Annotated in this window: 110 protein-coding genes, 6 pseudogenes and 2 riboswitches (2 of these 118 cut by a window edge); of the genes and pseudogenes, 72 read left to right on the plus strand and 44 right to left on the minus strand. The window is 62.9% G+C overall.

Translation table 11 applies throughout. The features are described from left to right. Window positions 1–283, plus strand: partial view of a DUF6544 family protein gene (locus tag ACFQDL_RS14445; RefSeq protein WP_379909640.1) — the 3' portion only. Its footprint begins 182 nt before the window's first position; only the last 283 of its 465 coding nucleotides appear in the window; its start codon lies off the left edge, out of view; its stop codon occupies window positions 281–283. A 204-nt stretch (window positions 284–487) separates the two neighbouring features. Continuing rightward, window positions 488–1,117 carry a hypothetical protein gene (locus ACFQDL_RS14450; RefSeq protein ID WP_379909641.1) on the plus strand — a complete coding sequence of 210 codons (630 nt, stop codon included), beginning with the start codon at window positions 488–490 and terminating at the stop codon, window positions 1,115–1,117. Between the two features lie 142 nt (window positions 1,118–1,259). Here the strand turns inward: ACFQDL_RS14450 and ACFQDL_RS14455 are convergent, their stop codons facing one another. The 3 genes from ACFQDL_RS14455 to ACFQDL_RS14465 form a co-directional block, all read right to left on the minus strand. After that, entirely contained in the window at window positions 1,260–1,934 is a 675-nt protein-coding gene (locus ACFQDL_RS14455; RefSeq protein ID WP_379913088.1) for a glutathione S-transferase family protein, read from the minus strand. Between the two features lie 66 nt (window positions 1,935–2,000). Next, a complete protein-coding gene (locus tag ACFQDL_RS14460; protein WP_379909642.1) occupies window positions 2,001–2,603 on the minus strand; it encodes a cytochrome P460 family protein in 603 nt (200 codons plus the stop codon). 28 nt (window positions 2,604–2,631) lie between these two features. After that, on the minus strand, window positions 2,632–3,042 hold the full coding sequence (locus ACFQDL_RS14465) for an MAPEG family protein (RefSeq protein ID WP_379909643.1): 411 nt from the start codon (window positions 3,040–3,042) through the stop codon (window positions 2,632–2,634). A gap of 376 nt (window positions 3,043–3,418) precedes the next feature. Here ACFQDL_RS14465 and ACFQDL_RS14470 point away from each other — a divergent pair, with 376 nt between their 5' ends. Then, complete coding sequence (locus ACFQDL_RS14470) at window positions 3,419–4,006, plus strand: TetR/AcrR family transcriptional regulator (protein WP_379909644.1); 588 nt, start codon at window positions 3,419–3,421, stop codon at window positions 4,004–4,006. Between the two features lie 229 nt (window positions 4,007–4,235). Here ACFQDL_RS14470 and ACFQDL_RS14475 read toward each other — a convergent pair whose 3' ends face one another. Both ACFQDL_RS14475 and ACFQDL_RS14480 read right to left on the minus strand, forming a co-directional pair. After that, window positions 4,236–4,604, minus strand: coding sequence for a permuted SH3 domain-containing protein (locus ACFQDL_RS14475; RefSeq protein ID WP_379909646.1), 369 nt, complete (start codon window positions 4,602–4,604; stop codon window positions 4,236–4,238). Between the two features lie 97 nt (window positions 4,605–4,701). Continuing rightward, on the minus strand, window positions 4,702–5,397 hold the full coding sequence (locus ACFQDL_RS14480) for a winged helix-turn-helix transcriptional regulator (RefSeq protein ID WP_379909647.1): 696 nt from the start codon (window positions 5,395–5,397) through the stop codon (window positions 4,702–4,704). Between the two features lie 162 nt (window positions 5,398–5,559). On the opposite strand from ACFQDL_RS14480, the gene ACFQDL_RS14485 reads away from it, so the two are divergent. From ACFQDL_RS14485 to ACFQDL_RS14505, 5 genes are all read left to right on the plus strand, one after another. Next, window positions 5,560–6,069, plus strand: coding sequence for a flavin reductase family protein (locus ACFQDL_RS14485; RefSeq protein ID WP_379909648.1), 510 nt, complete (start codon window positions 5,560–5,562; stop codon window positions 6,067–6,069). A 95-nt stretch (window positions 6,070–6,164) separates the two neighbouring features. Beyond that, a complete protein-coding gene (locus ACFQDL_RS14490) occupies window positions 6,165–6,434 on the plus strand; it encodes an acyl-CoA dehydrogenase family protein (RefSeq protein WP_379909649.1) in 270 nt (89 codons plus the stop codon). Beyond that, on the plus strand, window positions 6,419–7,300 hold the full coding sequence (locus tag ACFQDL_RS14495; protein WP_379909650.1) for an acyl-CoA dehydrogenase family protein: 882 nt from the start codon (window positions 6,419–6,421) through the stop codon (window positions 7,298–7,300). The genes ACFQDL_RS14490 and ACFQDL_RS14495 overlap by 16 nt, the downstream gene beginning before the upstream one ends. A 58-nt stretch (window positions 7,301–7,358) precedes the next feature. After that, window positions 7,359–7,514: a hypothetical protein gene (locus ACFQDL_RS14500; RefSeq protein ID WP_379909651.1), complete on the plus strand. Its 156-nt coding sequence runs from the start codon at window positions 7,359–7,361 to the stop codon at window positions 7,512–7,514. A gap of 125 nt (window positions 7,515–7,639) precedes the next feature. Further along, complete coding sequence (locus ACFQDL_RS14505; protein ID WP_379913090.1) at window positions 7,640–8,287, plus strand: transposase; 648 nt, start codon at window positions 7,640–7,642, stop codon at window positions 8,285–8,287. 31 nt (window positions 8,288–8,318) lie between these two features. Here the strand turns inward: ACFQDL_RS14505 and ACFQDL_RS14510 are convergent, their stop codons facing one another. From ACFQDL_RS14510 to ACFQDL_RS14520, 3 genes are read right to left on the minus strand one after another with little or no spacing between them, the layout of a single operon-like run. Then, window positions 8,319–8,891 carry a YceI family protein gene (locus ACFQDL_RS14510; RefSeq protein WP_379909652.1) on the minus strand — a complete coding sequence of 191 codons (573 nt, stop codon included), beginning with the start codon at window positions 8,889–8,891 and terminating at the stop codon, window positions 8,319–8,321. Continuing rightward, complete coding sequence (locus ACFQDL_RS14515; protein WP_379909653.1) at window positions 8,888–9,109, minus strand: cytochrome b; 222 nt, start codon at window positions 9,107–9,109, stop codon at window positions 8,888–8,890. Before ACFQDL_RS14515 ends, ACFQDL_RS14510 begins: the two co-directional genes overlap by 4 nt. A gap of 2 nt (window positions 9,110–9,111) precedes the next feature. Next, on the minus strand, window positions 9,112–9,474 hold the full coding sequence (locus tag ACFQDL_RS14520; RefSeq protein ID WP_379909654.1) for a cytochrome b: 363 nt from the start codon (window positions 9,472–9,474) through the stop codon (window positions 9,112–9,114). Window positions 9,475–9,533: 59 nt separating this feature from the next. On the opposite strand from ACFQDL_RS14520, the gene ACFQDL_RS14525 reads away from it, so the two are divergent. The 4 genes from ACFQDL_RS14525 (at window position 9,534) to ACFQDL_RS14540 (ending at window position 12,059) form a co-directional block, all read left to right on the plus strand. Further along, window positions 9,534–10,289: a YceI family protein gene (locus tag ACFQDL_RS14525; RefSeq protein ID WP_379909655.1), complete on the plus strand. Its 756-nt coding sequence runs from the start codon at window positions 9,534–9,536 to the stop codon at window positions 10,287–10,289. 174 nt (window positions 10,290–10,463) lie between these two features. Further along, window positions 10,464–10,784, plus strand: a complete 321-nt coding sequence (locus tag ACFQDL_RS14530) for a hypothetical protein (protein WP_379909656.1) — start codon at window positions 10,464–10,466, stop codon at window positions 10,782–10,784. 47 nt (window positions 10,785–10,831) lie between these two features. Continuing rightward, complete coding sequence (locus ACFQDL_RS14535) at window positions 10,832–11,596, plus strand: DUF8173 domain-containing protein (protein ID WP_379909657.1); 765 nt, start codon at window positions 10,832–10,834, stop codon at window positions 11,594–11,596. Between the two features lie 181 nt (window positions 11,597–11,777). After that, window positions 11,778–12,059 carry a hypothetical protein gene (locus tag ACFQDL_RS14540; protein WP_379909658.1) on the plus strand — a complete coding sequence of 94 codons (282 nt, stop codon included), beginning with the start codon at window positions 11,778–11,780 and terminating at the stop codon, window positions 12,057–12,059. A 252-nt stretch (window positions 12,060–12,311) separates the two neighbouring features. On the opposite strand, the gene ACFQDL_RS14545 is transcribed toward ACFQDL_RS14540, so the two are convergent. The 4 genes from ACFQDL_RS14545 to ACFQDL_RS14560 all read right to left on the minus strand — a co-directional run bounded on the left by ACFQDL_RS14545 (window position 12,312) and on the right by ACFQDL_RS14560 (window position 17,308). Next, on the minus strand, window positions 12,312–14,273 hold the full coding sequence (locus ACFQDL_RS14545) for a TRAP transporter permease (protein WP_379909659.1): 1,962 nt from the start codon (window positions 14,271–14,273) through the stop codon (window positions 12,312–12,314). Window positions 14,274–14,338: 65 nt separating this feature from the next. After that, complete coding sequence (locus tag ACFQDL_RS14550; protein WP_379909660.1) at window positions 14,339–15,334, minus strand: TAXI family TRAP transporter solute-binding subunit; 996 nt, start codon at window positions 15,332–15,334, stop codon at window positions 14,339–14,341. Window positions 15,335–15,459: 125 nt separating this feature from the next. After that, window positions 15,460–16,389, minus strand: a complete 930-nt coding sequence (locus tag ACFQDL_RS14555; RefSeq protein ID WP_379909661.1) for a dihydrodipicolinate synthase family protein — start codon at window positions 16,387–16,389, stop codon at window positions 15,460–15,462. A gap of 40 nt (window positions 16,390–16,429) precedes the next feature. Further along, window positions 16,430–17,308: an IclR family transcriptional regulator gene (locus ACFQDL_RS14560; protein ID WP_379909662.1), complete on the minus strand. Its 879-nt coding sequence runs from the start codon at window positions 17,306–17,308 to the stop codon at window positions 16,430–16,432. Between the two features lie 439 nt (window positions 17,309–17,747). Here ACFQDL_RS14560 and ACFQDL_RS14565 point away from each other — a divergent pair, with 439 nt between their 5' ends. Further along, complete coding sequence (locus ACFQDL_RS14565) at window positions 17,748–18,068, plus strand: heavy metal-binding domain-containing protein (RefSeq protein ID WP_379909663.1); 321 nt, start codon at window positions 17,748–17,750, stop codon at window positions 18,066–18,068. Between the two features lie 103 nt (window positions 18,069–18,171). Beyond that, window positions 18,172–18,624: a methyltransferase family protein gene (locus ACFQDL_RS14570; protein ID WP_379909664.1), complete on the plus strand. Its 453-nt coding sequence runs from the start codon at window positions 18,172–18,174 to the stop codon at window positions 18,622–18,624. Window positions 18,625–18,658: 34 nt separating this feature from the next. Here ACFQDL_RS14570 and ACFQDL_RS14575 read toward each other — a convergent pair whose 3' ends face one another. The 3 genes from ACFQDL_RS14575 to otnK all read right to left on the minus strand — a co-directional run bounded on the left by ACFQDL_RS14575 (window position 18,659) and on the right by otnK (window position 21,581). After that, the gene (locus tag ACFQDL_RS14575) at window positions 18,659–19,603 is read right to left on the minus strand and encodes an AEC family transporter (protein ID WP_379909665.1); all 945 of its coding nucleotides are present in this window, start codon (window positions 19,601–19,603) and stop codon (window positions 18,659–18,661) included. 65 nt (window positions 19,604–19,668) lie between these two features. Continuing rightward, window positions 19,669–20,313, minus strand: coding sequence for a 3-oxo-tetronate 4-phosphate decarboxylase (otnC, locus tag ACFQDL_RS14580; protein WP_379909666.1), 645 nt, complete (start codon window positions 20,311–20,313; stop codon window positions 19,669–19,671). Beyond that, window positions 20,313–21,581: a 3-oxo-tetronate kinase gene (gene otnK, locus ACFQDL_RS14585; RefSeq protein WP_379909667.1), complete on the minus strand. Its 1,269-nt coding sequence runs from the start codon at window positions 21,579–21,581 to the stop codon at window positions 20,313–20,315. Before otnK ends, otnC begins: the two co-directional genes overlap by 1 nt. A 312-nt stretch (window positions 21,582–21,893) precedes the next feature. Here otnK and ACFQDL_RS14590 point away from each other — a divergent pair, with 312 nt between their 5' ends. From ACFQDL_RS14590 to ACFQDL_RS14600, 3 genes are read left to right on the plus strand one after another with little or no spacing between them, the layout of a single operon-like run. Next, the gene (locus ACFQDL_RS14590; RefSeq protein ID WP_379909668.1) at window positions 21,894–22,859 is read left to right on the plus strand and encodes a TRAP transporter substrate-binding protein; all 966 of its coding nucleotides are present in this window, start codon (window positions 21,894–21,896) and stop codon (window positions 22,857–22,859) included. Beyond that, window positions 22,859–23,446: a TRAP transporter small permease gene (locus ACFQDL_RS14595; RefSeq protein WP_379909669.1), complete on the plus strand. Its 588-nt coding sequence runs from the start codon at window positions 22,859–22,861 to the stop codon at window positions 23,444–23,446. Before ACFQDL_RS14590 ends, ACFQDL_RS14595 begins: the two co-directional genes overlap by 1 nt. Window positions 23,447–23,462: 16 nt before the next feature. After that, window positions 23,463–24,719 carry a TRAP transporter large permease gene (locus ACFQDL_RS14600; protein ID WP_379909670.1) on the plus strand — a complete coding sequence of 419 codons (1,257 nt, stop codon included), beginning with the start codon at window positions 23,463–23,465 and terminating at the stop codon, window positions 24,717–24,719. A gap of 56 nt (window positions 24,720–24,775) precedes the next feature. On the opposite strand, the gene ACFQDL_RS14605 is transcribed toward ACFQDL_RS14600, so the two are convergent. After that, window positions 24,776–25,762: a LysR substrate-binding domain-containing protein gene (locus tag ACFQDL_RS14605; protein WP_379909671.1), complete on the minus strand. Its 987-nt coding sequence runs from the start codon at window positions 25,760–25,762 to the stop codon at window positions 24,776–24,778. Between the two features lie 179 nt (window positions 25,763–25,941). Here ACFQDL_RS14605 and ACFQDL_RS14610 point away from each other — a divergent pair, with 179 nt between their 5' ends. From ACFQDL_RS14610 to ACFQDL_RS14650, 9 genes and pseudogenes are all read left to right on the plus strand, one after another. Next, window positions 25,942–26,790 carry a transketolase gene (locus ACFQDL_RS14610; RefSeq protein ID WP_379909672.1) on the plus strand — a complete coding sequence of 283 codons (849 nt, stop codon included), beginning with the start codon at window positions 25,942–25,944 and terminating at the stop codon, window positions 26,788–26,790. Window positions 26,791–26,891: 101 nt separating this feature from the next. Continuing rightward, window positions 26,892–27,325: pseudogene (locus ACFQDL_RS14615) on the plus strand (transketolase family protein); the annotation flags it as partial. A gap of 156 nt (window positions 27,326–27,481) precedes the next feature. After that, window positions 27,482–27,823, plus strand: coding sequence for a transketolase C-terminal domain-containing protein (locus ACFQDL_RS14620; RefSeq protein ID WP_379913092.1), 342 nt, complete (start codon window positions 27,482–27,484; stop codon window positions 27,821–27,823). 58 nt (window positions 27,824–27,881) lie between these two features. Continuing rightward, entirely contained in the window at window positions 27,882–28,640 is a 759-nt protein-coding gene (locus ACFQDL_RS14625; protein WP_379913094.1) for an SDR family NAD(P)-dependent oxidoreductase, read from the plus strand. 194 nt (window positions 28,641–28,834) lie between these two features. Beyond that, window positions 28,835–29,791, plus strand: a complete 957-nt coding sequence (locus tag ACFQDL_RS14630; protein WP_379909674.1) for a D-2-hydroxyacid dehydrogenase — start codon at window positions 28,835–28,837, stop codon at window positions 29,789–29,791. After that, window positions 29,757–31,823 (plus strand): transketolase, encoded by a 2,067-nt coding sequence (gene tkt / locus ACFQDL_RS14635; RefSeq protein WP_379909675.1) that lies wholly within the window; start codon window positions 29,757–29,759, stop codon window positions 31,821–31,823. The genes ACFQDL_RS14630 and tkt overlap by 35 nt, the downstream gene beginning before the upstream one ends. Before the next feature lie 136 nt (window positions 31,824–31,959). Continuing rightward, on the plus strand, window positions 31,960–32,520 hold the full coding sequence (locus ACFQDL_RS14640) for a gamma carbonic anhydrase family protein (RefSeq protein ID WP_379909676.1): 561 nt from the start codon (window positions 31,960–31,962) through the stop codon (window positions 32,518–32,520). A gap of 238 nt (window positions 32,521–32,758) precedes the next feature. Beyond that, window positions 32,759–33,049: a YkgJ family cysteine cluster protein gene (locus tag ACFQDL_RS14645; protein ID WP_379909677.1), complete on the plus strand. Its 291-nt coding sequence runs from the start codon at window positions 32,759–32,761 to the stop codon at window positions 33,047–33,049. A gap of 104 nt (window positions 33,050–33,153) precedes the next feature. Continuing rightward, complete coding sequence (locus tag ACFQDL_RS14650) at window positions 33,154–33,357, plus strand: antitoxin Xre/MbcA/ParS toxin-binding domain-containing protein (protein WP_379909678.1); 204 nt, start codon at window positions 33,154–33,156, stop codon at window positions 33,355–33,357. Between the two features lie 328 nt (window positions 33,358–33,685). On the opposite strand, the gene secB is transcribed toward ACFQDL_RS14650, so the two are convergent. From secB to ACFQDL_RS14665, 3 genes are read right to left on the minus strand one after another with little or no spacing between them, the layout of a single operon-like run. Beyond that, window positions 33,686–34,177, minus strand: coding sequence for a protein-export chaperone SecB (secB, locus tag ACFQDL_RS14655; protein ID WP_379909679.1), 492 nt, complete (start codon window positions 34,175–34,177; stop codon window positions 33,686–33,688). A gap of 51 nt (window positions 34,178–34,228) precedes the next feature. Further along, a complete protein-coding gene (gene grxC / locus ACFQDL_RS14660) occupies window positions 34,229–34,486 on the minus strand; it encodes a glutaredoxin 3 (RefSeq protein ID WP_379909680.1) in 258 nt (85 codons plus the stop codon). Window positions 34,487–34,491: 5 nt separating this feature from the next. Further along, a complete protein-coding gene (locus tag ACFQDL_RS14665; protein ID WP_379909681.1) occupies window positions 34,492–34,905 on the minus strand; it encodes a rhodanese-like domain-containing protein in 414 nt (137 codons plus the stop codon). 318 nt (window positions 34,906–35,223) lie between these two features. Here ACFQDL_RS14665 and gpmI point away from each other — a divergent pair, with 318 nt between their 5' ends. From gpmI to ACFQDL_RS14685, 4 genes and pseudogenes are all read left to right on the plus strand, one after another. Further along, entirely contained in the window at window positions 35,224–36,774 is a 1,551-nt protein-coding gene (gpmI, locus tag ACFQDL_RS14670; RefSeq protein WP_379909682.1) for a 2,3-bisphosphoglycerate-independent phosphoglycerate mutase, read from the plus strand. A 47-nt stretch (window positions 36,775–36,821) separates the two neighbouring features. Continuing rightward, entirely contained in the window at window positions 36,822–37,952 is a 1,131-nt protein-coding gene (locus ACFQDL_RS14675; protein ID WP_379909683.1) for a murein hydrolase activator EnvC family protein, read from the plus strand. A gap of 66 nt (window positions 37,953–38,018) precedes the next feature. Then, complete coding sequence (locus ACFQDL_RS14680; RefSeq protein WP_379909684.1) at window positions 38,019–39,356, plus strand: S41 family peptidase; 1,338 nt, start codon at window positions 38,019–38,021, stop codon at window positions 39,354–39,356. A gap of 202 nt (window positions 39,357–39,558) precedes the next feature. After that, a pseudogene (locus ACFQDL_RS14685) lies at window positions 39,559–40,118 on the plus strand (divergent polysaccharide deacetylase family protein). Between the two features lie 120 nt (window positions 40,119–40,238). Here ACFQDL_RS14685 and astB read toward each other — a convergent pair. From astB to ACFQDL_RS14725, 8 genes are all read right to left on the minus strand, one after another. Continuing rightward, the gene (astB, locus tag ACFQDL_RS14690; protein ID WP_379909685.1) at window positions 40,239–41,573 is read right to left on the minus strand and encodes an N-succinylarginine dihydrolase; all 1,335 of its coding nucleotides are present in this window, start codon (window positions 41,571–41,573) and stop codon (window positions 40,239–40,241) included. 135 nt (window positions 41,574–41,708) lie between these two features. Continuing rightward, a complete protein-coding gene (gene astD, locus ACFQDL_RS14695; protein WP_379909686.1) occupies window positions 41,709–43,178 on the minus strand; it encodes a succinylglutamate-semialdehyde dehydrogenase in 1,470 nt (489 codons plus the stop codon). Window positions 43,179–43,180: 2 nt separating this feature from the next. Next, window positions 43,181–44,209 carry an arginine N-succinyltransferase gene (gene astA / locus ACFQDL_RS14700; protein WP_379909687.1) on the minus strand — a complete coding sequence of 343 codons (1,029 nt, stop codon included), beginning with the start codon at window positions 44,207–44,209 and terminating at the stop codon, window positions 43,181–43,183. Window positions 44,210–44,309: 100 nt separating this feature from the next. Further along, the gene (locus ACFQDL_RS14705) at window positions 44,310–45,341 is read right to left on the minus strand and encodes an arginine N-succinyltransferase (protein WP_379909688.1); all 1,032 of its coding nucleotides are present in this window, start codon (window positions 45,339–45,341) and stop codon (window positions 44,310–44,312) included. After that, complete coding sequence (locus ACFQDL_RS14710) at window positions 45,341–46,588, minus strand: hydrolase (RefSeq protein WP_379909689.1); 1,248 nt, start codon at window positions 46,586–46,588, stop codon at window positions 45,341–45,343. The genes ACFQDL_RS14705 and ACFQDL_RS14710 overlap by 1 nt, the downstream gene beginning before the upstream one ends. 527 nt (window positions 46,589–47,115) lie before the next feature. Beyond that, window positions 47,116–48,342, minus strand: a complete 1,227-nt coding sequence (locus ACFQDL_RS14715) for an aspartate aminotransferase family protein (RefSeq protein ID WP_379909691.1) — start codon at window positions 48,340–48,342, stop codon at window positions 47,116–47,118. A gap of 250 nt (window positions 48,343–48,592) precedes the next feature. Continuing rightward, window positions 48,593–51,727: an NAD-glutamate dehydrogenase domain-containing protein gene (locus tag ACFQDL_RS14720; protein WP_379909692.1), complete on the minus strand. Its 3,135-nt coding sequence runs from the start codon at window positions 51,725–51,727 to the stop codon at window positions 48,593–48,595. Continuing rightward, window positions 51,703–53,412 (minus strand): hypothetical protein, encoded by a 1,710-nt coding sequence (locus ACFQDL_RS14725; protein ID WP_379909693.1) that lies wholly within the window; start codon window positions 53,410–53,412, stop codon window positions 51,703–51,705. The genes ACFQDL_RS14720 and ACFQDL_RS14725 overlap by 25 nt, the downstream gene beginning before the upstream one ends. Before the next feature lie 339 nt (window positions 53,413–53,751). Here ACFQDL_RS14725 and ACFQDL_RS14730 point away from each other — a divergent pair, with 339 nt between their 5' ends. The 7 genes and pseudogenes from ACFQDL_RS14730 to ACFQDL_RS14760 all read left to right on the plus strand — a co-directional run bounded on the left by ACFQDL_RS14730 (window position 53,752) and on the right by ACFQDL_RS14760 (window position 59,148). Then, window positions 53,752–54,771, plus strand: coding sequence for a GlxA family transcriptional regulator (locus tag ACFQDL_RS14730; protein WP_379909694.1), 1,020 nt, complete (start codon window positions 53,752–53,754; stop codon window positions 54,769–54,771). Window positions 54,772–55,137: 366 nt separating this feature from the next. After that, entirely contained in the window at window positions 55,138–55,920 is a 783-nt protein-coding gene (locus ACFQDL_RS14735; RefSeq protein WP_379909695.1) for an ABC transporter substrate-binding protein, read from the plus strand. Between the two features lie 76 nt (window positions 55,921–55,996). Continuing rightward, window positions 55,997–56,785 carry an ABC transporter substrate-binding protein gene (locus ACFQDL_RS14740; RefSeq protein WP_379909696.1) on the plus strand — a complete coding sequence of 263 codons (789 nt, stop codon included), beginning with the start codon at window positions 55,997–55,999 and terminating at the stop codon, window positions 56,783–56,785. A 30-nt stretch (window positions 56,786–56,815) separates the two neighbouring features. Further along, window positions 56,816–57,031, plus strand: coding sequence for a hypothetical protein (locus ACFQDL_RS14745; RefSeq protein ID WP_379909697.1), 216 nt, complete (start codon window positions 56,816–56,818; stop codon window positions 57,029–57,031). After that, window positions 57,025–57,528, plus strand: a complete 504-nt coding sequence (locus ACFQDL_RS14750) for an ABC transporter permease (RefSeq protein WP_379913096.1) — start codon at window positions 57,025–57,027, stop codon at window positions 57,526–57,528. Before ACFQDL_RS14745 ends, ACFQDL_RS14750 begins: the two co-directional genes overlap by 7 nt. Before the next feature lie 78 nt (window positions 57,529–57,606). Next, window positions 57,607–58,260: pseudogene (locus tag ACFQDL_RS14755) on the plus strand (ABC transporter permease); the annotation flags it as partial. Window positions 58,261–58,344: 84 nt separating this feature from the next. After that, entirely contained in the window at window positions 58,345–59,148 is an 804-nt protein-coding gene (locus tag ACFQDL_RS14760; protein WP_379913098.1) for an ABC transporter ATP-binding protein, read from the plus strand. Between the two features lie 327 nt (window positions 59,149–59,475). On the opposite strand, the gene ACFQDL_RS14765 is transcribed toward ACFQDL_RS14760, so the two are convergent. Beyond that, window positions 59,476–60,216 carry a LysR family transcriptional regulator gene (locus ACFQDL_RS14765; protein WP_379909698.1) on the minus strand — a complete coding sequence of 247 codons (741 nt, stop codon included), beginning with the start codon at window positions 60,214–60,216 and terminating at the stop codon, window positions 59,476–59,478. 139 nt (window positions 60,217–60,355) lie between these two features. Here ACFQDL_RS14765 and ACFQDL_RS14770 point away from each other — a divergent pair, with 139 nt between their 5' ends. Then, a complete protein-coding gene (locus ACFQDL_RS14770; protein WP_379909699.1) occupies window positions 60,356–61,483 on the plus strand; it encodes an alanine/ornithine racemase family PLP-dependent enzyme in 1,128 nt (375 codons plus the stop codon). Here ACFQDL_RS14770 and ACFQDL_RS14775 read toward each other — a convergent pair. The 8 genes and pseudogenes from ACFQDL_RS14775 to coaBC form a co-directional block, all read right to left on the minus strand. Beyond that, window positions 61,429–62,644, minus strand: a pseudogene (locus ACFQDL_RS14775) (aspartate aminotransferase family protein). The gene ACFQDL_RS14770 and the pseudogene ACFQDL_RS14775 sit on opposite strands and share 55 nt — an antisense overlap. A 363-nt stretch (window positions 62,645–63,007) precedes the next feature. Then, the gene (locus ACFQDL_RS14780; RefSeq protein ID WP_379909700.1) at window positions 63,008–66,964 is read right to left on the minus strand and encodes an NAD-glutamate dehydrogenase; all 3,957 of its coding nucleotides are present in this window, start codon (window positions 66,962–66,964) and stop codon (window positions 63,008–63,010) included. A gap of 29 nt (window positions 66,965–66,993) precedes the next feature. Continuing rightward, a complete protein-coding gene (locus ACFQDL_RS14785; protein WP_379909701.1) occupies window positions 66,994–67,833 on the minus strand; it encodes a hypothetical protein in 840 nt (279 codons plus the stop codon). A gap of 316 nt (window positions 67,834–68,149) precedes the next feature. Next, window positions 68,150–69,469 carry a CynX/NimT family MFS transporter gene (locus ACFQDL_RS14790; RefSeq protein WP_379909702.1) on the minus strand — a complete coding sequence of 440 codons (1,320 nt, stop codon included), beginning with the start codon at window positions 69,467–69,469 and terminating at the stop codon, window positions 68,150–68,152. A gap of 402 nt (window positions 69,470–69,871) precedes the next feature. Further along, window positions 69,872–70,480: a nucleoid occlusion factor SlmA gene (gene slmA / locus ACFQDL_RS14795; protein ID WP_379909703.1), complete on the minus strand. Its 609-nt coding sequence runs from the start codon at window positions 70,478–70,480 to the stop codon at window positions 69,872–69,874. A 57-nt stretch (window positions 70,481–70,537) separates the two neighbouring features. Then, on the minus strand, window positions 70,538–71,455 hold the full coding sequence (gene argB / locus ACFQDL_RS14800; RefSeq protein WP_379909704.1) for an acetylglutamate kinase: 918 nt from the start codon (window positions 71,453–71,455) through the stop codon (window positions 70,538–70,540). Between the two features lie 44 nt (window positions 71,456–71,499). Beyond that, window positions 71,500–71,955 carry a dUTP diphosphatase gene (dut, locus tag ACFQDL_RS14805; RefSeq protein ID WP_379909706.1) on the minus strand — a complete coding sequence of 152 codons (456 nt, stop codon included), beginning with the start codon at window positions 71,953–71,955 and terminating at the stop codon, window positions 71,500–71,502. After that, window positions 71,952–73,157 carry a bifunctional phosphopantothenoylcysteine decarboxylase/phosphopantothenate--cysteine ligase CoaBC gene (gene coaBC / locus ACFQDL_RS14810; RefSeq protein WP_379909708.1) on the minus strand — a complete coding sequence of 402 codons (1,206 nt, stop codon included), beginning with the start codon at window positions 73,155–73,157 and terminating at the stop codon, window positions 71,952–71,954. Before coaBC ends, dut begins: the two co-directional genes overlap by 4 nt. 192 nt (window positions 73,158–73,349) lie before the next feature. On the opposite strand from coaBC, the pseudogene radC reads away from it, so the two are divergent. From radC to rpmG, 3 genes and pseudogenes are all read left to right on the plus strand, one after another. Beyond that, window positions 73,350–74,023 (plus strand): annotated as a pseudogene (gene radC, locus ACFQDL_RS14815) (RadC family protein). Between the two features lie 192 nt (window positions 74,024–74,215). Next, window positions 74,216–74,452, plus strand: coding sequence for a 50S ribosomal protein L28 (gene rpmB / locus ACFQDL_RS14820; protein WP_379909709.1), 237 nt, complete (start codon window positions 74,216–74,218; stop codon window positions 74,450–74,452). Between the two features lie 11 nt (window positions 74,453–74,463). Next, the gene (gene rpmG / locus ACFQDL_RS14825; RefSeq protein ID WP_188862906.1) at window positions 74,464–74,634 is read left to right on the plus strand and encodes a 50S ribosomal protein L33; all 171 of its coding nucleotides are present in this window, start codon (window positions 74,464–74,466) and stop codon (window positions 74,632–74,634) included. A 268-nt stretch (window positions 74,635–74,902) separates the two neighbouring features. On the opposite strand, the gene ACFQDL_RS14830 is transcribed toward rpmG, so the two are convergent. Continuing rightward, window positions 74,903–75,253, minus strand: coding sequence for a 4a-hydroxytetrahydrobiopterin dehydratase (locus tag ACFQDL_RS14830; protein ID WP_379909710.1), 351 nt, complete (start codon window positions 75,251–75,253; stop codon window positions 74,903–74,905). A 167-nt stretch (window positions 75,254–75,420) separates the two neighbouring features. Next, window positions 75,421–76,128, minus strand: coding sequence for a phenylalanine 4-monooxygenase (phhA, locus tag ACFQDL_RS14835; protein ID WP_379909711.1), 708 nt, complete (start codon window positions 76,126–76,128; stop codon window positions 75,421–75,423). Window positions 76,129–76,505: 377 nt separating this feature from the next. On the opposite strand from phhA, the gene ACFQDL_RS14840 reads away from it, so the two are divergent. Then, on the plus strand, window positions 76,506–76,991 hold the full coding sequence (locus ACFQDL_RS14840; protein WP_379909712.1) for an Lrp/AsnC family transcriptional regulator: 486 nt from the start codon (window positions 76,506–76,508) through the stop codon (window positions 76,989–76,991). Between the two features lie 194 nt (window positions 76,992–77,185). On the opposite strand, the gene ACFQDL_RS14845 is transcribed toward ACFQDL_RS14840, so the two are convergent. Then, window positions 77,186–78,577, minus strand: a complete 1,392-nt coding sequence (locus ACFQDL_RS14845; protein ID WP_379909713.1) for an aminotransferase-like domain-containing protein — start codon at window positions 78,575–78,577, stop codon at window positions 77,186–77,188. Between the two features lie 135 nt (window positions 78,578–78,712). Between ACFQDL_RS14845 and ACFQDL_RS14850 the strand changes: the two genes are divergently transcribed. The 3 genes from ACFQDL_RS14850 to ACFQDL_RS14860 all read left to right on the plus strand — a co-directional run bounded on the left by ACFQDL_RS14850 (window position 78,713) and on the right by ACFQDL_RS14860 (window position 81,705). Then, entirely contained in the window at window positions 78,713–79,633 is a 921-nt protein-coding gene (locus tag ACFQDL_RS14850; RefSeq protein WP_379909714.1) for a DMT family transporter, read from the plus strand. A 258-nt stretch (window positions 79,634–79,891) separates the two neighbouring features. Then, window positions 79,892–80,875, plus strand: a complete 984-nt coding sequence (locus tag ACFQDL_RS14855) for an SLC13 family permease (RefSeq protein WP_379909715.1) — start codon at window positions 79,892–79,894, stop codon at window positions 80,873–80,875. Beyond that, window positions 80,875–81,705 carry an SLC13 family permease gene (locus ACFQDL_RS14860; RefSeq protein ID WP_379909716.1) on the plus strand — a complete coding sequence of 277 codons (831 nt, stop codon included), beginning with the start codon at window positions 80,875–80,877 and terminating at the stop codon, window positions 81,703–81,705. Before ACFQDL_RS14855 ends, ACFQDL_RS14860 begins: the two co-directional genes overlap by 1 nt. Window positions 81,706–81,860: 155 nt before the next feature. On the opposite strand, the gene ACFQDL_RS14865 is transcribed toward ACFQDL_RS14860, so the two are convergent. The 4 genes from ACFQDL_RS14865 to ACFQDL_RS14880 are packed head-to-tail and all read right to left on the minus strand — an operon-like array spanning window position 81,861 to window position 85,123. Further along, complete coding sequence (locus ACFQDL_RS14865) at window positions 81,861–82,868, minus strand: alpha-L-glutamate ligase-like protein (RefSeq protein WP_379909717.1); 1,008 nt, start codon at window positions 82,866–82,868, stop codon at window positions 81,861–81,863. Between the two features lies 1 nt (window position 82,869). Next, a complete protein-coding gene (locus tag ACFQDL_RS14870) occupies window positions 82,870–84,372 on the minus strand; it encodes an inactive transglutaminase family protein (RefSeq protein ID WP_379913100.1) in 1,503 nt (500 codons plus the stop codon). Then, on the minus strand, window positions 84,372–84,812 hold the full coding sequence (locus tag ACFQDL_RS14875; RefSeq protein WP_379913103.1) for an ATP-dependent zinc protease family protein: 441 nt from the start codon (window positions 84,810–84,812) through the stop codon (window positions 84,372–84,374). Before ACFQDL_RS14875 ends, ACFQDL_RS14870 begins: the two co-directional genes overlap by 1 nt. Continuing rightward, window positions 84,809–85,123 carry a hypothetical protein gene (locus ACFQDL_RS14880; RefSeq protein ID WP_379909718.1) on the minus strand — a complete coding sequence of 105 codons (315 nt, stop codon included), beginning with the start codon at window positions 85,121–85,123 and terminating at the stop codon, window positions 84,809–84,811. The genes ACFQDL_RS14875 and ACFQDL_RS14880 overlap by 4 nt, the downstream gene beginning before the upstream one ends. A 269-nt stretch (window positions 85,124–85,392) precedes the next feature. On the opposite strand from ACFQDL_RS14880, the gene mutM reads away from it, so the two are divergent. The 12 genes and pseudogenes from mutM to ACFQDL_RS14940 all read left to right on the plus strand — a co-directional run bounded on the left by mutM (window position 85,393) and on the right by ACFQDL_RS14940 (window position 97,728). After that, window positions 85,393–86,205, plus strand: coding sequence for a bifunctional DNA-formamidopyrimidine glycosylase/DNA-(apurinic or apyrimidinic site) lyase (gene mutM, locus ACFQDL_RS14885; RefSeq protein WP_379909719.1), 813 nt, complete (start codon window positions 85,393–85,395; stop codon window positions 86,203–86,205). A gap of 124 nt (window positions 86,206–86,329) precedes the next feature. Beyond that, window positions 86,330–87,277, plus strand: a complete 948-nt coding sequence (locus ACFQDL_RS14890) for an alpha/beta fold hydrolase (protein WP_379909720.1) — start codon at window positions 86,330–86,332, stop codon at window positions 87,275–87,277. Between the two features lie 107 nt (window positions 87,278–87,384). After that, window positions 87,385–87,921, plus strand: coding sequence for a phosphatase PAP2 family protein (locus ACFQDL_RS14895; protein WP_379909722.1), 537 nt, complete (start codon window positions 87,385–87,387; stop codon window positions 87,919–87,921). Beyond that, a complete protein-coding gene (locus tag ACFQDL_RS14900; RefSeq protein WP_379909723.1) occupies window positions 87,918–89,945 on the plus strand; it encodes an MJ1255/VC2487 family glycosyltransferase in 2,028 nt (675 codons plus the stop codon). The genes ACFQDL_RS14895 and ACFQDL_RS14900 overlap by 4 nt, the downstream gene beginning before the upstream one ends. Window positions 89,946–90,405: 460 nt before the next feature. Further along, window positions 90,406–90,531: riboswitch (TPP riboswitch) on the plus strand. Window positions 90,532–90,595: 64 nt separating this feature from the next. Next, entirely contained in the window at window positions 90,596–91,414 is an 819-nt protein-coding gene (thiD, locus tag ACFQDL_RS14905) for a bifunctional hydroxymethylpyrimidine kinase/phosphomethylpyrimidine kinase (protein WP_379909725.1), read from the plus strand. A gap of 4 nt (window positions 91,415–91,418) precedes the next feature. Further along, on the plus strand, window positions 91,419–92,108 hold the full coding sequence (locus ACFQDL_RS14910; RefSeq protein WP_379909726.1) for an ABC transporter ATP-binding protein: 690 nt from the start codon (window positions 91,419–91,421) through the stop codon (window positions 92,106–92,108). Window positions 92,109–92,151: 43 nt separating this feature from the next. Continuing rightward, window positions 92,152–92,925, plus strand: coding sequence for an ABC transporter permease (locus ACFQDL_RS14915; RefSeq protein WP_379909727.1), 774 nt, complete (start codon window positions 92,152–92,154; stop codon window positions 92,923–92,925). Next, a complete protein-coding gene (locus tag ACFQDL_RS14920; RefSeq protein WP_379909728.1) occupies window positions 92,922–93,866 on the plus strand; it encodes an ABC transporter substrate-binding protein in 945 nt (314 codons plus the stop codon). The genes ACFQDL_RS14915 and ACFQDL_RS14920 overlap by 4 nt, the downstream gene beginning before the upstream one ends. Before the next feature lie 10 nt (window positions 93,867–93,876). Further along, a complete protein-coding gene (locus tag ACFQDL_RS14925; protein ID WP_379909729.1) occupies window positions 93,877–94,527 on the plus strand; it encodes a TenA family protein in 651 nt (216 codons plus the stop codon). Window positions 94,528–94,536: 9 nt separating this feature from the next. Beyond that, on the plus strand, window positions 94,537–95,199 hold the full coding sequence (gene tenA, locus ACFQDL_RS14930; protein ID WP_379909730.1) for a thiaminase II: 663 nt from the start codon (window positions 94,537–94,539) through the stop codon (window positions 95,197–95,199). 134 nt (window positions 95,200–95,333) lie between these two features. Continuing rightward, a pseudogene (thiC, locus tag ACFQDL_RS14935) lies at window positions 95,334–97,212 on the plus strand (phosphomethylpyrimidine synthase ThiC). Window positions 97,213–97,341: 129 nt separating this feature from the next. Further along, entirely contained in the window at window positions 97,342–97,728 is a 387-nt protein-coding gene (locus tag ACFQDL_RS14940) for a ribonucleotide reductase subunit alpha (protein WP_379909731.1), read from the plus strand. Window positions 97,729–97,732: 4 nt separating this feature from the next. Here the strand turns inward: ACFQDL_RS14940 and ACFQDL_RS14945 are convergent, their stop codons facing one another. Next, window positions 97,733–98,446, minus strand: a complete 714-nt coding sequence (locus tag ACFQDL_RS14945) for a DUF3108 domain-containing protein (protein ID WP_379909732.1) — start codon at window positions 98,444–98,446, stop codon at window positions 97,733–97,735. 250 nt (window positions 98,447–98,696) lie between these two features. Further along, window positions 98,697–98,771, plus strand: a riboswitch (cyclic di-GMP riboswitch). Between the two features lie 410 nt (window positions 98,772–99,181). On the opposite strand from ACFQDL_RS14945, the gene ACFQDL_RS14950 reads away from it, so the two are divergent. The 15 genes from ACFQDL_RS14950 to ACFQDL_RS15020 all read left to right on the plus strand — a co-directional run. After that, window positions 99,182–100,195: a diguanylate cyclase domain-containing protein gene (locus ACFQDL_RS14950; protein WP_379909733.1), complete on the plus strand. Its 1,014-nt coding sequence runs from the start codon at window positions 99,182–99,184 to the stop codon at window positions 100,193–100,195. 172 nt (window positions 100,196–100,367) lie between these two features. Continuing rightward, complete coding sequence (locus ACFQDL_RS14955) at window positions 100,368–100,580, plus strand: Flp family type IVb pilin (protein WP_379909734.1); 213 nt, start codon at window positions 100,368–100,370, stop codon at window positions 100,578–100,580. 38 nt (window positions 100,581–100,618) lie between these two features. After that, window positions 100,619–101,023 carry a prepilin peptidase gene (locus ACFQDL_RS14960; protein ID WP_379909736.1) on the plus strand — a complete coding sequence of 135 codons (405 nt, stop codon included), beginning with the start codon at window positions 100,619–100,621 and terminating at the stop codon, window positions 101,021–101,023. Further along, window positions 100,930–101,484: a TadE/TadG family type IV pilus assembly protein gene (locus ACFQDL_RS14965; RefSeq protein WP_379909737.1), complete on the plus strand. Its 555-nt coding sequence runs from the start codon at window positions 100,930–100,932 to the stop codon at window positions 101,482–101,484. The genes ACFQDL_RS14960 and ACFQDL_RS14965 overlap by 94 nt, the downstream gene beginning before the upstream one ends. A 20-nt stretch (window positions 101,485–101,504) precedes the next feature. Beyond that, window positions 101,505–102,338: a Flp pilus assembly protein CpaB gene (gene cpaB / locus ACFQDL_RS14970; protein ID WP_379909738.1), complete on the plus strand. Its 834-nt coding sequence runs from the start codon at window positions 101,505–101,507 to the stop codon at window positions 102,336–102,338. A gap of 10 nt (window positions 102,339–102,348) precedes the next feature. Then, window positions 102,349–103,530 carry a type II and III secretion system protein family protein gene (locus tag ACFQDL_RS14975; protein ID WP_379909739.1) on the plus strand — a complete coding sequence of 394 codons (1,182 nt, stop codon included), beginning with the start codon at window positions 102,349–102,351 and terminating at the stop codon, window positions 103,528–103,530. After that, window positions 103,527–104,615 carry an AAA family ATPase gene (locus tag ACFQDL_RS14980; RefSeq protein ID WP_379909740.1) on the plus strand — a complete coding sequence of 363 codons (1,089 nt, stop codon included), beginning with the start codon at window positions 103,527–103,529 and terminating at the stop codon, window positions 104,613–104,615. Before ACFQDL_RS14975 ends, ACFQDL_RS14980 begins: the two co-directional genes overlap by 4 nt. Then, window positions 104,615–105,889 carry a CpaF family protein gene (locus ACFQDL_RS14985; protein ID WP_379909741.1) on the plus strand — a complete coding sequence of 425 codons (1,275 nt, stop codon included), beginning with the start codon at window positions 104,615–104,617 and terminating at the stop codon, window positions 105,887–105,889. Before ACFQDL_RS14980 ends, ACFQDL_RS14985 begins: the two co-directional genes overlap by 1 nt. After that, the gene (locus ACFQDL_RS14990; RefSeq protein WP_379909742.1) at window positions 105,883–106,707 is read left to right on the plus strand and encodes a type II secretion system F family protein; all 825 of its coding nucleotides are present in this window, start codon (window positions 105,883–105,885) and stop codon (window positions 106,705–106,707) included. Before ACFQDL_RS14985 ends, ACFQDL_RS14990 begins: the two co-directional genes overlap by 7 nt. Next, window positions 106,707–107,612, plus strand: coding sequence for a type II secretion system F family protein (locus ACFQDL_RS14995; RefSeq protein ID WP_379909744.1), 906 nt, complete (start codon window positions 106,707–106,709; stop codon window positions 107,610–107,612). Before ACFQDL_RS14990 ends, ACFQDL_RS14995 begins: the two co-directional genes overlap by 1 nt. A 2-nt stretch (window positions 107,613–107,614) precedes the next feature. After that, on the plus strand, window positions 107,615–108,379 hold the full coding sequence (locus ACFQDL_RS15000; RefSeq protein ID WP_379909745.1) for a tetratricopeptide repeat protein: 765 nt from the start codon (window positions 107,615–107,617) through the stop codon (window positions 108,377–108,379). Next, window positions 108,372–108,560 (plus strand): DUF3613 domain-containing protein, encoded by a 189-nt coding sequence (locus ACFQDL_RS15005; RefSeq protein WP_379909746.1) that lies wholly within the window; start codon window positions 108,372–108,374, stop codon window positions 108,558–108,560. The genes ACFQDL_RS15000 and ACFQDL_RS15005 overlap by 8 nt, the downstream gene beginning before the upstream one ends. Further along, window positions 108,560–109,921 (plus strand): pilus assembly protein TadG-related protein, encoded by a 1,362-nt coding sequence (locus ACFQDL_RS15010; protein WP_379909747.1) that lies wholly within the window; start codon window positions 108,560–108,562, stop codon window positions 109,919–109,921. The genes ACFQDL_RS15005 and ACFQDL_RS15010 overlap by 1 nt, the downstream gene beginning before the upstream one ends. Beyond that, entirely contained in the window at window positions 109,918–110,307 is a 390-nt protein-coding gene (locus tag ACFQDL_RS15015; protein ID WP_379909748.1) for a hypothetical protein, read from the plus strand. Before ACFQDL_RS15010 ends, ACFQDL_RS15015 begins: the two co-directional genes overlap by 4 nt. A 64-nt stretch (window positions 110,308–110,371) precedes the next feature. Beyond that, window positions 110,372–110,613: the 5' end (the start) of a TSUP family transporter gene (locus ACFQDL_RS15020; RefSeq protein WP_379909749.1), read on the plus strand. It continues 541 nt past the right edge of the window; 242 of the gene's 783 nt are visible here — the first part of the coding sequence; it begins with the start codon at window positions 110,372–110,374; the stop codon falls past the right edge of the window.

The following is a 110,613-nucleotide window of genomic DNA, read 5'->3' on the forward strand; positions in this document are numbered from 1 at the left end:
GCGCTGTGTAGCCGAATTAGTGTTCTGGGCACCCGCAGCGTTGCTGCCTGGCCCCGGGGTCGTCTGGGAAGCAGTCGGTTTGAATACGGCCCGGGTCACTGTCAGCAATGGAGAGCTTTCGCAGGCAGTCGACCTGACGGTGGATGTTGATGGCCGGCCGGTCGAGGTATCCTTCATGTGCTGGAGCAATGCCCCCCCAAAAAGGAATATCGACTGCAACCCTTTGGAGGATCGCTCTCGAGCTTTCGCGACATACATGGCTATCGCCTCCCGTTCCGGGTAGAGGCAGGGAACATGTTTGGTACCGATACATATTTTGTCTTTTTCAAGGCGGACATCACCGAAATCCGCTTTCCGGAGTCTGGTCAGTAAACTTCTGTATTGGCAACATGTCGGTTAACTGATTACCCGGAGGATTGAGTTGTTAGCCGTTCGCTCCAGTCGATACGCTAAAATGTATCGATGAACTCGAACATTGGTTGAGGATATGAACGGAAAGGTTGCCGCAGTTGGATTCTGGAGTGGCGTTACCGCCTTCACGGCCGCCGTTTCCTACGATCTAGCGCAGATACTTCAGATCGCTGGTGTGCTGCGGTTTCCGGCCGACGAGATTTTGATCTATGGAACATCGCTTTGTATCGTTATTCCCTTTTTGCTTGAAATGCTTGCCTTTCATCACCTGACGGTTAAGGAAAAGCAGTTTTGGACACAGGCCGCACTTGTTTTTTCTATAATCTATGCCGTTTTCGTTACAGCGAACTACGTTGTTCAATTGGCGACAGTCATTCCCGCTAAACTAAGTGGCAATGTAGATGCAGTTATCCTGCTCGACCAGACACCACACTCGCTTTTCTGGAATTTTGACGCTATTGGTTACATCTCGATGGGAATATGCACCTTCGTCGCACTGCCAGCCCTGGGGAAAGCTGGCTTTGAGCGGTGGGTGAGGTTTGCGTTTCTTGCCAATGCGCTCGTCACACCAATGATCGCGACGGTTTACTTCTATCCAAACTATTCCCACAAGCTGCTTTTCCTTGGCTTCCCGTGGGCAATTACAGCTCCGCTGTCAATGTTGCTCCTCGCGATACTGTTGCGTAAGAAGCAAGTGTCGCCCTGAGCTCCCTGCATTTGGAAGACGAAGTCCGGAGACGGTATACCCAATTCGGAAGGGAGCACCGGAGACCCCTCGATCCCGCGCAGCGAGAGCCCGTCCAGTGGGTTCTCTACGCTGTCGTCCAGACCTCGCCAAGCGACGGCGGTCATTGCATCAATAGCGAGAGGTACGAGCCCCGTGCTTTCAGAAATTCCTGTAGAAGCGTCTCGTAGTGTTCCGTGACGGCCGTACGAATGGATGGTCGTTCGGCCAGCGCTGCGCGCCATGCCACCACCTTGGGGGTGTGCGTAAAGATGCCGAGAGGATGTATCGGGTCGAAAACGTCGAAATACCGGAAAACGGGCCCGAACACGGCGTCGACGAGTGAAAAGCGTTCGCCGTCGAAATAGGGACCTTCGCCGAGCTCCGTCTCCAGGCGCTGAAACCTGTCGCGCAGCAGCGTTATCACGTCATTGAACATGGTGGCCTGCGGTACCGAATAAAGGCGCCCTATGTCATTGAGGATGGTCGAGCCGAAGGCGATCCAGCCCCGGTGTGCGGCGCGCTCCAGCGGGTCGTCCGGATGCAGCGGTTCGCCCTGCGTTTCCTCGAGATACTCGAGAATGACGGCGGATTCGAACAGCGGGGCCTGGGAGCCGTCGTTGTCCACCTTGAGAACCGGCACCTTGCCCAGCGGGGAAAGGGCCTTGAACCAGTCCGGCTTGTTGCCGAGATCGACATAGAGGCGTTCGAAGGGTACCTGCTTTTCCGTCAGCGCAATCGCGGCCCGCTGGACGTAAGGGCAAAGCTGATGGCTGACCAGGGTGATGGATGTGCTCAGGGGAACTCACCTCGGGGATTGGCTTGGGAGGCAGAAAGGCGGCGGGGGAGCGCCGCCCCGGAAGGTTTATTTCGCGTCCAGGATGGGCGCGTAGAATTTGCTGAAAACCATATTGGTCGCATTTTCCATATGGCAGCCCGCGCAGGCTTCGGCCGGCTGAGCGGCGGCCGATTCTGCATAGGGCGGGGCATGATGGCCGAAGTTGAAAAAGCCCCAGCCTTCGGTATCCCGGAACCGCGAGCTGTCCTTGACGGAAATGTCGATGCCATTCAGCGTGCCGGGAAAGAACCCGCGTCCCGAGGCTTCCTGGGAAGAGCCGTCCGGATGCGTCGCCTGTCGGGTCAACTGCAGCTCCTTGAGCATGATCGTGCCTTCAGGCCACTGGCCCGTTTCGCGGTAGGCCGCGAATGCCTGGGGCTGCACGTAGACGTTGTGGTATTCAGGGAAAGCGGCCTGGCCGCCGTTCAGGGCATTGGGCGTCAGCGGCGAGCCGAGAAACACCCAGTGACGGAAATGCTCCGGTAGCAAAAGCTTGCCGTTACGGTCCCATGCGGGTCCCCAGTCAGCCATGGACTCGGCACGTGCCGTTGCGATCCAGGAGCCCAGCAGCGCGCCGGCAATCGTCAGAGTCAGGGCAAGCGTACGGGTATTGCAGGTGCGAATGAACATCGTAATTCTCCGGGTTGCGTGCAGGGGATCAGGCCAGCGCCAGTGCGCCGATCGCGAGGATGGCGAGCCATGACACCAGGTAGGTGGGGGTGCGCAGATAGGGGATGCCAAGGGTGTATATGGCCGCATGGGCCAGGCGCGCAAAGAAAAACACCGCGCTCCAGTGACCGATGGCGGCGCCGGTCGCGTCCGGCGCGATCAGCGCCGCCGCAAGCGTCACGGCGATGAAGGCCGGCAGGGTTTCGACCATATTGAGATGGGCGCGCTTGGCGCGTTGCGCCCACAGGGGCGGTTCCGGCTCCCGGGCCGGGTAGTTCTCGGGATAGTTGTTGAGAAAGGTCGGAATACCCCAAACGGCTATTCGCGCCAGGATGTAGGGCGTCCACATCAGGACCGTCAGGACTCCGCTGGCGGCGAGATAGAAATACACAGTATCCATGGTCGGGTCTCCTCTTCTGGCGAAGCGGGTTAGCGGTCAGTTGCCGACGGGGGCGTGCATCGCATGGCTGTTGCGTGATTGCAGTCCGCCGGGTCCGGCAGCTGGGTTCATCGAAACGACCTCCAGTGGTGATGATGGCGGGTCGGGCGCCGGCAGTGGGCCGGGATAAAAACGATACTGATCTGTATCGTTATTTAGAAAGTAGAACGATCGGTATCGTTTGTCAATAGAGTGTTGTTGCGTGATGGCCGGGATGTTCTGCTGTTGGTCGCCATGAAATGGCACTGAAGAGGGTGCTGGTCCGACGGCGCCGGCTTTGCTAAGCTCAAAAAGAATAAAGACTATTCTGTATCGATATAGCGCAAAGGCGGCGTATATGAAGAGAGCGGAAAAGCGCGGACACCTGCTGGATGTCGCGGCGGAACTGTTCAATCGGTTTGGCTACCGGGCAATCGGGATTGATCAGGTGATCGAGGCCTCCGGGGTCGCCAAGACGACCCTCTACCGCCATTTCAATTCCAAGGAGGAGCTGATTGTCGCGGTACTGGAGCGGATGGACGAGCGGTTCAGGGACGATATGCGCCAGTATGTCGAAAGACATGGGGCGGAACCCGTGCAGCGGATCCTGGCGACATTCGACTTTCTCGCCGACTGGTTCGGGAATCCGCGTTTCTACGGATGTCCCTTCATAAATGCCGCCGGAGAATACAGCGAGCGCAACAGTCCGGTGTTCCATGCAGCCATCCTGCACAAGCGTCTCATGGTGGCCTATTTCGAAGAACTCGCGAGAGCGGCGCATCTGGCAGAACCCAAAAGGGTTGCCGAGGAAATAAACCTGCTCCACGAGGGCGCTATCGCCGTTGCACATATTACGGGGGATGCCGGTACGGCGCTAAAAGCGCGGAACGTTGCCAGAAGAGTCGTTCAAGCTCCTCTGGAGCCGCACCTTCTTGAGAGTGAGTAGGGTCTTGCCTTTTGCCTTTCCTGCATTCTCCAACTGTAGCTCTTTACCTTGACGGACCTGAGCCCGGGAAATGCTTCCAGCGCGCGACGTCACGGCTTCCTGGGCCTCGTCCTGTTCAAACCGTTGGAGAGCGCGCCCAAGAGGGTCGATGTGCTGGCCTCGCTTTTACTGGCGATTTTGATGGGGGCATAATCGTTATGCGCATCCTGCAACCCGGCTGCCGGTATAACTATCTCCGTTTCACCCTCACGCCATCGTCGATCGTATCGTCTGGATGAGTAATCACTACTTCATTTTCCGCCAGGCCATCCAGAATCTGAGCCGATAGCCCGTTGTTCTGACCGACCGTTACCGTGCGCCGTCGGGCCTTGTTGTCTTGCATGACAAAGAGGGTCCACTTGCCATCGGAACGAAACAGGGCGCTGGCCGGGATTTGCAGCACATCCCGATCCTCCCAGATTATGAAGCGTGACTCGACACGGTAACCGTCGCCGAGAGTTTGCCATTCTTCGGGGGGCGACGTGATGTCCGATATGATCAGCACGCGTTGTTCTTCGACGCCAAGCGCGGATATCTTGGTGAAGCCGACCGGTTCCACCCGTCGCACCCGACCCGTCAGGGGTTTTTCACCGCCCCAGCGAATTCGGCAGTGTGTTGGGTTGCGCTTCGCTCCACCCAACCTACGACTTCGCGTCTCAGGCCGGTTCGACGATGGCGCGGGCGGGTGGAATGCCGGCAAAAATACTGGGTTTCAGCCAGCGCTCCACATGGCGGGTCAGTTCCGCCGGGCCGACGAGGTTGAGCAGGCCTTCGGCGATCGCCTTGCGGTAACTGATATCCCCCATCCACAACTGGCACATGACTTTCAGGCAGACATTGAAGTAGACGTCGACCTCCTTGCCGGGATCGTGCACGCAGACGTCGACTTCATCCCCGCTGACAACGATCCACCAGTTCGGGTACTCGCCGACGTCGTTGAAGTTGAAGCGGATCACGGTTTCGTTGCCTATCAGCTTGTCGGTGCAGATGCTGCGTTCGAGATAGAGCATCAGCAGCTCGAGATCGTAGTCTTCCTCGGTCATCTGTTCCCGTGCCCAGCGCATGCCCCAGTGGCCGATCTGTTCGACCACCGGCATCAGTTCGCGGCAGGCTTCGGTGGGAAAATACTCGTAACCGCGCTGGCCGGGGATGCGCCTGCGCACCAGCAGTCCGGCCTCTTCCAGGCTTGCCAGGCGCTTGGTCAGCAGGCTGGGCGACATCTGACGCAGACCGCGCTGAAATTCGTTGAAGCGGGTGGCCCCCATCAGCAGTTCCCTGACCAGCAGCAGGGTCCAGCGCTCACCCACTACTTCCATGGCCTTGGCAATCGGGCAGAACTGTTGGTACGTCATCGCTCGGCTCCCGGTCGTGCAAGCTACTGCTGTAGTAGTTGGTTACTACAAAAACTGTAGTGGTTTTCTGCAGATTTTGAAGTAAAAAGCCACGGCCGTTTTCCGTAATCTTAATTTCGTGAATGGGATGAAATTAAGCGGAGGTGCGGCATGTGCAGGTTGATGAAAAAGAATATCGATATAACCGATCTGCGTAAGACGATGGGCCTCTGGATCACCGGTGTCGCTGTAGTCACAACACGGGATGGCGACAACAATCCGGCTGGCATGACGATCAACAGCCTTGTGTCTATTTCCCTGACCCCCTCCCTTATCGGCTGGTGCATCGATCGTGGCGCGGCCAGTTTCGATACCTTCGCCCGTTGCCAACACTTTTCGGTCTCGGTCCTGAATCAGGAACAGGCTGCACTGGCGCAGCGCTTCGCAACCCGTGGCGCCGATAAATTCGCCGGTATCCTGGAGCGTCCGGAGATCCGGGATGGCGCAAGCCGTCCGCTGCTGATTCCCGATGCCTGCGCCTGGCTGGTTTGCCGCCTCTATCGACTGGTATCGCTTGGTGATCATTTGCTGCTGGTTGGGGAAGTGACGGACCTTGAATTCACGGAACGCGCGCCACTGGTCTTTTTCCGGGGAGGCTTCAGGGATTCCGGTAATAGCGATATAGCGGCGTGACAGTAACAAAAAAACAAAGCCGGACGCGCCACCGAATGCGACTCAATCGGTTGTCATGATCCGGAATAAAAAACAGCACAGTGAGGGCAACCCAAATGAAAACTTGTCAGCTGAGTGACAAATTCGCCGAAACTTTGGAGCGTATTGGCGAACAGGTGGCCGAAAATGGGGCGATAGCCGACCGGGAAGAGCGGTTTTCCAAAGAAAACTACGCCTTGCTGAGGGACGAGAAAATCTTCTCGGCGCTGGTGCCAGAAAACTGCGGTGGCGGCGGTCACAGCTACCGGGATCTTTGCCGCTTTCTCGGCGAACTGGCGGCTCTTCACCCTCGACCGCGCTGGCGTGCTCGATGCATCAGCATATAGTGGCGGCCAACCGCTACAACGATCTGCATGGTCGGCCGGGGCGCGCGGTACTGGAAAAAGTCGCCGCTGCGGAGCTGGTACTGGTCAGCACCGGCGCCGGTGACTGGCTGGCGTCCAACGGCTGCCTGGAAAGGGTCGATGGCGGGTTCAGCCTCAGTGCCGTCAAGCACTTCGCCAGCGGTTCCCCAGCCGGCGATATACTGGTGACCTCGGCGCCCTATGAGGATCCGGAGCAGGGGTGGCAGGTATTGCATTTTCCGGTGTCGCTGAAGGCCGAGGGGGTAACGGTGCTGGATAACTGGTATCCGCTGGGAATGCGCGGCTCGGGCTCCAATAGCGTGAAACTCGAGAACGTTTTTGTGCCGGAGTCGAGCATTGCCCTGCGGCGGCCCCGCGGGGACTTCCACCTGATCTGGTCCGTGGTGCTGCCGGTCGCGCTGCCGCTGATCATGTCGGTCTACTTGGGTGTGGCCCGCGAAGCTGCTGCCCGGGCGCGGCAGCGCTGTGCCGCCAGCCGCGACCCGGTCACGCCCTACCTGCTCGGGGAGATGGAAAACGCCCTCACTGCGGCGGAACTGGCGGTGGACAGCATGATCCTGCTGATGGACGAGTTCGGGTTCGAGGCGAATCTCGACACCGTCAACGAAGTGATCAAGCGCAAGACCATCGCCGCCGAGGCGTGCAAGCTGGCGACAGCCAAGGCGCTGGAGGCCTGCGGCGGGCCGGGCTTCATGCGGGGCAACGGGATCGAGAACCTGTTCCGCGATGTGATGGCGAGCCACTTTCACCCGATTCAGGAGAAGCGGCAGCACCTGTTCACCGGATCGCTGGCGATGGGGCAGCAACCACCGCGACAGGCTTTCTGATAGTTGCAGGCCGGTGCAGCGAGCCATCGCTCGCCGGCCACAATCGGAGTGATCAGTCATGAAAAGATTCAAAGACCTTCTCCGCTCGATGCTGGACGCAGCGACCCGGCAGACGGAGCCATTGGATGCACACACCCGAAGCGACATCGGCCTTGATCCGATGGCGGCGGAGCACCTGAAAGACGAACGACTCTGGTGCGAGCTGGCCGCCTGAGCACCGAATTCCGGGGACAATTCCGGGGACCGAATTCCGGGGACAGTATACCTATTCCCGTGATCTGACCTAATGTTGTCATAAGATACAACCAGTGTTGGACAACGAGGTTGCATATGGCCAGGATGGCTCGAGTTGTCGTACCAGGATACCCACATCATGTAACTCAACGCGGTAATCGGCGGCAGAAGACGTTTTTCTGTGAGGACGACTATCGGTATTACATTGAACTGATGTCTCAGTTCGCGAGCGAAGCAGGAACGGAAGTCTGGGCTTATTGCCTGATGCCGAACCATGTTCACCTGGTCATGGTGCCAAGTTCGGAAGATGGTCTTCGCGCTGCGTTGGGCGAGGCTCACCGGCGCTATACACGTCATGTGAATTTTCGCAAGGATTGGCGGGGACACTTGTGGCAGGAGCGGTTTCACTCATTCGTTATGGATGAACAGTACTTGCTGGCAACTGTACAGTACGTTGAGCGCAATCCGGTTGTGGCGCGATTGTGTCGCCAACCGGCTGATTGGAGGTGGTCCAGCGTTCACGCACACCTGGCAGCTCAAGATGACGGATTGGTTCGAGTAAAGCCGATGCTCGAGCGGGCGGATGACTGGGCCGCTTATCTTTCGGCAGTGTGTGACGAAGACACGCAGGTGATTCAGCGGCATACGAGAACCGGCAGGCCACTGGGTGGCACGGACTTCGTTGAACATCTTGAGACTGTTACTGGAAAGGTACTTGCCCCAAGACGTCCGGGACGAAAGGGAAAGACGTAGGGAGAAATAGGTATACTGTCCCCGGAAATCCCTAATTCCCACATGCCCTCTCATCGACGGCCTCCAACGCGACATCCACCTCCACCGATACCTGGTTGCCCACCCACCGGGTGTTTTTCCATTCACCGGTGCCGACGCCGTAGTCGAGCCGCTTGATACTGTCCTTACCCTGAAGCCGCCGGTGGCCGGCCGGGCCGGTAATCCGGAACTCGGTGGTCCGCTGATGGGTGATGTCCCGGATGTGCAGGTCTCCCCGTACCTGGTAGCGGTCGTCACCGAGTGCCTTCAGGGAGTCGCTCGTGAAGTGGGCGGACGGCCACCGGGCGGCATCAAAAAATTCCGCGCCCCGCAGAACCTCGTTCAGTTCCGGCAGTTGGGTTTCCAGGGAGGCCACATCCACCCGCACCTTCAGGAAACCCTGTCCGATATCTCCGGAAGGCAGGGACAGCACCCCCGTGTAGCGCTCGAAGACCCCGCGGGCCGGTGCCCCCGCCTGGGTGCCGACAAAGGTGAATGCGCCGGGTTCCTGCCGCAGCTCCCAGCAGGCGGCCAGGGACGCCGTGGGCGTCAGTATCCCGGTCAGGAGCAGAGCGGTGAGTTTCACGGTTTGGACCTCCCAGCCCGCCGGGCCTGACCCGGCAGCATGCGCCGCAAGACATCGTCGCGCAACCAAAAGTGGTGGCGCAGGGCTCCCGCTACGTGCAGCAGCAGGGTGAGGAGCAGCAATCCCGCCAGAGAGGCGTGGATGGTTTTGGTCATCCCGGCCAGCGCCTTGTCCGGCTCCACCAGATCGGGCCAGGTAAAAAGGCCGAACCAGCTCACGCTCAGGTTGAACGCCGAAGACGAAATCCAGCCCGCCACCGGCATGCTGAGCAAAATGCCATATAAAAGATAGTGAGTGCCCCGTGCCAGCCGCCGTTCCCAGGGGCCATGTGCCCGGGCAGAGGCGGGGGCGGGGAGTAGAGCCGCCAGCCAAGCCGCAGGACCGTCAGCATAAAGATGGTCATGCCCACGGATTTGTGGCGGCCCAGCAGGATCAGCCGTTCCATGCTCATCGGCAGATCCGACGCGCTCAGGCCCAGGTAGAACTGGAGCACGACCAGGGCCGCAATCAGCCAGTGCAGACTTTGGGCGACGATACCGTATCGGTGGGGTGTATTGCGCCAGGCCATGTTTTTCTTGCGCATGGTTTTTGTCATCGGGTACAGACTATTATGACTGTGTTCTCGAAGAAGAGAAGGTCCTCATGGACGGACAACTTTCCCCGCCGTTGTTCACAGCCGCATTGCTGATCCTGCTGAGCCTGCTCGTGGCGGGCTGCCAGCCCCTGCCCCGGACGGAGATAACAGTCCCCTCTCCCGAGAAGGAACTGCCGGTGCTGGCGGTGGCCGGCGCCGACCACTACCAGGTCGTCCCGGAACGGTCCGAGGCGCGCGTCTATGTCTACCGGGGCGGCCCCCTTGCGGAATACGGCCACAACCATGTGATGGTTGCCGGGGACATGACCGGTGATATCTACCTGGCGCCGGAGTTCCACGACTCCGGATTCGCCCTGACCATTCCCGTGGCCGGACTCGCGGTGGACCCGCCAGCGGTGCGGCGTCAGGAGGGCGGGGCATTCGGCATCGAACTCTCCGCACAGGCCGTGGCCGACACCCGGGAGAACATGCTGGGGCCCCAGGTGCTGAACGCGGCCGAATATCCCACCATCGAGCTGCGCTCCCGAACCCTGACGGGACCGCCCTGGCAACCGGACATCACCTTCCGCCTGCGCCTGCGCGGCGCCGACCGGGAACTGACGGTGCCTGTGGCGGTGGAGGGGCGGGGTGAGCTACTCACCGCCACCGGCGAGTTTTCCATCCGGCAGAGCGAATTCGGCATCGCGCCCTTCAGCATCCTGGGCGGCGGCCTCAGAGTGAAGGACGAGGTGCGCATCAAATTCCGTGTAGTGGCCACCCGGGCCAGCCGCGTTGAAGAGGGAGACGCCGATAAAAGGGAATAGGCACCTCAGCCACTAAGCCGTGTGCGATTCCGGATCACCAAATCGCTGAGGAAGTCTGCCTGCGCGCGGAATTACGGGGACAGCCTAGCTGTTTCCCCGCTTTTCTGTATCTGCTCTGTGCCGAAGGCAGAATCATTGCTGATCTGCAAAGACCGGTTCGCAGGCTTTCATACTATGCTCATTCTGATATCCAATGGAGATGAGCTGATGCGTCACTGGCTGATGACCCTGCTGGCAGCGCTCTGTCTTTCACCGGCCCAGGCACAGACCCCGTGGACGGACGAATTCGTGCATATCGAAGAGCCGCAGGCCGAGGATGTCTATGTCGCGGGGCGCGATGTGGAGGTTGTGGCCGATCTCGGGCAGGACCTGGTGGCGGCCGGGCAAAGGGTCTCGGTCAGCGGACGGGTGGGGGGCGACCTTATCGCCGCCGCGGAAACGCTGATCCTTCGGGGGAGATCGCCGACGATGTTCGCGTCGCGGGCCGAAACATAACGCTGTTCGGGCGGGTCGGCGATCACCTCGTGGCCGCGGGGCAGAGGGTGTCGGTTGAGCGCGAAGCGGCGGTGGGCGGCCGGGCCTGGCTCGCCGGCGAGACGGTCCTTGTCGCAGGAGGCATCGGAGGAGAGCTCAGGGCCGCGGGGCGCGAGGTGATCCTGGCCGGTGAGGTCGGCGGTGACGCGAACGTCATCGGCGAAGTGATCCGGATCGAGGCCGGTGCTGTCGTTCATGGCGATCTCGTATGGCGCAGCGAGATGGAACCCGAGATCAGTCCCGAGGCGAAAATTGCCGGACAGGTGATACAAAAACCTTTTCCCGAACACGGCTTTGAGCCGCCGGAATCTCCAGGCGGTGTTCTGGCCGTCCTCGGGGTGGTGGTGGCGGGCGTGGTGACCTACCTGCTGTTTCCCCGCGCCTGGGTGGCGACGGCATCGGCGGCGCAGGCGTCGCCCTGGACGTCGCTGGGGCTGGGCCTGGCGGTACTGGTGGGCACGCCGATCGTCGTCGGTCTGCTGTTCGCTACCGTCGTCGGCTATCTGCTGGCGTTCATGCTGCTGGCGCTGTATCTGGTCACGCTCGCACTCGGCGCGCTGGCGGGGTTCTTCTCGCTCGGCGATCTGGGGCTGCGGCTGATCGGGAAGCAGGATGATGCATCCAGGGGCCTCAGGGTGCTCTCCATCATTGCGGCCATCGCGATGATCGCCATTGTTCAGATCATACCGATACTGGGGGCCTTGACCGGATTCCTGGTGTGGCTGATCGGACTGGGTGCTATCCCGCTCAGCCTGTATCGCGCTGCAGCCTGAGGCGACATTACCCTGCAATCGCTTCGGTCCAGAGGGTGCCGAATCTTCAGGATGGGTTGCACGCCGCCCTGGCTGCTGCAGGATCGGATATCCCCTGTCCTGGCATCGTTCCGCCCATCCTACAGACGAGGCCTTTGTCCTGCTAAAGTGCGAAGAACTTTTTTCACGAAGGGTGATGTTCATGGAAGAACTGATCGAATCGGCCCTCCGGGCCTTGCTGTCCGTTGTCAGCCTGTTGTTTCGCGCTCTGGTCTGGCTGGTCGTCGAAGTCTGGATCGAACACATCCTTTGGTACCTGGGCTGGCCGGCCGTTCGGATTCTGACCTGGGGTCGCTACCCGGAGGTCGCTATCGATGAGTATGACAAGGCGGGTATCGTCACCCTGGTCTGTGTGGTCGTGGCAGGTGTCGCCGTTTTGGCGCTGTCCATGTTCGCCCTGGGTCAGCTCTTTTTCGCCGTATGAGCGGGGCGTCCGGGTAGGACCCCACCGGCTCGGATCGGTTATATAGGCCTGGAACGCGGAATACCCCCGCTGATTCTGTTTCTCTGTGGCCGGCGCGGCGCATTGATTTCCCCGATGGGCGCGCGGTAAAGTGAACGGGCATCTCAGTTTGCTTCCGGTTGTATGCCCGACTGGAAGCTGTCGCTGTAGTGCGGGTTTGCTTCCTTTGCTTGGTGAAGTAGACGGAGCCAGTGCTGTTGCAGCAGCACTGGCTCACTTCAATACGTCGTCACACATCCCCAGGCGAGCCCTGCCATCTGCCTCAGGGCGAGGTTTTCTCGCACTGGCCTCTAGTGATGGGCTTTTTTCCGCACCTGCCTTTGCCGTGACGACATGGAACACGAGATACAGGATGCTCAGTGAGGTACCGGCAATCCACACCAGGCTTCCGGTCGGGGTGACCATGGCGCCGGCACCGCAGAGCAGCAGGAAGACACGCTCTACCACGTTCAGGTTGCGCACAATGAATCCGACGATGCCCATCGACCAGATTACGGTCGACAAAATCAGCCCTGCACCGGCGATGGCGATTTCCAGATAGCTACCCCGGAACAGCAGGGCATCGTCGGCAATGAAGGCGAACGGGATCAGGAAGGCCACGGCGCACATCCGGAAGGCGACCAGGCTGGTGCGCATGGCGTCGGTACAGGCGACTCCGGCGGCGGCGAAGGAGGCCAGCGACACCGGTGGGGTCACCATCGACAGTACGCAGAAGTACATCACGAAGAAGTGTGCCTGGAGCGGCTCGACATTCAGGGCTTCGAGGGCTGGCACGTAGAGAATGGCGCCGATGATGTAGGCGGCCACCGTCGGCAGGCCCATGCCCATGATAATGCACCCTAGAATCACCATGACCAGTGACAGGACATAGCTGCCACCGCCGGCAGAAATCAGCCCCGAGGCGAACTTGAGCGCCAGGTTGGACTGTATGGCAACGGCGATGACGATGCCGATCGCGGCGATCGGCACGGCGATCAGTGCCGCCTGGCGACCGGAATCCACGATCATTTGCGGCAGCTTGAGCGGCGAGTACCAGGTTTCCCGGCGGAAGAACGGCACGACCAGACAAGACACCGTCGCGTAGACCACGGCGATCTGGGCCGAGTATCCCATTATCAGGAACAGCACCAGTATCAGCGGCGGTGACGCCATGTGAATGCGCGGCAATACCGGCGTGACACCTTCGAAATCCTCGTCGGTCAGGGTGCCGACGCCATGTTTGCGGGCATGCAGATCGGCACCGACGAACAGGGCGAAATAGAAGGCCACGGCCGGAATAACGCCGGCCAGCGCAATCTGGGAATAGGGCGTGACCAGCAGTTCCGCCATGACGAAGGCCGCGATACCCATGATCGGCGGCATCAACTGACCGCCGGTCGAGGCGATGGCTTCGGTGGCGGCGGCCCTTTCGCCCGAGATTCCGGTCTTGCGCATCAGCGGGATGGTAAAGACCCCGGTGGCGGTCACGTTGGCGACGGCGCTGCCGGAGATCGTGCCCATCAGGCTCGAACCGATAATCGCGACCTTGGAGCCCCCGCCGCGCGTCTTGCCGACCATGCGCATCGCCATGTCGATGAAGAATTCTCCGCCACCGACGGCACTGTACACCACACCGAAAACGATGAAGTAGAAAATGAAGTTCACCGAGGTTTCGGTCGTGACGCCCAGGATGCCGCCGGTTGTCATGGCCAGGATCTCCGAGAACTCCTCGAGGCTCAGTCCACTGAAGCCGAAGGTGCCCGGTACCAGATAGCCGAAGGCGCCGTAGAGCAGAAAGGCGGCGACGACGGCGACGAGGATGTTGCCAACGGTGCGGCGAATGCCCTCGATCAGCAGCACCACCAGGGTAATCGCGATCGCAATGTCGTACCACAGAATCGGCGAGACGTTCTCGATCCGGGTCTGCAAGCGCGACATCTCCATCCAGTAGTAGGCCGCCACGGCCAGGGTGCCAACCAGACAGAGTGCATCGATGGTGCGGGCCAATACCTTGGGGATACGCCCAGCCTTCAGCGGGACGGCCAGAAACGTCAGGAAAAGTGCAAAAATTAGATGCGTCGGTCTCTCCAGGTGCGGCTGCTGCGGACTGAAGAGAATCCAGTATTGAAATACCAGGAACCCGAAAGCCACCCAGGCGATGGGGGAGCTAAGGGTTCTCTTAATGCTGTTACCCATGGTTGTCCTCACAATGCGTGGCGTCTATGGCAGGAAGAGGCCGGCACCAGCGCCGGCGTGTCAGGTCAAAGCAGACCTTTTTCCTTGTAGTAGCGCTCAGCACCCGGGTGAAGTGGAATGCCGTTGGTTTCCGGGCTTGCGGCCCGTTCGAGCTTGAACGCTTTCCAGGCCGGGAATTCGGCGGCCAGCGTTTCCATGTGCTCCACCACACTCTTGGTGATTGCGTAGGCGACATCATCCGGCAGATTCTTGTGGGCGATCAGGTGGGTGCCGAAATCCCCGCCGAGGGTGGGCTTGTCCTGGATATCGAACCACTGCGGGATTTCACCCTTCTGGAGGCCGTATTCTGCCAGTGCGTCCATGGATTCCTGCGAGAGGTCGATGAAGCTGACATCGGCGGTGAGCGCGATTTCCTGGATGGTTGGATGCCCGCGCAGCACGGTGTCGAAATAGAGATCGGCCCGGCCATCACGCATCAGCGGTGCCATCTGTGAAGAATCGATTTGGATGATGCGTCCGCCACGTGCTTCGATATCCGCCCGGCTGATGCCGTGTGCTTTCAGGACGATATCGACGGCCGGCGGAATATTGGAGCCCGGCGGCTTCATCATGATATTGACGGCTTTGTCGGATTCCAGGATCTCCTTCAGCGAGGAGAAACCGTTTTCCTTGAGGTATTCGTTGCGCACGATGGCGCCAATGTAGACGGGGTTGAGGCCTCCGACCAGCGACCGAATGTCGGTTGCTTCCTGGCCTTCATAGAGCAGCTGGCCACGGGTCGCCCACAGCGAGGTGGCGACATTGGACAGTGCGATATCGGCCTTGCCCTGCTGCACAACCATTGGGTTGGCGACCCCGCCGCCCCGGGCGATGATTTCGACATCGGTATCCTTCACCGATGCTTCGATGACTTTTTCGAGCGCCGCTGCGGCGACGTACCATCCCGATCCAACCGGCATGGCACCGATCTTGAGCGTGTCGGCGTGAGCCGAAACTGAAAGCAGTCCGCCGAGAATGAGACCGGCAGACCAGCGTGTGAGCGCTTTTTTTATCATGGTCATCTCTCCGATATTCTTTTTATAGGTCGCGGCAGAACGAAGGCCCGTTCTGCCGCAGGGTCTACCGCTTGAGACAACGCCAATCGCAGTCTCAGCGTGCAACCTATGGAGTGGTGATCGAGCCGGGCTTAGTCGACGAGGCCGGCCGAACGCAGGGCGTTGGCGATTTCCACGTCGGCGCCTTCCTGCAGCGGCAGCAGCGGCGGGCGTACAGTGGCGTGCTCCAGAATCCCGCGCGCCACCAGGCCGTGCTTCAGTGCGACTGTGCCTTCCATGTGCGAGCCGCGGTGATAGACGTTCTGGGTCACCGGGAACAGGCGGTCGTGAATCTCTCGGGCTTTCGGGTAGTCCTTGGCCTTGCCGGCGGCGATCAGCTCGATCAGCGGCTCGGGGGCTAGGCCGCCGTAACCGACCAGTGCGCCATCGACATCGAACATGGTGTGCAGCAGGTACTCGTCGTGGCAGGTCAGGACCTGCAGGTCCGGGCGCTCGCGACGGATAATGGGGATTTCGGTGTCCCAGCGACGCATGTTGCGTACGCCGTTTTTCATTGCGAACACGCCCGGCTGGGCGGCGATGTCGAGCAGGGTTTCGAGGTTATAGGTCGCCTTGGTGACATCCGGGTACTGGAACAGAATCAGGGGCAGGCCGCTCTCCTCGTAGATCGCGCGGTAGCGGTCCTGCGGCGCGCCCTTCTGGTAACCGAAGCGCAGCCAGCCGTGCGACGGATAGACCAGGCCGGCTGCAGCGCCAGCCTCGACAGCCCGCTGGGCTTCCAGTGCCGCCACCTGGGTGCCTTCACCGGTGATGCCGGCGATGATCGGCAGGGCCCCCTTGACGGACTCCTTGAAGCTCTGGATCACCTCGGCCTGTTCCTGCTGAGTCAGGAAGGTGCCTTCGCCGGCATGGCCGAGCACGACCAGGCCCTTGACGCCGTCGATGCCGCCGAGCCACGAGCCCAGACGCTGGATGGCGTCGTGATCGACGGCACCGTCACGGGTGAAGGGAGTCACGGGTGCCGGAACGAGGCCGCGGAGATCGATGTTGATGTCTGTCATTGTTATGCCCTTGCTTGGTTTGCTTGGTTTGCTTGGTGTGTCAGAGAGCGGACGAGATACTCCCGCTTGCCCTCAGGGCCCGTGAAATTTCAGTTGCAGCTGATTTCACGGGTTCGAGAGCGAGATTGCGCATTTCCGATTCGCTGAAGCGGACCGTTGGCGCAACCACGCTGATTGCGGCGACCGGGTAGCCGTCCCGGTCCAGAACGGGTACGGCGAGCACCCGCAGGGAACTGGTGAAATAGGATTCCTTCAGGGCGTAGCCGTCACCCCGGATCTGTTCGAGTGCACGATCCAGTTCATCTCCGGACAGGGCCACGGCCGGCGTGCCGCTCGGATTGGATTTCTTTTGCAGCACGATGTCGAGTTCCTGCGGCGGCAGAAAGGCCAGCAGTGCCTGGCCGATGGCGCTGCAATTGGCTGGAGTAGTCGTGCCGACACGGATATCGACACCCAGGCGCGTAACGCCGGCCCGAACCCTCTCCAGATAGAGGATGTCGGCACCTTCCAGCACGCCAAAGCTTGCAGTTTCGCCCACTGTTCTTACCAGCGCCCGCAGGATCGGCAGTACCAGGTCGCGGATGTCACTGCGGCCAATGGCATGGAAACCGAGGTCGGTGACTTTCAGTGTCAGCCGGAACTGGCGGGTTTCTTCGTTCTTCTCGACATAGCCGAGGTCGACCAGCGTATTGAGGATTCTGAATACCGTACCGGAATCCATCTGGGCGATATCGCAGACCTCGCTGAGGGTCATCTTGGGACGACCGTAAGAGAACGCCTCCAGCACCCGGAAGCCTTTCGCCAGAGAGTTGACGGTGCTCTTGGTGCTTTTCGTGCCCTTGGACTTCGCAAGCCCTGCTGGGCTCTTGGCGTCGGCTTTGTCGGGCTCTGTGCGTTGTGCTGCAGTCGAGGTTTTCATGCTGTATCCATGTGTTTTTCGGAATGCGAAAATTTTTTCTCTATGTTTATTAAACGTAATCCCATCGCCGCTTGACGTCAAGCGTTGTTTTTAGATCAGCATGTTATAAGGACCTGGCAATATTCTCGAAATGCAGAAACCACGGGGCTTGGGCCAGAGCAAAACGTCTACGAAAGGGATGTCGTGGGAGCTTTTTACATGGGGTAGAGACGCTTGACCGGATCGCTCCTGTAGGCACCGGCTGAGCGGATCAGAGTGCCGCCTGAACCCGCTGCGCCACTTCGCACTTCAACAACTTCCATCTTATTCATCGGTGTTGTTCATACATAAACCGGTCAGTTGTCGTTGCGTGGCTGGCAGGACCGGCTGTGCTGGTCCAAGCTCTACAGGGTCCCATTTCGGTGATCCTGAAAACAGCGGGCAACAGGGAGCAGGACAGATGTTGAAAACCACCACTTCGACCGTCGACGGACGGGAGATCAAGGACTACCTCGATGTGGTCGTCGGCGAGGCGATACTGGGTGCCAATATCTTCAAGGATATCTTCGGCGCGGTGCGCGATATCGTCGGCGGGCGCTCCGGCGCCTACGAGAAGGAGATGGGCAAGGCGCGGGAGATCGCCTTTGCCGAAATGGAGGAAAGAGCCCGCAAGCTCGGCGCGGACGGCATTGTCGGCATCGACATCGACTACGAGGTCGTTGGTCAGCAGGGCGGCATGATGATGGTCAGCGTCAGCGGCACGGCGGTGAAATTCAGGTGATACCTGGGCGGCTTTAGCCGCTTGTGGCAGCCATGATGAAGATCGATACCGGTATAGAGTACGCTTGCCTCAAGTCCCCGGGAATATGTCAGGATTCATCGCATTGGAACGCAAAATACCCCCTCTGATTCTGGTCCTCCTGTGGCTGCTGTGCATGGGCGTGCTCTCGGCGCTGCTGCCGTCGCCTTCGCTCGTCTTCGAGGGGCATATCGGGCTGGCCGTCCTGCTGGGGATGGCGGGCTTTGCCGTGGCGCTGACGGGTGTGCTGCATTTTCGCCGGGCGGGCACGACCTTGAACCCGGTCGCGCCGGAAGATGCCTCGGCGCTGGTGACCTCGGGCATCTACCGCTACAGCCGCAATCCGATGTACCTCGGCTTCCTGCTGTGGCTGGCCGCTGCGGCGGTGTGGCTCGCGCACCTGGCCGCCTTTGCGCTGCTGCCGGTTTTCGTTCTCTATCTCAATCGCTTCCAGATCGAGCCCGAGGAACGGGCGCTTGGGCGGATCTTCGGCGAGTCCTTCGCAGACTACTGCCGCCGCGTGCGGCGCTGGATCTGAAGGTGATCCCGGCCTGCCGGCCGGAGCCGAGGGATCAGGGCATCAGGTAATCGAAGTGGTACAACAGCCAGAAGATCGTCAGTACCGAGACGACGGTCGAAAACAGAATCACCGAGGAGGTCCTCTGCACGTAGACACCATATTGCTGTGCCAGTACGAAACTGCCGGCACCTGTCGGTGTGGCGGCCATGATGACGGCGACAGCAGTTAGCAGGGGCGGCATTTGCAGTAACTCTGCGGCAATCCACCAGGTGATTGCCGGCTGAACGATCAACTTGATGAAAACTGCGCAGGACACTTCACCGGCGCCACTGGAGATCGGTTTGCCGACCAGAAACATGCCGATTGCAAACAGGGCACAGGGGCCGGCCGCGGCTCCCAGGAGTTCGCAGAAACGGTCAACCGCCAGTGGTAGTGGCTGTCCGATCAATGCCCACGCAATGCCTGCGACCGGTGCGACCAGCATCGGGTTCTTGATCAGCGCTGCGCTGATATCCCGCAACAGCTGCCGCAGGCTGGTCGCCTCGTTCGAGCCGAGCTCGATGAAGAGTGTCGCGGCCCCCACCACCACGGCGGAATTGACGACGACGGTAATGATGGTTGGCACTGTTGCGGCATCGCCGAAGGCGGCCAGCATCAGTGGAATGCCCAGAAAGCCGGTATTGCCATAGACGGTGTTCATGCTGTTCATCGCAGCTTCGGAGAGGCTGTTTCTGAACAGCCAGAGTCCGGCAAGGCCGCCGACGATCATGGTAAGGGCCTGTCCGCCGACATAGGCGCCGAGAAAGCTCCAGTTGAGCAGGGCATCGATATCCACCGCCGCCATGGCCCTGAACAAAAGGGCCGGCAGTGCGATCCAGTAGACGAACTTGTTGAGGCCTTCGAACGATCCTTCGCCGAGCAGGCCTTTGTGGCCACAGATAAAGCCGGCCAGAATGATGGCAAAAACCGGTAGTACGACATTCAGCAATATGGCCATTTCGCAACGTCTATCCTGTGTTTACGAAACCGAGATGAGAAAAACGCCTCTGATTATGACCTTGTTCACTGGTGACTGCCGCCAAAAAACCTCTGCAATTCATCGATTTGCTCGTTGCTGAGTAATCGGGGTTCCGTCCCCCGCAACATCAGAAACAGCTTGGCGGATTCTTCCAGTTCTTCGATCGCATAGACCGCTGATTCGAGGCTGCCGGCAGCGACGATGGGGCCATGATTGGCCAGCAGTACCGCCCGGTATCGGTCTGCAATTGCGCTGATGTCATCTCCCAGACGTTTATCGCCAGGACGCCTGTAGGGCGTCACTGCCACCTTACCAAAACACATGATCGGATAGGGCGTCAGAGGGGGCAGTGCATCCTCCGGATTGAGGTTGGACAGGCAGGAGACCGCCGTCGCGTAGCTGGAATGGAGATGCACCACCGCCCGATCCTGTGGCCGCTGTTCCAGTAATGCCTGATGCAGGAATAGCTCCTTGGAGGGTGGCTTGCCCGCCAGCAGGTTGCCGTCGCGATCGAGGTGAGATATCTCATCGGCTTCCAGCATGCCAAGGCAGCTGTTGGTTGGCGTGATCAGCCAGCCCTCGTCCAGGCGGATGCCGATGTTGCCGGAGCTGCCCGATGTCAGGCCCCGGTCGAAGATGGATTTGCCAAAATGTACGATCTGATTCTTCATGTGAGTGATCGAGTTCATCACTGCATCACCTCCACAGCGGACAGGAAAAAGTCGGGACCACCGAAATTGCCGGATTTTAATGCAACCAGTCTGGGCGTCCCGTCAAGCGTTTGCATCAGGGGAACGCCGGGGGCAATCGAACGGCCGATTCGAAAGCCCCGGGTTTCCAAAGCCTTTACGACAGCCCCCGAGGTTTCGCCGCCAGCGACGACGAATTTGTGGACGCCAAGCCGTACCAGTTCGTGGGCGACAGCCGCGAGGGTTTCTTCAACGAGGCTGCTGGCCGTTGCGATTCCCAGTTGTGCCTGACTGGCCCTGATGGCATCGGGATGGTCACTGGCATAGATCATCAGAGGGCTTTGGTGGCGGTGCCGGTCGAACCAGTCGAGGATTTGGGCTACCGACTGCCGCTGCTCCTGCAGCGCTAGCGGATCGAGTTTCAGTGATGGATGGACCGCCTTGAAGACCTCCACCTGTTCGAGGGTCGCCCTGGAGCAGCTTCCCGCCAGTATGACCGTGTCACCCGGTACGGCATCGAGGGTTGCCGAGTCGATGTCGCGGTTGAGCCGACCTTCCGACGCCAGGTGTGATGCCAGTCCCGTCGCCAGGCCGGATCCGCCGCTGACCAGCTTCAAGCCGCCGCAGGCGTGGGCGATTGTGACCAGGTCCTCCTGCTCCAGTGCGTCGACCAGAGCATAACGGCAGTCTGTCCCGGCGAGCTCGTCAAATCGCTCTCGCACCGCAGCACTTCCCCTGCGAACGGTGGTTATATCCACCAGGTCCACGGGCCCCTGCGACTGTGCGGCCAGAACCCGAACCAGGTTGGCGTCGGTCATTGGCGTCAGCGGATGCTGCTCCATACCGCTTTCGTTCAGCAGCCGGCCTTGTACAAAGAGGTAACCCTGATACTGTGTGCGTCCATTTATCGGCAGTGCCGGGCAGGCGATGGTGAAAGACGTTTCGAGTCGCGCCATCAGCGCATCGAGTACCGGACCGATGTTGCCCCGGGGCGTGGAGTCGAATGTCGAACAGTACTTGAAATAGAACTGTTCACAGGGCTGCTTCATCAGCCATTCGAGCGCAAGGAGGCTGCTCTCGACTGCTTCAGGGGCAGGAAGGGAACGGGACTTCAATGAAATCACGACGGCATCCACTTCATCCACACGCATGGAGTCGTCGGGGATGCCGACAAACTGAACGGTTCTCATGCCGGCCGACACGAGGAAGCTGGCCAGATCGGATGCGCCGGTGAGGTCGTCGGCTATACAGCCGAGGAGGATTGACATGTCGCGTCTCCGGACGGTGTTTGGTTGTCTGTAGGCCCCCTGTCACCTGGGTGTCAGGATGAAGGCTTCGGTTGCCAATTACCTGGCGTGGTCGTAGATGGATGCGTCAGGGGAAGAAAACATCAAGGTTAACGGATCTTGCGGTTGAGTTTGAGTCGGTTTTTGTTTAGTCCTGCTAATCATCTCGTTAAGATTTCATCATTGATCTCGACAGGTACAGCGAGCAATGATGGACTTGCAACATAGCGAACGATGCCGGACTCCACGGCGGCGGTTCGACAATAACACTAAAAGTTTCGGAGAAAAGAACGCATGAAGTCTCTTCGCAAAAGCCTTCTGGCTGTCTCAATCACTGTTGCCGCTTCCTCTTCCATTGCCCAGGCTGAAGAACTGGTTTTCGCGCATGGTGCAAACCCGGGGAATCCCCGCTATGACGCTGCCGAAATGTTCGCTGCAATCGTTCCTTCCTGCTCTGACCTGACCGTCAACCACGCGCCCTCTGCAACCATGGGGAATGATGCCGAGATGCTGACATCCGCTCAGGCGGGCGTTATCCAGATGAGTGCCAACTCGCAGGGTGCTTTCGCGCAAATCGTGCCTGAAGTCGGCATGCTCGGTCTGCCGTTCCTGTTCAAGGACGAGCCGGCTGTGTGGCGTGTAGTGGATGGCCCGGTCGGCGATGCGCTGGACAAGAAGGCTCAGGAAGCCGGTCTCAAGATCGTAACGTTCTGGGATAACGGTTTTCGAAACGTCACCCATACCGACAAGTTCGTCTCGAAGCCGGCCGATGTCGAAGGTATGAAGATCCGCACGCCGCCGGATCAGGTGACGATCGATATCTTCAAGGCGCTGGGCGCGAACCCGGCACCGCTGGCCTGGAGCGAGCTGCCGACTGCGCTTCGTAGCGGCACTTTCGATGGTCAGGAAAACCCGCTGACCAATATCTATTCAGCGAAGCTGCACGAAATTACGCCTTATATTTCGATGACGGGGCACAAGTACGAGAGCACACCGGTTGTTGCCGGCCTGGGCTGGTGGAACTCCCTGTCTGAAGACGATCAGGCTTGCATCACCGCCGCTGCCAAGCAGGCTGGCTGGTACCAGCGCGGCAGCAACATGCTCGCGAACAAGAAACTGCAGTCCGTCATGGAAGATGAAGGCGCGAAATTCACCACTGTTGATCGCGAAGCCCTGATGAAAGCTACCGCTTCCGTATACGACAAGTACGAGGAAGAGTTGGGAGGCTTTGTTTCGGATCTGCGTGCGGCAGCCAAGTGATGAGTGCAACCGAGATGTCTGACATCGAAACTGCAAGCAAGGCCGTGTCGGAGCGTTCGCGCTCCGGCGCTGCCCGAAGGTTGATCGTTCAGGTCGCCGCCGTTGTCAATTTCAGCGGTGCAACGATTGTCGTGCTGACCCTGTCAACCATGTTTCTGGCGATACTGGCGAATGTCATCCTGCGCTACTTTTTTGGTTCCGGAATTACCTGGGCCTACGAAATTCCGGCCATTCTGTTTCCCTGGGGTGTCGCCGGCGGTCTGGTCATGGCAACCGCCCAGGGGCGCAATATTACAGTCGATGCCTTAGTGAAGGTATTGCCTGAGCCTGTTCGCCGCCTGCTGGCCATTTTAATCAATCTATTCATCGGATTGACTTCAGCAGGTGTGGTCTATTATTCGCTTCCGATCGTCAAAGCGTCCCAATATAGCCGCCTGGCTGAGACAGGAATTTCTCAGATATACGGATACACCAGTCTGATATATGCGTTCTCGATGATTGCCGTAATTGCATTGCTGACCGTACTGGAGTTTTTGTTAGGTCGTCGTGCGGAAGCAGCAGATCCCTCAGAAGCACACTTCAGCTGATCCGGGGAGAATGATAATGACAGCTCTACTCGTTTGGGTGTTCCCAATACTCCTTCTGTTGGCCGTGCCTGTCGCCTTTGCGATGATCGGCGCATCCGGTATTGCGCTCCTGGTCGAAGGCAAGTCTCTTGCCGTTATCGCACAGCGGCTTTACACGCCAACGCAAAGCTTCCCGATGCTGGCGATCCCCTTCTTCATTCTTGCCGGCAGTCTGATGATGTCGGGCCGCTTCGGCGAGCATCTGGTCAATTTCGCGAAACTTATGGTCGGGCGTTTCAAGGGTGGCATGTGTCATGTGAGCGTCGTTGGCTCGGTCATGTTCGGTGGCGTTTCGGGCTCGGCGGTTGCCGATGCATCGGCGCTGGGTAATGCGCTGATTCCGGTGCAGAAGAAGAACGGTTATCCCGCCGGTTTTGCGGCGGCCGTCAATGCCGCTTCGTCCACGATATCGGTACTGATTCCACCGTCGATCCCGTTGATCCTGTATGGTCTGGTTTCAAGCACCTCGATTATCGATCTCTTTGTGGCCGGAATCATTCCGGGGATTTTGCTGGGTGTTGGCATGTTGGCGCTGACCTGGTTTGCGGCTTTGCGTCGGGGCTTTCCGGCGGCGCATGTCGAGGGTGGATGGAAGAAGTGGAAATCGGAGCTCAAGCATGCATTTCCGGCCCTGCTGATGCCCGTTTTCGTAATCGGTACATTGCGTTTCGGTATCGCCACGCCGACCGAGGTGAGCGTCATGGCGGTGGCCTATGGCCTGATTGTCGGTACCCTTGTCTATCGGGATCTAAACTGGTCCACCATTCGACGTGCGATCCTGGAGACCGGGATAATGACGGGCGCCGTTATGGCGATCATCATGGCCTCGTCGATCATTCAGTGGATACTGACGCTGGAGCAGGTTCCTCAAAATTTGACCCTCTGGGTCACCGGCTCGCTTTCAGAGCCCTGGATGGTGATTCTCGCACTGAATATCATCATGCTGGTCGTGGGTACCTTCCTTGATCTGCCAGCTGCCATCCTGCTCCTGGGACCTTTGTTTACCGGTATAGCGGCGTCTATCGGGCTTGACCCCGTTCAACTGGGCCTGATGATGGTGGTGAACCTCGCTATCGGCCTCTATACACCGCCGGTAGGCACAACACTGTATATATCGTCCGATATCGCCAAGACCTCCGTTGGCAGTGTCGTCAAGGAGCTGGTGCCGTTCTATCTATTGGCCCTGGGTGTTCTTGCACTGATCAGCTACGTGCCGGCCGCAACCGTCTACTGATAAAGCATTTTGTGCGGCTTGAAGGTCCATCCTGGTATGGGCTTTCAAGCCGTTTGCTATTGGCGGCTGGTGGCCAGGTAGTCGAAGATATCCGGATCATCGTATATGGGCACCTGTTTCTCCTCCAGAAACCGGTTTATCTTCTCTTCATGGTATTCCGCCTGCTGTATGACCCAGTTGCTGAAAACCTGAACCAGTTTGCGGCTCTGGTGCCGGCTTGGGCATACAATCCAGTATGCCGGGAACCGTATGGCTCCGAGCTCGGGTACCAGCGGAACCAGGGTGCCTGATGCGAGTTCGTCGTATGCCAGCGTTGTCGATTCCAGTACGACGCCAACACTGTTGATCGCCTGTTGTATGGCCATTGAGGAGCGGTCGAAGCGCAGTGCAGATGAGTTCGAATTACGCGTGATACGGTGTTTGGCGAGCCAATTGTCCCACTGAAGTATGGCTTTGATACTGTCCACGAGTCTGGCGTTTTGCAGCACCTCCAGGTCGGAGTTGCTGACCTTCCTCAGCCGATCGCGATATTCAGGGCTGCAAATGGGGAGTACATAATCCGAAAGAATTTCTTCACAGTGCAGCCCGGCCCAGTTTCCATGGCCATACCTGATGTCCAGGTCGACGACCTCACGATCGAAATTTGACGGGTCGGGGCTGGCATCTATCCGAAGATCCCACTCGGGATTGTGGCGTATGAAGTCTGCCAGCTTCGGACCGAGCCAGCGCACGGCAAAGCTTGGGCTGACCCGCAGGATGAGCTGGTGACTTTCCCGGTGTCTGGAGATCGACTGGCGGGCATTGCGCAGTATGCCGAAGGCCGATGTGGCCGCCATGTAGAGTTGCTCACCCTCCAGCGTCAGACTCAGCTGGCGCTTGTCCCGTCTGAACAGGCTGATGCCCAGCAGTTCCTCGAGCAGCTTGATCTGCTGGCTGACGGCCGACGGCGAAACATTCAGCTCTTCCGCCGCTCTTGCAACTCTGCCATTTCGAGCAACGGCTTCGAAGTAGATCATGCCGTTCAGGCTGGGATCGCGGGACATGGGCGTATTTTCTCGTCATTGAGCTCGACAATTGAGTCTAACGAAATCCGTTTGTTAAGCATAACTTAAAAGATGCTTACCAGCTTCTGATTGTTCCGACCGGCATCTTGGCGGAACAATGGTCCTCGCGTTCCGATGAAGCCGAGACGTTTGTTACGGCAACCATAAGAGTAAAAAACATGACTGATTTCACCGACATTGACGTGAATCTCAGCCTCGCGCAGCGGGCCTGGAATATTCGTCATAAAGCCCTCCGCATGGGCGCTGTGCAGAAGCAGGGGTATGTTGGCCAGGCCCTGGGCGTGGCCGATGTGCTGGCGGTTTCCTATTTCCATGCGCTCAATTACCGTCCGGAAGAACCCGAGTGGGAAGGTCGCGACCGTTTCCTGCTGTCTATCGGCCACTATGCCATCGCGCTTTATGCCGCCTTGCTGGAGGCGGGTGTACTGCCGGAGTACGAATTGGAAACCTACGGTACCGATGACAGCCGTCTACCGATGTCGGGCATGGCGTCCTACACACCGGGGATGGAAATCACCGGTGGCTCGCTCGGCCATGGGCTGGGGATCGGTGTCGGCATGGCGCTGGGTCTCAAGCGCAAGAACTCCTCATCCTTTATTTACAACCTGATGTCCGATGGTGAACTGGGTGAAGGTTCCACCTGGGAAGCGGCCATGTCGGCGGCGCACCACAAGCTGGACAACCTGATCTGCCTGGTCGATTTCAATGATCAGCAGGCCGACGGTCCCTCTACCCAGATGCTGAGCTCCGAGCCGGCCGATGGCAAGTTCGAGGCGTTCGGCTGGTATGTGCAGCGTGTGGACGGCAACGATCTCGGGGCGCTGGTCGAAGCTTTCGACAAGGCTCGTAATTTCGACGGACCGCAACCGCGTGCCATTATCTGCGACACCAAGATGTGCAAGGGCGTGCCGTTCCTCGAAGAGCGTGAAATTACCCACTTCGTGCGTGTCGATGAAGACGAGTGGGATCTGGCGTTGAAAGTGCTTGAGGAGGGGAAGCCGTCATGACCATGAGCCGTCGTACATCCAAGTGGGAACCCCGCAAGCCGGTCGATGCCAGCGAGCGACAGCTGACGTCGGCGATGATTGCATCGCTGTCGGCGGAGGGTATGCCGACCAAGACCGCGCCCTTCGGCAACGCCCTGATAGAGCTGGCCAAAACCCGAGACGATATCGTCGGCCTGTCGGCGGATCTGGCGAAATATACCGATCTTCACGTTTTCGCCAACGAATATCCGGACCGTTTCTATCAGATGGGCATGGCCGAGCAGGTTCTGGTGAGCGCCGCAGCCGGTCTGGCCAAAGAGGGCTTTACCCCTTTGTCACGACCTATGCGGTCTTTGCGTCGCGTCGCGCCTACGACTTTATCGCGATGGCCATTGCCGAAGACAACCTGAACGTCAAGATCTGCTGCGCCCTGCCGGGGCTAACCACCGGCTATGGCCCCAGCCACCAGGCGACCGAAGATCTGGCGATTTTCCGCGGTCTGCCGAACATGACCATTATCGATCCCTGTGACGCGATCGATACCGAACAGGCCGTGTCTGCGATGGCCGAACACGATGGCCCTGTATACATGCGTTTGTTGCGCGGCAAGGTGCCTTCGGTCCTGCACGAAATCGAGGATTACAGATTCGAAATCGGCAAGGCCAAGCTGCTGCGGGACGGCGCCGATGTGCTGTTCATCTCATCCGGCTTCATGACCATGCGTACGCTCGAGACTGCCAAGTCTTTGGAGAAAGACGGAGTCAAGGTAGGTGTCCTGCACTGCCCGACCATCAAGCCGCTGGATACGCAAACCATTCTGGCTGAATGCCGCAAACCGGGTCGCCTTGTCATCACTGCCGAAAACCACAGTGTTATCGGTGGCCTGGGAGAGGCGGTCGCCAGCACGCTTTTGACGAATGGTGTCACGCCTGCCTTCCGTCAGATTGCGTTGCCGGACGAGTTTCTCGATGCGGGTGCCCTGCCGGTACTGCATGACCAGTACGGCATCTCGACCGACGCCATCATTGCACGCACCAAAGCCTGGCTGGGCTGATCGTTAACCCTGTGTCGCAATAACGCAGGGACTCCTGATAACTCTAAAAGTGAGTGAAATGAAAATGGGATTGTTGAACGATAAATTTGCCATTGTCACTGGCGCAGCTTCGAAAAATGGCCTGGGTAAATCGACGGCAAAACTCTTCGCAGAGCAGGGCGCGACGGTCGCGATTCTGGATCTTGATCAGGCAGCAGCGGAAGCTGCAGCGGCGGAGCTGGGTGCTCAGCATGTTGGTCTGGCCTGCAACGTGACCGACAAGGAAGGTTGCTTCAGCGCGGTGCAGAAACTGATGGAAACCTGGGGGCAGATCGATATTCTGGTCAACAATGCCGGTATTACCCAGCCCCTGAAAATGATGGAGATCGAGCCGAAGAACTACGATGCCGTGCTCGATGTAAACCTGCGCGGTACCCTGTACATGACGCAGGCCGTGATCCCGCACATGCGTGAGCGCAAAAGCGGTTCCATCGTCAACATATCTTCCGTCTCTGCACAGCGGGGAGGCGGTATCTTCGGTGGCCCCCATTACTCCGCGGCGAAAGCCGGCGTGCTGGGCCTGACCAAAGCCTCCGCCCGCGAGCTGGCGCCGGATAACGTCCGTGTCAATGCGGTATGCCCGGGCTTCATCGCCACCGATATCACCGCCGGCAAGCTGACGCCCGAGATGATGGAAACCATTCTCGCAGGGATTCCCATGGCGCGTGCCGGTGAAGCCAGGGATGTCGCCGGTTGCTGCCTGTTCCTCGCATCGGATCTCTCTGCCTATGTCACGGGCTCGGAGGTCGATGTAAACGGTGGGTCCCTGATCCACTGAGTGCCCGAAGGCATCTCGTCCTTTGCCTTATGCGCCCTTAAGCGCGACCTGTCTTGGGTTGGAGCCTGGTGCTCCAGCCCTTTTTTCGTGTACGCGGATGCGTTACGTGAGGCTTTCCATTCGCCGGGCACAGTCTCCCGTCGTCAAGTCAGCTGCCCATGTAGACGGGGTCCGCAGTGATGTGAGGATCAGCTATGCAAACAATTGTTTTTCTGGATAGAGCCACCATTGGGCCGTCCGTTACCATCACCAAGCCGAATGCGGCACATCGCTGGATCGAGTATGAGGCGACGGCAGCCGATCAGGTGGTCGAACGCCTGCAGGGCGCAACGGTTGCCATTACCAACAAGGTGCCGCTACGCAGAGCATCCCTTGAAAAGCTGCCGGAACTTGAACTCATCGTCGTTGCCGCGACCGGCTATGACGTCATCGACATGGATTATTGCCGTGAGCGGGGAATCATCGTTTCCAATGTTCGCGGATATGCAACCAACACCGTGCCGGAGCATGTGTTGGCACTGATGTTTGCCCTGCGCCGTTCGCTGGTCGGTTACCGGCAGGATGTTATCGATGGCGAATGGCAGAAAGCCGGTCAGTTTTGTTTCTTCAGCCATCCGATCACCGATATTGCTGGGTCGACGCTGGGAATCGTCGGCAAGGGGGCGCTTGGCCAGTCGGTTGGCAGGCTCGGCGAAGCCCTGGGCATGAAGGTTCAGTATGCAGGCCACAAAAACGCAGGGGAGGTCGAGTCCGGTTACGTGCCGTTCGACGAATTCCTGCGCACAAGCGACGTCATCACGCTCCACTGCCCCCTGACTCCCCAGACGCGAAATCTACTGACCATTGACGAGTTTCGCAGGATGGCGCGCAAGCCGGTCCTGATCAACGCCGGTCGCGGAGGGCTGGTCGACGAAGAGGACGTCGTTCAGGCGCTGGATGAGGGGCTGCTGGCGGGCATTGGATTCGACTGCCTGACATCCGAGCCCATGGTGGATGGACACCCGTTCCAGGCAATTCTGGATCGCCCGAACGTCATCGTGACGCCGCATGTCGCCTGGGCAAGCGAAGAAGCGATGCAGACCCTCTGGGATCAGGTGGTTGCTCATATCGACAACTATGTATCGGGTGAGCCGAGCAACGTCCTTAACTGATGTCTCTGCCGGCGTGACCCTGTCATACCAGCAGCTACCGGAGATTTCTAGCGATGATGTCAAATCAGCTGAACCCCTGGCGAATGCAATTCGTTTCCTGTCCGTCGACGCCATTGTTCGTGCAGAAGAAGGTCACCAGGGCGTACCACTCGGCATGGCGGAGATTGCCACCGCACTCTTTACCCAACATCTGAGATTCAATCCCAAGGACCCGACCTGGCCGGACCGGGACCGCTTCGTGCTGTCGAACGGGCATGGCTCGATGTTGTTGTACTCGCTGCTATACCTGACAGGCTACGAAGAAGTCACGCTGGATGAAATCAAGCGCTTTCGCGTGCTGGGATCCGTCTGCGCAGGGCACCCGGAGATCGACCCGGCCTGCGGTATCGAAATGACCACCGGGCCGCTGGGCCAGGGCATCGCCAATGCAATGGGGATGGCGGTCGCTGAAGCCTATCTCGGTGCGAAGTTCGGCTCCGAACTGGTCGATCACCATACCTATGCTTTTGTCGGCGATGGCTGTCTTCAAGAGGGCATTGGTCAGGAGATGATATCGCTGGCCGGTCACCTTGAGCTGGGCAAGCTGATTCTGTTCTGGGACGACAACCAGATCACCGATGACGGCAGTACCGAGCTGGCCATCAGCGAAGACGTTGCCGACCGTTTCCGTGTCGCCAACTGGCATGTGATCGAGGTTAACGGCCACGATATGGACGCGGTGTCCGCCGCGATCACACTGGCTAAACGGGACCCCCGACCGTCGCTGATTGCCTGCCGCACGGTGATCGGCCGTGGTATTCCCCGCGTGCAGGGCCAACGCGGTGGCCACAGCGCACGTCTCTACAAGGAAGACGCAGAGGCGGCGCGTGAGCTGATGGGCTGGGCCCATGAACCCTTTGAAATTCCGGAGGACGTACTGTCGCAGTGGCGCGCTGCCGGCAAGCGGACGCAGGACGAGTACGAGGCCTGGCATGCTCGGCTGGCAAAACTGAGCGCGGCCGAGCGTGCCGAGTGGGAGCGCGTACAGAGTGGTCAACTGCCCGAGGGCTGGCGCGATGTTCTGCTCGAGTACAAGCGTGGCGTCGTCGAACAGCAGGAGCCCAAGCCCGGTATTTTCGCCTCTGCCGAGATCAACGACCTCTTGCTCGAAACTCTGCCCGAGCGGATGGTGGGCTGCGCCGATCTCGAAGCGCCCACGTCGCACAAGCGCAGCCAGCGCGCCTTCACGGCGTCAGACAAGGGTGGATCTTATTTGCACTGCGGTATCCGCGAGCACCTGATGGGAGCCATGGTCAATGGCCAGGCCGCCCACGGTGGCGTTATCCCGCTGGCCGTGACCTATCTGGCGTTCTCCGACTATGAACGGCCGGCGATGCGAATGGCGGCACTGATGGGACTGCCGGTCAAGTTCGTCTTCAGCCACGACTCGATCGGTGTCGGGCGCAACGGGCCAACCCATCAGCCCGTCGAAATTCTGGCGTCCCTGCGGGCGATGCCCAACATGCTGGTCTTGCGGCCGGCCGATGCCATCGAGGCGGCGGAGTGCTGGGAAGTTGCACTTGAGCACCGGACCGGTCCCTGTAGCCTGGTTTTTGCGCGTCAGGCGCTGCCGAGCGTGCGTACCCGGCATACGGAAGAGAACCTCGTCAGGCGTGGAGCCTATATTCTAGAGGAGGCCGAGGCCGGTAAACGAGCCGTGACGCTTCTGGCCACGGGATCCGAAGTTGCGGTCGCACTGGAAGCACGACGTACCCTCGAGGCGAACGGCATAGCGACTGCTGTTGTCTCGATGCCGTGCTGGGAACTGTTCGATGCGCAGGATGCCACCTATCGCGACACTGTACTGGGGGGAGACACTGTGCGTATCGGAATCGAAGCGGCCCTGCGTTTCGGTTGGGACCGGTACCTCGGTGGTCGTGGAGGTTATGTTGGCATGACGGGCTTCGGTCTTTCCGGATCGGCGGAGGAGCTGTACCGGCACTTCGGCATCACGGCCGACGCTGTCGTGGCGGAGGTGAAGCGCTTGCTCTGAGAACAACCCTGATGCCCTTGAAGTTGAGCGCTGGTTTCATTTCAAGGGCTTGGATTGGCTTCCGATCGAATATGCTGGGTCAGGGCGGGTCTTTCGGGCCTGCACAACCGCTCAATCGATTAGCGGGAGATCTGTGATGGCCATTTATGGATTGGGTGAAAAACGGCCGCTGCTGGCTGAAACCGTATACGTTCACGAACAGACGTCGGTTATCGGCGATGTCAGTATTGCCGGCAGGAGCTCGGTATGGCCGCAGGCCGTACTGCGGGGTGAGTCCGATGCGATATGCATTGGCAAGGGCTGCAATATCCAGGATGGCGCGGTATTACATGCTGCCCCGGGTTTTCCTGTCGAGATAGCGGATAACGCGACCATTGCGCTTCAGGCGACCATACAGGGCGGCCATGTAGGAGAAGGGAGTCTTGTCGGCATAGGTACCGTGATCCTCAATGGCGCGCGTATCGGTAAGAATTCATTGGTCGCGGCTGGAGCCGTAGTCACGGAGGGGACAACATTTCCCGATAACTCGCTGATCATGGGTATTCCCGCCAAAGCCGTCAGGTCGCTGACAGCCGAAGAGCGCACCCGGTTGCTGGAGAAGGCCAGGGGATACGTTAAAAAAGCCGCCACCTTTAAAAGCAAGCAGAAACTGATTGCCGAGGGACAGCTGGAGCCACTTTATAGTTGGATAGTTTGAGAAGCCGCAGGGGGTAGACCTGGATAGCGGACACTGTCTGATGCCGGTGTCTCAATTGCACATTGACCTGTTCCTGGCTGCTGGCGGCTTCTGACGGGACTCATGGCATTTGCTGTCGTCCTGTACGGCGCTGGATCTGAAGGGGCGGAGGATCGAGAGCGACCCGCGAACCGACTTCGATATCGCCGGATGCCGGATCGCGCTATGCTGGCGTCTCGAATTCCTGATTGTGTGATTTATGACCATCGAAGTGACGAACCTGCCGACAACCGAGGTGACCTGTGCGACCTGCAGTGCCAGCTGCTGTCGGCTCAAGGTCATGCTCCTGACCGATACCGGAGTGCCGGAGCGGTTTATCGAATACGACGACTGGGGCGGGGAGACGATGGCGCAGCTGGATGACGGCTGGTGTGCGGCGCTGGACCGCAACACCATGCTCTGTTCGATCTACGAGCGGCGGCCGCTGATCTGCCGCGAGTTCGAGATGGGCGCGGACGAGTGCCTGACCGAGCGCGCCGCCTATCCCTGACCGTTCCTTCCGGGCGCAAGCCTGACCCCGGTCACCGGGCAAACCCCGTCTCTTCTTTCTATACTTGGGGCCTCGACAACAGCGACAGGCACAGGGTGACCTCGATGGCTCCAGACGAAGCGCGACGAAGACTGATGGAGGCGGCGATTGGCTATTTCGGCAGCAGGGAGGCGGCACGGGAGTGGCTGAACAGCCCGCATTTCGGAATCGAGGGCATGACGCCTCAGCAGGTGCTGGACAGTACCCATCCGAGCGTCGAGCAGATCATGGACCTGATCAAGCAGCTGGAGGAAGGCGACAGTCCCTGAGGTGGGCGGTGCGGTTCGTTGCACTCACCGGCTCCCTGCGGAAAACGAAAAAGGGACCGGCGCCCTGGGCGGCCGGTCCCTTTTTATCTAGTCTGTAGGATGGGTGGAACGACGCCGGGCACGGGATTTCCGATCCTGCCGCGGCCAGGGCCGTCGTGCAACCCATCTGGAGGGGACGATTCAGCAACGGGGTGATGGGTTACGCCGCACAAAATCCGGTGCGTACCTACAGCACAGTGGCTCTGCGGCTCCACCCATCCTACTGTTACGTCCTCTGCTTTCACTCTAATCAGCGAAAAACTATTTTTAGTGGCTTACAGGCCTTTGATCAATGTGCCTGGCTTTCGCCTTCGGCCTGCTGCGCCGCCTGCTGCTGCATGCGCTGGGCGTAGAGGGCTTCGAAGTTCACCGGCGCCAGCATCAGGGCCGGGAAGCTGCCCTTGGTGGCCAGGCTGTCGACCGACTCGCGGGCATACGGGAACAGGATGTTCGGGCAGAAAGCGCCGAGGGTGTGGTTCAGTTCGGCTTCGCCGAGGCCCGCGATCTGGAAGATACCGGCCTGCTGCACTTCGATCAGGAAGGCGGTTTCCTCTTCGACCTTGGCGGTGACGGTCAGGGTCAGCACCACTTCGTAGTGGCTTTCGCCCAGGGTCTTGGTGCGGGTGTTCAGGTCCAGGTTGATCTCGGGCTTCCACTGCTTGGTGAAAACGGTCGGGGTGCCCGGGGCTTCCAGGGAGGCATCCTTGAGGTAGATGCGCTGGACGGAGAACTGCGGGCCGCTGGCCTGCTGGTTGCTGTTCTGTGCGTTTTCGTCAGCCATGGATCTGTTCCTTATTCGGTTCGGTTTATCGTGCGTAGGAAAATTGCCTGTTCATGCCTTCGCCAGCAGGTCGTCGAGATCGCCCTGGCGCTCCAGCGCATAAAGTTCGTCGCAACCGCCCACATGGGTGTCGCCGATGAAGATCTGCGGCACGGTACGGCGGCCGCTGCGCTCCATCATCTCGAGCCGTTTGGCCGGCTCCTGGTCGAGGTTGATTTCCCGGTATTCCAGCGCCTTGTGGTCCAGCAGCATCTTGGCGCGGACGCAGTAGGGGCACCAGGTGGTGGTGTAGATCAGGATATCGGACATGGATTTCACTTGATAACGGGCAGGTTCTGGCCTTTCCACTCGGTCATGCCGCCGCTGAGGCGGGAGACCTGCTCGAAGCCGGCTGCCTTGAGTTTCTTGGTGGCGGCACCGGCGGTCTGGCCGAGGTTGCAGACCACGATGACCGGGCGGGACTTGTACTTGTTCAGTTCCTCGAGACGCTTGTCGAGCTCTGCAATCGGTACATTGATGGCACTGGTGATATGGCCGTCGCCCCATTCCTTCTTGCTGCGGATATCGACAACGACCGCCTCTTCCTTGTTGATCAGCGTAACGGCCTGGGACGGCGTCACCGATTTGCCGCCCTTGCGGCTCTCGTTCAGCAGCACCAGCACCAGTGTGATCACCCAGGCTGCGATAAGGTAGGGATGATTGGTTACAAATTCGAACAAGTTTTCCATCTTGTATTCCACTGGGCTCGATTTCGCGAATGCGGTCATTCGCGGATGCGGTAAAAGTCAGCGCGTAAGTATACATTGACGACCGCAATGGCATAAGGGCTAGAAGGCACTCGAAACACGCGTAGGTTGGTCAGAGCGAAGCGAAGCCCAACAGAAAGAAGCTTCCAGATCTGCCCGCGCCCACTGGCCGCTCGCGATGTTGGGTTTCGGCCCTTCGGGCCTCTACCCAACCTACGGATGACTCTCAGTCGCATTGGCTATTGTTTGTGAGTAAAATGGTTTCTTTCGCACATGCACACTCAGACGAAAGACAGGCCCATGACAGAACCAAGAGTCCCCAGAGCACTGCTGATTCTCGACGGCTTCGGCGTCGAGCACACCGAATCTTCCGCGATCGAAGCGGCCAATACCCCGACCTGGGACCGGCTGCTGGCCGGCAACCCGAATGCCCGCATCGAGACGTCCGGCATGGCGGTGGGTCTGCCCGACGGGCAGATGGGCAACTCCGAAGTCGGTCATATGAATATCGGCGCGGGCCGGACTGTCTATCAGAATTTCACCCGCATCTCCAAGGCGATCAGCGACGGCGATTTTTTCGAAAATCCGGTACTGACCGCCGCGATGGACAAGGCGATTGCGGCGGGCAAGGCCGTGCATGTGCTGGGCCTGCTGTCGCCGGGCGGCGTTCACAGCCATGAGGATCACCTGATGGCGCTGCTGGATATGGCCGCCAAGCGGGGCGCCAGGGCGGTGTATCTGCACGGCATTCTCGACGGACGCGACATGCCGCCGCGCTCGGCCGAGCCGTCGATCGCCAAGGCCGAGGCCAAGTGCGCCGAGATCGGTGTCGGCGCCCTGGCGACCCTGGTGGGTCGCTACTATGCCATGGACCGCGACAACCGCTGGGACCGGGTGCAGGTCGCCTATGACGCCATGACGCTGGGGCAGGCGCCGCAGCAGGCGAAATCCGGTCAGGAGGCCCTGGCCGCGGCCTACGAGCGCGGCGAGAACGACGAGTTCGTCCAGGCCACCGTGCTGACCGACGAGGCCGGCCAGCCCCGTGGCACCGTGCAGGACGGCGACGTGATGATCTGCGCCAACTTCCGTCCGGACCGTGCCCGCGAGATCACCCGCGCCTTCGTCGACACCGATTTCGACGGATTCGAGCGCAGCGCCCGTCCGGCACTGGCGGACTTCGTGATGATGACCCAGTACGCGGCCGATATCGACTGCGCCTGCGCCTATCCGCCCGAAGCCATCTCCAACGATCTGGGCGAATATCTGTCCGGTCTCGGCAGGACCCAGCTGCGCATCGCCGAAACCGAGAAGTACGCCCATGTGACCTTCTTCTTCAACGGTGGCCAGGAAGCGGTCTACCCGGGCGAGGATCGCATCCTGGTGCCGTCGCCGGATGTCGCCACCTACGACCTGAAGCCGGAGATGAGTGCCCCCGAGGTGACCGAGAAACTCTGCGAGGCAATCCGCAGCGGTAAGTACGACCTGATCGTCTGCAACTTTGCCAACGGCGACATGGTCGGCCATACCGGCAAGTTCGATGCCGCGGTCAAGGCATGCGAAGTGGTCGACGACAGCATCCGCCAGGTACTCGAGGCCATGCGTGATGTCGGCGGCGAGACACTGATCACCGCCGACCACGGCAATGTCGAGCTGATGGTCAACCCGAAGACCGGCCAGCCCCATACCGCCCACACCAACTGGCCGGTGGCGCTGATCTACGACGGCCCACGTGCGCAGCAGGTCAGTATCGCCGACGGCGCGCTCTGCGACCTGGCGCCGACGCTGCTGGCGCTGATGGGGCTGGAGCAGCCCGCCGAAATGACCGGCAAATCCCTGGTGACCCTTAACTGAAGACCGCCGGGGCGGCTGCGTCCGCGGCCGCCCCAGGAATCCCTGCCATGATCCGAGCCCTGTCGCTGATGCTGTTGCTGCTGTACGGCGCTGCCCTGTCGGCTGCCGACAAGGAGGCAACCGAAGCACAGATTCAGCGGCTGCAAAAGGACATCGGGGCGTTGCAGAGTTCGATCAGCCGCCAGCAGGGCGAACGCAAGTCGCTGGAGCAGGCGCTGCGCGACAGCGAAGCCGAGATCGGCCAGGTCGGCAACCGCATGGCCGAACTGGACCGGCAGCTGGAACAGCTCGGCGGCCGGGTCGGCAGCCTCGAAGAGAAGCGCGATGCCTTGCGCCGCTCGGTTGCCGACAGCAGTGATCAGTTGAACCGCCAGTTGCGTAAGCAGTATCGCCTTGGACAGCAGCCGCGTCTGCAGCTGCTGCTGAACCAGCGGGACCCGGAGCAACTGGGGCGCATGTTGCGCTACTTCGACCTGATCAATGCCGAGCTGGTGGCCCGGCTCGACCATTACCGGCAGCAGCTGCAGGCGCTTGCCAGCACCGAGTCGGCCCTGGACGATACCCAGGCCGAACTGCTGGCCAGCCGCGAGGAGCTCGTGCAGCAGCGCGGTCGGCTCGAGAGTGCGCGCGAAAAGCGCCGCGCAACCCTGGCACAGCTGCGCAAGTCGATCGACAGCGAGCAGGGCCGGCTGCAGGCGCTGCAGGGCGACCGCAAGCGCCTGGAGGGCGTACTCGCCGAGATCGAGAAAGCGCTCAAGGCCGCCGAGCTGGCCCGGCGCAGCGAATCCCTGCCGCAACTCAGGGGCAAGCTCAACTGGCCGGTCGACGGACGCCTGCTGCGCGCCTTCGGCAACAGCGACACCGGCGTCAGTTACGACGGCATGCTGATCGCCGCGCCGGCTGGCCGCGAAGTGCGTGCGGTGCACCGTGGCCGGGTGGTATTCTCGGACTGGCTGCGGGGCTACGGCCTGCTGCTGATCATCGACCATGGGGGCGGCTACATGAGCCTCTACGGCCACAACCAGCGCCTGCTGAAGGAACCGGGCGCCTGGGTCGAGACCGGCGACAGGGTCTCGGTGGTCGGCAACAGCGGCGGCTATTCCGACCCCGCGCTCTATTTCGCCGTGCGCCACAACGGCAAGCCGACCGATCCCGCCCGCTGGCTGGCACGGAAATAGGTCGCGCGCCCGATTTCCCGTGTCACGGGCTACACTGAACCGGTGGTACTGATATAGGACACTGTTATGACGCTGTTGACATCTTCGCCAGGGACTTGGACGAAAACACTCGGCTCGTTGCTGTTGGCGCTGGCGCTCGCCGGGCCCGCCGTCGCGGCGGAGGAGACGGTGGAGCAGGAGATCGACGAGGTCGTTGTCGAGGAGGCGCCGCCGGTTCTGCCGCTGGATGAGCTGCGACTGTTCGCCGAGGTGTTCGAGCGCATCAAGACCGCCTATGTCGAGCCGGTCGACGATGCCCAGCTGCTCGAGGATGCGATACGCGGCATGATCGCCGGTCTCGATCCCCATTCGGCCTATCTCGAGCCGGAGGCCTACGAGGACCTGCAGGAACATACCAGCGGCGAGTTCGGTGGCCTGGGGCTCGAGGTCGGTCTGCAGGACGGTTTCGTGCGTGTTATCGCGCCGATCGACGATACCCCGGCACAGAAGGGCGGCATCAAGGCGGGCGATCTGATCGTCAAGCTCGACGATACGCCGGTGCAGGGGCTGTCGCTGAACGAGGCGGTGGCGCTGATGCGCGGCAAGCCGGGCGAGCCGATCGTGCTGACCATCGTTCGCGAAGGTGTCGAGAAACCCTTCGAAGTCAAACTGATCCGTGATGTCATCCGCGTCGCCAGTGTCCGTCACCGCGTGCTCGAGGATGGCTTCGGCTACCTGCGCGTTTCCCAGTTCCAGGTCAACACCGGCAAGGATCTGGTCGAGGCGATCGAGGATCTGCAGGACAAGGGGCCGTTGCGTGGACTGGTGCTGGACCTGCGCAACAACCCCGGCGGCGTCTTGCAGGCGGCGGTCGAGGTCAGCGACGCCTTCCTCGACGATGGCCTGATCGTCTATACCGAGGGACGTCTCGCCAATGCGGCACTGCGCTACAGCGCCAGCGCCAGGACCGCTGCACCGGAGGTGCCGCTGGTGGTGATGATCAACGCCGGCTCCGCCTCGGCATCGGAGATCGTCGCGGGCGCGCTGCAGGACCACAAGCGCGGCCTGATCCTGGGCACCGACAGCTTCGGCAAGGGCTCGGTGCAGACGATTCTGCCGCTGACGGCCGACCGCGCGGTGAAGCTGACCACGGCACGCTACTTCACCCCCAGCGGTCGCTCGATCCAGGCCCAGGGCATCGTGCCGGACATCCGGGTCGAGGAAGCCGAGGTGCGCAACCTCGAGAACGGCGACCGTCTCAAGGAGAGCGATCTGACCGGCCACCTGGTCAACGGCCAGAACAACGGCGAAAGCAACGGCGTCAAGGCCGACGACAAGCTGGTCGAACGCGACTTCCAGCTGTTCGAGGCGCTGAACCTGCTCAAGGCGCTGGTGATCCTGAAACCGGAATCGAAACAGGGCTGATGCGCCGTCGCGCGCTGCTGCTCGGGCTGGCGGCCCTGGCCGTGCAGGCCCGGGCCGCCGGGCCCCGGAACCGACCCGGTTGCAGCGGCGGGATGCCGTGGAGCAACCCCGTCTGCTGCTCGTGATCGACGATCTCGGCTACAGCCTGGCGCAGGGCCGTGCGACCCTGGCGCTGGGCAAGGAAGTGATGCTGCATGCGCCCATGGCGAACCGGCAGCAGCTGGCGCTGGGCCCCGGCGCCCTGACCCCGGGGATGGACAAGGCACTGTTCCAGCGCACGCTGCGCGCCGATCTCGATGCCGTGCCCCATGCCGTGGGACTCAACAACCATATGGGCAGTCTGCTGACGGCCCGGCGCGGGCCCATGGAGTGGGTGATGGAGGTGTTGCAGGAGCGCGGGCTGCTGTTCGTCGACAGCCGCACCAGCGCCGATACAGTTGCCTGGCGGGTCGCGCGCGAGCGCGGTATTCCGTCGCTGATGCGCGATGTCTTCCTCGATCATGAACAGACCGGGGCCTTCGTCGACAGCCAGTTCAGGAGGGCCCGGCGATCGCCCGGGAATACGGCTCGGCGCTGATGATCGGCCATCCCTACCCGGTGACCCTCGATTACCTCGAACGGGCCCTGCCGTCCTTGGACGAACAGGGCTTCCAGCGCCTGACCGTCTCGGCCTTCCTGCGCCAGCAGGCGGACTTCGCCCGCCTCGATCCGGCCGACAGCCGTTTGCTGAACACCCACCGCCGGCACTGGGGCCGGGGCTGAGACGAAACTGTTGGGTTCCGCTGCGCTCCACCCAACCTACCCGGTGCACTTCCCTTCGTAGGTTGGGTGAAGGCCCGAAGGGCCGCAACCCAACAGGCCGCAATCTGCGCGTAACCCCCTTCAGCGCTGAAACGGGTAAACCGATCCCAGGTTGAGGATCTGCGTCAGCTCGTCCAGCGCGAAACGGGTTTCCATCAGCAGCTTCGGATCGGCCAGGTCCCTTTCCTGCAGCCGGTCGCGGTAGTGCTTCTCGACCCAGCGGGTCAGCTCGCCGAAAAGCCCGTCGTTCATCAGCGTATGGGGGTTGACCGCCGCCCGTTCGGCGTCGGTCAGCACCACCCGCAGGCGCAGGCAGGCGGGGCCCCCGCCGTTGCTCATGCTCTGCTTGAGGTCGAAGATCTTCAGCTCGTCGATGCCGCTGCCGCTGGCGACCAGGTCCTGCAGGTAATGCCAGACCGCCGGTGTCTGGCGGCACTCCTCCGGGATCACCAGCAGGGTGCGGCCGTCGGGCAGTGACAGCAGCTGGCTGTTGAACAGGTAGGACTGCACCGCATCCTGCACCGAGACCTTTTCGGTCGGCACCTCGATGACATTGAAGTCGCCCTGCATCGCCCGGCTCAGGTCGCGCTTGACCGTCTGCTGGTCGAGAAAGGCCTGTTCGTGGCAGAACAGCAGGTTGCGGTTGCCGACGGCGATCACGTCGTTGTGGAAAACGCCCTGGTCGATCACGTCCGGATTCTGCTGGGCGTAGACCACATGCTGGCTGCTGAGCTGGTGCTTGCGCACGATCGCCTGGGACGCCTCGAAGGTATGGCGGGCCGGGTACTTGCGCGGCGCGGGCTTCCGGCTGTCGAAGGCGTAGCGGCCGAAGACGAAGAACTCGATACCGCGTTTGCCGTATTCGTGGCAGAAGCGGGTGTGGTTGGCCGCGCCTTCGTCGCCGAAGTGCTCGACACCCGGCAGGGCCGAGTGGTGACTGAAATGCTGCTCGTTCGGGAAGGTGGCACGCAGAATGCGGCCGGTGGTTTCGTGCTCGATCGAACGGTGGAACTTGTTGGTCAGGTTCGCCGGCGTGAAGTGCACCCGGCCGTCGTGGGTGTCGGCGCCGGGCGAGACGGTGGCGGCATTGGCCGTCCACATGCTCGAGGCCGAACAGCAGGCCGCCAGCACCCGCGGCGAATACTGCGCCGCCTGGAACAGCACATTGGCATCGGAGCCGCCGAAACCGAGGCGGCGCAGCGTCTGCACATCGGGGCGCTCCTGCGGTGCCAGCACGCCCTGCACCATGCCGAGATCGGCCAGCGCCTTCATCTTGGTCAGCCCCTGCAGCGCCGCCTGTTTCGGATTCGACGCCCGGGCCTGGTTCTTGTCCGAGGCAATATTGCCGAACGAGAGGCCGCTGTAGTTGTGGGTCGGTCCGACCAGACCGTCAAAATTCGCTTCAAAGGCTTTCATTTTATTGTGTCCCATTGGTTTGTGTTGGGTTTTGGCCCTGCGGGCCTTCACCCAACCTACGATGTGATGGGTAAACGGAGCGTACGTAGGTTGGGTGGAGCGAAGCGCAACCCAACACCGGCTTTAGGCGTTACCCTATTCGTTACCCAGGTCCAGACCCGGGGCCAGGGTGGCGGGCAGCTGGACCCTGTCCTGTTCGAGCCCGGCTACGGGGTAGGCGCAGTAGTCCGCCGCGTAGTAGGCGCTGGCGCGGTGGTTGCCGCTGGCGCCGATGCCGCCGAAGGGCGCGGCGCTGCTGGCGCCGGTGGTCTGGCGGTTCCAGTTGACGATGCCGGCGCGGATGCGTCGGATGAAGAGGTCGTACTGCTCGCGGCTGTCGCTGAGCAGACCGGCCGAGAGACCGTAGCGGGTGTTGTTGGCCTCGCCGATCGCCTGGTCGAAGTCGCGGTAGCGGATCAGCTGCAGCAGCGGACCGAAATACTCCTCGTCCGGCAGTTCGGCGACGGCGGTGACATCGAGCAGGCCCGGCGACAGCAGGCCGGTGCCCGGCTGCAGTTTCGCCATCTCGACCAGTTCGGTCGCCCCCATTTCCAGCAGCCGGCCGCGGGCGGCGAGCAACTGGTCGGCGGCCTTCTCGCTGATCAGGCTGCCCATGAACGGCTGCGGCTCCTCGTCGTAGCGGCCGACGCGGATCCCCCTGATCGCGCGCACCAGTGCCTCGACGAAGCGGTCGCCGGTCTCGCCCTCGGGCACCAGCAGGCGGCGGGCGCAGGTGCAGCGCTGGCCGGCACTGATATAGGCCGACTGGATGGTCTCGTGAACCGCGGCCGGGATGTCGCTGATCTCGCCGACCAGCAGCGGGTTGTTGCCGCCCATCTCCAGGGCCAGGATCTTGCCCGGGTGGCCGCCGAACTGGCGGTGCAGCAGTTCGCCGGTCTGGGAGCTGCCGGTGAAGAAGAGGCCGTCGATGTCCGGATGGCCCGCCAGGGCGATGCCGGTGTCCTTCTCGCCCTGCACCAGGTTGATGACGCCGGCCGGCAGACCCGCGGCTTCCCAGCATCTGACGGTCTGCTCGGCGACCAGCGGCGTCAGCTCGCTGGGCTTGAAGACGACGCAGTTTCCGGCCAGCAGCGCCGGTACGATATGGCCGTTGGGCAGGTGGCCCGGGAAATTGTAGGGCCCGAAGACCGCCACCACGCCATGGGGGCGGTGGCGCAGCACGGCGCGGGCGCCGGCGACCTCGGACTCGCGGTTGCCGGTACGCTCGTCGTGGGCGCGGATCGAGATTTCGATCTTGCCGATCATCGCGGCGACTTCGGTGCGGGCCTCCCACAGGGCCTTGCCGGTTTCGCGGCCGATGGCGTGGGCCAGCTCCTCCTTGCGGTCCTGCAGGATTTCGGCGAAGCGGCGGCAGATGTCGGCGCGCTCGGCGAAGGTGCGGTCGGACCAGTCCAGGAAGGCGCCGCGGGCGGCGCGCACGGCCCGGTCGACCTGGCCGGCGTCTGCGGCCTGGCCCTGCCAGACGGGTTCGCCGGTGGCGGGATTCTGTGACTCCAGGGCCTGGCCGGCACCGGCAAGCCACTCGTTTGCGATATACAGGGTCATGTTCAGGCTCTCCTTTCGGCAAACAGCGGGACGATCCGTACGGTGTCGCCGTTGCGAATGTTCAGGGCGGTAGCGGTCTCTGCGTCGAGACTGGCGATACTGTTGCGCAGACTCAGTGCGCGGCTGGTGCAGCAACGGAAACCGCCGCGCAGGGTGTTGCTGATCAGGTAGGGCTGGTCCTGCTCGGCCACGGACTCGATGCGGGCCTTGTAGTACAGGCTGTCCCTGACGGCCCGGATCTGCTGTACCGGGGCCTCGAGCATGGGGCCGGCATCGAAGATATCCACATAGTGGGTATAGCGCATGCCTTCGCTCTCGAGCAGCCGGCGCGCCGGCAGCGTGGCGTCGTGGGTCTTGCCGATCACCGCCCGCGCGGATTCGGGCAGCAGGTTGGTGTAAATGGTGTGCTTGGGCATCAGCTCGGCGATAAACACCTTGTTGCGGGTCGACAGCTGATCGGCCTGGGTGAAGTCGATCGAGAAGAAATGCCGGCCGAGCCCCTCCCAGAACGGCGAGATGCCGTTCTCGTCCGAGTAGCCGCGCATTTCGGCGATCAGGGTGTCGCTGAACAGGTGCGGGAATTCGGCCATGAACAGGAAGCGGCACTTGGACAGCAGGTGCCCATTGAGACTGCGGCGGTACTCGGGATCGAGAAACAGCGTACAGAGCTCGCTGAAGCCGGTCTGGTCGTTGCTGATGGTCAGGGTGTGCAGCTGGCGGTAGACGCCCAGTTCCCGGGACGCCTGGACCAGGGTACCGACGCGGTAGCTGTACCACACATCGTGCAGACCGACGGCGCCATGGATCGCACAGGTGCCGACCACCTGGCCGGTTTCGCTGTCCTCCATCACGAAGAGATAATAGGCATCGCGGCTGGAAGACTCGTCCTCGAAAGCCATCACGCCGGTTTCGATCATGTTGCGGACATGGTCGTCATCGTCCTGCATCGAGGTGAAGCCGGGACCGGTCTTGCGCGCCAGTTCGCGCAGCGCGGCCCTGTCATCCCGGTGCACCGGTCTAACGATCATCATAAGTTCTGAACCTCTTGTCGTTCTTCAGGGCGCAGCTTCCCTGTGGAACCGTTCGATTTACGTAGGTCACCTTGAGCGCAGCGAAACGTGCCGCTGGACTTCAGATCAGCAGGTCGTCGGCACCCAGTGCCAGCACCCGTACCGGATCACCGTCGCGTAGCCGCAACCGTTCGGCCACGTCCGGCGTTACCCGGGGACTGTCGGGGTTGCCGCGCACCATCAGTGCGCGGAAGTCGCCGGTCTCGCCGTTGCTCAGGATCAGCCACTGATCCGCGTCGGGCTGATCGTCGCTGACGCCCAGGGTTTTCTGCTGGCTCTGCCAGACCGAGCGGATATCGTCGGTGCGCACTTCCAGGGTCGGTCCGGCATCGAAAATATCGACGTAGCCGCGGTAGACGAAGCCCTCGTCCTCGAGCAGATCCATCACCGGTTCGATATCGGGACGCGGCTGGCCGATGGCATTGCGTGCCGCCTCGTTCAGCAGCGGCACATAGACCGGATAGTGGGGCATCAGCTCGGCAATGAAGGTCTTGCGGTTGATACCGGTCAGGTAGTCGGCCTGGGACAGGTCCATGCCGAAGAAATGGCGGCCGAGGCTTTCCCAGAACGGCGACTTGCCTTCGTGGTCGACCATGCCCTGCAGCTCGACCACGGTGCGGCGGGCGAAGCGCTTCGGATGCCCGGCAATGAACAGCATGCGGGCCCGCGACAGCAGGTGGATATTGGCCGCGGTCGCGGCATCCGGCGCCAGGTAGCGGGTGCAGAGCCGGCTGGTGCCGTTGTAGTCCTGGCACAGGTGCAGCGACGGGATGCGGTTGTGAATCTGCAGTTCCCGTGAGGCGTGCACCACTTCGTCGATGCGGTAGCTGTAGAACGGCGAGTCGAGACCGATGCTGGCTTCGATGCCGCTGATGCCGAGGATACGGCCGCTGTCACTGTCTTCGAGCACGAAGTGGTAGGACTCGCTGCCGGGCAGGCTGACCTTCTTGCGCAGCGAGCCCTGGGTCAGTCCGATCAGCTGGCCGAGGTATTCGCGATTGGCCGGCAGGGTGGTGATACTGCCGCGGGACTGCACCGCCAGCTGCTCGAGCTGCGGCAGGTCGGGAAAGTCGACGGGTCGGATAATCAGCATCAGCGTTTCTTCCCTTCTGTGTACAGGACATCGTTCAGCGCGCCATCGGCCAGCTTCATCAGGATCAGGGCGCTGAGCCTGGCACGCTCGGTGAAGCTGGATACCAGCATGTACTCGTCACTGCTGTGAATCTTGCCGCCCTGTACGCCCAGGGTATCGATGTTCGGTACGCCGGCGGCAGCCAGGTTGTTGCCGTCGCAGCAACCGCCGGTGGGTTTCCAGTCCAGCGCCATACCCAGTTGGGCACCGCAATCGCGGGCCAGTTCGAACAGCGCCTGGTTGGCGCGCGAAAGCTGTTTGGGCTTGCGGCCGAAACCGCCGTGCAGTTCCAGGCCGATTCCGTCGCGGGCATTGATCCGGGCGCCGATCCGGTCCAGCTGTTCGAGACACCAGGCTTCGTCCTCGGCTTTCTCGAGGCGGATATTGAAGCGCGCCATGGCGTTGTCCGGCACCACGTTGACGGCGCCGCCGCCATGGATGAAACCGGGATTGATCGTCACGCCTTCGCGCTGGCCGTTGAGGTCGTCCAGCGCCGAGATGTAGTCGCACAGTGCCCGCACCGCGTTGCGGCCCAGGTGATGTTCGCGTCCGGCATGGGCGGCGCGCCCGTGGACCACGACGCTGAAATTGCCGCTGCCCTTGCGTGCGCCGGCCAGGGTACCGTCCGGCATGCAGGGTTCGTAGATCAGGCCGAGGTCGACGCGGCTGGCGGCTTCGGCGATCAGCGGTGCCGAGCCCGGTGAGCCGATCTCCTCGTCCGGGTTGAACAGGATCTCCCAGCCGATCTGCGCGGCGAAGGGGCTGCGCTCCAGCGCTTCCAGCGCCTTGAGCATCACCATCAGTCCGCCCTTGAGATCGGCGACGCCGGGGCCGTTGAGGGTGTTGTCGTCGAGCCAGCGCACCGACTGGAAACTGTGGTCGGCGGCGAACACCGTATCCATATGACCGCAGAGGAACAGCTGCAGCGGCGCCTCGGGACGCTTGCGGATCCGCAGCGCATCGCCGAGTGGAAAGTGACGGCTTTCACCCTGTTCGTCGATCAGCGTGTAGGGCGCGACCGGCAGTACCTCGGCTTCGCCGCCCAGTTCCTCGCAATAGCGCTGCAGGGTCTCCCGTACCCGGTTGACGCCGGCGGCGTTGAGGCTGCCCGAATTGATTTCCGCCAGCTCCAGGGTGCGCGCCAGCATGACCTCCTGCTGGCTGTTAAGCCATTCGAGCCAGGGAGCGTATCGGGCATCGGCAGTCATCGTCGGCAGTCCTTGTTGTGTTGTCTTGATACTCATTATTGTTGATTGTCGCGGTCATCGACAGGGCATAACTGTCGCTGAGGCGACGTAGTTTTTTTGAATTTGTGATTCGGGCGGATGTAGGTTGGGTGGAGCGCAGCGCAACCCAACACTGGCGGGAGGTTACGGGTTACGGGTTACGGGTTACGGGTTACGGGTTACGGGTGACGGTGCCACGCCCCATTCGCTGCGGGGCGCAGCTCCTACCCTGTGGGAGATTCTATGGTTCATGGCCACCCCTAATCGCCCCCCGTGGCAGGTGCCATGGCCGATATTTCGTAGGAGCCTCGCCCCGAGGCGAAAGGTTCCGGTACCGAGGTTGTTCGCACCGGGGAAGTGCCCTTTGGGTACGGCGCTCCTACGGCGGGCGCCGAAATTTCCGAGGGCGGCTTCAGCCGCAAATAACCGCCATCGGCGTTGGCTGAAGCCACTCCCACAAAAGCCCCAACAATCAGGGCGTGTCAGGTACCGTAGAAACGCCTGACGCCTTAGGCGCAGTTTTCGACCTCGAGCACCCTGGCGACGGCCTGGTCGAGCAGCGCCATGCCTGCGCGGATGTCCTCGTCGGGGATGATCAGCGACGGCGTCATGCGCAGCACGTTGGGGCCAGCGACCAGCAGCATCAGCCCCAGGTCGCGGGCGGCGGCGAGGAACTTCGGTGCCTGACCCTGGAGGTTTTCGGCCAGCTCGGCGCCGATCAGCAGGCCTGCGCTGCGGATCTCGCGGAAGCAGTGGTGGCGCTGGTTGATCGCCTCGAGCTGCTCGACGAACAGCTGCTGCTTGCGCTTGACGCCGTCCAGCAGTTCCGGGTCGTCGACGATATCCAGTACCGCTTTGGCGACGGCGCAGCCGAGCGGGTTGCCGCCGTAGGTGGTGCCGTGGCTGCCGATGTTCAGGCTCTTGGCGATCTCGCGGCGCGTCGGCATGGCGCCGATGGGGAAGCCGCCGCCCAGGGCCTTGGCGGTGGTCAGGATATCGGGTGTCACGCCCAGCGCTTCATAGGCATAGAGGCTGCCGGTGCGGCCGACGCCGGTCTGCACCTCGTCGAAGATCAGCAGTGCCTGGTGTTCGTCGCACAGTTCGCGCACGGCGCGGGCGAATTCGGGATCCGCCGGCACGACGCCGCCTTCGCCCTGAACCGGCTCCATCACCACGGCACAGGTGCGCTCGGAGATCGCATTGCGCAGCGCCTCGATATCGTTGTAGGGCACATGGCTGATGCCGGCCGGTACCGGCTCGAAACCTTCGCGATACTTGGCCTGGCCGCCGACCGAAACGGTGAACAGGGTGCGGCCGTGGAACGCCTGGTTGAAGGCGATGATTTCGTGCTTGCCGGCGCCCTGGTGGTCATGGGCGTATTTACGCGCCAGCTTGAAGGCCGCCTCGTTGGCCTCGGCGCCGGAGTTGCAGAAGAACACCTGGTCGGCGAAGGTGCGCCCGGTCAGCTTCCGCGCCAGCTCCAGTGCCGGCTCGTTGGTGAAGACGTTGCTCAGGTGCCAGACCTTGTCGGCCTGATCCTTCAGCGTCTTGACCAGCGCAGGGTGGCGATGGCCGAGGACGTTGACGGCGATGCCGCCGGCGAAGTCGATGTACTCGCGGCCCTGCTGGTCCCAGAGACGGGAACCTTCACCGCGTACCGGGATGATGGCCGGCGGGTTGTAGTTGGGTACCATGACTTCATCGAAGGTGTCGCGACTGACAGCGGTGTGCGTCATTTGAATTCTCCTTTTTTATAACTGATTGGGGCCGTCTGGCTCATGTGGTTTCAGGGACAGCCCGATAATTTGATTGGCCCTGCGGCGGGTTGTAGTTCGGCGCCCTCCATAGCCACTTCATCGAAGGTGTCGCGGCTTACGATATTCTGGGTCATTTGTTATCTCCTTTTTTAGCGCCTGGTGCGCTGACCGGCGGCTTTTGGCCGCCGGATGCGGAGGGCGCTCGATGGGGCGCCCGGTTATCGATTCGTTAAAGCGGTTTCAGGCTGCCCAGCTCGCGCACGGCGACGGACAGCATGGCCAGGTCGGGCGTTTCGTTGAAGCGGACCTCGGCGAAGGTCTGTTGCAGGTTGTCGAGCAGCGGCAATGCGCGGGTCTGCCACTGTGACAGCCGTGCGCCGGGCTCGGTGGTGAAATCGGTGGTGTCGAGTATCCAGCGGCTGATCTGAAGCTGGGCACTGTCGACCTCCCGCGCCAGGGTCGCGCGGGCCTTGCGCTGCCACAGATCGCGTTCCGGAAGAGCCTCGATGCATCGGCGCAGCGGTTTCAGCGGAAGCTGCTGCTCGAGCGCGAAGTAGACGCCGGCGGCGGTCTGGCTGTTCTGGTCGCGGCTGCCAGCCAGGGCGACGATCGACAGCAGCGGGTACTGCCAGGGCAGGGCCGCAAGCTGGGCGGCCAGTGTTTCCGGTACGCCGCCCGCCATCAGCTCGGCGCGGGTATGCTGCAGCAGCTCCCGGTCCCCGCTGTCGAGCAGTTCCGGCAGTCGCTGCCGCAGCCCGGCGACCTCCCGGGTGAAGATTGCCATCTGTTCCGGGCGGGCGAAGACCTGCTGCGACTGGCGCAACAGCCACAGGGCGGTGCGTTCGACCAGGTCCTGGATCGCGGCGAGCTGGCCGCGGAAAATGCCGTCGTCGAGATCGCACTCCAGCGCCTCGAGCCCGCTCCAGAGGCGGTCGATCTCCAGAATCCGGCAGGCGGCCTCGAAGGCGCGCACCGCATCGAGCGCCCGGCAGCGGGTTTCCGACTGCAGGTAGCTGACGAAGGTTTCACCCATGCGGTTGCACAGGCGGTTGGTGAGATGGGTGGCCAGCAGCTCGGTACGCAGTGGATGCAGTGCCAGTTCAGCCCCGTGGTGCCGGCGGATCGGTGCCGGGAAGTAATGCTGCAGCGCCTCCAGCAGTTCCCGGTCGTCGGCCAGGCCCTCGGCGATCAGCTGATCGCACAGCCAGAGCTTGCCGTAGGCCAGCAGCACCGCGATTTCGGGCCGGCTCAGCCCCTGACCTTCGCGGGCCAGGTGGTCGAGCTGTTCGTCGCCCGGCAACTGCTCCAGTTCACGATTCAGACGGCCGGCTTTTTCCAGCTGCTGGATCAGGCGGCGCTGGTCGTTGATCCGGCTGGGCGCCTGGCCGTCGGCAAGGCTGAGGATCTGGCTCTGGCCGTAGTTGTGCCTCAGCACCAGCTTCGCGACCTCGTCGGTCATGCTCTCGAGCAGGCGGTTGCGCTCGGTCTCGCCGAGCGTGCCGGCTGCGACCTGCTGGTTGAGCAGGATCTTCAGGTTGACCTCGTGGTCGGAGGAATCAACGCCGCCGGCATTGTCGATCGCATCGGTGTTGACCCGCCCGCCGGCACGGGCGTACTCGATGCGTGCCCGCTGGGTGAGCCCCAGGTTGCCGCCTTCGCCGATCACTTTCACCCTCAGGTCGCCGGCATCGACCCTCAGGTTGTCGTTGCTGCGATCGCCGACCTCGTCGTGGCTCTCAAGGCTGGCCTTGACGTAGGTGCCGATGCCGCCGTTCCACAGCAGGTCGACCGGCGCCTTGAGGAGGGTGCGGATCAGCTCGTTGGGGGTGAAGCGGGTCTGGTCGGTGCCCAGCGCGACCTTCGCCTCGTCGCTCAGGTCGATGTGCTTGGCGCTGCGCCGGTAGAGACCGCCGCCTGTGGAGATGAGGCCGAGATCGTAATCCTCCCAGCTCGAGCGCGGCAGCTCGAACAGGCGCTTGCGCTCCTGCCAGCCGGTGGCCGCGTCCGGGTTGGGATCGATGAAGATATGCTGGTGGTTGAAGGCCGCGACCAGGCGGATATGGCGTGACAGCAGCATGCCGTTGCCGAAGACATCGCCGGCCATGTCGCCGATGCCGATGACGGTGAAGTCCTCGCGCTGGCAGTCGCGGTTCTGCTCGCGGAACAGGCGCTTGACCGACTCCCAGGCACCGCGGGCGGTGATGCCCATCTTCTTGTGGTCGTAGCCGTTGCTGCCGCCGGAGGCGAAGGCGTCGCCGAGCCAGAAGCCGTACTCGGCGCTGATGCGGTTGGCGATATCGGAGAAGGTAGCGGTGCCCTTGTCGGCGGCGACCACCAGGTAGGGGTCGTCGCCGTCGTGGCGCACGACCTGCGGCGGCGGCACGATCTCATCGCCGACCCGGTTGTCGGTGATGTCGAGCAGGCCGCGGATAAAGGTCTCGTAGCAGCGGATCACCTCGGCCTGGACGGCGTTGCGGTCGCCCCCTTCGGGCAGCTGCTTGGGCACGAAGCCGCCCTTGGCGCCGACCGGCACGATGACGGCGTTCTTGACCATCTGCGCCTTGACGAGGCCGAGCACCTCGGTGCGGAAATCCTCGCGCCGGTCGGACCAGCGCAGACCGCCGCGGGCGATGGGGCCGGCACGCAGGTGCACGCCCTCGACCCAGGGCGCATAGACGAAGATCTCGAAGGCCGGGCGCGGCTCGGGGGCGAAGGTCAGGGCGCGGGTGTTGAGCTTGAAGGACAGGTAGCCCTTCTCGCGGCCGCCGTCGGTCTGCGTGCCGTCGGTTTGATAGTAGTTGGTGCGCAGCATCGCCTGAATGACGCCGAGGTAGTGGCGCAGGATGCGGTCTTCGTCGAGGTTCTCCACAGCCTCCAGTGCCGCCAGCAGCGACTCGGTCAGGGCCTGCTCCTCGGTGGCGCGGTCGCCCTCGACCCGGGGATCGAAGCGCAGCGCGAAGAGGGCGCAGAGCTGGCGGCTCAGCGCCGGATTGCGCGCCAGCGCCTGCTCGATGTAGTGCTGGCTGAAGGGGACGCCGAGCTGCTGCAGGTATTTGCTGATCGCCCGCAGCAGGGTGACGTTGCGATATCCGAGCCCGGCACGCAGCACCAGCTGGTGAAAGCGGTCGTCCTCGAGTTCGCCGCCGTAGGTGCGGGTGAAGCTCTGCTGGAACTGGTCGCGCACCTCGGCGGACGCCAGGTCCAGCTCAGGATCGCAGGCCAGCTGGAAGTCGATGATCCAGCCCGGCTGTTCATTGCTGCGGGGCGTCAATTGATAGGGGGTGGCGCTCAGCACGCGCACGCCCAGGTGTTCGAGGATCGGCAGCACATCGGACAGCGTCATGTCGCGGCCGCAGCCCAGCACCCGCAGGCCCAGGCGGCCAGGGCCAGCGGTTCGAGCCGGGTGGCCAGCTGCTGGTCGCTTTTCAGTGCGGCCAGCTGCTTGAGGTCTGCGACCGCGGTTGTCAGGTCGGTCGCTTCGCGGTAGGCCAGCGGCAGACGACCGGCGAAACGGCCGAAGAGGCTGTTGCCCCGGTATTCGCCGAGGTCCTGTTCGAGCGCCCGCTGCAGTTTGTCCGGCCAGCTTTCCATGGCATCGAGCACCAGGGTGTAGAGACGGTCGCGGTCATATTCGACCCGACGGGCCTGGCGGCAATGGATGCAGAATTCGATCAGTGCCAGCGGCTCTTCCGACAGTCGTACGCCGAACTCGGCGCTGTGGCCGCCCAGTTCCGCCAGCAGGATCTCCTGCACCGCGACCCGCAGCTGGGTGTTGTACTGATCCCGCGGCACCAGCATCAGCACCTTGATGAAGCGGTCGTGGGCGTCGGGGCGCAGGAAGAGGCCGAGGCGGCGGCGCTCGACGCAGTCGAGCATGCCGAGGATGGTCTCGCGCAGCTGCTCGTAGCCGCTCTGCAGCATTTCGTCCCGCGGATAGTTGAACAGCAGGTGGCGCAGTGCCTTGTAGCCGTGGCTGTCCCGCGACAGGCCCGAGCTTTCGAGCAGCCGGCGCACATGCCGGCGGATCAGCGGGATCTGGCTGACCGGGGTGTCGTAGGCCTGGCTCGAGTAGAGGCCGAAGAAGCGCCACTCGCCGATCAGCCGGCCGTCGCCGTCGAGGTTTTTTACGCCGATATAGTCGAGGTGACGGTTTTGCTGAACCGTGGAACGGGTCGTCGAGCGGGTCAGCACCAGCCGCTGCGGGGCGCGCAGCAGCTCGCTCTGGTCGGCGTCCAGGCGGATCAGTCGCTTCGACTCGGATACCGGATCACGGAAGCAGCCCAGCCCCGAGCCGTCGCGGTAATGCAGCTGGTAGCAGCCGCTTTCGTCGGTCCCGATATCGTAGTAGCGGTAGCCGACGAAGAGAAAATGCTCGTCGGCCAGCCAGCGCAGAAAGTCGACCGTCTCGGAATCACGGTCGTCCGCCGTTTCGCAGGCGCGGGCGGCTTCTTCCACCCGTTCCAGCATCGCCTGCCAGTCGGCGACGCTGCAATGCACGTCTTCAAGAACGCGTGCCAGGGCATCCCGGACCTCGGCCAGCGCCGCCGGGTCTGCCTGGCGGTCGATTTCGAAACGTACCAGGGCCTCGGTGCGCGCGCCCGGCACCTTGCTTTCGCAGAGTTCGAGCAACCGGCCCTCGCTGTCGCGACGCAGATGCAGCGCCGGGTAGGCCTGGTGATGGATGCGGATGCCCAGGCGGGCGAGTTCCGACAGGCAACTGGCAGCGATAAAGGGCTGATCGTCCATCAGGATCTCGATCAGGCTGTGGTCGCAGTGCCAGGCATCCTGCTGCGGGTCGGTGTTGAATACCGCCAGCCCGATGGTGCCGGCACGATGCTGTTGCAGGCGCTGCCAGGCGCAGAGCAGGGCGCCGTACAGATCTTGCGGCCGCAACTGTCCGTCCATCAGCTGGTGGCGGAAACAGGCGCCTAGAAGCTGCTTGAGCTGGCGGGCTTCGCTGGCAGGGTGCCGGGCATTTATCAGCGCTTCGATGTCTGAATCGGTGCCTGGCGCAACCGGTGAACTTTCGACTGTCGGGGAGATATCCATCGGTAGTATCGGCTTCTTGTTGTTCGCGGATGGGGAGTGAAAATTATTATCCGCAAACCACGGGGCAGCCGACAGCGGGATAATTTTGCCCAGGCGACCCCGATTTTCACCTGGCTGCCATCCGCCGGGAGCGCCGGGGACTTTTCCCGTGCGCGGGCGTTATGATGCGCGGGCTATGATTTATGGTGTGAGGCGTAAAGCGTGAAGCGAAACCCGACCACCGTAGGAGCCCGGCCCCCGGGCGAATGTTTACCGGGCTAATCTTGTAAAAGGGTTAGTGGTAAGTAGATGGGTGTGATTGGCGCCTTTCTGTTAACTGTAAACGGGTTGCTGTCGACTTTGAGCTCTCTTCCCAAAAGAACCCAGCGCTTCGGCTTTGTGCTGACGCCGGATTTCTCCCTCACCGGTTTTTCCTGTGCGGTGGAGGCGTTGCGAACGGCCAACGGCCTGTCCGGCCAGAACCTTTACGAAGTCGTGCTGATCGGCACCGGCGGCGGCGAGCTGATACCCAGTAGCTGCGGGGTGGAGGTGCGGGCCGAGTGCCAGGTCGATCAGGTGCCGATGCTCGACGCACTCTTTGTCTGCGGACCGGCGACGCTTTCGCGCAGCGGCGAGGAGCGGCTGACGCTCTGGCTCAAGCGCTGGTCGCGCTCGATTCGCACCCTCGGCGGCGTCGGCACCGGCGCCTATCTGCTGGCGCGGGCCGGCCTGCTGGACGGCTATCGCGCCACCATCCACTGGCTGGACATGGCGACGCTGCGGGACGAGTTTCCCCGGGTTCAGGCGACCGGCAACCTGTTCGAAACCGACCGCGACCGTTATACCTGCGGTGGCGGCACCGCCTCGATGGACATGATGCTGTTCCTGATCGGCCGCGAGCACGGTCTGGAACTGGCGTCCAGCCTGTCCGAACAGTTCGTCTGCGAACGCATCCGGCCCAGTGACGAAGCCCAGCGGGTGCCGCTGAAGGTGCGTATAGGGACCCAGCAGCCGAGCCTGATCGAAGCGGTTACGCTGATGGAAGCCAACATCGAGGAACCGCTGAGCACCGACGACCTGGCCCACCATGTCGGCGTATCGCGCCGCCATCTCGAGCGCCTGTTCAAGCAGCACCTGCAAACGGTGCCGTCGCAATACTATCTGGAGCTGCGTCTGGAGCGGGCGCGCGCGCTGCTGCGCACCGACGACCGGCCGATCCTGCAGGTCGGCCTGATGTGCGGTTTCTCCAGTGCCTCCTATTTCAGCACCGCCTATCGCAACCACTTCGGCCTGACACCGCGGCAGGAAAGGCGCAATGCCCAGCCCTCCGGCGGCACGCCGGATCTTCAGCCCAGCTACGGCCGCTCGTTCGAGCGTTAGGTCTCCCCTGCTGTTGCAGGAGCAGCGCCTCGCCGCGAATACCCTCACCTTGATGGTTGTTCGCTGCGGGGCGCCGCTCCTACGATAGTTCCCGTCACCCGTCACCCGTCACCCGTCACCCGTCACCCGTCACCCGTCACCCGTCACCCGTCACCCGTCACCCTCTTCGTCGCGACAGCTAAAAACCATGTCCGGTGGGTGAAAAAGCGCAATTCACGATTCTGTTAAGGTGCATGAACTCGGATGGCACCGGGCTGCGGAAGCCGGCCATCCCGCGGTTTGTGCCGGTGCTGCCGGCAATGAAAAGAATAACCAGCAGAACCCGGTGTCTGCACAGGGGCCTTCTCCGGCCCGGAGGATCTATCGATGAAAGTTTCCAAATTGCTCTGCGGTGCCCTCACCCTGATCGGCCTGGCGAGCCCCGTTATGGCCAAGGACTGGAGCACGGTGCGCATCGGCAGCGAGGGCGCCTATCCTCCGTTCAACTATTTCAATGCCGATGGCGAGCTGATCGGCTTCGATATCGATATTGGCAGGGCGCTGTGCGAGAAGATGGAGGCGAAGTGCACTTTCGTTTCCCAGGACTGGGACGGCATGATTCCGGCGCTGATGGCCGGCAAGTACGATGTCATTCTCGCCTCGATGTCGATCACCGAAGAACGCAAGCAGCAGGTCTCGTTTTCCGATCCCTACTACAAGGCGGCGCTGACCTTCGTCGGTTCGGCTGACAGCGATATCTCGGATTTCAGCCCCGAGGCGCTGGAAGACCTCTCCATCGGCGCGCTGAGCGCTTCGACCCAGGCCGAGTTTCTGCAGGCCAACTATCCCGAGTCCGATATCCGCCTGTACCGCAGTCAGGACGAGGTCAACCTCGACCTGATCAATGGCCGCCTCGACCTGCAGGTCAGCGACCTGCTGCCGATGCTCGACTGGGTCAACAACAGCGAGGACGGCAAGTGCTGCAAGCTGGTCGGCGAACCGGTCATGGATGCACAGTATGCCGGCGAAGGCACCGGCATGGCCGTGCGTCAGGAAGACGAGGAGCTGCGCAACAAGCTCAACGAAGCCCTGGCCGCGATCATCGCCGACGGCACCTACCAGGCGATCAACGACAAGTACTTCCCGATCAATATCTACGACATGAAGTAGCTGTTGCCTCCCGGGCAGGCCTTCTGGCGCTCCTGTCCGGTATCCCACGACAAAAATAACGACAAGGAATCCAACGATGAAAATCACACCCTGGCTCGCGGGCGCCGTCATGGCGGCCGGCCTGATCTCCAATGTCACCCTGGCGAAAGACTGGACCCAGGTCCGCATCGGCAGCGAAGGCGCCTATCCCCCGTTCAACGCCATCAATGCCAGCGGCGAGCTGGTCGGCTTCGACATCGATATCGGCAAGGCGCTGTGCGAGCAGATGCAGGTGGAGTGCACCTTCATCGCCCAGGACTGGGACGGCATCATCCCGGGCCTGCAGTCCGGCAAATACGACGTCATCCTGGCGTCCATGTCGATCACCGAGGAACGCAAGCAGCAGGTCGCCTTCACCGATCCCTACTACAGGGCGGCGATGACCTGGGTGGCCCGCGCCGACGAGCCCACGCCGACCGACTTCTCGCCCGAAGCGCTGGAGGGCAAGGTCCTCGGCGCCCAGAGTTCGACCCAGATGGCGGCCTATCTGCAGGCGGTCTATCCCGACGCCGACCTGCGGCTGTATCGCACCCAGGACGAGGCCAACATGGACCTGTCCAACGGCCGCATCGACCTGCTGGTCGGCGATCTGCTGCCGATGCTGGACTGGGTCCGCAACGGCGAGGACGGCAACTGCTGCCAGATGGTCGGCGCGCCGATCACCGACAGCCGTTACGCCGGTGAAGGCACCGGCATGGCGCTGCGTCACGAGGACAGGGAGCTGCGTGGAATGCTCAACGAGGCGCTGGCCGCGATCATCGCCGACGGCACCTACAAGGCGATCAACGACCGCTACTTCTCGATCAATATCCATGATCTGAAATAGGCGCCGTCCGGCGCCGTCAGAGAGGCTCCCATGAACGAACTCACTTTACTCGGCTTCGGGCCCGAAGGCTGGGGCGACGAGCTGCTGTCCGGCCTGCTGGTCACCGTCCAGCTGGCGGTGACGACGCTGCCGCTCGGGCTGCTGATCGGCTTCGCCGTGGCCGGGGCTTCGCTCTCGGCCAACCCCGGCTGCGCCGCTTCGGACGCGGCTATACCACGGCGGCACGGGGTATCCCCGAGCTGCTGACACTGTTCCTGGTCTACAACGGCATCGCCATCCTGCTCAACAGCATCTGGCGCTGGCTCGACCCGGATGCTGGTTTTGTCGAGCTGAGTCCCTTCATTGCCGGCGTCATCGCACTGAGCGTGGTGTTCGGGGCCTTTTCCGGTGAAGTGCTCAGGGGCGCCTTTCAGGCGCTGGACCCGGGTCAGATCGAAGCGGGACAGGCGATGGGCATGAATCGCCTGGACCTGTTCCGCTTTATCAAACTGCCGCAGATATGGCGTTTCGCGCTGCCGGGGCTGGGCAATCTCTGGGTCAATCTGCTCAAGGATACGGCGTTGGTCTCCATCATCGCGCTCAACGACCTGCTGCGCATGACCAACATCGCGGTCGGTGCGACCAAGCAGCCATTCACCTTCTTCCTCGTTGCCTGCGCCGCCTATTGGATCCTGAGCATCCTGTCGGAAATGGTGCTGGCGAAAATGGAAGCCCGGGCCAACCGTGGCATCAGGAGGGCCTGATCATGAATGCTTTCAATACATTGGCTCGGAATGTGTACGCCCCGCTGCTGCTCGATGTCGCTGGTCAGGAGGCTGCCGATGAACGCTTTCAATACATTGTCTCAATACGGCCCCCTGCTGCTCGAGGGCGCCTGGCTGACGATCAAGTTGTCGGGCCTGGCACTGCTGATCGGTTCGCTGTTCGCAATGCCGCTGGCCGTGGCCCGCAGTTCGCAGAACAGGCTGCTGTCGGTACCGGTTCGGGTCTATATCTCCTTCTTCCGCGGTACGCCGATGCTGGCCCAGCTGTTCCTGGTGTATTTCGGCGCAGGCCAGTATCGCCACGAACTGCAGGCTCTGGATCTCTGGTGGCTGTTTCGGGATCCCTTCTACTGTGCGCTGTTCACCTTCGTCCTCAATACCACGGCCTACCAGACCGAGCTGCTGCGCGGCGGCATCCTCGGCGTGCCGCGGGGCGAGGTGGAGGCGGCCAGGGCCTATGGCATGTCCGCCTGGCTGCGCTATCGCCTGATCGTCATGCCCCATGCCTATCGCATCGCCTTCCCGGCGCTGGGCAACGAGGTGATCCTGCTGCTCAAGGGCAGCGCCATCGCCAGCGTCGTGACCCTGTTCGACCTGATGGGCCAGACCCGGGCGATTTTCGCCAAGACCTTCGACTTCTCGATCTATCTGTGGGCGGCGTTGCTGTACCTGCTGATCACGATGCTGATCGTGCGCATCTGGCGTCTGCTCGAGGCGCGCATCAATCCCCATCTGCAGCGTCGCACGACCGGTGCCGACCCCGCGACCCGCCGCCACTGCTACGGAATAACGATTATGAATACTCAGGTTCTGCAACCCCGCGTTTCCCAGGCGGCAGAGGCGCCGCTGATCGCCCGTGATATCCACAAGTCGTTCGGCGAGTTCGAAGTGCTCAAGGGGATCTCGCTGACCTCGCATCAGCACGATGTCACAGCCATTTTGGGCTCCAGCGGCTCCGGCAAGAGCACCTTTCTGCGCTGCCTGAATCTGCTGGAGGTACCCGACTCCGGTGAGCTGGTGGTCCACGGTCAGCCGGTGCACATCAGGCGCAACCGTCACGGCGAGCCGGTGCCGGTCGACGAAAAACTGGTCGAGCGGATCCGTGCCCGTCTGGGCATGGTGTTCCAGCAGTTCAATCTCTGGTCGCACATGACGGTGCTGGAAAACTGCATGATCGGCCCGCTGAAAGTACTGAAGCAGCCACGGGCCGAGGTCGAGGAGCGGGCACGTTATTACCTCAACAAGGTCGGCCTCGACAACCGCATGGACCATTATCCGGCGCATCTGTCGGGCGGTCAGCAACAGCGGGCGGCCATCGCCCGGGCGCTGTGCATGGAGCCGGAGGTGATGCTGTTCGACGAGCCGACCTCGGCGCTGGACCCGGAACTGGTCGGCGAGGTGCTGCTGGTGATGCGCAAGCTGGCGGAGGAGGGGCGCACCATGATCGTGGTGACCCATGAAATGGCCTTTGCCCGCGAGGTATCGTCTCACGTGATGTTCCTGCATCAGGGCCGTGTCGAGGAGGAGGGCCCACCGCAGCAGCTGTTCCAGCAGCAGGCGTCCGAGCGCTTCCGCCAGTTTCTCAGCACCAACTTTTAGTAAGCGCTGAGCGGACAGTCATAAGGCGTAGGAGCCTCGCCCCCGAGGCGAACAGATTTGGCACGGTGGTTGTTCGCACCGGGGAAGTGCCCTTTGGGTACGGCGCACTTACGAGCCCCGATCCCGCCCGAGTCACCTGCCTGTCAACGCTTCGATCAGGGCTCTCTCGCCGTCGTTGAAGCGTGACTGGGGGTTGTAGATCAGGTTGATGTCCGCTTCCGGCAGGTCGGTATAGGGGGAGCTGCCAGAGCTGACCCTGTTCGACCTGCGGCCTGGCCAGGTGCGCGGGCAGGGCGCCGATGCCGATGCCGGCGGCGATCATCCGGCTCACCTCCTCGACATTGCTCGAAGCCCCCGCACCCGCTGGCCGATCGACGCCAGCGCCCGCATTGCCGTCACCGGCCCCATGTACTCGCCCCCGAGCACGTCCGATGTGAAGCCGATATAGGCTTCGCCCCTCAGGTCTTCCAGCGCCAGCCCCTCACGGCCATAGAGCGGGTGTGTACGCCCGCAATAGATGGCGTACTGCTCGCGGCCGAGCAGTATCCCCTGCAGCGGCGCCGAAACCCCGGCATCGCAGATGCCCAGGGTGACGGTGCTGCTTTCCACCGCCCGCACCACCTCGGCGGTCGTGGCCACCTCGATCGACAGCGAGACCCGCGGATACTGGCGGAAGAACCGCTGCAGCAGTGCATCGAAACGCTCGCAGGTGACCTGACTGATGCTGAGGATGCGCACATGACCGCTGGTATCGCTGTCGGCCTCGTCGATCACATCGGCCAGGCGCGAGACACAGCGATAGACCTGCATGGCTTCGTCGTACAGCTTCTGCCCCGCCGGGGTCAGCTCGAAAAGGCCCGGTCGTCGGTCGATCAGCCGGCGGCCGACGGCGTCCTCCAGGCGCTTCAGCGCGGCGCTCACGGTCGGCTGCTGCAGACAGAGGCGGTCGGCGGCGCGACTGATGCCGCGGGCCTGGACGATGAAGATAAAGGTACGCAGCAGGTTCCAGTCCAGCCGGGTGGCAAAACGTTCGAGTTGATTGTGGGAGCTGCTGCGGGGATCGGTCATGGCGGTGTCTGCTTGTGCGAAGAGTATAGATTGTATCTATATCGAAGATTTTTATTAACGTTTTTATCAATGCTTACCGCTTTGCTAACGTCGGCTTATCCACAGGGCCGTCACTTTCTGTCAGAGCGGGAATACCGATATGAACACCAGCGCCTGGCTGTATTTCGATTCTTCCAAACTTCGCGACAATGTCGGTCGGCTGCAGCGGCTGTGCCGGCGCCGGGGCGTCGAGCTGGCGGCGGTGGTCAAGGCCGGCTGCGGCTGGAGCGAAATCGCCCGGGCGGCACTCGAGGGCGGCTGCGGCATGCTGGCCGACTCGCGGCTGGACAACCTTGCCCGTATTCAGCAGTCCGGCATACGGGCGCCGTCCATGCTGCTGCGCCTGCCGGCGCCGTCCCAGGCCGAGGCGGTGGTCAGGCTCTGCGATATCAGCCTCAACTCCGAACTCGAGTCCATCCGGGCGCTGAACGCCGCGGCACAGCGGCTTGGCCGCCGCCACCGGGTGCTGCTGATGGTCGAGCTGGGGGATCGTCGCGAGGGCATTCTGCCGGATCGGTTGCCGGCACTGATCGAGGCACTGCAGCCGCTGCAGGCGATCGAGGTGGCCGGTATCGGCACCAATCTGGGCTGTCTTGGCGGTATCCGCACGACCGTGGACAAGCTGTCCGAGCTGGTCGGTCTTGCCCGCCGGGTCGAAAGGCTGCTGGGTCATGAGCTTGAGTATGTTTCGGGCGGCAATTCCGGCAGCCTGCCGCTGCTGCTGGAAGGACGTCTGCCGGCCGGCATCAACCATCTGCGCATCGGCTTCTCGATGCTGCTGGGGCGTGATCCCTATACCGACGAACCCCTGCCGGGCCTGCATACCGATGTATTCGCGCTCGAGGCGGAACTGATCGAGGTGCAGACCAAGCATTCTCTGCCGGACGGCGAAGTGGTGCTGGATGCTTTCGGCCAGGTGCCGCATTTCGAGGACCGGGGCGAGCGGCGGCGGGGTATTCTCAGCCTGGGCCGGCTGGATACCGACCTTGCGACGCTGCGCCCCCTCGATGATGGTATCGGGATGATTGGTGCCTCGTCGGATCACCTGGTGGTCGATCTTGGGCCGGACCTGCGGTATCGGGTCGGCGACCGCCTGCGCTTTGCCCCCGGCTACGGCGCCCTGGTGCAGGCGATGCTGTCGCCCTATGTCGAAAAGTGCCTCGACTCCCCGTTTCAGGCGGCGGACATCACCTCCTCGATGGCGGTTTCGAGTGTGGCCAGTCCCTGAGTGATTTCGTTCTCGGGAATGATCAGCGATGGCGTGAAGCGCAGTACGTTGGGGCCGGCCATCAGCATCAGCAGGCCCTGTTCCCGTGCGGCGGCGAGGAATTGTGCGGCCTGGCCGTGCCAGCGCTCGATCAGTTCGGCGCCGATCAGCAGCCCCTTGCCGCGGATCTCGCGGAAGATATTGTGCCGCAGGTTGATCTCCCGTAGCCGGTCGACGAAGAGGTCGTGTCGCGTGCGGACACCGGCCAGCAATGCGGGATCGCTGACCAGTTCCAGTACCTTGCCGGCCACGGCGCAGGCCAGGGTTGCCGCCAAAGGTGCTGCCGTGGGCGCCGAAGCCGAAGCTCTCGGCGATATCGGCGCGGGTCAGCATGGCGCCTATGGGGAAGCCGCCGCCCAGTCCCTTGGCGGTGGTGAGGATATCCGGCGTCACCCCCATCTCCATGTAGGCATAGAGGTTGCCGGTACGGCCGACGCCGGTCTGGATCTCGTCGTACACCAGCAGCGCCTGATGCCGGTCGCAGAGCTGGCGCGCCGCCAGAGCGAAGGCCGGGTCTGCCGGTATCACGCCGCCTTCTCCCTGAATCGGCTCCATCACCACGGCGCAGGTGCGATCCGAAATCGCCGCCTCGAGAGCGGCAATATCGTTGAAGGGCACATGGGTGACGCCGGCGGGGACCGGTTCGAATCCCTGGCGGTACTTGAGCTGGCCACCGACGGTCACGGTGAACAGGGTACGGCCGTGAAAGGACTGCTCGAATGAGATGATTTCATGCTTGTCCGGACCCTGGTGGTCATGGGCATACTTGCGTGCCAGCTTGAAAGCGGCCTCATTGGCCTCGGCGCCGGAGTTGGCGAAGAAGACGCGTTCGGCAAAGGTCTTCTCGGTCAGTTGCCGCGCCAGTGCCAGCGCCGGTTCGTTGGTGTAGACGTTGCTTAGATGCCAGAGCCTGTCGGCCTGCTCCTTCAACACCTGCACCAGCTCGGGATGGCAGTGTCCGAGGACATTGACGGCGATGCCGCCGGCGAAGTCGATATATTCGCGTCCCTCCTGATCCCAGAGACGGGAGCCCTGGCCGCGCACCGGCACGATCGCCTGGGGCGCATAGTTGGGAACCATTACCTCATCGAAGGTTTCCCGGCTGACCTTTTCATTGCTCATTGTCGACTCCTATCAAGTAAGGGCGCATAAGTGTGGGCCATACCCGTGGACCTCATCGAAGATTTCCCGGGTGACCTTAGCTGTACTCATATCGCTCTCCCGCAAAAAAGTTTCACGCTGCTCAACGTCCAATGCGTCCTCAGCGGTCCGGCACCTTCTACTGTGTGACCTCCAGGTACCCCGCTGCTGACGGAGATAAAGGCGCCTTCGGCGCCTTTGACGGGTTCCCTGAAAACCGCTCCTGCCTTTTCAGGATTTCCTCCATCCCTGGCGGTTACGCCGCCGGTAAACGACCGTTTAAACGGACAAGCTGTGCCGACGGCGGCTAACCCATCCTACGCCTAACGCCTAACGCATCACCCCTTACAAATGCCTCAGATTGCTCAGCTCACGCACCGCCACCGACAGCATCGGCAGGTCGGGGGACTCCTGGGCCTGAATTTCGCTGCAGAGTTGCTGCAGGTGCTCCAGTACCGGCGCACTGCTGTGCTGCCAGCGTTCGAGCCGGTCGTCGAGGACTTCGCCGTCTTGCAGTCCGCTCATCACTGCGATGCAGGCCTGGGACAGTGCCGACTCGATATCCCTGGCCAGGGCGCTGCGGGCCTTGCGTTGCCACAGGTCCTGCTCCGGCAGCGCCGCGACCAGGCGGCGCAGGGGGCCCAGCTCCAGGTAGCGGTCGAGGCTGAAGTAGACCTGCCGTGCGATATCGCTGTCCTGGCCGCTCTCCAGTGCCAGCTCGACGATCGCCAGTCCCCGGGACAGTTCGCGCAGGCTGGCGAGGCGGTCGGCCAGCTCCTGCGGCAATCCGGCATCCTGGAGCCGGCGGCTGTCACGGTCGTAGCGCTCGCGTTCGGGCGCTTCCCGGTACTCCGACAGGGTCGCCGTCATCTCGGTGACGCGGGAACCGTAGCGCTCCCTGAGCCTGGAAATGGCGATATTGGGTCCGTGCTGGTGCAGCAGCCAGAGTACGGTGCGCTCCTGCAATCCGTGGATGTGCAGCAGTTGCTGCCGGAACAGCGTATCGTCGATCCGGGTTTCGAAGGTCTCCAGCTGCTGCCAGAGCGAGGGCAGGTCGAGCAGCGTTTGCGACAGGTACCAGGCACGCACGGCGTCCAGGGCGTTGCAATGGGCTTCGCCCATCACATAGCTGATAAAGGTCGACCCCATGCGGTTGCACAGCAGGTTGGTCAGGTGGGTCGCCAGCAGTTCTGCATGCAGCGGATGTTGCGGCAGGACGTCGCCGTAACGTTCCTGAATCGCCAGCGGGAAATAGTTGCGCAACTCCCGGGCCAGATCCTCGTCTGCGCCGATGCCGGTCGCCACCAGCTGGTCACAGAGCCAGAGCTTGCTGTAGGCCAGCAGCACCGCGATTTCGGGCCGGCTCAGCCCCTTGCCGTTGCGCGCCAGTTCCTCGCACTGCTCCTCGCTGGGCAAGTACTCCAGTTCGCGATCGAGCCGCCCGGCCTTCTCGAGCTCGAGCATCAGCCGGCGGTGGTCGTTGATACGCATACCGGTCACCAGGGTCGCGGCACTGAGGATCTGGCTCTGGCCGTAGTTGTGCCTCAGCACCAGTTTCGCGACCTCGTCTGTCATGCTCTCGAGCAGGCGGTTGCGCTCGGTCTCGCCGAGCGTGCCGGCTGCGACCTGCTGGTTGAGCAGGATCTTCAGGTTGACCTCGTGGTCGGAGGAGTCGACGCCGCCGGCATTGTCGATCGCATCGGTGTTGACCCGCCCGCCGGCACGGGCGTACTCGATGCGCGCCCGCTGGGTGAGCCCCAGGTTGCCGCCTTCGCCGATCACCTTCACCCGCAGGTCGCCGGCATCGACCCTCAGGTTGTCGTTGCTGCGATCGCCGACCTCGTCGTGGCTCTCCAGGCTGGCCTTGACGTAGGTGCCGATGCCGCCGTTCCACAGCAGGTCGACCGGCGCCTTGAGGAGGGTGCGGATCAGCTCGTTGGGGGTGAAACGGGTCTGGTTGGTGCCCAGCGCCTGCTTCGCCTCGTCGCTCAGGTCGATGTGCTTGGCGCTGCGCCGGTAAAGTCCGCCGCCTTTGGAGACCAGGCCGAGATCGTAGTCCTCCCAGCTCGAGCGCGGCAGCTCGAACAGGCGCTTGCGCTCCTGCCAGCCGGTGGCCGCGTCCGGGTTGGGATCGATGAAGATATGCTGGTGGTTGAAGGCCGCGACCAGGCGGATATGGCGTGACAGCAGCATGCCGTTGCCGAAGACATCGCCGGCCATGTCGCCGATGCCGATGACGGTGAAGTCCTCGCGCTGGCAGTCGCGGTTCTGCTCGCGGAACAGGCGCTTGACCGACTCCCAGGCACCGCGGGCGGTGATGCCCATCTTCTTGTGGTCGTAGCCGTTGCTGCCGCCGGAGGCGAAGGCGTCGCCGAGCCAGAAGCCGTACTCGGCGCTGATGCGGTTGGCGATATCGGAGAAGGTAGCGGTGCCCTTGTCGGCGGCGACCACCAGGTAGGGGTCGTCGCCGTCGTGGCGCACGACCTGCGGCGGCGGCACGATCTCATCGCCGACCCGGTTGTCGGTGATGTCGAGCAGGCCGCGGATAAAGGTCTCGTAACAGCGGATCACCTCGGCCTGGACGGCGTTGCGGTCGCCCCCTTCGGGCAGCTGCTTGGGCACGAAGCCGCCCTTGGCGCCGACCGGCACGATGACGGCGTTCTTGACCATCTGCGCCTTGACGAGGCCGAGCACCTCGGTGCGGAAATCCTCGCGCCGGTCGGACCAGCGCAGACCGCCGCGGGCGATGGGGCCGGCACGCAGGTGCACGCCCTCGACCCAGGGCGCATAGACGAAGATCTCGAAGGCCGGGCGCGGCTCGGGAGCGAAGGTCAGGGCGCGGGTGTTGAGCTTGAAGGAGAGGTAGCCCTTCTCGCGGCCGCCGTCGCTCCGCGTGCCGTCGGTTTGATAGTAGTTGGTGCGCAGCATCGCCTGGATGACGCCGAGGTAATGGCGCAGGATGCGGTCCTCGTCGAGGCTTTCCACCGTTTCCAGGGCGGCGAGGATATCGGCGCCCAGCAGCTGGCTCAGGGCCTTGCTGCCCGGCGGTGCCTCGGGATCGAAACGGGCGGAAAACAGCGCCAGCAGCTGGCGGCAGATCTCGGGATTGCGACCCAGTGCCTGTTCGATGTAGTGCTGACTGAACGGCAGCCCGAGCTGCAGCAGGTATTTGCACAGTGCGCGCAGCAGGGCGATCTCACGATAGGACAGCCCGGCTCGCAGTACCAGCTGGTGGAAGCGGTCGTCCTCGAGTTCGCCGTAGTAGGTGCGAATGAAGGCTTCCTGGAACTGGGTGCGGATTTCGCCCTTGCCGAGGTCGAGCTCAGACTCGCTGGTCAGCCGGAAATCGAGGATCCAGAAGGCGGTCTCGCTGTCCGCGGCTATCTGGTAGGGGGTCGCATCGAGCACTCTCACGCCCAGGTGTTCGAGGATCGGCAGCACATCGGACAGTGCCAGGCTGCGCCCGCGTCCCAGCACCTTGAAGCGCAGCGGTCCTTCCCTGTCGGGACGGTTGAGCTGGGTGCTCAGCGCGGTTTCGAGACCGTCCAGCGCGCGCAGGTCCGGGACCGCTGCTTCGGGACGGTGGTCATCGCGATAGGCGGCCGGCAACTGATGGCCGAAACGGTCGAACAGGCGGTTGCCCTCCGCCTCGCCCAGCTCGAGCACCAGTGCCTGTTGCAGCTTGTCATGCCAGCTCTCGACCGCCTCGGCGACGAGGCGCTGCAGCTGACGCTGATCGTAGTCGAGGCGGTGGGCATGGCGGCAGTGAATGGTGAACTGCACCAGCGCCAGCGGCTGTTCGCTCAGGCGCACGCTGAACTCGGCGCTGTGGCCGTGCAACTGACGCAGCAGGATCTCCTGCACGCGTACGCGCACATCGGTGTTGTACTGATCGCGGGGGATCAGCATCATCACGTTGACGAAGCGGCCGAAGGTGTCCGGACGCAGGAAGATGCCCAGGCGCCGGCGTTCGACGCAGTCGAGCATGCCGTAGATGGTGTCCCGCAGCTGCTCGAAGCTGGCCTGCAGCAACTCCTCCCGTGGGTAGGTGTAGATCAGGTGGCGCAGCGCCTTGTAACCATGGGTATCGGATGGCAGGCCGGACAGGTCCAGCAGCCGGCGCACATGGTGCCGGATCAGCGGAATCTGGGTAATGGGGACATCATAGGCCTTGCTGGCATAGAGGCCGAAGAAACGCCACTCGCCGATTACCCGGCCCCCGGTATCGGTCTTCTTGACGCCGACATAGTCGTAGTGGCTGTCCTGGCGCACCGTCGAGCGGGTCGAGGACTTGGTCAGCACCAGCAGGTTGGGCGATTCCAGCTGGCGGCTCAGGTGCTCGTCCAGTTCGATGCACTGCTCGTTCTCGGAGACCGGCTCACGGAAGCAGCCGAGCCCGCTGCCTGGCTGATACCGCAGCCGGTAGAGCCCTTTTCGGTCTTCTCTGCGGTGTAGAAGCGAAAGCCGAGAAACAGAAACGCCTCGTCGGCCAGCCAGCGCAGCAGGGCGATAGCCTCGGGGTTGTCTGCGCAGCTGCGACAGGCATCGCTCTGGTCGCACCAGTCGGCCGCCTCCGAGACCTTCTCCATCATCGGCGTCCAGTCTTCGACCGCATGACGGACATCGAGCAGGACCTGATGCAGCCGGGTTTCGAGGTGCTGCAGGCTGTCGTCGCTGATCTGGTGATCGATCTCGAAACGCACCAGGGTTTCCACCTCGGCATCCTGCCCGGGCTCGTCGCGCAGCTGCTGCAGGCGTCCCTGGTCGTCGCGTATCGCGCCGAAAATGGGATAGGTCTGCTGATGCACGCGCACGTCCTGACGCTGCAGCTCGGTGACGCAGCTGGCCACGATGAAGGGCATATCGTCCATCAGGATCTCGATGATGCTGTGGGCGCTGCGCCAGCCGTCCCGTTCCGGGTCGGGGTTGAAGACGCGGATCCGCGTCTGTTTCCTGTCACGTTGCTGCAGATACTGCCAGATGCCGAGCAGGGCACCATAGCGATTGGCGGCGGTCGCTTCGGTATCGGGTTCGTCATCCTCCAGCAGCGGGCGGAAAACGAGTCGTGACAGCAGTTGCAGCTGTTCAGCTTCCTTGCCCTGATGACGGGTGTCGATCAGGGTCTTCAGCTCGGTCAACCAGCGCACTTCGGGTATGGGGCGTCTGTCCATGGCTCTCGATCATTCTTATTGCGTTTCCGTGGGGCCTGTTCTCAGGCCAAGGAACCTGCGAACAAGTCCCAATGAGTCTCTGGCTTCCAGCGCAAGCCGGAATCAAGGCGCAGCTTAGAAGGCATGTTGGTAGCCTGTCGAGAAGCTGCAACACCGAGTCCGGCTTGCGCTGGAAGCCCCGAAGGGCGGGCCCTGAAGCATGCATCTGCGTTGTTGCAGTGTTTGGCAAGGACTAAGGCCATTGTCTGCACACTGCGCCTAGCATCTGCACGCTTCAGGACCCGCAGAGGACAACTGGGACTTATTCGCAGGTTCCTTAAGTATTGGTCAGGAAGTCGGAGTTCGACAGCCGGAAACGCGAGAGAGCCTGCGCGACCGCTGAACAGTCGCAGCAGTGGGGACGGGGTTCAGACGCGCCGGGGGCGCCTTGTCCGCGTTGCTGGTCGGGCGTCACGAATCCCGGCCGGCTGGCATGCCAGCCGCAGCCAAACTGGATCACCTGCGCCGCGATCAGCAGCAGCAGGGCGCTGCCCCAGCTGCCCTGGAGATCGTTGAGGCCACCGACCACCACGGGACCCGCGGCAGCCAGCAGATAGCCGAGGGACTGGGCCATGGCCGACAGGCTGGTGGCTTCCAGGCCACTGCGGGTACGCAGCGCGAACAGGGCCAGCGCCAGACTCAGTGACGCCGAGCCGCTCAGACCCAGCAGCGAGGCCCAGAACAGCGGGGCGGCGGTGGGGTTCAGCCAGAGGCCCGTCAGGCCGGTCACGCCCAGAACCAGTACCAGCAGCACCAGCGGTCGCTGATCCTGCATCCTGGCAGCGATGATCGGCACCATCAGGTTGGCCGGAATCCCGGCCAGGTTGATCATCGAGGTTGCCAGCCCGGCCTGCTGATCTTCGAGACCCGCATCCATCAGGATCTTCGGCAGCCAGGTTGCGATCGAGTAGAAGAAGAGGGACTGCAGCCCCATGAAAACGGTCAGGTTCCAGGCCCTGGCGTCGCGCCAGAGGCTGATGCGGCCGGCTGTGCCAGGGGCCATTTCACGGCTGCGGATGCGCAGCATCCCGAGCCAGCAGAGGGCGCAGATCAGGGGCAGAAGGGCCCAGAGCAGCACCGGGGCCTGCCAGGCGGAAAAAGCATCCCGCAGCGGCACCGCGAGAAAGACGCCGAGGCCCGCGCCGAGGCTCAGCGTGACCGAGTAGAGCCCGGTCATCAGTCCGGCCTGGCGTGGGAAATAGCCCTTTACCAGACCCGGGATCAGTACATTGAGCAGCGCGATGGCACTGCCGAGCAGCAGGGTGCCGGCCAGCATCAGGCTGTAGAAACTGGTGGCACGCAGTCCGGCGCCGGCGGCGATCAGCAGCAAAGCGCCGGTCACCAGCACCGGTGCGCGGACGAGGCGGGCCAGTCGCGGTACACAGATCGACACCAGACTGAAACAGATCAGCGGCAGGGTGGTCAGCAGGCTGAATTCGCTCGCCGAGAGCGACAGGCCGGCACGGATATCGGCGACCAGAGGCCCGACCACGACGAGGCCGCCGCGCAGGTTGGCGGCGGCCAGTAGCAGCGCCAGGGCGGCGCCGAAAAATGCCCACTTGCGCCCGTCGAACGGGCCCTTGATGCTGGTTGTCATTTGGAAGGCTGCAGGTTGGGAGCGGCAGGCTGCAAGCAACGGGTGCTCAGCGGCAGATCTGCCTCAAGGGTATACAGGAATTTTGCAAATAGTATGCAATAGTGCCATGGCGAGACAGGGTTGCACAGTCCTGGTGCGCAACATACTGTTGCAGGAAAGCGAGTTTACAGAGGAAAAGCGAGTTTACAATCAACAGCGGCGTAGGATGGGTAGAGCCGCAATGACGCCAATCTGACGGCTCGCGCCGGGTATGCTGCGGCGAAACCCATCATGGGCGCCAACGGTGCCCTGGCATACGCTGGCAGTCGCTTTGACGAAGTGTTGGGTTTCTGCCCTTCGGGCTTCCACCCAACCTACGGTTTAGCTGTCGTTCACCACGGAGGCCGCGGAACTGCTTACAGCCTATAGCGTCACGCTTTCTTCCCGGAACAGACCGTTGGCCAGGCGCGGCCACTGGTCGGGCCAGAGTTCCGTGGGGCGCTGGCGGAATTCGCTGCGCACGAACTGGCGGATGCGGCCTTCGACGGTGGCCAGCATCAGATTGGCGCTGGCGCCGGCGGTGGTCTGGGTGCGCAGGCCTTCGCGGATTTCGGCTTCGCGCAGCAGCTGGCGCAGGTGGGTCTCCAGGCGTTCGAACACCTGATTGACCCGCGCCCGCAGACGGTCGGTCTCGCCGGCCAGGGCGTCGCCGGTGAGAATCCGGGCCATGCCCGGATTGCGTTCGACGAAGGCCAGCACCAGCGTCAGGACCTGCTCGCACTTGCGCACCGCGCCGTGATCGGATTCCTCGATCAGCTTCACGCGCGAGAAAAGGGTGTCCTCGATAAAGCCGATCAGGCCTTCGAACATCCGTGCCTTGCTCGGGAAGTGGCGGTACAGGGCCGCCTCCGAAACCCCGACTTCGCGTGCGAGCGCCGCCGTGGTGATGCGCTGGCCCGGGTTGCCTTCCAGCATCTGCGCCAGCGCCTGCAGGATCTGCTCGCGCCGGGAGATCTTGGGTTGTTCACTCATGCAGAATGTTACTCCGTTAACTGCCTGTATCGGGCGCGACAGGTGACGCGCAACCCGTTACGCGTCAGCCGCTTCCAGCGCCCGGTTGGTGATCAGGGTGCCGACACCCTCGTCGGTGAAGATCTCCAGCAGGCAGGAGTGTTCGACGCGGCCGTCGATGATATGGGCGCTGATCACGCCGTTCTTCACCGCTGCCAGGGCACAGTCGATCTTCGGCAGCATGCCGCCGTAGATGGTACCGTCCTCGATCAGTTCGTCGACCTGGCGGGTCGACAGGCCGGTCAGCAGCTTGCCGTCCTTGTCGAGCAGGCCTTCGATATTGGTCAGCAGAATCAGCTTCTCGGCCTTCAGCACCTCGGCGATCTTGCCGGCGACGAGGTCCGCATTGATGTTGTAGGACATGCCGTCGTCACCGACGCCGATCGGCGCGATGACCGGAATGAAGTCGGAGTTGACCAGCATGTCGAGGACCTTGACGTTGACCCGGTCGACCTCGCCGACATGGCCGATGTCGATGATCTCGGGCGCTTCCATCTCCGGTGTCTTGTGCTTGACCTTGAGCTTGCGCGCGTGCAGCAGCTGACCGTCCTTGCCGGTCAGGCCGATGGCCTTGCCGCCGTTGCCGTTGATCAGGCCGACAATCTGCTTGTTGACCATGCCGCCGAGTACCATCTCGACCACGTCCATGGTCTTGGAGTCGGTGACGCGCATGCCGTTGATGAAATGGGACTCGATGTTGAGCTTGTTCAGCAGATCGCCGATCTGCGGGCCGCCGCCGTGGACCACAATCGGGTTGAGACCGATCAGCTTGAGCATCACCACGTCGCGGGCGAAGCTGTTCTGCAGCTTTTCGTCGATCATGGCGTTGCCGCCGTACTTGACGACGATGGTCTTGCCGACGAACCGCTGGATATAAGGCATCGCTTCGCTGAGCACCTGGGCGGTGTTCATGGCTTCTTTGCGGGTCAGTGCCATTCCTGTGTCACTCCGATATCAAAAGGATTGTCAGGCCTGCGTGATCAGTGCCGGCCGGAAGAGCCGAAGCCGCCGTCGGCCCGGTCCGAGGAGCTGAATTCGTCGACCACCTCGAAATCGGCCTGTACCACCGGTACCAGCACAAGCTGGGCGATGCGCTCGCCGGGCTCGACGGTAAAGGTGCTGTGGCCGCGATTCCAGCAGGAGACGAACAGCTGGCCCTGGTAGTCCGAGTCGATCAGGCCGACCAGGTTGCCGAGCACGATGCCGTGCTTGTGGCCCAGGCCCGAACGCGGCAGGATCATGGCGCACAGGGCCGGGTCCTCGATATGGATCGCCAGACCCGTCGGGATCAGTTCGGTCTGGCCCGGTTCCAATACCAGGGGCTGGTCCAGGCAGGCACGCAGGTCCATGCCGGCGGAACCTTCGGTGGCATAGGCGGGCAGCGGGAAATCACGGCCGATACGGCCGTCGAGAATCTTGACTTGCAGTTTTTTCATCGGGTCTTGGTGTACTGTTCGGCAATATGACGGATCAGCTGGCTGGCCAGCTGGCGTTTGGAAGTCTGTGGCAGCGTCAGGGTCGCGTCGCGGCCGACCAGGGTGACGGCGTTCTCATTGCTGTTGAAGCCGATGCCCGGCTGGGAGACATCGTTGGCGACGATCAGGTCCAGGTGCTTGCGCTTGAGCTTGCTGCGGGCATAGTCGATCAGGTCCTGCGTCTCGGCGGCGAAACCGACGGTAAAGGGTTTGTCCGCGCGGGCTGCGACGGTGGCGACGATATCCGGATTCTTCACCAGGTGCAGTTCCATGATCTCCTCGGCACCCTTCTTGATCTTGTGCTCGGCCACCGAGGTCGGCCGGTAGTCGGCGACCGCGGCCGAGGCGATGAAGATATCGCAGCCCTCGATGCCATCGAGCGATGCCGCGAGCATCTCCTCGGCGGTCTGCACCATCACCCTTTCCATGCGCGCGGGCGCCGGCAGGTTGACCGGGCCGCTGATCAGCCGCACGCGGGCACCGGCATCGACGGCCGCTTCGGCCAGGGCATAGCCCATTTTACCGGAGCTGTGGTTGGAGATGTAGCGCACCGGATCGATCGGTTCGCGGGTGGGGCCGGCGGTAATATAGACGGTTTTGCCGGCCAGGGCGCCGGTGTCGAACTGCTCGGCGGTCAGCTGTGCCAGCTCGAGCGGTTCCAGCATCCGGCCGGGACCGGTATCGCCGCAGGCCTGTTCGCCGCTGCCGGGACCGAAAATGCGGATGCCGCCGTCCTTCAGATGGGTGACGTTGTCCTGGGTATGGCGGTTGCGCCACATCGCCTGGTTCATCGCCGGTGCCAGGCAGATCGGCGCCTCGGTGGCCAGGCACAGGGTGCTGAGCAGATCGTTGCCCTGGCCGTCGGCCAGGCGGGCGATGAAGTCGGCGCTGGCCGGTGCGATCAGGATCAGATCGGCCCACTTCGCCAGCTCGATATGGCCCATGCCGGCCTCGGCTTCGGGGTCCAGCAGGTGCAGATGAACCGGGTGGCCTGAGAGCGCCTGCAGCGTCAGCGGGGTGATGAACTCGGTCGCGGCCGGCGTCATGACGACGCGCACATCGGCCCCAGCGCCCTTGAGCAGGCGTGTCAGTTCGGCACTTTTGTAGGCGGCGATGCCGCCGGTGATGCCGAGAATGATCTGTCGGTTAGTGAGTCGCTGCATACCCGGAGTCGCTGATTATCTGATGGCTCGGAAAGGTGCGCCTAAGATAGCACTTCGTCGGCGCTTTGCGTAGGTATCGGGCGACAGCTCAGATCGCCCCGTCGGGAATTTTCCCCCAACAGCCTGCTAAGCTGCACAGACCGTCGCCAGGGAATGGCGGCAGTATCTTATCGGACACAGGGAGGTGTTGTGATGGCGATCACGGACTGGCCGGCCCGGGAGCGGCCGCGCGAGCGGCTGCTGGAGCTGGGGCCGGCGGCACTGTCGGATGCCGAGCTGCTGGCGATCTTTCTGCGCACCGGCGTCAGTGGCAAGAGCGCGGTGGATCTGGCGCGCGAGCTGCTGGAGCGTTTCGGCGGGCTGCGGCCGCTGCTCGAAAGCAGCCGCGATGCATTCTGTGCCGCCCAGGGGCTGGGCGATGCGAAGTTCGCCCAGCTGCAGGCGGTGCTGGAGATGTCCCGCCGTCATCTCGAGGCGACGCTCGAGCGCGGCTCGGCCCTGGAAAGCCCCGGTGCGGTCAGGCGCTATCTGGCATCGCGGCTGCGGCACGAGCCCAGGAAGTGTTCGCCTGCCTGTTCCTCGACAACCGCCACCGGGTGATCCGCTTCGAGGAGCTGTTCTTCGGCACCATCGATGCCGCTTCGGTCTATCCGCGGGAAGTGGTCAAAAGGGCGCTGGCGCTCAATGCCGCGGCGCTGATTCTGGCGCACAATCATCCCTCGGGGGTGGCGGAGCCGTCGCTGGCGGATCAGCAGATCACCCGGAGGCTGATCGATGCGCTGGCGCTGGTCGAGGTGCGGGTGCTCGATCATATGGTGGTCGGCGACGGCGAGGTGGTCTCCTTTGCCGAGCGCGGGCTCATCTGACCCGGCTGGTGAAATTTTCGACAAAATGCTGGTCTTGCGTGTGACGATTGAGTAAGATATGCGCCCTTCTGTCCTCCTGGTACGGGATTTTGTCCGAATTACTGGACGCTCCGCCTGAGGCAGCCGGTCATATTGGTGGCTGCTGATAAGTATCTGGACAGGGTATGTCAACTTTTCGAGAAGGTTTTCGAGATGTCCAAAGTTTGCATGGTTACCGGCAAGCGTCCGGTTACCGGGAACAACGTTTCCCACTCACAGCGTAAAACTCGCCGCCGTTTCCTGCCGAACCTGCACTGGCACCGTTTCTGGGTCGAAAGCGAGCAGAAATTCGTTCGTCTGCGCGTCTCCTCCAAGGGCATGCGCATCATCGATAAGAAGGGTATCGATTCGGTTCTGACCGAACTGCGTGCCCGTGGCGAAAAGGTTTAAGGAGTTAGGTCATGGCTGCTAAAGGCGCTCGTGAAAAGATCCGCTTGGTTTCCTCTGCCGGTACCGGTCACTTCTACACCACCGACAAGAACAAGCGCAACACCCCGGAAAAGATGGAATTCAAGAAGTACGATCCGGTGGTCCGCAAGCACGTGATGTACAAGGAAGCCAAGATCAAGTAATTGATCTGGAATCAGAAAACCCCGCTCTTGTGCATCCATGCACCCGCGGGATAAGTACATCCCTGTACAAAAAACCGGCCCTTCGAGGCCGGTTTTTTTGTGTGTGTAGGTTGGGTGGAGCGGCGTAGCCGCGCAACCCAACACCGACTTCAGCGCTAGCTGATGCCAGTCAATCTGCAAAGCGATCGATGTGACGGGTTTTTCGATGCCCTCGCATTCTCGCAGCTGTAAATTCGATGCCAATGCATCGCTCTACCCATTCTACGCACTAGCCCTTAACCATCGCGTCGAGTTTGGCGGCGCAGATAAAGTCATTGTCGCTCAGGCCGTTCACTGCGTGGGTGGTGAAGCGTACGGTGCAGTAGCCCCAGCCCATCCTGATATCGGGGTGGTGGCCCTGCTGGTCGGCCAGGAAGCAGGCGGCGTTGGTCAGGTAGACCGCCTTGGCGAAGCCCTTGAACTTGAACTCCCGCTCTATATAGCTGGCATCCCCGGCCAGCACCCAGCCGTCGTCCAGCTGCTTCATCATTTCACCGGCCTGTTCGGCGGTCAGGGCCGGGATGCCGCCTTCGCAGGGTTTGCAGCTCTGACCGGCCAGGTCGCAGAATGTCTCGCTCATTGTTGTTCTCCTTGCATTGAATCGTTGGGTTAAGTCTGGGCCATGGATGGCCCTTGTGCAGCAAATGCAGGAGCAATTTACTGCCTAACTCGCTTTGGGGGCGTAGAGCGGCGGATGCAGCCCCAGTGCGCGCGCCCGGCTGATCGTCTTCGGCAGGTCGGTCTCGGTCAGTTCGAGCAGCTGTTCGACGCTGTCGAGTACAAAATAGAGCGGCTGGTGGATGTCGATGCGGTAGGGGTGCGCAGCACCTCCAGCAGGTCGAACGGCTGCCGCAGTGCTATATCGCCGTCCACCGCATAGGGCAGCTCGCTGGCGGACGAGGCAAGTCCGGCGCCCAGGGCGCGAATCCGGCCGTCCTCGCGGATCAGTCCGAACTCGACGGTAAACCAGTACAGGCGCGCCAGCCAGACATGGTCCTCGGGTCGGGCACGGCAGCCGAGCTGGCCGATCCGGTGGGAGAACTCGGCGATCTGCGGGTTCGCCAGCAGCGGCGTGTGACCGAATATCTCGTGAAAGATATCCGGCTCCTGCAGGTAGTCCATCTCGTCGCGGGCGCGGATGAACGACGCGGCCGGAAACCGGCGATCCGCCAGCAGGGCATAGAAGCGGTCGAAACTGATCAGCGCCGGTACCGGCGTCACGCGCCAGCCCGTTGCGGCCTCCAGCCGCTCGGACACCTCGCTGCACTGAGGGATGCGGTCGTCGGACAACTGCAGACTATCGAGCCCACTCCGGAATATCCGGCTGCAGTAGCGATCCGTGCGTGCACGCTGCGGGATGATCAGGTCGTGCCAGACGGCATCGTCGTCGGCGCTGTAGTGGATATGGCCGCAAGCGTCCGGCTCATAGGCGTTGTAGCGGCTTGTTGTTTTCATGGCTCGCTCCTTCGTATTGATACTAACGTTTCAGGAAATAATGCCATTCTCAGAGCCCCACAAAGCGTCTCCAGCCAGACGCGCGGTGGTTCCCTGTCGAGGCGGCGCAACGCCGCGGGAGGCGCTTTGTGGGGCTCCCTCCGGGCCGCACTGTCCAGGCCCACGACTGCGTTGTTCGCCACTTATGTAGAGCAACTACACCGCGTGACTCACGCCTTGCCGTGAACCTGGACAGTGTGGCTGAGGGCGACATTAATTCCTGAAGCGTTAGTAAATATCAGCTTATCGAAGAGGGCGGGAAATTTGCTTGCTCTGTTGCGCGACTTTAGTAAAAGATGGCAATAAAATTTCCTCGTATACATGAATAAGGAAAGAATATGTCTGAACCGGTCAGGCTCGACAAAACCGACCGCCGCATGCTGCGGGAGCTGCAGCGCAATGGCCGTATTAGCAACCAGGAGCTGGCGGAGCGGACCAGCCTGTCGCCTGCGCCCTGCTGGCGACGCCTGAAGAAGCTCGAGGAGAGCGGGGTGATCGACCGTTATGTGGCCCTGCTCGATGGTCGCAAGCTCGGCATGCGCACGATGGCGTTTATCCAACTGTCGCTGCTCGATCACAGCGACGGCAACATCGCCGCCATCGATACCTTCGTTGAAGAGTCGCCCGAGATCGTCGAGTGCTATGCCATTACCGGTACCGAGGATTTTCTGCTGCGGGTGGTGGTCGAGGACGTCGAGGCGCTCGAGCGCTTCATGATGCAGAAGCTGCTCAAGCTCAAGGGGGTCAAGTCGACCAACAGCTCCCTGGTGCTGCGGCAGAAGAAATACACCACCGAACTGCCGATTCCGGGCGATGGGCTGTAGCGGCCTGGGTCGGAACCTTGTTCCGTAGGGTGGGTTCGGCGCGGATCCCCCGGCGTTCCGGTTCACTCGATGTCCTGGACGCGCCGTAACCCACCATGGAGGCGACCTTTGCTACGCAACGCCCCAGCGAAGGCACAAGCCAGATATTGATTCTCGGTGCATCGCTAACCCACCCTAGGGTGCTTGCTGCCTGATCAACTCGCCCAGCGTTCGGATCGCATCGCGATAGAGCGGGCTGTCGTCGAAGGTGCTGTAATTGAGCCGGATGCAGTGACGATAGCGCTTGTCCGAGGCGAACAGGCTTCCCGGGGTGATGCCGATACCGGCCTGCTGGGCGTCGCGGTAGAGGCGGTCGCCGTCGCAGCCTCCGGGCAGCTCGACCCAGCAGAGGAAGCCGCCGCGGGGAACCAGCGGGACGGCTTCGGCCGGCCAGTGGCGATACAGGGCTTCGAGCAACAGCTCCAGGCGCTGCTGGTAACGGCGCCGGATCTGCCGCAGGTGACGCTCGTAGCGGTTGTCGGCGAGAAAGTCGGCGGCGGCCTGCTGCACCAGGCCGGGGAGGCCAGGGTCGTGACGTATTTCAGGTAGTTGACCTGTTCGAAATAGCGCCCCGGCAGCATCCAGCCGATGCGGATGTCCGAGTCCAGCGTCTTCGACAGCGAACTGCACAACAGCACCCGGCCATCCCGATCGAACGCCTTGACCGGCAGCGGCCGGCTGCCCTGGTGGCTGAGTTCTCCGAAGACGTCGTCTTCGATGATCGGCAGGTCGTATTGCGCCGCAAGCTTCAGCAGTTCGGGCTTCGCCGCATCGGGCATGCAGGCTCCGGTGGGGTTGTTGAAGCTCGGATTGGTCAGAAGGGCCTTGACCGGCCAGCGCTCCAGGGCCTGGTGCAGCGCCCCGAGATCCAGCCCGTGCTGCGGGTGACCCGGAATCTCCAGTGCCTGCAGGCCCAGCGCCTCGATGCACTGCAGGGTGCCGTAGAAGCAGGGCGACTCCACGGCGACGATGTCGCCGGGCCTGGCCAGCGTCAGCAGCGCCAGGGTCACGGCTTCCTGGGCACCGTTGGTGATGACGATATCGTCGGCCCCGAGTCCCGGCTGAAACGGCTGGTGGCGGCGGGCCAGCTGGCGTCTCAGCTCGCGGTGCCCGGGCGGCGCTATATAGTGGCTGTTGCTCTGATCGAGACTCGCGGCCTGGCGGGCATGGAGCGACAGGCGCCGGTAGAAGTACTGGCGGGCCGCACAGCGGGCATCGGGGTCGGCGCTGCCCAGTGGTACCAGGCGCGCATTTTCCGCCGCGCCAATGATGTCGAGCGCCATGGCGCCGAGTTCGACCTTGCGCGGCTGCGGCGTCCTGTCATCGGGCAGGCTGGCGGGACGCGGACGCACGAAATAACCCGAGCGCGGGCGCGGCTCGATCAGCTCCTCGTCTTCGAGCAGCATATAGGCGTGTATCACGCTGTTGCGGCCGATCTTCAGGCGTGCCGAGAGTTCCCGGATCGACGGCAGCGGGTCGCCGGGGCGCAATTGCTGGCTGAGAATCTGCTCACGCAGCAGCTGGGCGGTCTGTTCATATATTTTCATGGGTACAGTCTAGCTATTTGTCGGGTCTGTGTGGCTTTTTGGTTGCGACTGTACCCATCCAAAAAGCGTCACCTTGTGTCTTTCCGGCGACGGCGATGGGGCCTAAGCTGGAAGCCGATTTTCCGGGAGATAATGATGACTGAACGCCTGACCCGGCTGATTCACTGGGTGCCGCTGCTGTTCGTGCTGCTCTGGAGCACCGGCTTCATCGGCGCCAAGTACGGTCTGCCCCACATCGAGCCTTTTTATCTGCTGTTTATCCGCATGCTGCTGACGCTCCTGGTGTTCGCGGTGCTGATGCGGCTCTTCCGCGCCCGGCGTCTGTCGCCCAGCCAGGCGCTGCACCAGATGGTGACCGGCCTGCTCGTGCATGGCGCCTACCTCGGCGGTGTCTTTGCCGCCATCGACTGGCAGATGCCGGCCGGTATCGCTTCGCTGCTGGTCGGGCTGCAGCCGCTGCTGACGGCGGTACTGGCCTGGGCCTGGCTCGGAAACCGTCTGCAGGGGCGCCAGTGGGCAGGGTTGCTGCTGGGGCTGGCCGGTGTCGCGCTGGTGCTGCTGAGCGGTGACCGGGCCGGCGCCATGAGTCTGCGCTGGCCCGCGCTGCTGGCAACGCTGCTGGCACTGGCCGGCATTTCCCTGGGAACCCTCTACCAGAAGCGTTTCGGCCAGGGTGCGGATCTGCTCAGCGGTTCCTTCTATCAGTACCTGGCGACGGCGATGCTGATGGGGCTGCTCAGTTTCGGTTTCGAGACGCAGCAGGTCGACTGGCAACCGCAGCTGATAATGGCACTTGTCTGGCTGGTATTCGGCCTTTCGGTCTCGGCCATTCTGCTGCTGATGCTGATGATCCGCGAAGGCGAGGCGGCCCGGGTCGCCAGCTATTTCTATCTGGTGCCGCCCGTCACCGCGCTGGAGGCCTGGTGGCTGTTCGACGAACGGCTCGCGCCCGCCGCCCTGGGCGGCATAGTGGTGGCGGTGATCGGCGTCTATCTGGTGATCCGTCCGGGTCGCCGGCCTGAAGCCCCGGTGAGACTGGAGTCCTGCAAACGCTGACCCCGGGCGGCGAAGACGAAACCCGCTGACTATGCTCTGTAGGTAATATCCGCCGCGAGTCGCGGATAGCAGCCTGTCGGACTAAACACTGATCTACTGCGGAAAAGCCGACTTTGGTCATTTTTCGAGCTCTTTTTTGTTAAATAGAACCACTATTCGCCTCAAAAGAGCTCAAAAACTGCCTCAAAACGATCTTCCCCTCGCTACGATCGGTCAAGTCCGACAGGCTGCCAGGGTCTTCAATCGCCGGGGCAGCGGATGAGCCAGGAACAGATCGGGATTTTCGTCATTCTCAGCGGTGCTATGGGCCTGTTTCTCTGGGGACGCTGGCGGCATGACGTGGTCGCGGTGGCAGCGCTCATCGTCTGCGTGCTGGCGGGCCTGGTCGAGCCGGCCCGCGCCTTCACCGGTTTCGGCCATCCGGCGGTGATCACCGTGGCCTGCGTACTGATACTGAGCCGCGGGCTGCAGAACACCGGGGCAGTCGATGTACTGGCGGCGCGGCTGTTGCCCGATACCCCCGGACCGACCCTCGCCATTGCCTCGCTGGTCGGGCTCGGAGCCCTGCTGTCGGCCTTCATGAACAATGTCGGTGCCATGGCGCTCCTGATGCCGGTGGCGGTGCAAGTCGCCGGCCGGCACGAGTTGCCACCCGGCAAGGTGCTGATGCCGCTGGCGTTCGGCACCATCCTCGGTGGCATGACCACCCTGATCGGCACGCCGCCGAACCTCATCGTGTCGGGTTTTCGCGGCCAGACCGATGCCGGTCATTTCGCGATGTTCGATTTCAGCCCGGTAGGTCTTGCGGTGGCGGCGGTCGGTGTTCTCTTCGTCGCGCTGCTGGGCTGGCGGCTGGTACCGGTCCGCAAATCGAACGGTGCGGCCAGCTTCGATACCGGTACCTACCTGACCGAAATCAGGGTCACTGATGACAGCAAGGTCGCCGGCAAGCGGCTGCGGGACCTGGAGCAGGAACTCGACAGTACCGATGCCCAGGTTGTCGGCATGGTGCGCAATGAATTCCGGGTGATTGCGCCGAACCCGGGGCGCCTGCTGCGGCCGGGCGATGTGCTGGTGCTCGAGGCCGAGCCTGAATCCCTGGCCCAGACCCTGACCCAGCTCGGCCTGACTCTGGAAGAGGAAAAGGACGGGCAGGATGAGCCCGGGCCGGATCGGGAAGAGGGCGACAAGGACGACAAGGGGAGGAGACCGAGGAAACCCAGCTGCAGGAGCTGGTGGTGATGCCCTATTCGAGGCTGCTGGGACGCAGTGCCCGGGATGTCCAGTTGCGCAGCCGCTACGGCATCAACATGCTGGCGATTTCACGGCAGGGGCATCGCTCGGTGCGACGCCTCAGAGCCACCTCCATCGAGACAGGGGATCTGCTGCTGATGCAGGGGGCGCCGGAGGCGCTGGCGGGGTTCGCGTCAGAGTTCGGCTGCGTGCCGCTGGCAACCCGTGCCATCCATATTCCGGACCGGAACCGGGCGATCAGTGCCACCCTGGCGATGGCGCTGGCCATTCTGGTGGCAGCGCTGGGCTGGCTGCCGGCGAGTGTCGCCTTCGCGGCCGCCGTGCTGGCGTTCGTGTTGCTGAAGGTGCTGTCACCCGGACGCGCCTACGAGGCGCTCGACGGTTCGGTGATCGTGCTGCTGGGGGCCCTGTTTCCGGTGGCCGAGGCCATGGCCACGACCGGTGCCGCCGATCTGCTGGCGCAGTGGCTGCTCCAGAGCCTGGCCCAGGGCTATCCGGTGCTGGCGCTGGGGCTGCTGCTGGTCGTGACCATGACGCTGTCCGATTTCATGAACAACGCCGCCACGGCGGCGGTGATGAGTCCGATCGCGCTCAGCGCCGCCGCCCAGCTGGAGGTCAATCCGGATTCCTTCCTGATGGCCGTCGCCATTGGCGCCTCCTGCGCCTTCCTCACGCCGATCGGTCATCAGAACAATACCCTGATCCTGGGGCCCGGGGGCTTTCGTTTCGGCGACTACTGGCGACTGGGGCTGCCGATGGAGCTGATCGTCATCGGCGTCGGCATCCCGATGCTGCTGCTGGTCTGGCCGTTGCAGTAGGGTGGAATGAGCTTGCGAATTCCACCGGGTGGCGTTCCACCGGGTGGCGTTCCACCGGGTGGCGCTCCACCGGTGAAATCGGGTACCGGCGAGGCTTGTATCAATCAAACCATGGATGTAGCGCAAAGTATCGGTGGAATTTGCGCCTCCGGCACTCATGCGACCCTACGTGCCCTGGCCGCTCCGAGCGGGTGTTCATCGCCAATCGAGAAGTGCTCCCGGGCGTAGTCGACCCGCTCCGCCACCGACATGCCCCTGGAATTCAGGGCCTCGATGCGGCGCAGCCGCGGCAGCAGACCGGTACCGTTGGCGGTCTGGATCGCCAGCCCCGGACGGGCGTTGAGTTCCAGCAGCATCGGCCCCCTGAGCCTGTCCAGCACCATGTCGGTGCCGAGGTAGCCCAGGCCCGACATTTCGTAACAGGAAGCGGACAGGTTGAGCAGGGTTTCCCAGTCGGGCACCTGCAATTCGCACAGTTCGCGGCCGGTATCCGGATGGCACTGTACCGGCAGGTCGAACTGCACTGCACGGATGGCGCGGCCGCTGCCGATATCGAGACCGACGCCGACCGCGCCCTGGTGGAGGTTGGCCTTGCCGTCGGAGGCGTCGGTGGACAGGCGCATCATGGCCATGACCGGAAATCCCCTGAACACGATGACGCGGGTATCGGGCACGCCCTCGAAGGAGTAGCCCTCGAAACTGTCGTCGAAATTGATCAGCGCCTCGATCAGCGCAACATCGGGCTTGCCGCCAAGGGAGTACAGACCGGCGAGGATGTTGGAGACATGGCGCTCGAGATCGTCGATGGTCTCTTCGACGCCGCTGGGCTTGGTGTAATACTGGCGGTCGTGGCGTACGATCACGGTAATGCCCTTGCCGCCGGAGCCCTTGGCGGGCTTGATGCAGAAGCCGGGCCAGTCCTTCACCATGTCCGCCAGGTGACGGACCTGGTGCTGGAAGCCGATGGTGCCGATCAGCTCGGGTACCGTGACTCCCGCCTCCAGTGCAATTCGCTTGGTCTGGAGCTTGTCGTCGACCAGCGGGTAGAGCCTGCGCGGGTTGTAACGGCTGATGTAGTCGATATTGCGCCGGTTCATGCCCATGATGCCCTTGTCGGACAGTGTCCGCGGGGAGATGAATTTCGGCAGTGTCCAGATGCCCATCTCAGTCCTCCTTCGCCAGCGGGTGGAAGCGTTTCAGCTCCAGCAGGCGATAACCGGTGTAGTTCCCCAGCAGCAGCACCGCGGCCATGACCACCAGCTGCAGGCCGAGGAAGTTGAAGGTGAGGTGACGAATCAGGTCGTTGTTCATCGCCAGGTAGGCCAGTACGGCCACCAGCAGGGAGCCGCCGCCCTGGCTCAGCACTTCCTTGGGACCTTCCTCCTCCCACAGCAGGCTCATGCGTTCGATGGTCCAGGACAGGATGATCATCGGGAAGAAGGTGATTTTCAGCCCCTCGGTGAGCCCCAGCTTGTAGGCCAGGACGCTGAACAGCGAAATGATGCCGATCACCATGATGATCACCGCCGATATGCGCGCCACCAGCAGCAGGTTGAGGTGAGACAGGTAGGAGCGGATCACCAGGCCCATGCTGACGATCAGCAGGAAACCGATCAGGCCGGTCGCCAGGCTGGTCTGGATAAAGGCCATCGCGATCAGCACCGGCATGAAGGTGCCGGAGGTCTTGAGGCCGACCAGTACCCGCATCAGCACCACCACCAGTACTCCGATCGGGATCAGCAGGATGCCCTTGAACAGGGCCTGCTCCTCCAGCGGCAGGGTATGGATCGAGAAGTTGAGCAGGTTCGATTCCTCGAATTTCTTCGCCAGCGCCAGTCTGACCGGCTGCTCCTGCTCGATCATCGAAAACGTGACCCGCGAGTGCACCCCGCCGACCAGGTCCAGCACCGGGCTGGAGTGATATTCCCACAGCAGCAGGTTTTCGCGCTGGCCCGGCTGGCCGCTGGCGGGGTCGATGATTTCGACGCGGTCCTCGTCGAACACCTGCAGCAGATCGACCAGGGATTGGCGGCGGCGTCCGTCTTCCAGCACCAGGCCCTTGACGAGCCGGGCGGAGATCCCGGCCCGGTTCAGCATTTCCACGAGCAGCCGGTTCTTGTCCCGGTACTGGGCCAGAAGCTGGGCGTTCTGCTGCCGGCTGTCCAGTTCGCGGATCAGCTCGCGGGTCAGGCTGAAGGCATCGGCGCTGCGCGCCCGGGCCTGCATCAGCACCTGTTCGATGGCCGTGGCATAGGGCTCCTGTACGCTGTGGGAGACAATCCCGGGAATGCTGGCGGGGGACCGGGGCCTGGCATTGGGGTCGGCCAGCATGTCGACCCGGTAATAGAGTTCCTGGGGGCCGTCTGCATTGCGAATCGTCCACTCGGCCCGGGTACCGCCGTTTTGTTCGAGAAACGAGAGGCCGTAACCGGGTGAGGCCGCGCTTTCGTTCAGCAGGGTGAAGCCGGTCTGGGTCCCGGGGATGGCCAGCGAGGCTTTCACCGGCCCACGGCCGGCATTGAACTCCACCTTGGCTTCAATCGACCAGATCTGGCGCTTTTCGCCCGGCAGCCAGGGCACCTCGAAGGTAAAGTGCCGATAAAGACTCAGCGCCAGCCCGGCAAGGAACAGCAAGGCGACGACGGCATAGAAAGGCTTGCGCGAGATCACCGGGCCTCCCCTCCGTTCCGGCGCGCCGGGCTGGCCTGGATGCGGTCGCGGGCAATGTCGACGACGACGATATCCTGCAGGAATTCCCGCCCCAGCAGTACCGGGAATTCCATTTCGGAACGGTCGGTCAGGGTGAACTCGGCCTTTTCGGTCAGCGGACCCAGGCGCAGCGTCAGGGCGACTACGGGCCGGCGCTCCGGCTTCGCGGCCGATGCCTGCTTGATCCGCACGTAACGCACCAGCGGGGACTCCACCTCCAGCGCCTCCTCCACGCTGTCGTGGGCCAGCGTGAAGCGGACCCACTTGTCGCCATCGCGCTCGAAAACGGTGATGTCCTGGGCGCTGAGAGAGGAGGTGGTGGCGCCGGTGTCCACCCGTGCCAGAAAGACGCGGTCCACCGTTTCCAGCCATACTTCTTCGCTGGCGCCGACGATCAGCTTGCCGTCCCGGGTCTCCTGGCCGACCGCTCGGCACGCTCGACTGTGGCGTCCTGCCGTGCAGGTGTCGGGGCTTCTTCGCGCAGCCTGTGCTGCAGTTGCGCGAACTCCTCGTAGAGGCGTACCTGTTCGTCACTGCCCCGGACGGCGGCCTGTTCTGCATGCTGGTTCATCCGCGCGATGAGGCGGGACTCGACAGCCGTCAGCGCATTTTCCAGTTCGACGGCGGTAACCGGCGGAGCCGATGGCTGCTGGGCGCAGGCCGTCAGCAGCAGGGTCAGAAGCAGCAATGGAAAGCGAGAGATGGGCATGGTTTCCTCTGTATCGATCTGCGGTATGCGCGGCGTTCGGAGAGCGGAGGCAGATTTTACCGGGGATTCAGCGCTCGTTGCAGGGGGCGCGAGTGTGCCTACGGCTGGCTGTACAGAACCTGTACGGTAATATTCCGCCTCCGGGGACGCGAGCGATCGGGGCAGTTGCGGGTGCCGCGTCGCAACGTCGATAAAATGTTGCCGGGAAGATCATAAAGATCGCCGGATTGATATCATGGTCGCCCCCGATCGTTGCCCGGAGTTCGCCGATGCCCGAATTGCCTGAAGTCGAAACCACCCGTCGTGGCGTGGCTCCCTATCTGCAGGACCGTCGTGTCGAGGCCCTGCTGGTGCGCCAGCCCCGGCTGCGCTGGCCCGTGCCGCAGCAACTGGCTGCGCTGCTGGAGGGCCAGCAGGTGCGCGAAGTGGCCCGGCGTGGCAAGTATCTGCTGATCGGGTTCGATGCCGGCACCCTGCTGGTCCATCTGGGCATGTCCGGCAGCCTCAGGCTGGTGCCGCGGGAGCAGCCCCCGGGCAAGCACGACCATGTCGACCTGGTACTGGACTCGGGGCTGGCCCTGCGCCTGACCGATCCGCGGCGCTTCGGCGCCGTGCTCTGGCAGCCATTGGAGACGGTACACGAGTTGCTGGCCTCCCTCGGCCCGGAGCCGTTGTCGGCCGACTTCGATGCGGCCTGCCTGCAGCGGGCCTGCAAGGGGCGTCGCAGTCCGATCAAGCAGGTCATCATGGACAGCAAGGTGGTGGTGGGTGTCGGCAACATCTACGCCAACGAGGCGCTCTTCGCGGCCGGCATCCATCCGAAGCGGGCCGCCGGCCGCATCTCGGCCGAGCGGCTGACCGTGCTGGTCGGGGAGATCAAGGCCGTGCTGGCCAGGGCGATCGAACAGGGTGGCACCACCCTGCGGGACTTTGTCGGCGGTGACGGCAAGCCGGGCTACTTCGCCCAGCAGCTGAACGTCTATGGACGCGCTGGCAAGGCCTGCGTGCGCTGTGGCGCGCCGCTACGCGAGATTCGACTCGGACAGCGCAGTACCGTATTCTGCCCGAACTGCCAGAAGTAGGTAGACAGCTTCGAGCTTCACACGGAAAGCAATCGGTTGTGTCGCCGGTGACGGTAAGCGCACCGCACCGCACCACACCACACCGCACCGCAAGTGGGAAGTCAATATGCCAGCGGAGGGGACCATGACAGCAGCGGAAAAGATTGCAACGGTCGAGGGTGATACGTTTCAACAGCGGTTGCGGGACGGCCTTGGCATTCACCGTTTCCTCGCGCGGCGCGAGGTGCTGGAGCTGCCGGGGGATCCCGCGATCCACTGCGAGCTCTACCGCCATGGTCCGGCGGCGCCGGTGCTGCTGTTCCTGCCGGGGCTTGGCACCTATGTCGAGCTCTATGCCGAGTTGCTCAGCCGCCTCTGCGACAAGGGTTTCAATGTCGTGGGCATCGATCCCCGCGGCCATGGCTACTCCGGTGGGGATCGGGGCTACTGTCGCGTAGAGGACCTCGTCGGCGACCTGCAGCGGCTGCTGGACCGGCTGGAACAGGAGTTCCGCGGTCCCTTTACTGTTTTCGGCTATTCCGGCGGGGCCGTCAGCGCTGTGGCGCTGGCGGAGCGGGATCGCCGCATCCAGGCTGTCCTGGCCGGGACGCTGTTGCTGGGCGAGATGGAACCGGACTGGCTGCATGGCGTGGGCTGGAACTGGACGCGCACCTCGGCCTGGTTCTTCCCCCGGCTGAAGCTGCCGCTGCAGCAGTTCCTGGATTTCGAGGCATTGCTCGACGGGCACCCGGCCGGGCCTCTGATCAGTCAGGATCCGCGGCTGGTGACCGAGTATCCGCTGGCGACCCTGGCCAGTCTGTTCAGCCAGCGAAGCGAAATTCTCAGGCAGCACTGTACGTTCCGGCTCGCCATTCTGCAGGGGGATCGGGACGAGGTGCTCGATGCGAATTATGCCCGCCGGGTGATGGCGCGGGCCCGCCAGCCAATCGAGCTGCTGCTGCTGAAGGGGAGGGGCATATGCTGCCCTGGGACAATCCGGCCGCCATGGCCCGGGAGGCGGCCGGCTGGCTGCACCGGGCGCTGGCTCAATCGTAGCGGCGCGGTGAGCACCCTACCTACACTTTTCGCCTAACGCCTAACGCCTAACGCCCTGTCATCAAAGCGTCACCGGCCCATCACCGCACTGTCATGGCGGGCAACGGAGAATAGCGTCGATAGCAACGTTCTCTGGTGACGGTGATGAGCAGCCTGCAACAGAAAATTACGCAGTTCGACACGATCGCGTTCCACTGGTGCCTGAGCCGTGGCCGGGCGCCTGAGCTTGCGGCACTGAGTCGCTGGGTTTCCCGTATCGGGGATGGCATCCTCTATGTCTTGCTCGGCGCGCTGCTGGCGCTGTTCGAACCGGAGGACGGCGGGCGTTTTCTGCAGGCCGGTCTGCTGGCCTTCGGCATCGAGTTGCCGAGCTATCTGGTGTTGAAAAACCTGATCAGGCGCGACCGTCCCTGTGATCGCTTCGAGGACTTCGCGGCCTATATCCAGCCTTCGGACCGTTTCAGCTTTCCGTCCGGCCACGCGGCCGCGGCCTTCACGTTCGCGGCCGTGATGGCCACCTACTATCCCAGCCTGCTGTTACCGCTTTACATGCTTGCCGGCCTTATCGGCGCGGCCCGGGTGATGCTCGGCGTCCACTATCCCAGCGACATTCTCGCCGGTGCCATGCTCGGGATCTGCAGTGCCCAGCTTGGCATACTGTCACTGTCGCTGATTCCATGAGGATACTTTACGGTGTACAGGCAACCGGCAACGGTCATATTACGCGCGCACGGGTGATGGCGCCGGCACTGGCTGCAGCGGGGCTCGAGGTCGATTACCTGTTCAGCGGCCGTGCGCCGCAGGACCTGTTCGATATGGAGCCCTTCGGTGACTACCGTTGCCGCCGGGGTCTGACGTTCAGCTACCGGCCGGGCGGGCGCATCGATATCGGGCGCACGGTGCTGACCAACAACCTCTGGCAACTGATCGGGGACAGCCGGCAGCTGGACCTGAAGCCCTATGATCTGGTCATCAGCGATTTCGAACCGGTGACGGCCTGGGCTGCGCGTCGGCAGGGGGCGCCGAGTCTGGGTATCGCCCACCAGTATGTCTTCAATCATCCGCTGCCGGGTCACCACCAGGGGTGGTCCACCCGTTGCGCCATCCGGGCGGTGGCTCCGGTGGATACGGCAATCGGACTGCACTGGCATCACTTCGGCCAGCCGATCCTGCCGCCGCTGATTTCGCCGCCGCGATTCCCGGTCACCCTGGAGCCGGACAAGATACTGGTCTATCTGCCCTACGAGGAGCCGGCGCAACTGCAGCGCTGGTTCGCACCTTGGCGGGATTATCGCTTCGTGGTATACGCGGCAGTCAGGGAGGCCCGGGACGAGGGCAATATCCAGTTCCGTCCGTTCTGTCGCGACGGCTTCGAGCGGGATCTGGCGAGTTGCGCCGGCGTGATCAGCAACAGCGGTTTCGGCCTCTCGAGCGAAACGGTGCAGTATGGCAAGAAGCTGCTCTCCAAGCCTTATCTCGGCCAGGTCGAGCAGCAGTCCAATGCCGAAATCATGCGCGAGCTGGGCATGGCGACCATCATGCCGCAGGCCTTCGATCCGGCTCAGCTGGCCAGCTGGCTCGCGAAGCCGAACCCGGCACCGGCGCCCTGGCCGGATGTCGCCGGCGCCCTGGCCGGCTGGATTGCCGGAGGGCGGCGCGAGGGCATCGATGCGCTGGCGCAGCGGCTCTGGCGCGGCCGCGAGCACACATCGGGCCACCCGCTGTCGGCGCAGGTGGCGCTGGAAAGAACCCCTGACGGCTGGCCGCCGGACCCTGACACTGGCACAATGCCCGACTTTCAGGGAGAACGATCCATGTGGCTGGGCGTCCTGCTCGGGCTGGCTGCGGCAACGCTGCAGGCGGTCAGTTATCTCTTTTCGGCGCATTTCATCAGTCGCTACCGCACCGGCGCCATTACCCATCTGATCTTCGTGCACCTGCTGCTGGGGCTCGCGTCACTGCTGATCGTGCCGCTGCTCTGGCACCCGCAGTTGCTGCAACCGGGGACCTGGCTGCCGGAACTGGTCGGCATGACCGTCTTTTACCTCTTCGGCCAGTTCTCGCTCTACCAGGCGATCCGCTATTCCCAGCCTTCCAGGGTTTCGCCTCTGCTGGGGCTCAAGGTGCCGTTGCTGGCACTGGTCGGCACTCTGGCACTGGGTGACAGCTACGGTGCCGGTCAGTGGAGCGCAGTGCTGCTGTGCGGGCTCGGAGCCGTCTGGCTCGGGCGCAGCGGCGGGCCCATCGAACCGCGGGCGCTGCTCTGGATTCTCGGAGCTTGCAGCGGCTATGCGCTGTCGGACATTTTCGTGACTGAGCTGACCCGGTCCTTTGCCGGTATGCCGCTGATGCAGGCGGCCACGCTGAGCGTCAGTCTCTGCTACGGCCTCTGCGGCCTGGCCTGTCTGCTCTGGCTGCCGCGCCTGGAGTCGCGGCAGTACTTCTGGCGCAGCCTGCCGGCGGCCGCCAGTTGGCTGGGTGCCAATATCTGCCTGTTCGGCTGTTTCGCGCTGATCGGGGTGGTGTACGGCGGGGTGGTGCAATCGAGCCGTGGCCTGACGTCGATCCTGATTGGGGTGTTCGTGGCCTGGCTTGGCCTGCGTTTCGCCGAACCGCTACCGCCCTGGCACGTGCTCTGGCAGCGCTTCGCGGCGGCCAGCCTGATGCTGGTGGCGATCGGTCTGTTCAGTCTGGGGGCGATGTGAGGTTTTGAGGTTTGACGGTGCGGTGCGCTTCGCTTACCGGCACCCTACGGTGCTTTGGGGAATGTGCTGGCGCCTCACCCTGAAAAGTAAAGAGGGCATGATGATCCATCATCATGCCCTCTAAGCTGGCTTCCATTTTCCGTGCGCTGAAGTGCGTCCTGCCGGCTTCCCTATTTCCTTTGCGCTGTCCGAGGCCGTCCTTGTCATTCATTCCTTGAACAGGAGATCCACGGTGTTAAGTATGGTGCATCTGGAAATTTTTGGTATAGGAAAAAGTCCTAAAAGTTGTTACCCGTCTGTTACAGCTGACGCCACAAAACAACAGGTTAGCGCTAAGCATTAGGGGCCTGTAAAGGAAGTGATACAGTCGTTGTCCGCTGTCGGTTGTCGTCATCACTGGCTCCCAAAATCCTTTCCAACTGGCATGGACATCGGCACCGCCCTGAACATACACTAGGCGTCAATCTTGTCGGGGTGCCCGGGCAATTCCTGAATGCGCAAGCATTGGGACAGTGCCGGGCTGAGATCAGACCCGTTGAACCTGACCCGGTTAACACCGGCGTAGGAAACCGAGATAAGCCTCATCATCTCTTTCCGTCGTTCTTCTGGTGGATCCCTGCCCGACACTGGCAACCATACAGGAGACGACCATGTCCGCTCGATCCAGCCAGGCCTGTCCGATCGCCCTGACCATCGCCGGTTCCGATTCCGGTGGCGGCGCCGGCATTCAGGCCGACCTCAAGGCATTTTCCGCACTTGGCGTCTATGGCGCTTCGGTGATCGCGGCCCTGACGGCCCAGAATACCCGCGAAGTGCGCGCCATCCAGGATGTGCCGCCTGCATTCGTCCGCAGTCAGATCCAGACGGTATTCGATGATCTCGAGATCGCCGCGGTCAAGATCGGCATGCTCAGCCAGCCCGAGGTAATCCAGGCGGTCGCCGAGGAGCTGGAGCGTTACGGCGCCCGCAATATCGTGCTCGATCCGGTGATGGTCGCCAAGAGTGGCGACAAGCTGCTGGCCGATGCCGCGGTCGACAATCTGCGGCGTCGGCTGCTGCCGCTGGCCACCATTCTGACGCCCAACCTGCCGGAAGCCGCGGTACTGCTGGATGGCGCCGAGCCCGGGACACCGGAGCAGATGCTCGAGGCTGCCCGGGCGTTGCTGGCATTGGGCCCGAAGGCGGTGCTGCTCAAGGGCGGTCATCTGCAGGGCGAGGAGAGCGCCGATCTGTTCTGCGACGGCGACCAGGAGCTCTGGCTGCCGGCGCCCCGTATCGCGACCCGCAATACCCACGGTACCGGTTGCACCCTGTCGTCGGCGATCGCCGCCGGCCTTGCCCGGGGGCTCGAGCCGCAGCAGGCGATTACCGAGGCCAAGGCCTATATCAGCGCCGCGATCGAGGCGGCCGATCGTCTCGAGATCGGCTCCGGGCACGGCCCGGTGCACCACTTCCACCGCTGGTGGTGAGCTGATGCTCGGCGTCGAGATCCGCAACGCCAGCCTGGCCTGGCAGGGGCACCCGCTGTTCAGCGGCCTGGAGCTGAGACTCCCGGCCGGCGAGTGGACCTGCCTGCTGGGGCAGTCCGGCGTCGGCAAGAGCTCGCTGCTGCGCCTCCTGGCGGGCCTGACCGATCAGATGCAGAGCCATGCCGAGATCGCGACCTGCGATGGCCGGCCGCTCGCCGGACGGGTGGCCTGGATGGCGCAGCAGGATCTGCTGCTGCCCTGGCTCAGCGTGCTCGACAACGTGCTGCTGGGGCCGAGGCTGCGGCAGGGCCGTGCCGACGCGGCGCAGCGGGAACAGGGGCGCTATCTGCTCAGCCAGGTCGGTCTGGCGGGGCTGGAAGCGCGCTATCCCGCGGCCCTGTCCGGCGGGCAGCGTCAGCGTGTGGCGCTGGCGCGGATGCTGCTGGAGGACAAGCCGGTGGTGCTGATGGACGAACCCTTCTCGGCCCTCGATGCGGTGACCCGGCTGAAGCTGCAGGACCTGGCCGCGCACCTGCTGACGGACCGTACCGTGCTGCTGATCACTCATGACCCGCTGGAGGCGCTGCGCCTCGGCCACCAGGTGCGGGTGCTGCAGGGCCGTCCGGCACGATTGACGGCACCGATAAGGCCTGCAGGGCATTCCCCCGGGCCGTTGACCAGCCCGAGGTCCTGAAACTGCAGGGGCAGCTGTTGCGTCAGCTCTCGGAGGTGACGGCATGAAACTGCTGCGACTGCTGGGCATCGCGGCCGGCCTGTGCGGCCTCTGGCAGCTGCTGGTCTGGACCACCGGTGCGCCGAAATTCATTCTGCCCGGGCCCGCCCTGGTGCTGGAGGCGCTCACCGGCAACGGCGCTCTGCTGCTGCAGCATGCTGGCGTGACCCTGGCCGAGATCCTGCTCGGATTGCTGCTCGGGGTATTGCTGGGGCTCGGCAGCGCCCTGACCCTGATCTGGTTTCGCCGACTGAGGCCCTGGCTGCTGCCGGTGCTGGTGGTGAGCCAGTCGATCCCGGTATTCGCGCTGGCGCCGGTGCTGATGCTCTGGCTCGGCTACGGCATGGCGTCGAAGGTCGCGATGGCGACCCTGATCATCTATTTCCCGGTCACGGCCGCCTGCTATGACGGTCTGCGCCACACCCCGGCCGGCTGGCTCGAGCTGGCCCGCACCCTCGGCGCCGACAGGCGCGGCCAGTTGCTGCAGATTCGCCTGCCGGCGGCGCTGCCGGCCCTGGGGTCGGGTCTGCGCGTCGCCGCCTCGGTAGCGCCGATCGGCGCCGTGGTCGGCGAGTGGGTCGGTTCCTCGACCGGCCTCGGCTACCTGATGCTGCACGCCAACGCGCGCATGCAGGTCGATCTGATGTTCGCCGCACTGCTGGTGCTGGCGCTGATGGCGGTCAGTCTCTATTTCCTGATCGACCGGCTGCTCAGGGCCTTGATGCCCTGGCAGCCGGAAACCCTCTTCGACGACAACGACAAGGACAACGCTGCATGAAAACACTGAAAACGAAGGTTGCCGCTATACTGGCCGGCGCGCTCCTGAGCGCCAACAGCCTGGCGGCCGACAAGGTCACGCTGCTGCTGGACTGGTTCATCAATCCCGACCATGGTCCGCTGATCGTGGCGCAGCAGAAGGGGTACTTCGCCGAGCAGGATCTCGAGGTCGAGATGCAGGAACCGGCCGACCCGTCGATGCCGCCCAAGCTGGTTGCCGCCGGCAAGGCCGATATGGCGGTCTCCTACCAGCCGCAGCTGCACGTCCAGGTGGACGAAGGCCTGCCGCTGACCCGGGTCGGTACCCTGGTGGCGACACCGCTGAATTCGCTGATCGTGCTCGAAAGCAGCGAGATCAAGTCGATCAGGGACCTCAAGGGCAAGAAGGTCGGTTACTCGGTCGGCGGTTTCGAGGATGCGCTGCTCAAGGCGATGCTCAAACAGCAGGGGCTGGCGCTCGAGGATATTGAGATGGTCAACGTCAACTGGTCGTTGTCGCCGTCGCTGATTACCGGCAAGGTCGACGCGGTGATCGGCGCCTACCGCAATTTCGAACTCAACCAGATGGAGATCGAAGGCCACCCGGGCCGTGCCTTTTTCGTCGAGGAGCAGGGCGTACCGGCCTATGACGAGCTGGTGCTGGTGGTCAACAACAAGGACCGCGAGGACCCGAAATACGGCCGCTTCATGAGGGCGCTGGAGAAGGCGACCCAGTATGTCGTCAACCACCCGGACGAAGCCTGGGCAAGCTTCAAGAGCTACAAGCAGGACCTGGACAGCGAGCTGAACAAGCGCGCCTGGGCCGATACCCTGACCCGGTTCGCGCTGCGCCCGGCGGCGCTGGACGAGGGCCGCTATCGGCGTGTCGGCGCCTTCATGCAGGCCCAGGGGCTGACCAAGTCGAATCCGGCCGTGGCGACCTATGCCGTCGAGCCCAAATAAGGTGACGACCATGACCCAGCCCTTTTCCGAGCAGCTGCGGGCCGCCGCCGAACCCTGGTGGAGCGGCGCCGTCGAGCACCGCTTTACCGCCCAGCTCGGCGACGATGTCCTGTCCGACGAGATCTACAGCCGCTATCTGCTGCAGGACTACGCCTTCGTCGGCACCCTGGCCGACCATGTAGCCCGCACCCTCGCCGCGGCGCCCGATATGGCGGCCAAGGGTGTGCTGGCGGCTTTCCTCGCGGCGCTGACCTCCGCCGAGAACGACTATTTCGAGCGCTCCTTCGCCGCCCTCGGGATTGCGCCGGACGAGTATCGGGCACCGAAGCTCAATCCGGTGGCCCAGCTGCTGGCGCGGGAGATGCAGGACGCCCAGGCCTGCGGCTATGCCGACATGATCACGGTGCTGGCCTGTGCCGAATGGGCCTACCTGCGCTGGGCCAAGCTGCAGGCGATCAAGACGCCGCCGCAGCGCTTCTGGCTGCGGGAATGGATCGATATCCATGTGCTGCCCGAATTCGAGCAGTTCGTCGCCTGGCTGCGCGGCCAGCTCGACGGCTTCGCTTCCCTGGACGAGGCCGATCGCTTGCGGCTGCACGACCGCTTTACCCGCATGGCCTGGCTCGAACAGGCGTTCTTCGATGTGCTGATGGATGACTGAGGAGGATCGATGTCCGTATTTGAACAGCTCAAAGCCGCCGCCCAGCCCGACTGGGATGCCTATATCCGGCACGATTTCGTGCGGGGGCTCGGCGATGGAAGCCTCGAGAAGGCGTCCTTTCAGCACTATCTGAAGCAGGACTATCTGTTCCTGCTGCAGTTCAGTCGCGCCTGGGGGCTGGCGGTCTACAAGAGCCGTACCCTCGAGCAGATGCGTTATGCTCAGCAGGGCATCAATGCGATGCTCGACACCGAGATCGGCCTGCACGTGCAGTACTGCGCCGACTGGGGCATCGGTGAAGAAGCGCTGCAGCGTCTGCCGGAAGCCTCGGCCACCGTGGCCTATACCCGCTACGTGCTGGACTGCGGTCTGGGCGGCGACCTGGCCGATCTGCATGCGGCCCTGGCGCCCTGCATCGTCGGTTACGCCGAGGTCGCCAACTGGCTCGAGGCACAACCGTCCACCCGGCTCGAGGGCAACCCCTACCGCAGCTGGGTCGAGATGTACGCCAGCGACGAGTACCAGGCGGTCGCGGCCGCCGAGGTCGAGCTGCTCGATCGGCTGTGCGCCGACCTGCCGCAGCGGCGCCTGGACGAGCTGTCCCATATTTTCCACACCGCGACCCGGATGGAAGTGGCCTTCTGGCAGATGGGCCTCGACCTGAGTCCCTGAGGCTCCCTAGAGCGAAACATTCACCCGACCCTGTCGCCTGGCGATGGGTTGGGGGCCCTTTGGCCAGAAAACCGAGAAAAACAACGTCGGCAGGACGCCGGCATCACTCTCCCAGCGAAAAAGAGGACAACAAGATGGCAGAGCAGCACAAACCCTTCAGCCGCGGCCCGGTCTCCGATGCCGCTTCGGTGCAGCCGTTCCCGAAATCGCGCAAGGTCTACGTCGAGGGCAGCCGTCCCGACATCCGGGTACCGATGCGCGAAATCAGCCTCGACGACACCCCGACCGGCATGGGCGGCGAGAAAAACGAGCCGCTGTACGTCTACGACACTTCCGGTCCCTATACCGACCCGGATGTCGCCATCGACGTGCGCAAGGGCTCAGCCCCTTCGCGCCGGCTGGATAGAGGAGCGCAACGACACCCAGCAGCTCGAAGGCCTGACCAGCGACTACGGCCGCCAGCGCGAAGCCGACAAGAGCCTCGACGAGTTGCGCTTCGAACTGACCCGCAAGCCGCTGCGTGCGCAAGCCGGCAAAAACGTCACCCAGCTGCATTATGCGCGCCAGGGCATCATCACGCCGGAGATGGAATACATCGCCATTCGTGAGAATATGAAGCTGGCCAAGGCGCGTGCCGAAGGCAATATTGTTGCGCAGCAGCATCCGGGCCAGAGTTTCGGCGCCCGGCTGCCGGACGAGATCACGCCGGAGTTCGTGCGCCGCGAGGTGGCCGAAGGGCGTGCCATCATCCCGTGCAACATCAACCACCCGGAGCTGGAGCCGATGATCATCGGCCGCAACTTCCTGGTGAAGATCAACGGCAATATCGGCAACTCCGCCGTGACCTCATCGATCGAGGAAGAGGTCGACAAGATGACCTGGGGCACCCGCTGGGGCGCCGACACCATCATGGACCTCTCGACCGGCAAGAACATCCACGAGACCCGCGAATGGATCCTGCGCAACTCGCCGGTGCCGATCGGCACGGTGCCGATCTACCAGGCGCTGGAGAAGGTCAACGGCGTCGCCGAGGACCTGAACTGGGAGGTGTTCCGCGATACCCTGATCGAACAGGCGGAGCAGGGCGTGGACTATTTCACCATCCATGCCGGCGTGCTGCTGCGCTACGTGCCGATGACCGCCAAGCGCATGACCGGCATCGTCTCCCGCGGCGGTTCGATCATGGCGAAATGGTGCCTCGCGCACCACCAGGAAAACTTCCTCTACACCCATTTCGAGGAGATCTGCGAGATCTGCAAGGCCTACGACGTCGCCTTCTCGCTCGGCGACGGCCTGCGCCCGGGCTCGGTCTACGACGCCAACGACGAGGCCCAGTTCGCCGAGCTGGAAACCCTCGGCGAGCTGACCAAAATTGCCTGGAAGCACGACGTCCAGGTGATGATCGAAGGCCCGGGCCATGTGCCGATGCACATGATCAAGGAGAACATGGACAAGCAGCTCGAAGAGTGCCACGAGGCACCCTTCTACACCCTGGGCCCCCTGACCACCGATATCGCGCCGGGCTACGACCACATCACCTCCGGCATCGGCGCGGCGATGATCGGCTGGTACGGCTGCGCCATGCTCTGCTACGTCACGCCGAAGGAACACCTGGGGCTGCCGAACAAGGACGACGTCAAGACCGGCATCATCACCTACAAGATCGCGGCCCATGCCGCGGACCTGGCGAAAGGGCACCCGGGGGCGCAGATACGCGACAACGCCATGTCCAAGGCGCGCTTCGAGTTCCGCTGGGAAGACCAGTTCAATATCGGCCTGGACCCGGACACCGCGCGCGCCTACCACGACGAGACGCTGCCGAAGGAATCCGCCAAGGTGGCGCACTTCTGCTCGATGTGCGGACCCAAGTTCTGCTCGATGAAGATCAGTCAGGAGGTGCGCGAGCTGGACGAGAGCCAGATCGCCGCGATCAACCTCGAGGCCGAATCGGGCATGCAGCAGAAGTCCGAGGAGTTCCGCGGCACCGGCGCCGAGATCTATCACAAGGTGTGATGGAGAGGGTGACGCGTAACGCGTAACGCGTAACGCGTCACCTCGGTGGTACCACTTCCGGGGAATAACGCCGGGCGCGGCGCTGTGGTACAACTGGGGCGCTACCACCGGATAACCCAGAGGTTCGTCATGATCGCCAGTTTTTCAGACCTGCTCGCGGCCGCCGCATCCCAGCCGGAGCCGCAGCGGCTGCTGTTTCTGTTCGCCAGCGCCGATGGGCAGGGCAAGGCAAAGGGCAAACAGCGCGGCACCCTTCAGCCGCTGATGTGTGTCGACAAGCTGCCGGCGGAGCTCGACAGCTTCCGGGCACTGGCCGATGAGGCCGACCAGATCTCCCGGGACTGGGATTTCGTCTTTATCGCCGGGCTGAATGGCGCCAACGGCCAGCCACCGTCGAGCGAGGACGCCGAGCCCCATCTCAACCAGATGGTCAACGACCTGATGGGCGGCCACAACATGGCCCGCTATGTGGTGCTGGACCGGCAGGAAAATCCGGTGATGCTGCAGGCAGGATAAGGCCTTATTGCTGCAGCCAGCTCTCGAATCCGGGGGCGATATGGATCTCGTCGAGATCGATGCGGTAGCTGGCGCCCTCATCGCTGTAACTTAGGCGGGCCAGCTGGTAACCATTGCCCGGGCTGAACCAGATGCGGGTGCTCTCGTCGGCATCCTCGTCCTCTTTCGCCAGGCGCAGGGTCTCGAGTTCCCGGCCATGCAGTTCCAGGCTGTCCGGCCCCTCCAGCCTGAATTCATAATGCTTGAGTTTGCCGCGTCGCAGAAAGCGATAGCTGAAGCGGTCCCGTTCATGGGCAAGGTCGTGCTGCATCTTCAGCTGATAGAGCAGAGGGTCCAGGGTGCCCGGTTCGAGTCCCAGATGCCTGCGTTCTCCGTTGTCGATATAGGTGGCGCTGTTGTTTTCCGGGTCGAATTGCAGCTCGTAACCCCGGGAAATGCCGAAAATCTTCTGGCGGTAGCTGTAATGCTGCGGCATCCAGTTTCCCCGGGCATCGAGACTGAAGATGCTCGACTCCTCGATCCGGGCAATGGCGCTGTCGGCCACGGAGTCGAAGCGATACTTCCGGTCGCCGATCGGGGTGAGGCTGCGTACCAGGCCCAGTTCGAAACCGCGATAGCTGGCCTCGTAACGCGCCTGCAGCAGCGGTTCTGCGGCCTGCAGGGCTGTCGAGAGCGGCAGGGCCGCCAGTATCAGCCAGGGAATAACATGCGCGCCCATCCTGTTCTCCTCCCGGTCGCTCAGTGATCGGATTCTGCCTACTGTACGGCAGTTGGATGACGCTTGGCAGCCTCTGCGTGCAGGTGAGAGCGACACTGGCGGATGCATGTCCTATATGGCTGTATCTATTCGGAGACAGTGGGTCGTTATAAGATATTTGTCTAATCGCTCGGCCCGGCGACTGCTACATTGAAGGTCGAGTACCGTGCAGACGTCAGGGTATCTGCAACAGAGCGTTACAAAGATCCTCTCTCGATAACGGCAAATCCCGAGCAATCGGGTGGCGCAAAGTCTCGGATCCGAATCGGATGGCCGGACCACCGAAAGAGAGTGAACCTTCACGAGCCTGAGGCCCGAGGATCTTTCGAACAGGGTGTTTCGAAGGGCACTTCGGGCAAGGCTGTCCCGCGTTACCGGTCCAGGTTTGCCGTCCTATCGAAACTTTCCTGCTCATGGCGTAAAAGGTTGTTCGGGTTTCCACAGGCCTCCAATCCAATTGCTGGAGGAGCCTGCAGGGAAAGACAGTCCCGGCCTTGCTGGAGAGGCGGGTGTTTGTCGGCCCATCGCGACAGGGATGTCGCACTTTTAATTTCCGTCCGGAACGCCGCTGCAGTTCGGCTGTGGCCAGCGGTTCGGAGAAGCGGTCGGGCGCAGGGATGAAGGATGGACAGGATTTGGATTCAGATTCAGGCGCTTGTCGCCGCTGTGGAAGCAGGGCTTCCCGGGACCGGTTTAATGCTGTTTCTGGTGCCGCTGTCGATCTTGCTGCTCTGGCTGATCCTGTCCACCCTGGCCTACCGCCGCCGCATGGCCGTTGCGGCCGATGCGTTGCGCCTGGCCAACCGGCGGCTGTCGATGGCGACGTCGGTCGCCGGGGTCGGCGTCTGGGAATGGCTTCCGTCGCAGGACCGGCTGATCTGGAATCCGGTCATGTATCGGCTCCACGGTCTGGCGCCCGGGACCGGGCCCAGTCTGCAGAGCTGGAAAGCACTCGTAATCCCGGAAGACGGCGGGCGGCTCGACAGCATGGTCGCGAAGCCCGGCTGCGGCGGCTGCGAAATCGAAATCAGGATCGTGCGCCCGGACGACGGCGAGGTCCGAAGCCTGAAAACAACCTGTCAGTGGCTCGAGGGCGCCACCGGCTGGCGGCTGATCGGGACCCAGGTCGATATCACCGAAGAGCAGGGTGCCAAGCGGCGGCTGTTCCGGGACGTCTATCGCGATGCGCTTACCGGACTGCAGAACAAGCGGGCACTGGATGATCATCTGGCGCAGCAGCTGACCCGCGACAACCGGCGTCAGGAGCAACAGGCGCTGTTCTTTATCGATCTCGATGGCTTCAAGGCCGTCAACGATACCTGGGGACACGATATCGGCGACCGGCTGTTGCAGGGGGCCGCGAACCGGATGCGTCTGGTTCTGCGCCATGACGATCAGGTCTATCGCCTGGGCGGGGATGAATTCGTTGTCTCGATCAGGCTGCATGGCGAACCGCCGGACGTGCTGGAGCGGATCTCGACGAAACTGATCGAAAGCCTGGCCGAGCCCTTCGATTTCGACGGTCGCTGGTGCCGTATCTCGGCCAGTCTCGGGATCGCGCGGGCGCCCCTGGATGGTGATACACCTGAAGCCCTGTTGAAAGCTGCCGATACCGCGATGTATGAAGCCAAGAAAAAGGGCAAGAACCGTTTCTGCTATTACAATGCACGTTTCAATCAAGCTTCTAAAAAAGCACTTGCTGAAAACTGATTTTTATAAAAAAGTACGTGACCGGCATATTCAATCTTTGTATGCTGTCGCAGAACGGATACGGATTTAATCCGTTCAGGCAGGCTCGAGTGATACTCCGAAACAATACTATTAACGGGGTCTCAGGCAGTCCGGGCTGATCATGGTAAGACATGAATCATGAGGGATTATTATGAGCATACTGCACATTGCTTATTCCCGTATTCGGGAACATTTCCGCCTTTTTGTCCAGGATGAAGAGGGTGCCAGTGGTATCGAGTATGCGCTGCTGGCAGCCATGGTCGGGGCTATCCTGGCGCTTTTCGTAACGCCTGTCGGTGACCAGATTCTCGCAACAATGAACGATATTCTCACAGCGATGGGAGGTACGGCCGTCACCAACTGAGGCCGTTTGTAGTGGAGCCGTTACGGCTTCTGCTTCCAGTGCTACTGCTTCAGATCGCAGTATTTGACGCCCGATACCGCCGTATCCCCAATAGCCTGCTACTGGTGCTGCTGGCGGTATCGCTGGGCTCGCTGCTGCTGATTGAAAGGAGCCTGGCGGGTGTTCAGCTGGGGTGGCAGGACATCGGACTTTCGATGTTAACGGTTCTGGCCGTTACATTGCCGGGTTACCTGAAACGGCAGCTGGGGGCCGGCGATTTAAAATTGCTTCTGGTTTGTTGCCTGGTTTTTACACCGGTGCAATTGATAACGATTATCGCTTTTTCTTTTTCAGCTCTGGTGGTGGCGGGATGGATAGGGAAATTCGGAAAAAACAAAATACCCTACTCACCTTTCTTGATGCTTTGTTCATTAATAATGCTGTGTCTGCCTCCAGCAGGTTGAGTTCTGAGCGGCAGCGAGGCAGTGCCGGTATAGAGTTCGTACTGGTGTTCCCGGTTTTCTTTATTATCTTTTATGCCATCGTTAATTACGGGTTGATCTTTTCTGCCAGTCAGATGCTGCAGTATTCGGCCGAGGAGGGGTTGCGGCGCAGCCTGTCCTTCGTCGATGAGAGCTGTTATTTCACCGAGAGCGGGTGCGAATCCGCTTCGGTACGGGCGGAAGTCGAGCAGGCGACCCGGGCAATGCTCAGTCAACTGTCTCGGAATGCGACCTCGACCAGTCTTGGCAGCCTTTTCGGCCAGTCGCTGGACGAGGCGCTGCAGATCACCGCGACCGACACCACCGGTGGTGGCTGTTGCCAGGTTCAGCTGCACTACGACTACGAAAACCACCCCTTTCTGCCGCCGTTGATGCTGCCCGTACCCGGCGAGCTCAGCAGGGTGGCGAGCCTCAACCTTTAACCCGACGGGATGGAGAGGGCATGCAAGGACGAAGCCTGAGGATCATTGCCATCGTACTGTTCGGCCTGGCGCTGGCCCTGGGGCTGTACGGCCTGAATCTGGGAACGCCGGAGCCGGCCGTGGAAGCGGCAGCGCCGGTGCCCGAGCCGCGGGAGAGCGTCTGGACCTTCCGTGTTGCGCTGCCGGGTGGTGCCGCCTTGCAGCCGGAACATCTCGAACAGGTTCAGGTGTTGCAGCGCAACGAGGCCGATGTCGAGGACGCCGTGCCCTATTACGGCCGGGTGCTGGCACGGGGCGTCAGCGCCGGCAGCCGGCTGCAGGAGACACTGCTCGAGCCGGACCGGCCGATGCTGGATGCGCTGGCGCCGGGATTCCGTGCCGTCGCCGTCCGGGTCGACGAAGTCACCGCGGTCGGCGGACACCTGCGCACCGGCGACCGGGTTGACGTGCTCTTCTATCTCAAGGCCAACCGGGAGGCCGGCAATTTCAGCAGTGCCCGGCGTCTGCTCGGCAATCTGGAGGTGCTCGCCTACGGCCCCGAGTTGATCGGCAGCAGCGAGCAGGAGCGGCAGGAGCGCGCCCGCTCGGTGGTGCTGGCGGTTCCGGCGTCCCGGACCGCCGAACTGTTGCTGGCCGAGAGCAGCGGCAGTTTGCGCCTGGCGGTCGTCGGCCAGCGCGAACCCTCGGTGCCGGAACAGGAGGCGGCCGTTGCGGCTCATGCCACCGCGCTGAGAACCCTGATCGTCGGCCCGGAAAAACCGCCTCCGCCGCCGAGACGCCTGGCTCTGCCGGCACGCCCGAAGGTCGAGCTCTACCTTGGTGAAGAGAAGAAACTGGTCAGTACAGGGTATTGAGGGAGAGCCGATGTTGTTGCGAATTCTGATGCTAATGCTGACCCTGGCTGTCCCGACGGCGCTACAGGCCCAGGAGCGCAATCTGCTGGTGGGCAGTCAAACGACGCTGGCAGTACCGGCCGGCATCGAGCGGGTTGCGGTAGGGACACCGGAGGTGGCCGGCGTTCAGGTACTGTCGAGCCGACAGCTGCTGGTCACCGGCAAGGCGGCTGGGGAAACCAGCCTGCAGGTCTGGCTGCGGGGGCGGCCGGCGCCGATCGACTATCAACTCAACGTCTATCCGCCCGACGTTTCGCCGGACAGCATTCAGGTCCAGACCGATATCAAGGTGGTGGAGGTCAGCAGGCAGGCGCTGAAGTCCGCCGGCTTCTTCTTCGGCAAGAACACGGGCAATACGACGCTGGCGATCGGCGGGTCGGCGCTCAGCGGCGTCGAATCTAACGATAACGGCGGCTTCACCCTGACCAGCGGATCGGGTTTCCTGGCGGACAGCGGGGCTTTCGGCATTATCGCCGGCGATGCCAGCCGGGGCCTGCTCGGCACGGTCAGTGCGCTGAGCAGCAACGGCTTTGCCTATACCCTTGCGGAGCCGAGCCTGGTGTCGATGTCCGGCCAGCCGGCGTTCTTTCTGGCCGGTGGCGAGTTCCCCTTCCCCAAGAGCTCCGACGATGGCGAAATCAGTGTCGACTTCAAGGAGTTCGGCATCCGGCTGCAACTGACGCCGACGGTACTGGCCGACCAGCGCATTCTGCTCAAGGTGGCGCCGGAGGTCAGCGAACTGAACTTTATCGACGGCCTGCAGGCGGCCGGTGTGGCGGTGCCGGCACTGCAGGTGCGGCGCACCGACACCACGGTACAGTTGGGTACCGGCGAGAGTCTGATCATCAGCGGACTGGTCAGCCACAGCACGATGAAAAGCGCAGACCGTCTGCCGTTTCTCGGCGATATTCCGGTCCTCGGCGCCTTTTTCCGTTCGACCCGGCTCGATCGCAGTGACAAGGAACTGCTGATGATCGTGACGCCGCACCTGGTCCGACCGCTGGCCCGCGATGCCGAGCTGCCGCCCCTGCCCGGCGAGATCTATCGCCACTACCAGCCGAGTTTTGCGCGGCTGCTGTTTCTCGATCCGGCGCCCGGCACGCCGGGAACCCTGCCGCCGGGCATGGGCTTTTCCGGGGAGGCGAGGCCATGAGAATGCTCGCCTATGCCAGCGACAGCGACTCGCGTGGCACCATCGACGCCCGGATTCCCGAGGGCATTGACCTGCACTGGCTCGCGCAACCCGAAGAGCTTTCGTCACAGGAGAATGCCCGGGGGCTCGTGCTGTTCAGCCGGCGCTGGCCGGACCCGGCCATCGAACGCCTGCTGAAGCTCTTCACGCCCAGGCCCGTGGTGCTGATCGACATGACCGACGAAGGCCACTGGCACAATGTCGAGCAACCCGCGGGCGTTCGTCTGACGGATCTGAACGAGTTGGAGGACCAGCTGTTTCAGCTCTGCTCGCCGCAGGCCTTCTCGCCGGCGCGCACCCTGGCGCTGCTGTCCGCGCGCAACGATTTCGACGGTGCCCTGGTGGCGATCTACGCGGCCTGGTCGCTGAAAAAGCGCAAATCGGGGCGGGTGCTGATACTGGACCTCGGTCTGCCCCAGTCCGATGTGGCGGCCTACCTCGACCTGCAGCCGCGCATCGGCCTGGTCGACCTGGTGGAAAGCCGCGACCAGCTCGATCGCGGCTGGCTCGACGACAAGGAGATCGAGGCGGTGCCGGGCATCGACGTGATCGGCCTGCGGGCGGAGACCGGACTCGGCCGCATCAGTGCGCAAGCCCTGACGTCGGCCCTCGAAGCCCTCGAGTCCCGCTATGACCACCTGGTGTTCAATCTCGTGGGCATGCAGCCGTCTGCGCTGCTGAAGCTGGTGGCAACCCGCTGCGAGCAGCACTGGCTGCTGGCCGATCAGAAGAGCCTGAGCCTGGCCGCCGCGATGGAGATGGCGCACGAGCTGTTCGAGCAGGGCATCAGGCCCGGCGGTGTCAACCTGCTGCTGGCACCCTACAGCCGCGAGGTGCTGCCGGCACTGGACAGCATCGAAAAACGGATCCCGCTGCCGCTGCGCGGTGCCCTGCCCTGGATACCCCAGGCCCTGACCCATATCAATGCCGGTACCTTGCTGCCGCCGCCGGCGGATCTGCTGCCGCTGATGCAGGCGGTGGAGCGGGCGCTCTGGTTGCGCGCGCCCGATCCCTGGTGGCGCCGGCTGACACACAGGAGCGCCTGATGGAGCTGTCAAATGACGATCTGCGCCTGCCCAGCCGGCTGCCCGACATTCTCGGGGACGAGGACCGCCTGAGCCTCAAATCGAGTCTGCACCGGCACATCATCGAACGTCTCGAGGAAGACGGGCTGATGTTCGAGATGGAGCGCGTCGAACTGCATCCCCATGTGCAGGACTATGTGCGTTCGTACCTGGCGGAACACGAGATTCGCAAGGGCGAGCACGATACGGGGCAATTGGTGGCGGAGCTGCTCGACGAGATGATCGGCTTCGGTCCCCTGCAATCGCTGCTCGACGATCCCGGCGTCGACGACATCCTGATCAACGGGCCGCGGGAAGTGTTCGTCGAGCGTCGCGGCAAGCTGGAGCGGGCACCGCTGCGCTTCATCAACGACCACCATGTGCTGCGGGTGATCCGGCGCATGGTGGCGCCGCTGGGCCGCCGCATCGACGAATCCTCGCCGATGGTCGACGCCCGCCTGCCCGATGGCAGTCGTATCAACGCGATCATTCCGCCGCTGTCCATCGACGGACCCTGTCTGTCGGTACGCAAGTTCAGGTGCGATGCCCTGGGAATGGAGGATCTGATCCGTGGCGGCGCCCTGAACATGGAGATGAGCCAGTTTCTCGTCGGCGCGGTCAGGGACCGGCTCAATATCCTCGTCAGCGGTTCGACCGGCTCCGGCAAGACCACGCTGCTGAACGTGCTGAGCCAGAACATCGGTAGCGGCGAGCGGGTCGTGACCATCGAGGATGCGGCCGAACTGCAGCTGCGCAACGGCCATGTGGTGCGACTCGAGACCCGGCCGCCGAACAGTGAGGGGCAGGGCGAGGTCACGGCCCGCGATCTGCTGAAGAACGCGTTGCGCATGCGTCCGGACCGGATCATTCTCGGCGAGAGCCGCGGTGGCGAGGTGCTCGACATGCTGCAGGCGATGAATACCGGGCACCAGGGCTCGATGAGTACGGTACATGCGAATTCGGCCCGGGATGCGCTGATGCGGGTCGAGATGATGGTCACCCTGTCCGGCTTCAGTGCCACCGAGACGCTGATCAAGCAGATCATCGCCACCTCGCTGGACATGATCGTGCATGTGTCGCGGTTGCCCAGCGGCAAGCGCCTGATCACCGATATTCTCGAAGTGCAGGATGTCGCCGATAATCTGATCCGCACCCAGCAACTGTACCGCCATGCTCCCGAGGAGGATGAGTTTCGCAGCGTCGACGGGCTCTCCCGGACACTGCAGCAGAAGATGGAGAGGTACCGGACATGCTGATGCTGGCGGCGCTGTTGTCGTTGCTGGCGGCGGGGCTGTTCTGGTATGCAGGACGGCAGCCGGGAGCCCCTGTACAGGCGGCGCCACGGAAAGTCGCCAGGCCGGCCCTGCATCCTGTGCTGTCGGCATTGTCCCTGCGATCACGGCTGGTACTGGCCGCGCTGGTGCTGGCTGGCGGCGCTGTCGGTTACCGCGTCGGCGGTGCGGTGCCGGCGGCCCTCGGCGCCGGCGGTATCGCCGCACTGGCGCTGATGATCCTGCTCTGGCGCCGCTCGACGATGAAAAGACAGCTGCGGGCCCAGCTGCCGGGGTTCCTCAATCAGATCACGCGCCGTGTCACCGTGGGCGCCAACCTGAGCCAGGCGGTGCAGCAGGCGGTTCAGCATACCGACAAGCCGCTGCAGCGGGTGCTGCTGCGGGCCCGGCAGCGGGCCCAGCTCGGTGACGAGCTGGCGGACGCTTTTCACCATGAGGCGCGGCGTACCGGACTGGCCGAACTGGATCTGATCGCCACGGTGTTCAACATCAATCATCAGTATGGCGGCAGCATCGCCGGTGCCCTCGACAATCTGGTCAGGCTGTTGCAGCAGCGCGAACGGGCACAGCGCGAGCTGAAGGCGATGACCGGCGAAACCCGCTTCACCGCGCTGGTGCTCGGGGCGGTGCCGGCGCTGATGGCGCTCTATCTGTTGCTGGTGAGCCCGGACTATCTGCTGCGCATGTGGCACGACGACGGTGGCCGGCAGTTGCTGCTGGCCGGTGCCTTCATGCAGCTGGCCGGTGTCCTGGTGCTCTGGCGCATGGTGAGGTCGATCTAGTGCTGTCGCTGCAGCAGGGACTGATACTGGCCAGCCTGGTGCTTTCGGTCGTCGGTATCGGGCTCATCTGGTGGACCCGGCAGCGGCGTCTGCGATTGCGTATCGAGGCCCGGCTGGCCGAATCGGTGCGCCGGCGTGGCGGGGGCGGACGGCTGCTGGCCCAGGGTCAGGAGCTCTGGCGCAAACGTCGTCGCCAGCGCGAACCGCTGGCCGAGCTGTCGCTGCTGTTGCGACAGGCCGGCCGCGTCAGCAGCCGCGAGCAGTTCCTGGCGCTGCTGCAGTTGGGCGCGGTCTGGCTGGCGTTGCAGGCGCTGGTGTTCTACTGGGGCTGGCAGCAGGAGATGACGCCGGCGTCGCGTCTGCTGGTACAGACATTCGCGCTCGCCGGCGGCGGCCTGGTACTGATGCGCTGGCTGCGCTGGCGGGTCGCGGCGCGGGCGGCGGAGATCGACGAGGAACTGCTGCTGGTACTGCAGGTGATGCGCATTCTCTGGGAGGTGGGCATGTCCCTCGAGAGCATGCTGCGAATCCTGAGCCGGGAGCTGGATTCGCTGACGCCGGAAGTGGTACGCGAACTGCGGGTGGTGCAGGCCAAGATCGAGTCGGGCGAATCCCGCGAGCGGGCGCTCGGCGACATTGCGCGGCTGTCGGTGTCGGAGGGACTGCAGGATCTGATGCTGCTGCTGACCCAGGTTTCCGAGACCGGCGGCGGCATGTCCGGATCGCTGGCCGACCTGTCGGAGTTGCTGGCGGACCGGCGTCGAACACGGCTGCAGGAAAAGGTCAGCAAGCTGTCCGGGCGCATGTCGGCGGTGATGATGCTGCTGCTGTTTCCGGCGCTGCTGCTGGTGCTGGCGGGGCCGGGCTTTCTCGCGCTGATTCAGGCATTGGAACGAGTGGGGTAGGCATGAGAGCAACGGGATGGTTCCTGCTGGCGCTGCTGCTGAGCGGCTGCGGCACGACGTCGAATTTCAGGATGGCGGAGTACCGGGCGCAGGAGCCCGAGCCGCCGCAGCCGCAGGGGTACTGTGGCGAGCGGCTCGATGCCTCCGTGGGGGTGCAGCTGTCGCTGGTGCGCCAGCAGCGGGCGAGGGGCCAGCTGTTCTCGGCGCTGGCAAGTCTCGATGCCCTGGCGGACGAGACACCGACCTACCGCCTGCTGCGGGCCGATATTCTCAGGGAGATGGGCCGCTTCGACGACGCCCGCGAGCAGTATGCCGCGCTGGCCGACAGTTGCCTGGCGGGTCAGGCGTTGCATGGGCTGGGCCGTATCGATGCCCAGGAACAGCGTCCCTCGATGGCGCTGGCGCGCCTCCGGGCCGCGGTCACGCGCATTCCGACCGATGCCGATCTGCGCAACGATCTCGGTTTCCTGCTGCTGGCGATGGGCCAGGACGAGCCTGCACGCCGGGAGCTGCTGACGGCACTGGAGCTCGACAGCGGCCACGGCGCGGCGGCGCGCAACCTCTGGTTCCTGCTGCTGAAAAACAACGAGAACGATGCGGCCCGCCTGCTCGCGGGCCGTTTCGGCTGGTCGGCGCAGGAGGAGCAGCAATACCGCTCGGCCGTCGCCCGTTTCACCCCCTCGATGCAGGAGCCCTGCGATGAACCGACGCTTTTTTCTGGCCCTGTTGATAACGGCTCCGGCGCTGGCGCAGGAGCCGGTGGCTGAACCGGAGATCGGGCTGCAGACCCGGCACTGGCTCGAACTGCAGCGCAGCGGGCGGCAGGCGAGCCCTGTACAGGACCGTCTCGCGCCGGCCGCGGCCGACCGGGTCAGCAAGCGCATGCACGACAGCTTCAGCCATCCGATACCGGAGCACTTCGTCGACCGGGAGTTCGGGGACGACTGATGACGCGGCGATACCAGGGAGGGGCCATCGGACTCAGCGCGGCTCTGTTGTTGCTGAGCGCGTTGCTGCTGGCGGCCTTCGCCATCGACACCGCGCGGCTGTTCTTCGCCCAGCGCCAGCTGCAGACCCAGGCCGACCTGGCTGCGCTGGCGATGTCCCGCGGCGCCTGCTACCTCGACGGCGTCAACGACAGCGAGGCGCTGGCGGACCTGGCCCTGGCCAATCTGCTGGAAAACGGCTTCGATGCCAGCACCGGGGAGGCCAGTTTCAGTTTTGGCGAAGCCTCGATCGCGGACAACCACTGGCAGCTGGCCGAAGGGGCCAGTTACCAGCCGGCCGGCCGGGTCAGCCTGACCGGTACCCGGCCGGCGAGTCTGCTGGCCGGCGGTCTCTGGGGCGGCACGGTCGAGCTCGGAGCGGCGGCCACCGTCTACAAGCGCATGGCCGTCGGTTTCGGCATCGGCTCCGGACTGGTCGATCTGGACCTGACCAACTCGCTGCTCGGCGCCCTGCTCGGCGGCAATGTCAACGTGCTCAGCTACGAGGGGCTGGCCACGGCCAGTCTGAGCCTCGGCCGTCTGCTGGAGGCGGCCGAGGCCCGCGGGCTGCTGGCCACGGATCTGGAGGTCGGCACCGTCGACGAGGTGCTCGAATCGGAAGTCGCGCTGGCGGACCTGCTGGCGGCCTCGATCGATGCGCTGAACGCCGAGGGCAGCGCCGATGTCGAGGTGATCGCGGCGATGGAAGAGCTGAGGAGTGTCGCCCAGCTCGGCGGCCTGGATCTGACCCTGTCCGACCTGCTGCAGCTGGCCACGCCCGCCGATGCCGGCATGGACGAGGAGATGCAGCGTGCGGCCCTGGCGACCCGGCTGGATCTCTATGGTCTCGCCACCGGCGCCATCTATGCCGCCAACCAGGGCCATTTCGTCGAGATCCCGGGCCTGGCCGCGGATCTCGGTATTGCCGGACTCGGCGTCGGCCTGACCATTATCGAACCGCCGCAGTACACTTTCGGCCTGCTGCCGGCCGCGACCGGGGATCCCTGGGTTGCGTCGGTCGAGACCGCCCAGATCGAACTCGATATCAAGGCCACGCTGCTCGACGGGGGCTGGATCTGGGACTGGTCTACCTGGACGTCGGCAGTCTGGGTATTCATGTCGATGTCGCCCGGGCCGAGACCCGGTTGCTGGGTGCCGGAGGGTGCAGTCTTGGCGCAGCCGAAGTCCGGCTCGATTTCGAGACCCTGCCGTCGGTGGCGAACCTGGTCATCGGCGATGGCGGCGATCCCCTTGACCCTTCGGATTTCGGCGATCCGTCCCAGCCCGTCAGCCTGGATGCCGGCGTTCGACTTGCGCTCGTGACCGTGCCGGTCGAGGTCAATATCGATGCCGAGGTGCCGGTCAGTAGCCAGCAGGCCGTCGGGCACAGGGTCGTGCTGCGCCAGCAGCCGCTTCCCTATACCGAAGAGAATATCAGTGCCGGGCTCGGCGACACCCTCGACGACAGCCTGGCCGGGCTCGTGCTCGACCTGGAGGTCGATGTGCTGGGCAGCACACTGCTCGGCGCCGTGATCGCAGACGTGGTCGACTCGCTGAACAGTTCGCTGTTGCCGCTGGTCGGCGATCTGATCGGTCAGCTGGTCGAAAGTCTGGTCGAGCCGCTGTTGCAGGCACTGGGCATCACTGTCGGCTATGCCGACGTGATCGTCGTCTCGGTCGAATTCGACGGCAACAATCTGATCCAATAGCCGGCCCTCGGCGGAAAATGCTACGCTTCGCGTCCCCGAACGATAAGGATTTCGAGAGATCCCGATGGCCGACTTGCTGTGGTGGCAATATGCCCTGATTGGACTGATCTTCATCTGGAGCGGCTTCGTGCGCTCGGGCCTCGGCTTCGGCGGCGCGGTGCTGGCACTACCCTTTCTGCTGCTGATCCTCGACGAGCCGCTGGTGTTCCTGCCGCTGATCGGGGTACACCTGCTGATCTTCTCGAGCTGGATCGCCTGGCGCGGCCATCGCCGGACCCGAGGCGAGCGGGATGCCAGCGACCAGGG

This window comes from Marinobacterium aestuariivivens (genome assembly GCF_042661465.1).
GTDB lineage: Bacteria > Pseudomonadota > Gammaproteobacteria > Pseudomonadales > Balneatricaceae > Marinobacterium_A > Marinobacterium_A aestuariivivens.

Bases quoted from the DNA above. Each gene is read 5' to 3' on its own strand.
- ACFQDL_RS14495 (WP_379909650.1), top strand. From the start codon at position 6,419: ATGCATCAGCATATAGTGGCGGCCAACCGCTACAACGATCTGCATGGT.
- ACFQDL_RS14865 (WP_379909717.1), bottom strand. From the start codon at position 82,868: ATGGGCATCTGGACACTGCCGAAATTCATCTCCCCGCGGACACTGTCC.
- gpmI (WP_379909682.1), top strand. From the start codon at position 35,224: ATGACAGAACCAAGAGTCCCCAGAGCACTGCTGATTCTCGACGGCTTC.
- ACFQDL_RS14545 (WP_379909659.1), bottom strand. From the start codon at position 14,273: ATGGGTAACAGCATTAAGAGAACCCTTAGCTCCCCCATCGCCTGGGTG.
- ACFQDL_RS14590 (WP_379909668.1), top strand. From the start codon at position 21,894: ATGAAGTCTCTTCGCAAAAGCCTTCTGGCTGTCTCAATCACTGTTGCC.
- ACFQDL_RS14530 (WP_379909656.1), top strand. From the start codon at position 10,464: ATGCTCATTCTGATATCCAATGGAGATGAGCTGATGCGTCACTGGCTG.
- ACFQDL_RS14450 (WP_379909641.1), top strand. From the start codon at position 488: ATGAACGGAAAGGTTGCCGCAGTTGGATTCTGGAGTGGCGTTACCGCC.
- tenA (WP_379909730.1), top strand. From the start codon at position 94,537: ATGTCCGTATTTGAACAGCTCAAAGCCGCCGCCCAGCCCGACTGGGAT.
- mutM (WP_379909719.1), top strand. From the start codon at position 85,393: ATGCCCGAATTGCCTGAAGTCGAAACCACCCGTCGTGGCGTGGCTCCC.
- ACFQDL_RS14920 (WP_379909728.1), top strand. From the start codon at position 92,922: ATGAAAACACTGAAAACGAAGGTTGCCGCTATACTGGCCGGCGCGCTC.
- ACFQDL_RS14600 (WP_379909670.1), top strand. From the start codon at position 23,463: ATGACAGCTCTACTCGTTTGGGTGTTCCCAATACTCCTTCTGTTGGCC.
- ACFQDL_RS14760 (WP_379913098.1), top strand. From the start codon at position 58,345: ATGAATACTCAGGTTCTGCAACCCCGCGTTTCCCAGGCGGCAGAGGCG.
- astB (WP_379909685.1), bottom strand. From the start codon at position 41,573: ATGAAAGCCTTTGAAGCGAATTTTGACGGTCTGGTCGGACCGACCCAC.
- ACFQDL_RS14830 (WP_379909710.1), bottom strand. From the start codon at position 75,253: ATGAGCGAGACATTCTGCGACCTGGCCGGTCAGAGCTGCAAACCCTGC.
- ACFQDL_RS14895 (WP_379909722.1), top strand. From the start codon at position 87,385: ATGAGCAGCCTGCAACAGAAAATTACGCAGTTCGACACGATCGCGTTC.
- ACFQDL_RS14610 (WP_379909672.1), top strand. From the start codon at position 25,942: ATGACTGATTTCACCGACATTGACGTGAATCTCAGCCTCGCGCAGCGG.
- ACFQDL_RS14630 (WP_379909674.1), top strand. From the start codon at position 28,835: ATGCAAACAATTGTTTTTCTGGATAGAGCCACCATTGGGCCGTCCGTT.
- ACFQDL_RS14705 (WP_379909688.1), bottom strand. From the start codon at position 45,341: ATGCTGATTATCCGACCCGTCGACTTTCCCGACCTGCCGCAGCTCGAG.
- ACFQDL_RS14460 (WP_379909642.1), bottom strand. From the start codon at position 2,603: ATGTTCATTCGCACCTGCAATACCCGTACGCTTGCCCTGACTCTGACG.
- ACFQDL_RS14640 (WP_379909676.1), top strand. From the start codon at position 31,960: ATGGCCATTTATGGATTGGGTGAAAAACGGCCGCTGCTGGCTGAAACC.
- ACFQDL_RS14990 (WP_379909742.1), top strand. From the start codon at position 105,883: ATGCTGATGCTGGCGGCGCTGTTGTCGTTGCTGGCGGCGGGGCTGTTC.
- ACFQDL_RS14845 (WP_379909713.1), bottom strand. From the start codon at position 78,577: ATGAAAATATATGAACAGACCGCCCAGCTGCTGCGTGAGCAGATTCTC.
- ACFQDL_RS14965 (WP_379909737.1), top strand. From the start codon at position 100,930: ATGGATAGGGAAATTCGGAAAAAACAAAATACCCTACTCACCTTTCTT.
- ACFQDL_RS14955 (WP_379909734.1), top strand. From the start codon at position 100,368: ATGAGCATACTGCACATTGCTTATTCCCGTATTCGGGAACATTTCCGC.
- ACFQDL_RS14565 (WP_379909663.1), top strand. From the start codon at position 17,748: ATGTTGAAAACCACCACTTCGACCGTCGACGGACGGGAGATCAAGGAC.
- ACFQDL_RS14725 (WP_379909693.1), bottom strand. From the start codon at position 53,412: ATGGATATCTCCCCGACAGTCGAAAGTTCACCGGTTGCGCCAGGCACC.
- ACFQDL_RS14900 (WP_379909723.1), top strand. From the start codon at position 87,918: ATGAGGATACTTTACGGTGTACAGGCAACCGGCAACGGTCATATTACG.
- ACFQDL_RS14850 (WP_379909714.1), top strand. From the start codon at position 78,713: ATGACTGAACGCCTGACCCGGCTGATTCACTGGGTGCCGCTGCTGTTC.
- ACFQDL_RS14675 (WP_379909683.1), top strand. From the start codon at position 36,822: ATGATCCGAGCCCTGTCGCTGATGCTGTTGCTGCTGTACGGCGCTGCC.
- ACFQDL_RS14855 (WP_379909715.1), top strand. From the start codon at position 79,892: ATGAGCCAGGAACAGATCGGGATTTTCGTCATTCTCAGCGGTGCTATG.
- ACFQDL_RS14790 (WP_379909702.1), bottom strand. From the start codon at position 69,469: ATGACAACCAGCATCAAGGGCCCGTTCGACGGGCGCAAGTGGGCATTT.
- dut (WP_379909706.1), bottom strand. From the start codon at position 71,955: ATGAAAAAACTGCAAGTCAAGATTCTCGACGGCCGTATCGGCCGTGAT.
- grxC (WP_379909680.1), bottom strand. From the start codon at position 34,486: ATGTCCGATATCCTGATCTACACCACCACCTGGTGCCCCTACTGCGTC.
- ACFQDL_RS14520 (WP_379909654.1), bottom strand. From the start codon at position 9,474: ATGCGCAAGAAAAACATGGCCTGGCGCAATACACCCCACCGATACGGT.
- ACFQDL_RS14490 (WP_379909649.1), top strand. From the start codon at position 6,165: ATGAAAACTTGTCAGCTGAGTGACAAATTCGCCGAAACTTTGGAGCGT.
- rpmG (WP_188862906.1), top strand. From the start codon at position 74,464: ATGGCTGCTAAAGGCGCTCGTGAAAAGATCCGCTTGGTTTCCTCTGCC.
- ACFQDL_RS14910 (WP_379909726.1), top strand. From the start codon at position 91,419: ATGCTCGGCGTCGAGATCCGCAACGCCAGCCTGGCCTGGCAGGGGCAC.
- ACFQDL_RS14505 (WP_379913090.1), top strand. From the start codon at position 7,640: ATGGCTCGAGTTGTCGTACCAGGATACCCACATCATGTAACTCAACGC.
- ACFQDL_RS14915 (WP_379909727.1), top strand. From the start codon at position 92,152: ATGAAACTGCTGCGACTGCTGGGCATCGCGGCCGGCCTGTGCGGCCTC.
- otnC (WP_379909666.1), bottom strand. From the start codon at position 20,313: ATGAACTCGATCACTCACATGAAGAATCAGATCGTACATTTTGGCAAA.
- ACFQDL_RS14625 (WP_379913094.1), top strand. From the start codon at position 27,882: ATGAAAATGGGATTGTTGAACGATAAATTTGCCATTGTCACTGGCGCA.
- ACFQDL_RS14735 (WP_379909695.1), top strand. From the start codon at position 55,138: ATGAAAGTTTCCAAATTGCTCTGCGGTGCCCTCACCCTGATCGGCCTG.
- ACFQDL_RS14985 (WP_379909741.1), top strand. From the start codon at position 104,615: ATGGAGCTGTCAAATGACGATCTGCGCCTGCCCAGCCGGCTGCCCGAC.
- ACFQDL_RS14680 (WP_379909684.1), top strand. From the start codon at position 38,019: ATGACGCTGTTGACATCTTCGCCAGGGACTTGGACGAAAACACTCGGC.
- tkt (WP_379909675.1), top strand. From the start codon at position 29,757: ATGTATCGGGTGAGCCGAGCAACGTCCTTAACTGATGTCTCTGCCGGC.
- ACFQDL_RS14540 (WP_379909658.1), top strand. From the start codon at position 11,778: ATGGAAGAACTGATCGAATCGGCCCTCCGGGCCTTGCTGTCCGTTGTC.
- ACFQDL_RS14945 (WP_379909732.1), bottom strand. From the start codon at position 98,446: ATGGGCGCGCATGTTATTCCCTGGCTGATACTGGCGGCCCTGCCGCTC.
- ACFQDL_RS14645 (WP_379909677.1), top strand. From the start codon at position 32,759: ATGACCATCGAAGTGACGAACCTGCCGACAACCGAGGTGACCTGTGCG.
- ACFQDL_RS14465 (WP_379909643.1), bottom strand. From the start codon at position 3,042: ATGGATACTGTGTATTTCTATCTCGCCGCCAGCGGAGTCCTGACGGTC.
- ACFQDL_RS14940 (WP_379909731.1), top strand. From the start codon at position 97,342: ATGATCGCCAGTTTTTCAGACCTGCTCGCGGCCGCCGCATCCCAGCCG.
- ACFQDL_RS14650 (WP_379909678.1), top strand. From the start codon at position 33,154: ATGGCTCCAGACGAAGCGCGACGAAGACTGATGGAGGCGGCGATTGGC.
- ACFQDL_RS14740 (WP_379909696.1), top strand. From the start codon at position 55,997: ATGAAAATCACACCCTGGCTCGCGGGCGCCGTCATGGCGGCCGGCCTG.
- thiD (WP_379909725.1), top strand. From the start codon at position 90,596: ATGTCCGCTCGATCCAGCCAGGCCTGTCCGATCGCCCTGACCATCGCC.
- ACFQDL_RS14890 (WP_379909720.1), top strand. From the start codon at position 86,330: ATGACAGCAGCGGAAAAGATTGCAACGGTCGAGGGTGATACGTTTCAA.
- ACFQDL_RS14925 (WP_379909729.1), top strand. From the start codon at position 93,877: ATGACCCAGCCCTTTTCCGAGCAGCTGCGGGCCGCCGCCGAACCCTGG.
- secB (WP_379909679.1), bottom strand. From the start codon at position 34,177: ATGGCTGACGAAAACGCACAGAACAGCAACCAGCAGGCCAGCGGCCCG.
- slmA (WP_379909703.1), bottom strand. From the start codon at position 70,480: ATGAGTGAACAACCCAAGATCTCCCGGCGCGAGCAGATCCTGCAGGCG.
- ACFQDL_RS14765 (WP_379909698.1), bottom strand. From the start codon at position 60,216: ATGACCGATCCCCGCAGCAGCTCCCACAATCAACTCGAACGTTTTGCC.
- ACFQDL_RS14500 (WP_379909651.1), top strand. From the start codon at position 7,359: ATGAAAAGATTCAAAGACCTTCTCCGCTCGATGCTGGACGCAGCGACC.
- ACFQDL_RS14605 (WP_379909671.1), bottom strand. From the start codon at position 25,762: ATGTCCCGCGATCCCAGCCTGAACGGCATGATCTACTTCGAAGCCGTT.
- ACFQDL_RS14950 (WP_379909733.1), top strand. From the start codon at position 99,182: ATGCTGTTTCTGGTGCCGCTGTCGATCTTGCTGCTCTGGCTGATCCTG.
- ACFQDL_RS14880 (WP_379909718.1), bottom strand. From the start codon at position 85,123: ATGCCCATCTCTCGCTTTCCATTGCTGCTTCTGACCCTGCTGCTGACG.
- ACFQDL_RS14975 (WP_379909739.1), top strand. From the start codon at position 102,349: ATGTTGTTGCGAATTCTGATGCTAATGCTGACCCTGGCTGTCCCGACG.
- astA (WP_379909687.1), bottom strand. From the start codon at position 44,209: ATGATGATCGTTAGACCGGTGCACCGGGATGACAGGGCCGCGCTGCGC.
- ACFQDL_RS14980 (WP_379909740.1), top strand. From the start codon at position 103,527: ATGAGAATGCTCGCCTATGCCAGCGACAGCGACTCGCGTGGCACCATC.
- ACFQDL_RS14785 (WP_379909701.1), bottom strand. From the start codon at position 67,833: ATGGACAGACGCCCCATACCCGAAGTGCGCTGGTTGACCGAGCTGAAG.
- argB (WP_379909704.1), bottom strand. From the start codon at position 71,455: ATGGCACTGACCCGCAAAGAAGCCATGAACACCGCCCAGGTGCTCAGC.
- ACFQDL_RS14485 (WP_379909648.1), top strand. From the start codon at position 5,560: ATGAAAAAGAATATCGATATAACCGATCTGCGTAAGACGATGGGCCTC.
- ACFQDL_RS15000 (WP_379909745.1), top strand. From the start codon at position 107,615: ATGAGAGCAACGGGATGGTTCCTGCTGGCGCTGCTGCTGAGCGGCTGC.
- coaBC (WP_379909708.1), bottom strand. From the start codon at position 73,157: ATGCAGCGACTCACTAACCGACAGATCATTCTCGGCATCACCGGCGGC.
- ACFQDL_RS14715 (WP_379909691.1), bottom strand. From the start codon at position 48,342: ATGACGCACACCGCTGTCAGTCGCGACACCTTCGATGAAGTCATGGTA.
- cpaB (WP_379909738.1), top strand. From the start codon at position 101,505: ATGCAAGGACGAAGCCTGAGGATCATTGCCATCGTACTGTTCGGCCTG.
- ACFQDL_RS14560 (WP_379909662.1), bottom strand. From the start codon at position 17,308: ATGAAAACCTCGACTGCAGCACAACGCACAGAGCCCGACAAAGCCGAC.
- phhA (WP_379909711.1), bottom strand. From the start codon at position 76,128: ATGAAAACAACAAGCCGCTACAACGCCTATGAGCCGGACGCTTGCGGC.
- ACFQDL_RS14550 (WP_379909660.1), bottom strand. From the start codon at position 15,334: ATGACCATGATAAAAAAAGCGCTCACACGCTGGTCTGCCGGTCTCATT.
- ACFQDL_RS14555 (WP_379909661.1), bottom strand. From the start codon at position 16,389: ATGACAGACATCAACATCGATCTCCGCGGCCTCGTTCCGGCACCCGTG.
- ACFQDL_RS15010 (WP_379909747.1), top strand. From the start codon at position 108,560: ATGACGCGGCGATACCAGGGAGGGGCCATCGGACTCAGCGCGGCTCTG.
- ACFQDL_RS14470 (WP_379909644.1), top strand. From the start codon at position 3,419: ATGAAGAGAGCGGAAAAGCGCGGACACCTGCTGGATGTCGCGGCGGAA.
- ACFQDL_RS14840 (WP_379909712.1), top strand. From the start codon at position 76,506: ATGTCTGAACCGGTCAGGCTCGACAAAACCGACCGCCGCATGCTGCGG.
- ACFQDL_RS14480 (WP_379909647.1), bottom strand. From the start codon at position 5,397: ATGACGTACCAACAGTTCTGCCCGATTGCCAAGGCCATGGAAGTAGTG.
- rpmB (WP_379909709.1), top strand. From the start codon at position 74,216: ATGTCCAAAGTTTGCATGGTTACCGGCAAGCGTCCGGTTACCGGGAAC.
- ACFQDL_RS14745 (WP_379909697.1), top strand. From the start codon at position 56,816: ATGAACGAACTCACTTTACTCGGCTTCGGGCCCGAAGGCTGGGGCGAC.
- ACFQDL_RS14860 (WP_379909716.1), top strand. From the start codon at position 80,875: ATGCCCTATTCGAGGCTGCTGGGACGCAGTGCCCGGGATGTCCAGTTG.
- ACFQDL_RS14525 (WP_379909655.1), top strand. From the start codon at position 9,534: ATGGACGGACAACTTTCCCCGCCGTTGTTCACAGCCGCATTGCTGATC.
- otnK (WP_379909667.1), bottom strand. From the start codon at position 21,581: ATGTCAATCCTCCTCGGCTGTATAGCCGACGACCTCACCGGCGCATCC.
- astD (WP_379909686.1), bottom strand. From the start codon at position 43,178: ATGACCCTGTATATCGCAAACGAGTGGCTTGCCGGTGCCGGCCAGGCC.
- ACFQDL_RS14595 (WP_379909669.1), top strand. From the start codon at position 22,859: ATGAGTGCAACCGAGATGTCTGACATCGAAACTGCAAGCAAGGCCGTG.
- ACFQDL_RS14665 (WP_379909681.1), bottom strand. From the start codon at position 34,905: ATGGAAAACTTGTTCGAATTTGTAACCAATCATCCCTACCTTATCGCA.
- ACFQDL_RS14575 (WP_379909665.1), bottom strand. From the start codon at position 19,603: ATGGCCATATTGCTGAATGTCGTACTACCGGTTTTTGCCATCATTCTG.
- ACFQDL_RS14620 (WP_379913092.1), top strand. From the start codon at position 27,482: ATGACCATGCGTACGCTCGAGACTGCCAAGTCTTTGGAGAAAGACGGA.
- ACFQDL_RS14710 (WP_379909689.1), bottom strand. From the start codon at position 46,588: ATGACTGCCGATGCCCGATACGCTCCCTGGCTCGAATGGCTTAACAGC.
- ACFQDL_RS14770 (WP_379909699.1), top strand. From the start codon at position 60,356: ATGAACACCAGCGCCTGGCTGTATTTCGATTCTTCCAAACTTCGCGAC.